Below are 115,343 nucleotides of genomic sequence, written 5' to 3'. Positions count from 1 at the left end.
GCCGGGCCGGCACCTACAACAATCACATCATATTTACTCATCTGTTCTCTTGTTCCTCCCAGGAAGAAACGCTGCGTTCTCAGCCACCGTTTCTGCGATTTTATAGCGCAACACACAAAAAAAATCCCGGCTCTTCACAGGTATGCAAAATGCACCCTATTCGTAGCCAGGAATTTACGGTTCCCTGTAGAAACCCCCAAACCTTATCTCCGGGGATATACGAACAGCTTCACTAAATAATATGAGCCAATAGGAATTTTACAGAAAACAAGCGAATGTGTCAATACTTTAAGTTGATTATAATTCGTGTTTTAATCGTATATAAAGATTATATTAAATAAAAAAACAAAAAAATATATCAAAACACGAACATTATATTGTTTACAGTAGATGGAAGGATCGAAGGGATATTTGTCGAATATATAGTTATATTGCCACTGGAAATGAGGAAATGTTTATGCACATCCCACCGCCAACTCCTCGCCAAAGCTACTGGAACCGGGTACTCCTCAATACCTTCTGGATGGTTCTGCTGGTATATTTGGCTAGTCAGCTTTTTATCTCACTATCCATGTGGGGCCATAGACCCGAATTCACCGACAGACAATATTTCGTGACCCATGTATTAATACCAGACTCCGTCATCCTTGCTCTGATCCTGACTCTGGAGGCGATCTACAGGTGGAAGCCGGTATTCTCGGAATTCGCGATTGTTGTCGCAAGTCATATCTACGCTATCCTGATTATCACCAATCTCAGTACCGAGTACGAGGTCAAGCCGCTTATCATGCTTCTTCCGCTGCTTGTATCCATGATCTATCTCAAAAGCAGCTATATGAAGGCATCCTCGCTGATCTGTCTGCTCTACACCGTCATGCTGTTTATGAATACACCAGTCTACGAATACACGCTGCGGATTCAGCATATTATGATTGCGCTGATTTTTGCCGGCACCGCACTGGCCGGATTCGGAGTGATCGGCCGCGGCCGGGATCTTATGCGGTCCCTTCAGGATTCCGTGAAGGCGGAGCAGGAGCTGCGCATTCAGAATATCATCATGGACCGGCTGTCCAAGATTGATCCGCTGACCGATTTGTATAATCACAAGACGTTCCACGAATATCTCGGCTGGCTGATTGAACATCAGCAGAACAACCCTTTTCCGATGCAGCTGGCTGTCCTGGATATCGATAATTTCAAGAAAGTGAATGACCAGTACGGGCACTGGGTAGGCGATATTGTGCTCAAGCAGGTAGCCGCCGTAGTGCTGGAGCATATCGGCACCGATGATTTCGCCGCCCGGTATGGGGGAGAGGAATTCGTAGTCATTCTGACCGCCAAGCAGCTGAAGGAAGCACAGGAAATCATGGAGCGGATTCTGACAGGTATAGCCGGCATGCCAATTGAAGAAATGAATGGCGGATCTGTAACCGTCAGCATCGGCATGCATGAGTTTTCGGTCTCCGATACGAAGAGCTACACCTTTCAGCAGGCAGACGACGCCTTGTACGAAGCCAAGAAGACGGGAAAAAACAAGATCGTCCTGCAATAATCCCTGTAATACAAATAAACGGATCTGCGTAATACACGCAGATCCGTTTATTTGTATTCACCCCCGGGATGCTCTGGCAACCAATCCGCCTTCTAATGCTCCACCAGCTCCCATACCCCCCGCGGGGGCACAGGCCTGCTGATCAGGTAGCCCTGCACCTTGTCACAGCCCGATTCGTTCAGAAATGCCAGCTGGCTGTCATCTTCGACCCCTTCGGCCACGACATCCAGCCCCATTTTATGGCCAAGCACAATAATGGTCTGCACGAAGGATTCGCTGTAGGCCTGATCGGCCAGGGAGTCGATAAAGATCTTGTCCATCTTAAGCGTAGAGATCGGCAGCTGCTGCAGATAGCTCAGCGAGGAATAGCCGGTTCCAAAATCATCAAGGGCAATCCGGATACCGCATGACTTGAGGAATTCCAGCTTGCTGACTGTACTCTCGAACGACTCCATAAAGATTGATTCCGTAATCTCCAGCTCCAGGCAGCTTGGTGCAAGCCCGCTTTGCTGCAGGCTGTCCAGCACGATTTCGACGAAATCATCCTGCAGAAGCTGGATGATAGAAATATTGACGGATATTTTATAGAGCCGCCCGGTACGCTCATGTATACTCTTCATGAAGCTGCAGGCTTCCCGCAGCACCCATTCCCCGATGTAGATAATAAGCCTGGAATCCTCGGCAACCTTGATGAAGGAGAGCGGAGATACGAACCCGAGCACCGGACTGTTCCAGCGGATCAGGGCTTCAAATCCGGTGATTTCTCCTGTCTTGATGTCAGCCTGCGGCTGGTAGTGCAGTTCAAATTCATTGTTGTTCATTGCACTGCGCAGATGCTTTTCAATATGCATCCGTTCATTGAATGCAGTATGCATCGACTTGTCATAAATAACGTAGGTGCCCTTGCCTTCCTCTTTGGCCCGGTACATCGCCACATCGGCATTCTTGAGAATCTCCTCCGTCGTCTCCCCGTCCTCCGGGTAGAAGGAGATGCCAATGCTGACCGACACATAGAGGTTGCTCTCTCCGATCAGGATCGATCTGCGGAAAGCCCGCATAATATCGTCCGCCAGTGTAAGCACCGCTTTGCGGTCTTCGGCATCCTCGATAAAGACGACGAACTCATCCCCGCCAAGCCTGGAGAGCATTCCCTTACCCTGGACAAGCGACTGCAGCCGTTCACTTGCCTTACGGATCAGAATATCGCCGGATTTATGGCCCAGTGTATCATTGATATATTTGAAATTATCGGTGTCCACGAACATCAGCGCGGCTTTGCCGCCCGGCCGCCGGAAATAATTCTCCATTGCCTCCAGCAGGGAAATCCGGTTCGGCAGATTGCTGAGCGAGTCCATATAGGCCAGCCGGTGCATGTTCTTCTGATTTTCCAGCAGCATATCATACTGCTCTACAAGCTCCTGCTGTGTCGCCGTAAGCTGTTCATACGTTGCTTCCAGCTCCTGATAGCTGGTATTCAGCTTGAATTCCGCATGCTTGCGCCTGCTGATATCAATGAGCGAGCCGTTGAACAGCTTGAGCTGATCTGCCGGATCAACAATAGCCTTCCCTCTTACTTCAAACCAGATATAATGATTGTCTTTTGTACGCATGCGGTACTCGGTCTCATAGACTGGTGTCTTTCCGCTCAGGTGCGCCTGCCTCGCCTTATTGGCTGACGCCTGATCATCGGGATGAATGATGCTGAGAACCCCGTTTTCCATCCCGTTAATCTCTTCCTCCGTGTACCCCATCACCTCGTACCAGCGCTCCGACAGCTTGTAGAACCCGGTTTTCCAGTCCAGCTCCCACATATAAGCACCGGAGCCCTCAGAGGTCAGGCGCAGCCGGCGTTCGCTTACACTCAGCCTGTATAACTGCTCCTGCAGTTCGGTCTCTGTCGCCGTTAATTCCTCGTAAGTCGATTCCAGCTCCTCATAGCTGAGCTGCAGCTTCAGCTCATTCTGCTTGCAGCCATCGACATCCAGCCCCACCAGCAGATAGACAGCCTCATCCTGGTCATCCATTCCTTTGATCAGCGTAGTCCGGATGGAAAAAAACCTCGCCTCCGGCGAGTGCTCCGGCAGCTTCAGCTCTACATTGTTGACAAAATCCTGATAGACCGCCCTGATCAGCAGATCCCGCAGCAGCGAAACATCGCCGTCCAGCTCGGGAAGCTCGCTGAGCTTTTTGCCAAGCACCTCTTGTTCCTTCAGACCGGTCATCTTTTCGGCAAACTGGTTGAAGCGCGTAACCCGCCCATCCCCCGATACCGCCCATACAATCATTCCGGTATGCTCAATCACATCTTCAAAAAACTCCTGCTCCGAATGAATCGTCTTTCTCAGCCGCCGGATATACATTCTAATGGATACAATTCCGAAGAGAAGCAGACATAGACCAATTACAATTCCAAAAATAATCCGGTCATTTATCATGGCGGTGTAACCGGCCGAATGTGAGAAGAAATACTGCTGGTACAGTTCCTCGAAGGCACCCGAGCGCTGAAGCCGTTCCAGCCTTGCGTTAATATACGGGACAAGCTCCGGAGATGAGGTGCTTACACCATAAGCCACATCTACCGGGTAAAGATTGCTAATTTTGCGGATCACGTTGCCGGTCAGTCCCTGCTCGACAATCAGGTAGTCAACAACCCCCTGATTCTCAAACAGCAGGTCAATTTCACCCTTTACGAGAGCTTCCAGCGCATCCGGTACAGTCGGGTATTCTATGTATTTCGAAATGCCTGCCTTACTTTGCAGCAGCGCTGCAGTATATTGGCTATGTCCTACACCAATCTTGTAGTTCTCAAGTGTGCCCAGGGTTACCTTGTCTTTGAGCGCCTGCCGCGAATATACAGAAACGTAACTCTTGAATACTGGGGTGGAGAAAAGGATATCTTTTTTTCGCTGTTCTGTTACTGCCATAAGTCCGGTTGTGTCAATTTGCCCGCTGGTCAGCAGCTGGTAAGTCTGTTCCCAGTCTCCGGTGCTGTAGCGGATCAGATATTCCTGCTTTTCAAAAATCATGCTCGTAAGATCAATATCAAATCCGGTTAAATAACCGTTCTGAATATACTTGAAAGGCGGGTAATCCAATTCTGCCTGGTACTTGATATCCTGTCTTTCAGCATGGGCGGCAGCAGGCGGTGCCAGCATAAGCAAAATGCTAATCAGAAGCAAACATTTACACCGCTTCATTGCAATTCTCCTTCTTCCCCAAAATCAGCTAAGGGCTATCCTATCAAGTTTTATTCGACAAAATATGGTAGGGTTCCTGCCCATCCCCTCTGTAATTGTGATAAAATGTGCAACTGTATTCATATATAGGTCCGATTCCAAAGAAAAAAAGTTAGAGCCTATAATTTTATATTGCTTTTTGGGGGCAAAATGTGGATAATAACAATAACCAGTGATAATGATTATCATTATTGAAACATAAACATTCTATCCCTTCACTATATTGAGCCAAAAGGAGACTGAACACCCATGAACGCAGCCACTACCCGGACAGCATTACAGGTTGACGATTATCTGGATCTGCTCAATCTTGCCGTTAAAGTCGGAGACCTGAAATGGCAGAAGGAAATTAAATCCCGCCTGCAATATATACTCTGCCTGCAGACCAGATAGCAGACATTCTGATTGCGCATTCCCGTTTACGGGGATGCTTTTTTTGTTTGAGCGGGCTTGGCAGAGCCAGCATAAAGGCTCTTTAAGCAGCTCTAGCCTGCACGGCCTGGGATTTCACACGCCTAATAGGGTATAATCACAATAATAAACCGGGCCATAGTCCCTTAGAACGGAGTGTGCTCAAATTGAAAAAGATATTGTCTCTATTTATGATCCTCAGCGTGCTGTGGATGACCGGAGTTCAGGCTGCCGGATTCCCCGTACAGCAGGGATTAGTCACCGATGGGGCCGGGATGCTTACTTCCCGGGAGGCAGCGGCCATTGCCGAAGCTGCTGCAGAAGGGCGTTATACCTTCCACGTACTGACTATAGATTCACTGGACGGCGCCAACGCCACCGATTTTGCAAGCAACGTATATGACAGCTGGGGATTATCCTCCCGGGATATTCTTCTGCTGCTCTCTGCAGGTGACCAGCAGGTTGAGCTTAATTTCATCAACGCTTCGCTGCAGAATGCCATAAACAGCTGGTCGCAGAACCAGGGCGGAGGAACAGGAAGCGCGGCTATCACCGGTATTATTGACGCCTATTTCATTCCCTCCGCCAGAGAGGGCGACTTTGCGGGCGGGATCAGCGCTCTGATTACAGAGCTGCAGTCTCTTGGCAGTACGCAGGGCTCCGGAGGAACCGGCAACGGGAGCGCAGGCGGGGTTAGCGGCTCCGGGGGATCGGGCAGCCCGGGAGCCGGAAGCGGGACCGCGTCCCGCAGCTCCGGCCTGCCGCTGCTGACCCTGGGGGCCATAGCTGCAGGGGCGGCACTGCTGGCCCTGGTGCTGTATGTGCTGGTCACCGGCCAGCGCCGCCGCAAGCAGCTCAGCGTGCTTCAGGACCAGCTGGCTGACCTGCTTGTAGGGACGAACCGGGCCATTGAGACGCTGCAGCCGTTTCAGGGCATCGTACAGGGCAAGACCGGTGAGATGGTTGCAGGCATCTCCAAGCGGCTGGACGCCCAGCTGGTTGAGATTTCAGCGCTGCAGGGCACAGGCCGCAGCCCGCAGCCGGCGTTCTATCAGCTCGCCGCGCTCAAGTCGGCAATCGGCCAGGCGGAGCAGACTGCAGCCGCTTTCCGCACCCGGCTTGAGGATGAAGAACGGCAGATTGCCTTGATCACAGACGCTGACCGCAATGTGAAACAGCAGATTACCGAGCTCAAGAAGGATGCTCCTGAGCTGGACACCCAGCTCCAGGAGGCAGTCAAAGATACAGGCTATGAGCTGCAGGAAATCGCCGAGGATCTGAAAGAGCTGGCCGAGGCGACTGCCAAAGCGGATCAGCTTGAGCTGTTCGACCCGATTGCCGCTCAGGATATTACGGAAGAGGCCCAGGAACAGCAGGAGCAGATTGAACAGGATCTGCGCGATGTAGATGTCTATGACGACAAGCTTCAGGGCTTCCCGGGTGTTCTTGCTGCGGCACGTACGAAGATTGCCGGGATCATTGAACAGAACGCCCTGCACAATATGAAGGTTAAGCCTTACGTCAACCTTGATCAGGCCAGCTCTGCAGCAGAGACGCTGCGGGCTCCGCTGCGCAGCGGAGATATGGATCAGGTGCGCAGCATTGCCGCAACCATGGATATGCTGCTTCAGGAGGCGGTTGCCATGACTGAACGGCAGGCGCAGATCCGAGAGAGCAACCGCCGTGATCTGGAGACGGTCCGCAGCAGCTGGAGCGGGCTGGCCCAGCGGCTGAGCGGGCTGCAGGGCCGGCTGGCCGAAGCCCGTACCCGGTTCGCTGAGCAGCATCTTGCAAGCCTTGCCGGGGTGCTGGAAGCCTCCGGTGCCCTGCTGCACGAGGGTGCCAGTGAGGTGCCGCAGATCGAAACGTGGACCAGTGACGAACGCGGAGAGTACGACAATGCGCGCAGCGGGCTTGACCGTCTGCTCACGCTGCAGGAGGAGACAGCCAAGCAGTTCAGCAGCGTCTCGCAAAGCCTGGATGAGCTGAACGAACGGCTGGAAGGCGTGAAGCGGCTCTTCCAGGAAGGCGCGGGACGGGCAGACTCCGCCCAGCGGCTGCTGGAGAGCAGAGGATTAGCGGGACGCAGCAGATTCCAGGCCAGCCTGCTGCCTGAATACGGGCAGCTTGAATCAAGGCTGAGTTCACGCCCTTACAACCTGGATGAGCTGGAGTCGCTGGGACGCTCCTACGCCGCCCAGATCTCCTCATTTGTCGAAGAAGCGAACCGCCTGGTACGGCAGAAGGAAGAAGCAGAGCGGCAGGCCCAGCTCGCGATGATGCGGGAGCGCCAGCGCAGAGAGCAGGCGCGGAAGCGGATGTCCTCCGGCCCGCCTTCCTCCGGCGGTTTCGGCGGCGGCCGTTCCTCCGGAGGCTCCTCCTGGGGCGGGGGCGGGCGTTCCTCCGGCGGCTCTTCCTGGGGCGGCGGCAAATCTGGCCGCAATTCCGGCGGCTCCAAGTGGTAGAACGATTTAAGCCCCCGCGCTGATTGATTCGCGCGGGGGCTTTTATCTTTCGTCCTTCTCTCCGGCAAGCGGAAGGCCTGTCGGGACTAACAACAAAGACCTTGCCCCTTATTGGGGCAAGGTCTTTGTGAATCAGGATTTATCCGGCGGATATTAATGCAGGTCCCCGGGGTCCTTGTCCAAAAATGGCTTATTCACATAATAGTACATGACGCCCATCAGTACACCGCCGCCGATCAGATTGCCGAGTGTAACCGGCACCAGGTTATGCACGACACCGCCCCAGGAAATCGTACCGGGGTGATCCAGCACCAGTGCAATGGCGAAGGTACACATATTGGCAATACTGTGCTCATACCCGGAAATAAAGAAGCAGAAGACGAACAGCATCATTGCGAACATTTTGGCTCCGTCATGCTTCATCGACATCGGCACAAAAAACGCCAGGCAGACCAGCCAGTTACAGAGGATGGCCCGGAAGAACAGCTGCAGCGCAGGCGCCTCCATTTTGTGGGCCACCACATTCAGCAGAAAACTGTTAACACTCGAATCATCGTACAATCCGGTCAAAAAAATCAGCAGTGCAAATGCCGAAGCGCCAAGGATATTCCCGATATAGCTGATCACCCACATCCGGACGACCTTGGTCCACTGCAGCTTTCTTCTCAAAGCTGCATACGAGTAATAAAATGTATCCCCGGTGAACAGGTCCCCGCCGCCGTAGGAGATAAGAATGATCGCAGCACCAAAGGTAATGGCCGCCATCGGGTAGGTCATTGGTGAATGTTCCATATAGAAGAAGTTGCCTGTTTTGAAGGCTACAATGACACCGAAGCCGATGAACATACTGGCCAGCATCGCCCTGGCGATATAGCGGAGTACACTTTGATCAAAAATTTTCTGTTTCTTTAGTGCCAATTTTTCAACCTGCAGCAGTGCCTCGTTCTCCATATGACCTCCGCATAAGCTTGTATTTTCAGCAGTTATCCCGGCTGTCTGCAGCCTCGGGTTATTATACCCAATAAACCGCTGGAAATTACTTGAACCATGAAATCGAAAGAAAATTCTGTTCTCTGGAGAGAGAGCAACACCGCTTGCTTATCTGCCGTCCTTATCCGGTTCATTCAGCCCGGCAACCGACTCCGCCTTGTTACCGCCGGCAACGACGATAAGCGCCAGTATCAAGCATCCAAGTATCATCCGCTGACCCCCGTTTCTCCGTAAGAACTTATGCCGGGAACCGGGGGATTATGAGCAGTATTCCAAAGCCCGCCGGTCATCCCGGCGGGCTTATACAGGAATGATATTCGGGCGCAGATGTTAATTCAAGAAGCTGCTGAGCCGGCTGTCATCCTCTGCCTGCTTCAGCGCCTGCGGCTGCGAGGCTTCGTTCAAGCCTAGACGGTTGTTAAGCTGGGTGTTAATTGTCGTCATCTTCGAAGTGTAATCCTGGCAGCTCTCGATAATCCGGCGGTTGGACTGCTCGGAAGTATCCAGGGCACTCAGCAGATCGCCGATTGCCTGGTTAACCGCCTCAAGCGACATCGAAGGCTTGGACAGCAGCTCTGTAGTCTTCTCGGTTGTGGTACGCAGCAGCCGGGCATTCTCTTTGAACTGGTCCTCGATCGTCTTGTTGGTCGCTTCCACCGCGGAAATGACATTTTCCTGGTCGGCCAGAGACATGGCAATCATGGCTGATACGGTGATCAGATTGGAGGTTTTATCAATAGCGTTGTTAACCGAATCAATCAGCTTGTCATTGTTGTCATTAATAATATCCGTAGCAGCAATCGCCTGGTTGTAGAGCAGAATCATCTCGGTCATGGACTGAATGCGGACCATTACCTTACGCAGGCCGCGTTCCAGATAGGCTTTACGGAACTCGTTCTCAGGCTTGGCAATTTCCACCTCGAACAACTCCTTCAGCTTATTGCCGAAGGCAATCTTGGTCTGCAGATTGTAGATCTCCTCCATCGAGGTGCGCTTCAGCTGGCGCATATTGACGATGCTCTCTTCAAGCGTATCGCGGCCGTCACGCAGACCGGTTACAATGGCATCGATATTCGTGCGGACAGACTGATATTTATAGACGTAGTTTTTCAGCGGGCTCTTGCGGAGCATTTTGCCAAAAAAGCTGACATTCTTGCTCTGCTGCAGGGTCTCGCACTCATTGCGCAGCTTCATAATCATATTCGGCACTTCAACACGCTTGCCTGACATAAGGTCATTGACCGGACGATCCAGAAGCTTCAGAGTCTGTCCGGCCTTCTCCTGCGTCTTTACCCCCAGCTTGCCGATGTCATCCATCAGAGAGTCCAGGGCGACGGTATCCGTCTTGGCTACCTGTTCAATTAACTGCGAGGCTTCCTCGACTACCTTCTGCTCATCTTCTTTTTTGAGCTGAATTAACTGCGTGGACATGGGTTTCCCTCCTATAATTCGGAACTGCTGTACCGTTGATGAATCAGTTCCGCCTTGGTCTGAAGTTCCATCAGGTCTTTATGCTCGATCGTTGAGGCGATTTCCGATATTTTGGAATCGACATCCCGCAGACCGTTCAGCAGCATTCTCCGGTTTTTCGTTTTGGCTTCGCCGCCGAGCCGCAGAAACGGATTAATGACCCCATTCAGGTCTTTCATCACCAGTCTGCGGACCGTATGATTGATTTCGCCGTTGCCCAGCTCCTGCAGCAGCGGGATCACACGCTGCAGTCTGGCGAAAAGCGCCAGAGATTTCTCGACAATCTCATTGTCCAGCGTGTCCTTCTGCCCTTCTGAAATAATCATGTCCTCCAGAATGACAAGATACTCTACAACAGACGCGAACTCACCCTGGATAGCCGGTTCAGCCGGTACTTTGGCGGAAGGAGCCGCTGGTGCGGCACTTGCCCCCGCCGGGCCACCGGCTGTAGGGCGGGGGGCAGCAGGGGCTGCCTGTGCAGGCACAGCCGCCGCCGGAGCCTGGCTGGCCGGAAGCACCTCCGCCGGCAGGTTAACCCGCGTGCGCTTGCCGCCCAGCAAGCCGGCGCCTGCGCCGGCAACCGGCAGCAGCAAAGAGATCAGCTCCGGCAGAAAGCTGCTGGTCAATACAGCCACTACATAGCCGGCGGCCGCGTACAGCAACACTTTAGACTTTGTGTTCATTTTCTCACCTCTTGCAGGCTTGCTGCATTTCGCTTAATTCACCGCATCAGGAATGGTGGATTCAGCGAAGATTTTCATAATCATCGGCTGTTCGATATGGCTTGCAAGTACATCTTCACCGAACTGGACAGGCTCAACCTTGCCGCCGAGTGCGCTTTTGACAGCCAGGTACGGGAAGTTAATGCCAGACAGGCAGGAGACATGCAGGCCGCCCGACATCCGCGGATTAATCTCCAGCAGCTTGGGAACGGCACCGCCATACTTCATCTGAATATTATAATTGAACGGAATCTTGAACGTCTCTGCCACTCTGCGGGCAATATGCGCAAGCTCCGGAATATGCTCCATCACCCGCAGTCGTCCGGTATCCTTGCGCCGGGGAACCGCGGCCAGCAGCCTGCCGTCAGCATCGGCCAGACAATCAATACTGTACTCATAGCCTTCAAGCAGCTCCATCACCATCAGCTCCGGGAAGGACTCCACACCGGACAGAATACGGTAAGCATCGTCATAGGAAATATGCTGGGTTACATAGCCGAACAGCTCCTGCAGCGGGCTGCGGCTGTTGTTGATAATCCGGAAGCCGAGGCCCCCTTCCGTTTCGGTCGGCTTGAAGCAGACCCTGAGTCCCTTGGCAACCAGGTCCTCATATGCTGCCTTGAATTGCTCCGCATTGCTGACCACATGGTACTCAGGGATTTCCATAATCCCGGTTTCCTTAACCTTCTCGTAGAATTTCCCCTTATCCAGCATCATTTCCAGCAGGTCCAGATCACGGCAGACCAGCACTTTCGTACCGATTGCATCAAACTGTGCGGCATGCAGGGCGATATCCATCATGTGCAGGCGGGGAATAAAAATATCAATCTCATTGCGGCGGCAGAAGTCAACGCAGAACTGCACGTATTCGATACCTGTAACTGCGGGTTCCGTTCCGGCGATATCAGCGCCCTGAAGCGACATATGCTTAATATCGGGGTGGGTGGCAAAAATCTGTACAGGCACGCCGTCCTCATTGTTGCGGATGAGATTCATATAATGATAAGCCACGGAAAACCAGCGGTTAAAATAAATATTTACCTTTTTCATTGCGGCCCAACTCCCAATGTCGATAGATTATGATAAATCTTCTGCACATAACGCATAATTTCATCCCCCGCGAAGACGCCTCTGCACTCCGTAAAAGGATACTTTAATTTTACTTGAGTCGCCTGCTGCTCGGCAAATATTTCTCCGTGGCAGGGGGCGATGGCGTAGTCGGCGCTTTCCAGCAGGCTTTTATCCAGCAGCGAGTCACCGGAGGCTACCATCGGCTCCGAGCGTACGGTGCGCCGTACATGAATGATGGCATCGCTTTTGTTCACGGCCTCAGGCACCACATACAGCTTGCGGCCCTGCAGGGACACTCTCCAGCCTATCCTATGCAGGCGCTCAGACATATGATTAATCTCATCCAGCGGAAGGAGGTCGCGGTAAACCATATACGTATAAAACAGCTCGTCGCAGTAACGCTCACTGATAATCCATTCTGTACGCACTACAGACCGTACGATCTGCCTGACCTCCTCCGCTTCAGCCGAATGCTGCAGAACCAGCCTGCCGATATGACTGCGCCATTCCTGGTCAACCACGCCGTTCACAAGAATATTGCCGCCGTTGCTTGTAACCGCATAATCGGGTATGAGTGTCTCCTGGAACAGGTTAATCCGTTTGTATTCCGCAATCGTGCGGGTGGTAACCGGCATAAAGATGATGTCTGCCGTAAGCTCCTGCAGCAGCTCCAGCGCCCCGCGCGAAATATACGATCTTGTTACTCCCTCAATAATCTCTGCTGGCACCAGCCCCGGAGTATCCTCGGGAACGCCGAGCGCTCCGAGCGAATAGATCAGGGTCCGGTCCAGATCACTGGCATAGATCATTCTGATTCCCCTCCCCCCAGCGGCTTGATGATTCCGCAGCAGGAATAGGCCAGTCCCGGATATTCTTCAACCGGAACGTCACGTTCTTCCGCCAGCAGCAGAATGTGACGCAGATTCGGATTATCTCTAGTATCGACAATAATTTTCCAGGGTACCCGGCGCAGCAGCACGCGGGTGGTTTCCCCTACACCAGGCTTGATCAGATTGATATTGTCTATTCCGAAGCGCTCCTGCAAGGCCATAATATCACGCATTCCCCGCCAGGAAATCTCCGGAGGCGAGTCCTCCATCTCACCGGCAACAGCAACGGCCCCTTCTCTTACAGACGCGAAATAAGGAGTAATGGCGTCTATAAAGATATTGGAGTAGTCCTGATCCAGCCATTCCTTATAAAATTTCGCACCATGGAAATCCTCCGGCCCGGTCAGATCGTTCCGCTGCACCGTACGGCTCAGCAGGCCTGACACCGTTGAATTAAGGCAGGCACTGGGAATCAGATAATCCTCCCTTGTTCCGAAGGTCCCCGAGCAATGCCCGGGATCGGCCAGTACTGCCAGATCATCGCTGAGCCTTACCCCGTATCTGCTGTAGAAATCCTCACAGGATTCGGACAGCACTCTGGTGATTGCCCCCTTGCCTGTCCAGCCGTCCACGAATTGCAGCTTGGCGCCTGCACCGTGCTGCTGCAGAATATAGCGGATGGCGTTCAGGTCAAGTCCTTTACCGCGAATAATGGACACGCTGTAGTGCGGCAGCTCCGCGCCGTACGTCTCAGCGATATAACGGCGGATCAGCACGCCAACCGGCGTCCCTGCCCGGGCCAGTGAGACCAGCACCGTTCCTTCCGTACCACGCTTGGCCACAATCCGCTCGGAAACAGCGGCAACGGCCCGAGCCACCTTGGCTGCCGATTCCTGCAGCGTTTTCCGGAACAGCCCGATATACTCCTCGGTAGGCTGGTATTCCACCGGCAGCATCTCCGAATAACTCACCCCGGATTGAATGGCCTTCTCCCGCTCAGCCGTCCCCAGCTCGAGCGGCACACCGCCCAGATCCTTCAGCAGAAAAGTAACATCAGACGGCGGATAGCTGCCCATGGGAACCGGCGGAGCTATCCGCTGGCCCAGAACGGTGTTCAGGTTATCCGTTTCCATCATCTGCAGCTCCTTCCGCTTCCTCCCGGGGGGCGAGTACAATCAGATGCACCTTGCTTCCGGCAAGCCTCCTCAGAATATCAGTCATCGGTTTAATCCGATGGCCCGGAACATCACGCTCAAGTAGCACAAAAATATCATCATACTGCCCATACTCAACGTTATAGATATAGTTGGTGATTGACGGGTCGCCGGCAGACGGATAACCTGCTGCGCTGCGCACCCCGTAATCCGGCCTGTGCTGCGGATAGATCGGGCTGCGGGTGGAGGACTGATAGAATACGCCCTCTCCCATCTCCGCTGCAATCCGCATCGGCAGGTACATGAATTCGCCAACCCCCATGACCAGTGTACGGTCGCCTTCACGCAGCGCGCGGAGCTTCGCTGCTACCGCAGCAACCTCTTCGTCTATTTCAGCATTGTCAACGGAAGCAAGACCAAAACGCCCGCTAAGCTTCAAATACGGGGATGGGTTAATCTCTCCGCAGGAATCGGCGGAGCTGACGTTCAGCCGCTCCAGGCCATCTTGTATATAAGTATTTACCACAGGTACTCCAATGTCCTCATCCTGCTTGTCCTTACCCGCATCTGTATCCAGCAGCGGTGTTCCGTTCACCTCAATGGTTCCTTGCAGCAGCGATAGAGCGGTTATCTCAATGCCCAGCTCCTGCTCCAGATCCCGGTAAGCCTGAATATTGGCCGGGCTTCTCCAATCCAGCAGCGAAGCTACCACATACTCCCTGCGCGGGAATTTGGCCTGAATATCACGGATAATGTTGATGGCAGTATTGCCCGTTGTAATCTCGTCATCGACCAGAATGACCGGTTCATTACCGGACAGCAGCTCCGGGTGCAGCGCATAGCACAGATGATCTACCGCATGAGAGTGCTCCTCCTCAAAGCTGATCACGGAAGTAAGCTCCGGTATATCCTCACGGGTAGTATGAATATAAGACGCTCCGCCGGCAAAAAGGTTGTACATGCTGTGGCCCAAGGCGGTAGCGGTTTCGGCAAAGCCGATAAAGACGGCCGGATGCGGAAGGGTAAGCCGGGCTGCCAGCAGTGTGCGGTAAGCCTCCTCCGCATGCTGCGGATGAACCAGGCCATGTACCGCCTGATCCAGCAGCTTGTCCATCAAGGTTCCGGAGCCCCCTCCGTCCATCTGACGGTATAGCAGCAGCCCCAGCGCTGCCCCGCTTAGCAGCGGAGTATAGGGATTGACCGGAATATGCTTGCCCAGCACCCTGCTGACAAAAAGGAAGGAACGCTTCTTGTTAATCCGGGCTGCCATCGAAAACAGGGAATCAACCGGCATCTGAAAAGGGTTAGCCGTCTCTGTTACTGTAACCTGCAGATTGTCGACAATATCAAACGTGTGTATATTCGTTTTCGGGTAATAAGCAGGCAAAATGCTGTTCTTCATGTAACACCCCGTATACTTGAGATCTTTGTAAAATACGCTTCGCCCAGTTCAAATGCGGCTTAATTTCATTCATCTTGTTAAAATATTCACTTTTAAACACGCCGCGGCTGCCGTCATTGCTCTCAACAATGCTTAGCGCATCCACATATTCCTCATGCCGGACCGAATATATAGCCTGTACGGGTCTGAGATGGGACGGATGGATAATTGTCTTGCCCACAATGCCGTTTTCTTTGTCCAGCTTCACTTCGCGGATCAGGCCATCAGCTGAGCCGGAATAATAGCCGGCTTCCCGCGCCGGCCTGCCAAAGGACTCTTCAAAAGGCAGCGTCCGCAGCTGCGGCCGTAAACTGTGCCGCCCTTTATTGCCGAAATACTCCCATACCGGGCCTGAAATGACATAGCCCTCCTCCACCCTGCCGAATATATTTAGGATTTCCGAGATGCAGTCCCGGATGGGTGCAAGCTCATAAATACTGATCTCCGGGCTGCGGCGCAGTCCGAACAGGCTGGAGAAATCGGTTGCCCCGATTCTTACATTCAGCACATAATCGCGGTAGTCGCCCAGCAGATTGCGGATGGCCAGCAGGCTGTCAAGCCGGCTCTCCCGGTATATAATCGGCGCGCTCTCCAGAATCGGCATACCGTACAGAACGGGCGTATTGTAACTCCGTGAGCTGTTATAATCGGCAATAGCCTCGAAGAAATCGGCCCCGTTCTCAGCCGTGAATTTAGGAAAGACAAACCCGGTAAGCATTGTTATCAGCGGGCCCAGCCGGAAGATCAGCTGCTGCAGCTGTACAGGATTGCGCACACGGATAAAGATCAGCGGAAGGCTGTGTGCGGGATCATGCTCATTCTCTGTATAAGCGGATAAGAAGGACAGATGCCTGACCACAGACTCTTCGGCAAACCGGACTTCCCCGTCACCAATGGCATCCTCAAGGTCAATAATGACCGTCACAAGCCCTGATGCCCTCAGCTTCAGGATATCCTCGGCCACACTGGTGCGGGTAGCCGGCATATACAGCGCTGCACCAACCGCATAGGCCAGCAGCTCCTTGGCGGAATATTGATTAAACGTAACAGGCGGAGAGTAGAATAATGACGTTTCTTGTTCCTTAGTCAGGTAATCGAAATATTTCAAAGGCCGTTCCCCCTAATAGTTGTGCAAAACGAGGCAAAACAATAACAGAATGGCCTCTCCTTATAAAGAGCTGCAGAACCGCTTAAGCCGTCCTGTCGGGGACGGCTGCCGGCTTTCTCAAATACAAGCAAAGGCCATACTATTACATATACGATTACCAGACATAGAAGCCCGCACCTTCCCTGCGAAGACCTCCCACCTATAGAACTCTGACTATTAAGCTTGTTTATCCATTTCCTTCTTCTTCTTGGCAGCACTATACAGCATAGTTCCTGCAAAGACCGCAATCAGAACGGTGAAGAAAATGGCGTGCGGCAGCTCATATCCGAAGGCCCCCGCAAGCATCTTGCCGGCAATAATGGCAATCAGCAGGAATGCTGCCTGCTCCAGCTCAGGGAATCTCGCAATCAGCTTTAGGAATACTTGCGCCACACCGCGCATCATCAGCACGCCGAGAATACCGCCCAGGAACAGCACCCAAACTTCGCTGCTCAGACCGAAGGCTGCGATTACACTGTCAATACTGAAAGCAATATCCATTAATTCAACAAGCAGTACCGTCTTCCAGAAGGAGGCGCCTTTATTCTCCGTATGTCCTTCTTCTCCGCTGCCCTTAAATAATCCTTTATAGGCGATGTAAAATAGATACAGGGCTCCCAAAACTTTGACCAGCGTAAACTCGATCAGATAGGTGCCGAGTCCGATCGCCAGGAATCTGAAGATATACGCACCCAGAATCCCGTAAAAGAGCGCCTTCTTCTGCTGCTCCTTCGGCAAATGCTTTACCATTACCGCCAGTACGAGTGCGTTATCAGCAGAGAGCAGGCCCTCCAGCAGAACCAGACTGCCGATAATCCCCCAGCTCACCGGATCGGACAGCGTTGCTGCTATATCGCCCCAGGAGAAGAAATGACCGTAATTGTCGCTGATGCTTCTAAAAAACTCACTTAACCAACCCATCCATAATGCGCCTCCGCAAAATATAATTATTTACTGCCCGCTACCCAGCGTAATCCCCAGCCGTAGGCCTGATCCATTTCCCTGTGGCCGCCAAAATATTGCACAAGGCGCTCGATACTGAACGTTTCATCGCCGACGTTCTGTATAAGCGCAATCGCACACATCCCTTTACGGTTGTTATGCTCGTCCAGATTTACAATGATATCCGGCCCGTCGTCCTGATGAATGGTAACGACGCCATCCGCTTCAGACCAGTGGGTAACTCCCTGATAGATGAATGAAAAAATTAAAACCCGTCTGATTTCGGCAACCTTACTGCCGTTAATCCGCAGGTTCTCGCCTGATTTCACCGAGCCTGTCCGGTCGTCTCCATCAAGCATAATGTAAGGAGCCTGCTGAAGATGGCCAAACGCATTCCCGAGCGCCTGGACAACGCCCTTTCTGCCGTCCTTTAATTCATACAGGCAGGCAAGATCCAGATCTACACCGCCTTTGCGGCTGAATAATCCCCCGCCCTGCCTCTGGTTCCAGTTCAGATTAATCAGTATCTCACCAAGGCCTGAAGCCGATTTCTTGAGATTAATCGAATCCCCCTTCTTCTTAAGCTCAATCTTCTTCAAGTTAAGATTAAGCTGCGGCGCCGGGGGTGCTGGCGGTGCCGGAACAGGTGCAGGCGGTGGTACAGGTACCGGACGCGGCGGCGGGTTCTCCGCCTTTGGAGGAGCCGGCTCGTCTTCCACCTCAATGCCGTAATTGCCGCATAACGCCTTGAGTCCGCCTTCAAAACCGGCTACAATGGCGCTAAACTTCCAGTCTGCGTTATATCTATATAATTCTCCTACTACAACAGCCGTTTCCACAGAGAAATGATTTCCAAGATTACATCGCATGATTTCCTCGCCGGTGATCCGGTTCAGAAGCCGGAAGTAGGCATCGCTCATTTGCCCGAATGTCTGCCTGCGGCTCTCACCGTTATATAGGGTAATTGCAAATGCGATCCTCATCGTTTCAGAGGGGACCTTGTCCAGTTCAATTTCGAAGTGCTTCAGGCCGCTGGGTCCGCTGGCCGACATATCCTTATAGCGGATAAAGGGCGTAACCGGATTATTATAAAAGATCAGGTCATCATCACTGCTTACCTTCGCCTGTGCTCCCAGCAAAAATGCGGAAGCATCAATTTCCATATCAGCCGGAGCACGCCAGCTGATCTCTGCGGTCAGAGAACCCAGTCCGGGATTTCCGCGCGTCAGATCAACCTTCTGCCCTTTCACTGCCTCTATGCTCATATGCTTAAACCACCTTTAAACATTAGCTGTAAGTTACGGCTAGGAGTGTCGATTTCTTATAAATGCAATATGATTTAAAAAGGGCAGGATCACTGGGGATCCCGCCTTTGAAGCGATAACGCTGTTATTGCTATTGCGCGTCAAGTCCATAGTTCCGGCACAACGCCGCCAGTCCTCCGGTAAAGCCGCTGCCCACGGCCTGGAACTTCCAGTCCGCGCCATGGCGGTAAAATTCACAGAATACAACCGCCGTCTCTGTCGAGAAATCTTCACCGAGATCGAACCGCAGTACCTCACGTTCGCTTACAGCATCCACCACACGCACGAATGCATTGGAGACCTGTCCGAAATTCTGGGCACGACTCTCCGCATCATAGATGGTTACTGTTATGCCGACACGCTGAATCTGGGCCGGGACCTTGCTGAAATCAACAACAATCTGTTCATCATCGCCGTCGCCGGCACCGGTCCGGTTATCACCGGTGTGCGTCACAGAGCCTGCGCCGCCGCTCGGATTGTTGTAGAAAACAAAATCATCCTCGCCCTTGGCCTTGCCGTCCTGATGCAGCAGGAATGCAGAGGCATCCAGATCGAAATCCTTACCGCCGCTGTATTTATTCGTATCCCAGCCCAGTCCGACTACCACCTTCGTCAGACCCGGATTAGTCTTAGTCAGGTCAATCCGCTGTCCTTTGGAAAGACTGATTGTCACCGGCAATACCCTCTTTCCTGATTTATTGCAGTCCGTAGTCGCGGGTAAGGCCCGCCAGGCCGTCCTTGTAGCCGCTGCCGATTGCACTAAATTTCCACTCGCCGGCATTGCGGTACAGTTCGCCGACAACAACGCCGGTTTCGATAGAGAAATCCTCGCCGAGGTCAAAGCGGATCAGTTCTACATTGCTTTCATCGTTCACGATACGCACATAAGAACGGGAGACCTGTCCGAAATTCTGGCTTCTCTGCTCAGCTTCATAGATAGTAATGGTGAAAGCTACCTTCTCAACATCAGCAGGGATGTTCTTCAGGTCAATATCAATTACTTCGTCATCGCCTTCACCTTCGCCGGTGCGGTTATCGCCGGCATGAACCACAGAGCCGTTCTCATTCTGCTTGTTATTGAAGAAGATAAAGTTGGTTTCTTTGTCCACTTTACCGTTTGCGTTAGTCAGGAATACGGATACATCAAGGTCAAAGTCCTTGCCGCCATCATACTTGTTGGTGTCCCAGCCGAGACCTACTTTAATTTTGGACAAGCCCGGGTTAGTTTTCGTCAGATCGATCTTTTGCCCTTTGGATAAGTTAATTGCCATGGATAAAAACCTCTCTTCTATTAGAATTATTGAATTTAGATATATCGTTCAGCCAGTTGATTGATATGTGCTGCATGGGCGCCCTCACCGATGGCTGCGAATTTCCATTCCTCGCCGTGGCGGTAGAGCTCCCCGCAAATAAGTGCCGTAAAGCCTGTGTAATTGTCAGTCAGGTTAAACCGCACCAGCTCATTATTACCGGATGCGTTGATAATGCGGATATAAGCCGATTTGATCATTCCGAAATCCTGCTTGCGGTTGACGGCATCATAGATATTCACGACTACGAGAACCCTGTGCACATCGGAAGGAATCGCCTTCAGATTAACCTTGATCTGCTCGTCGTCACCATCACCGTCGCCGGTCAGGTTATCACCCGAGTGGACAACCGAATTATTAGGATTCTGTTTGTTATGGAAGCATACCAGATTCGTTTTGTTCAGCAGCTTGCCGCCTTCACTCAGCAGAATGGCCGAAGCATCACAGTCCACGTTGGCCTGCTTCTTCACCCCGAAGAATCCGCGTGCAGGCTCAGCCGGGTCCCAGCCCAGGCCTACAACAACATTAGTCAGTCCGGCATTTCCTTTAGTAAGATCAATCTTCTGTCCTTTTACGAGATTAATTCCAGCCAACTTTAAGTACCTCCGTTCCCAAAAAGAATCACAGCCTGCAAGTCCAGCCTGAGGTTGTTCTATCAGTGATACGGTCCAGCTTCCCTTTCGTTTCAAACGAGTCCGATAAAATATCTGCGCCTCTTAAAGGCTGAATTCACCCGGGTTAAGTCCCAGCACCGCGCAGATGTTACGGACAATAGCCTTCTCGTTCTCGTCAAAATCACCATCTGCCGCACCGATCGCGGAGCAGACGCCTACAATGACACGGCCGACTTCAGGCTTGCCGGTGAACTTGCCGATTGCCTTAAGCGCTTCCTGCTTGCCGATCTCCGGAGAGAAGTCAAAATTGCTGACATAGAAGTTGAATTGGGTAATTACATCTCTCATATCAAATACCTTGAGTTCGTTGCTGAGGTTCATATAGCCGGCCATCTTGTTCTTCTCGGCTTCCTCGATCTTACCGTCAGCAGCAGCTACCAGGGCGCAGCCTGCAACTACCGCATTCATGAAATCTTTATTTTTAAATTTCTTAACCTGCTCAGTCAGTCCGTTTTTGGTGGTGTTCAGCCAATTTTTGAAAGTGCTCATTGTATTCTCCTTCTATCATTTAAATGATGATAAACATAAAGATAGCAGAGAGCCTCCTCCCCGTCATTTCGACAGATATTTGCTGTATTCATCGGCATTCAGCCTACCACTCTAATATAACCGATTGAATTGCAATATTCTAGTTTGCCAGATTTTCACAGCACCTTTGAGAGAAATTCGCGGGTACGCTCATGGGACGGGCTCCCGAACAGCTGCTCCGGAGCCCCCTCCTCCACTATGACCCCTTGCTCCATGAACAGAACACGATCCCCTACTTCACGGGCGAAGCCCATTTCATGCGTAACCACAACCATTGTCATCCCTTCACGCGCCAGGTCCTTCATGACCGCCAGCACTTCGCCGACCATTTCCGGATCAAGCGCCGACGTCGGCTCATCAAAGAGCATAATTTTGGGCTCCATCGCAAGCGCCCTGGCGATTGCCACCCGTTGTGACTGTCCGCCGGACAGCGAGGCCGGGTACACCTCTGCCTTATCGCTTAGCCCTACCTTCTGCAGCAGCTCCAGCGCCTTCTGCCGCGCCTTATCCTCAGGCCATTTACGGACCTGCACAGGAGCAAGCATTATATTCTCGATCACCTTTTTGTGCGGAAACAGATTAAACTGCTGAAACACCATGCCAACCTCTGTACGGATATCGTTAATCCTTGTGTTTTTGTCCATCAAGGAGGTGCCTTCAATGATAATATCGCCGCCCTGCGGCTGCTCCAGCAGGTTAAGACAGCGCAAAAAGGTCGACTTGCCCGAGCCTGAAGGCCCGATAACCACTACAACCTCACGGCTGTGAATGTCTGCATTAATATCGGTCAGCACCTGATGCGCTCCAAAAAATTTATTTAAATGTCTAACTTTGATGATAGGCTCCATACAGGATTACACCTTCCGTTCAATATAATTGAGCAGCTTGCTGAGGGAATAAGTAAGGATGAAGTAGATCAGCGCTGCAGTCAGGTACGGCTCCCAGATCCGCAAATACTGGCCTTTCATGGTGTTGCTCCAGAACATAATCTCGGGTGCCGCAACCAGTGCCAGCAGGGAGGAATCTTTGACCAGGACGATAAATTCATTCCCGAAGGCCGGCACCATACGCTTGATCGCCTGCGGCAGAATAATAAACCGCATCGCCTGCCATTTGGTCATGCCCAGTGACAGGGCGGCTTCACGCTGTCCGGGATCGATGGACTGGATGCCTGCACGAAAAATCTCTGCAGAATAGGCGGCAGAATTCAGGGAGAGTGCTACGAAAGAGGTCATCAGGACATTGGTTGTCCCGTAAAAGGCCGGAATCAGCCCGAAGTGCACGATCAGAATCTGCACATACAGCGGCGTTCCCCGGAAAAAGTTGATATAGGAATGAAACGGCCAGCGGTAGATGGCCTTTGGCGCCATTTTGCCAAACCCGATGCCCAGTCCCAGGATAGAGCCGATCAGGATGGATACAATCGATACCCCGATCGTAAACAGCGTCCCTCTTAAAAAGACCGGTAAATAATGCACAATGATGTCAAATCTGAAGTCCATAGAACTCGTCCCTTCTCTTCTGCTTCTTTCTGTCTCTCTTTAGCCTTCTTCAAAAAAAGAAGCATGCGCAATAGCAATCATTACGCATGCTTTGAGGTTTACCGGGTAATGCTTATTCCGCGTTCAGCAGTGCAGCCGTATCCGGCTCTTCACCGAACCATTCTTTATAAATTTCCGCATATTTGCCGTTCTCGATAACCGTTTTGATGGCCGGGTCTAGCTTCGCCTTCCATTCGCTGCCCTTTGGATACAGAACACCGTAATATTCCGAGCCAAAGTTTTCCTTATCGAGGATACCTACCAGCTTCTCCTTCGGATTGTTCTTGATATATTCATTTACGATTGCAATATCAGCCACGACCGCATCCGCACCGCCTGCATTCAATTCCATCAGTGCCACTGCGTTACTGTCAAAGCGCTTCAGATTCGTATTGTCGACACCCATAATACCGCTCATCAGATCATCGGCAGTTGTTGCGCCCTGTACGGCCACAACCTTATCCTTCAGATCCAGGGCACTCTTGATGTCACTGCCTTCCTTAACCATGATCATATTGGTAGATTCAAAGTAAGGAATGGAGTAATCGTAGGTTTCCTTACGCTCGTCTGTAATGGATACCGAAGACACGCCAGCCTGATATTCCGTTCCCTGCTGCACGCTGGTGAGCATTGTATCCCAGCCGGTATTGGTGATGGTGTATTTCACTCCGGCTTCTTCCATTACCGCCTTGATGAAATCAATATCAAATCCCTTGATTGTGTCCGTATCCATATACTCCATTGGCGCGTAGCTTGCATCGGTGGCAATTTTGATGGTCTCCCCCGCAGCTGCATTACCGCCCGCATCGTTATTTGAGCCGCAGCCCGCCATTGTCAGCATAAAGCATGCAACTAAAGCTGACATAGCCCATTTCTTCCCGATCCCCATACTCCAATCCCCCTACTATTTTTGTAAAATACTTATAGAGATTTTATCAGATTAAAGCAGTGGTGACAATTAACTTTTCTCCTTTATGTTAGTTTACATGACATGTTATCAAGATATTGTAACATTTCCCGTTCTATTTGCGGACTGCAGTTGAGCTTAAGGGTATTAGAAACACAAAAAAGGCTGTCTCCGAAAGAGACAGCCTCGTAACCTTGCTATTTTATGGCTGATTAGAATGTCAGATCACCGTCATAAGAAGCGATCAACCGGTACAGCTCAGGACGGCGGTCACGGAAAATCCCCCACTCGATCCGCCCGACCTCAAGCGCGTCCAGATCGAATTCACTGACCAGCACCGCCTGTTCATCGCGTCCGGCTTCAACCACCTTGTTGCCCTGCGGACCTGCAATGAATGAAGAACCATAGAAGTTGATGCTGGACTCTTCGTCGCTCTCCTCACCGATCCGGTTGGAAGCAACCACAGGAATCAGATTAGCTGCCGCATGTCCCAGCATGCAGGTCTGCCAGTGATCCTTGGAATCAATCGAGCCATCCTGCGGCTCTGAACCGATGGCCGTCGGGTAGAACAGAATCTCCGCTCCCATCAGGCTCATGACGCGTGCCGCTTCCGGATACCACTGATCCCAGCATACACCTACGCCGATTTTGGCATAGCGGGTATTCCAGACCTTAAAGCCGGTGTCACCCGGATTGAAGTAGAACTTCTCCTCGTATCCGGGGCCGTCCGGAATATGGCTCTTGCGGTATTTGCCGAGCACTGTACCGTCGGCATCTATGACTGCCAGCGAATTGTAGCGCGCGTAGTTCTTTTTCTCATAGAAGCTGATCGGCAGCACTACCTGCAGCTCTTTGGCAATCGCCTTGAAATGGTTCACCGCCTTGTTGTTCTCAAGCTCGGTTGCATACGCGTAATAGTCGGATTTCTCCTTCTGGCAGAAATACGGGGTTTCGAACAGCTCCTGAAGCAGAATAATCTGTGCTCCCTGCGCCGCTGCTTCCCTTACCAAAACCTCAGCCTTGCGGATATTTTCATCAATGTCACCGGAACAGCTCATTTGTGTTGCGGCTACTTTTACTTTTCTCACGATTTGGGTCCTCCTTGCAAATTCAGTTATTTCCGTGCAGGCATCTGCTGGGTGGTGCAGTGTACATTTCCGCCTTCACCGATTACAGCCATACCATTCACAGTACGGATTCTGCGGTCAGGATAGAGGGCTGCGAGCTGCTGCTCGGCAAGCTTGTCCGTCTCAGCTGCCGTACCGCCGAACACCGGGAGAATGATGCCGCCGTTCACAAAATAAAAATTCAGATAGCTGAGCGTGAGCCGGCTGTCTTCATAATCAACACGCGGGGGCTGCTGTATCCGGATAATCTCAAGCTTACGCCCTTTGGCATCCACCGCATTCTCTAGAATACGCAGATTCTCCCGGGTGATTTCGTAGTTCTCATCTTCCTTATCATCGCAGACCTGGATAATGACCTTGCCGGGTGCAGCGAAGCAGGCAATATTGTCGACATGGCCGTCGGTTTCATCACCGCTGAGGCCTCGTTTCAGCCAGATAATGGACTCTGTGCCGGTATACTGGCGCACATACTCCTCAATCTCTGAGCGGCTCAGCTCCGGATTGCGGTTGGTATTAAGCAGACACTCCTCGGTAGTGATCAGCGTTCCCTCACCGTCAGTATGGATGGAACCGCCCTCCATTACCAGCGGTGCATCAAAACGCTCAACCTGCAGGGATTCCAGAATCTGGGGAGCCACTGCATCATCAAGGTCCCAAGGCATATATTTGCCGCCCCAGGCATTAAACTTCCAGTTCACCCCGGCAAGCTTTCCGTCCCCCGCAGCAACAAAGGTCGGTCCGTTATCACGCAGCCAGGCATCATTGTGACGGACCGGCAGCAGGGTAACATTTGCGCCGAGATTAAAAACCTCTACCGCTTCCAGCTCCTCAGGGTTTACAATTACTGTAACTGGCTCAAACTCGGCAATTGCCTTTATAATTTCAGCATACCCTTCGCTTACCGATTTGTAATGATCCGGGAACACCATGGAGGCTTGCACCGGCCAGGAAATGAAAGTCCGTTCATGCTTCTCCCATTCCGCCGGCATTGTATAATTTAACTCTTTAGGATACATTCGTTAGATACCTCTGTCAGTTATATTTGAAGCAGCCTGCACATGCAAAAATGCTCCTTACCCATCATACAATAATATAGGAGCACGCTCAATTGGCAGAAATCTGCATGTTTTCACATATACGCCGTAACTCTAATATTGACCAACGTTAAATTATGTATAATACTGGAAGATGTATATTTAATACCGGTTCCACAGCGTGAAAGGTGGTTATCATTTGGAAGCTGCATCCACGATCCTAACAGAGCTTGAAGATTATATGAAGCGTGAAGCTCTAACCATATCTAAATTTGCTGCGCGTTCCGGGATGAACTCCGGCACACTCAGTAACGTCATTCAGGGTCACCGCCCAATTGCAATGCAGCAGCTGGACCGGATTACTCTGGCCATGAATCTGCCTGAAGGATATTTTTATGAACTGTACGTTGATAACTATATTATTAACGGTGCCCCGGACTGGCGGCGGATCGGACCACTGCTACAGCGCTGTGCGGATCTGAATAAGCTGGAGGCAATCCACCGCATAGTCCAGCATATTATGGACAAGCTGATCTATGCCCCGATGCTGTTTGATACGGCAGAAGAGCTGTACGCACAGGGGCGTTTGGCGGCCGCTGCCCTTATGTATGAGAGCGTCGCCGAAGGTGAACGGTTCCAGCATTCTGAGCGTCTGGCGCTTTGCCGGTACAGACTGTTTATGATTGGACTGGGCGACAGCCAGGAAGCAAATCTGCACGCCGCGAACCAATTTGAGCCTTACGTGGAGCGTCTGGACGAAGCTGACCAGCTTGATGCGCTTAAGCATCTGGCCGATGTCTATGCCTCTATGCACCTATGGAAAAAGGTTGATGATCTGGCTGTGCTTATGGGACAGAAATCCAGCCTTCAGTATAAGCATCTCACAAAGGAATCCGGGCAAAAGCAGCCGAACCGTCCTCTGATTTACTATATTTTATATTCTTATTTGCTGCGCTCCCTTGTATCTGATGAACTTGGCAACTATGACAACGCTCTGCATTACGCTTCATTGTATGCCGATATGAGTTGGGTAAGAGCCCCTTATACTCCCGAGGAGCAGCGGGTCATGGAGCAGTTTCAGGAATGGGCAACCGCCAATATGTACTTATACCGCCTGATGGCAGGTCATATAGAGGTGCTTCACGAATACGTCCGCTATGTCGAAAATAAAGAAAATGAGATCTTTCCTGCCCTGTTTAAAATTATGCAGGCAGCCAACCGATATAACTTCGATGTCGACGGAATTCTGGATCAGTTTCAGGATTACCTGTCCTACAGGGAACAGCACAGCCGCCTCGGTAAGTTCACCCAGCAGCTGACTGGCGACAGATATACCCGGTTTCTAACCGAACTGGCAGTGTATCATCTCCGACATAATAATTTCGAAAAGGGTTTCCTTTTCTTATTAGATAGTTTGGAATCATCTGTTAGTATTAGAAATGACGCTATCACAGTTAAATGCGTTGCGCTTTTTGAAAAGTACCGGGACCTGGCGTCCCCGGAACAGATTCAGAAATACACCATTTCCATTAGCGAGGTGCAAAGGATTAATGAAGAAAAAGATGGCATTATTGTTGTCAGCAGCTAGTATTGTATTCATCCTTGCCTTTCCGGCATATGCCGGAATCAACACAACTGAGGCTATCTATAAACCTCTGACCCATGGTGCCGGGGGCTAAGTTCAGGTCATTTGTGTAGCGGATTTCAGGAACTCAGCCGGAACATAGTGAAGCTTCGCAAAGGGAGCCGCGTTTATCGCGCAGCTCCCTTTTTTTGCATGCTTGCTATAACTGTCCGAAACACTATGGCCCCGGCTCGGCAGACTACTGTATCTTCACAGCCGGATCTGCTTCACTGTATTTCCGTCAAAATCCTTAATCGTAAATATACCGTCGGCCAGGATACCGTAAGAATGCGGGTTGTTCTCTTTCGGCAATGAGATAGAGCCCGGATTCAGCACGTAAACGCCTTCCTTTACATCTGCTACCGGAAGATGCGTGTGCCCCTGGATAAAAATATCACCCGGCGCGAGCGGCGGCAGCTGTTCGATGCTGAAGCCATGTCCGTGTGTGGCATAAATCTTCCGCCCTTCATGCAGGATCAGCACATAATCGCCCATCATCGGGAATTGCAGCAGCATCTGGTCAACCTCGGCATCACAATTGCCGCGTACAGCAACCAGCGACTTGCCGTAGGCGTTGAGCCGGGCGGCCACCCCTTGGGGGTCATATCCCTCCGGCAGCGGATTGCGCGGGCCATGATACAAGAAATCACCAAGGATAACAAGCGTATGCGGCTGCTCCTCTTCGGCCTTGCTCAGAGCCTTCTCCAGCCAATACAGTGAGCCGTGGATATCAGAGATAAACATCAATTTCATTGTGCAGACTTCCTTTCCGTTATTCCATATCATTATTATCTTATCGCTCCCGGCAGGAGCATGCAAAACAGGACGCCGCCGGCGTCCTGCACTTATCTTATTATTCGCTTTATTTAGGCAGATCGGAAGCTCCCATTAAATAACGGTCAACCTCCCGGGCTGTCTGCCGGCCTTCTTGAATCGCCCAGACCACCAGACTCTGTCCGCGGCGCATGTCTCCGGCTGTAAACACACCTTCGATATTGGTTGTCTGAACTCCAAATTCAGCCTTGGCATTGGAACGCTCATCACGCTCAACTCCGAGCTGGTCCAGCAGGGTGTCTTCCGGTCCCGTGAAGCCCAGGGCCAGCAGTACAAGCTGCGTCTTGAGCACTTCCCCGCTGCCCGGTACCTCCTGCGCCACCATCCGGCCCTGCTCGTTACGGACCCACTCAATACGTACCGTATGCAGCTCCTGCACATGTCCGCCGTCATCGCCTACAAAACGCTTCGAGGATACGAGATAGCGGCGCGGGTCTTCCTTATACAGAGCCGCTGCCTCATGCTGGCCGTAGTCTACCTTCAGCACCTTGGGCCATTCCGGCCAAGGGTTGCCCGGCTGGCGGGTCAGCGGAGACTGCGGCATAATCTCCAGCTGGATGACGCTGCGGCAGCCGTGGCGGATCGAAGTCGCCACACAGTCAGTACCGGTGTCACCGCCGCCAATGACAACAACATCCTTGCCTGCCGCAGACAGGTATTCGCCGTCAGCCAGACCGGAATCGAGCAGGCTCTTCGTGTTCAGAGTCAGGAACTCCATCGCCTGGTGGATTCCGCGCAGTTCGCGGCCCTCGATCGGCAGGTCACGCGCCTGGGTCGAGCCTCCGCACAGGACAACAGCATCATTCTCCTCCTGCAGCTGCGAAGCGGCAATATCCCTGCCGATCTCTGTCCGGGTCACGAATGTGATGCCTTCAGCAGCAAGCAGATCCACCCGGCGCTGAACGGTCTGCTTATCCAGCTTCATGTTCGGAATTCCGTAGGTCAGCAGTCCGCCGATCCGGTCAGCCCGCTCGTAGACGGTTACCGTATGTCCCGCTTTGTTGAGCTGGGCGGCGCAGGCGAGTCCGGCGGGACCGGAGCCGACAACGGCTACTCTCTTGCCTGTGCGCACCAGCGGCGGCTCAGGAACGATCCAGCCTTCGGCAAAGCCGCGGTCAACAATGGAGCGCTCAATCGTCTTAATGGTTACCGGGCTGCCGTTCATTCCCACAGTGCAGGCGCCTTCGCACGGAGAAGGACAGACGCGTCCCGTAAACTCAGGAAAGTTATTCGTCTTATGCAGCCGCTTGAGGGCAACCTGCCAGTTGCCGCGGTATACCAGGTCATTCCATTCGGGAATCAGATTATGCAGCGGACAGCCGGACGCCATTCCCGACAGCAGGCGTCCTACATGGCAAAAGGGTGTTCCGCAGTCCATGCAGCGGGAACCCTGCTCCTTCAGTTTATCTTTATCCATCGGCAGCAGAAATTCATCCCAGTTCTTAATACGCTGCAGCGGCTCGCACTCTGCGGCCGTCTGCCGCTGAAATTCCATAAATCCGGTTGCTTTACCCATTCCTAGTCATCCTCCGAGTTTCTCTGATTGGCCGCCGTTAATAACATAGAAGCGGCATTGTTGCCCATTCGGCGCCAAAAAGATGGTTACTCTTTGTCACCGGCTGATCATTTGATACTGTAAAGCAGCAAAGTAGTGCCTATATATTATCATTGATCTTTTGCCGCCTAAATGAGCAATGTCACTTTTTTAATTAAAATTACGGGGATGGGTAAAGCCCTTCAAGAAAGCCCTAACGGGCTTTTACCAGATTATATACCGAGCCGAATATGCCGAGCAGAATGCCGGTTACCGGAAATACGACCCAGTTAATATCCCAGCGCTGGAAAACAAAGCCGCTAATCAGAAAAATGCAGGTAGCCAGCGGCCAGACAATAGAAGCGATTGAGCCCATGATGCGCTTTTCTTCCTTTTTTTCAGGAGTGAGCTCGATAAATTCTCCTTCCTTGAGCAGGAAGCTGAAGCTCTCCTTGATCGTTCCGTAATAGATGAACAGAAAGACTGCCAGGGCGATGAGCAGGAGCATGATAGCCGCACCATAAGCCGTGGTGTCCTCACTGACGGCAGCCCAGACAATAACCAGAACCGGTGATACTACACAAAGACAAATGCCGAGTGTCAGCGACAAGGTATAGGTGGGAGTAAATGCACGGCTGCGCTGCTCAAGCTCTGTCCGCAAAAAGTAGGGCAGATTAAAGCCTTTTTGCAGATATTTATATTTGTCCATCATAGAGCTGCTGTAAATGAACAGGCCGACCGCAAAAGCTATCAGCACCAGCAGTATACTTACACCGATCATTCCGGCGGCATCCTCCGAGAGCACACCGCGCAGAAAGCCGAATTCAGCAAGGGTAACAAGAACCATCAGCAGCGCGGGACCGATCATACACAGCATAACTCCGACTCCCACCATGAAGCCGGCCCTCTTCTTCGCCACTGTATAGCTCCAGGTATCCTCGGGCGCAAGCAGCGGAAGCAGCGTATCCTCTCCGCCCTTGGCCAGTTCAAGCTCTTCAATCAGCTCATCAATGTTCCCGAATTCAGAAATGACGATGCCGACCGCTTCGTTTTCCGATTTCCCTTCTTTTTTGAGCTCATGATATTTCTCCTCCATATTGGCAAGCAGATCCTGCTTCAGATTGAATGTCTGCTCTGTCCTGGGCAGGGAAGCGAACATATTATTCAAATATGCGGCTATTGTATCCATGTCACTACAGCTCCTTTATAAATTTATTGACAACCTCTTGCGTAACCTTCCACTCTGCGCATTTCTCCCGGTAATAGGCCAGCCCCAGCGGGGTGATGCGGTAATAAGTGCGTCTCTTTCCAAACGTCTCATCCTGAAAAAAAGAATCGATATAACCATTCTTCTCAAGCCGGGTGAACGCAGAGTAAAGGGTGGTTTCCTTCATCACATACTTCTCGTCTGACAGCTTCCTGATGTTCTTGGATATTTCATATCCGTAAGATTCGCCATCAAGCAGCATGTAGAGAATAAGGGTATCGTTATATCCCCGGATAACATCACTGCTGATCAAGATATGTCCTCCTTAGCGGTTTGCTTTTACTTCATCTGTCGTAGTAATTGAATTGTAGCATAGTTACTACGACAGGTGAAGTACTTTTCCAAAAAATAGGCTTACTCAGGCAAAAAAATACGGATGCCCTCCTTATTCAGGAGCAGCATCCGTTGTTTGTTTATTAAAGCTTATAGAATGTATAGCTACGGCTGTACAGCGAGTACAACCATACCTGTTCCCCCGACTGTGAGCTTCCCGCCGGCAAGCCCCGGGGACAGCTCTTCGCCGAACAGAATGCTCCATTCGCCAAGGGCAGGCAGCTTCAGGGAAGCCCCGTCCGGATTGGCATTATAGAGCACATACAGATGCTCCGCAGCATCCCCCCCGGCATGCCCGCGCAGTGTATAGGCAACTGCACCGGCCGGCGCCTGCTCAAACATCAGCGACGCCCGGATTTCCTCTGCTGTGCGCAGTCGGAAGGCCGGGTGCGCCTTGCGCAGCGCGATCAGCCGCTTCATGTATTCAACATCAGCGGCATGCGCAGCGCAGCGCTCCCAATCCATCCAGTTGACCTCTGCCGGCGACTTATAGCTGTTCTCGACTCCGTCCTTGGTCCGCATAAACTCCTGACCGGCGTGCAGGAACGGGATCCCCTGGCTGGTCAGCACCATTGCTGATGCAAAACGGTGCATTGCTATCCTGTCCGGATCGCTCTCACCCTTGGTGGACAAAACAATTTTGTCCCAGAGCGTGTGGTTATCATGACATTCCACAAAATTCACACATTGCTGCGGCTCATCGGCAAACTGCCCCGCTTCCTGTCCATGGACAACGCCTCCCGTAATGCCGGTCTTGACGGCCTGCTCAAGGCCGCTTTTGCCGCTGACAAATCCCCGCTCCCCATAGCGGAAAATATTGCCCTTCACCGCATCGCGGAAGCCGTCGTTGAAATGCCCGATCCCAGGCAGCACATCCGCGTTGCTCTGGCTGGCCAGCTTCTCGGGTGCCAGCTCGGTGTCCATGACCCAGCCTTCGCCGATCGTCATAATCGAAGGGTCCATATCATCCAGCCGGCGGCGGATCTCCTGCATTGTCCCTACATCAATCAGACCCATCAGATCAAAGCGGAAGCCGTCAATATGATATTCCTGCGCCCAGTACAGGACCGACTCCACGATGAAGCGCGAAACCATCAGCCGTTCGCTGGCAACATCATTCCCGCAGCCCGAGCCATTGGACAGGCTGCCGTCCGGCTTGTAACGGAGATAGTAACCGGGAACCAGCTTCGTGAAGTTCACACGGAAGCCGTCGTATACATGGTTGTAAACGACATCCATTATGACACGCAGCCCGCGGTCATGCAGCGCCTGTATCATCGTCTTGAGTTCACGGATACGCACAGCCGGTGCATAAGGATTAGTGGCATAGGAGCCTTCAGGCGCATTATAATTTTTGGGATCGTAGCCCCAGTTATAGTGGGGCTGATCCAGCTGCGTTTCATCAACGCTCTCTGTCGCATAATCATAAATCGGCAGCAGCTGCACATGCGTCACCCCGAGACCGGCGATATGATCCAGTCCGGTGGCAATTCCGCCGGGACCGCGGGTACCTTCCTCGGCCAGGCCGAGATATTGGCTTTTATGGACAATGCCGCTGGCCGGATGTACCGACAAGTCACGCAGATGCAGCTCATAAATAACGGCATCGACCGGATCGGCAAGCGGCGGCTTGTCTTCCGTCCAGCGCGCAGGATTGGTCTTCGACATATCCAGAACGGCACTCCGGTCACCGTTAACCCCTACAGCCCGGGCATAGGGGTCTGCCGCTTCGTTCCACTGCTCCCCGACACGCACCCGGTAAGTATAAAACTTGCCCTCCAGATCACCGGGCACATTCAGCCTCCAGGTACCGCGCACTTCGCGGGTCATCGGCAGATGCTCACCTTCTGCATCCTGCCAGGCAGTGTAGAGTATAACCTCTGCTTCAAAGGCAGTAGGTGCCCATAGACAGAAGGAGGATTGTTGCGGAGTATAGCTTAAGCCAAGATCATTGCCGTCATAGCTGAAGAGATTATCAAACTCCTGGTCGAACACGGATATTCCGCCGGTAGCGGCCGGATCACCATAATGAATCGGTTCTTTCATTTCTTTTTGTACGGACAAGGCAACCTGTCTCCTTTACCCTTTAATAACTGGAATCATAGAGTCATTATCCCAATAGCGCAAACGTTTGTACAGGGTTTTTTAGCAGATTTCTGTTTCGTACATCTGCTGTATTGACAGCGGGTTTAATAACCGGCAATATTCAGACTCACCATCGTAATAACCACCTGGTTAGGAATATAGGGTATACGCCGCTCCCGCCCCGGCCGGTACCCGCCGTCCTTAAGCCGCAGGCCGTTGTCATGCACAAGCAGCACAGGCTCCGAACCGTCCTCCGGCTCCTCATAACCGGTTCCCAGTACCCAGTGATAGTCATAGGCGTAATTCCCCTGCCAGCGGAAGCTGAACCACTTATCGAATTTGAGCGCAACGGGACGGCCGGCATCTATCTCCGCTTTATAACGTTCCATATCATTGAATACCGCTACGGTATGCTGCCGGCCTGCATTCCCATCCTTCCCGGAAGCAGAGCGGATATACCCGTTAACCGCCCGGACGAAGCTGCGCACGCTCATCCCCCAGGCCCTCCCGCTGTGCCTGCTGTATATGTAATTTATATGTGCCGCTTTGGTCCCAAAATGCTTGCTGCCGGGAATAAAGTCCGCTCCCCGCCGCGTATGCCAGTACTCCATCATAGCCGCCAGAGTGGCCGGCCCGCACGCAGAGCCGGGCGAATGAACGCCCGGCTCCCACTGTGTATACGGTTCTGCTGCAAGGATTCGGCTCTGCGGTGCCCTGCTCATAATGCGATCCGCTCCTGCCTTGCCTGCAGCAGCACACGTTCAATATCCGAGGCCTGGAATGGCTTGCCGATGAAATCCTCCATGCCCACAGCCAGGCAACGCTCCCTGTCCTCCGGTCTGGTAAAGGCTGTTACAGCTACCAGATACGGACGGCTGTCCGGAGCAAGCTGCTCCCGGATCCGGGCCGCGGCGGTAAGCCCGCTCATCACAGGCATCTGCACATCCATAAACACAAGATCGTACGAATTCTGCAGCACGTTATGCAGCGCCTGCCGGCCGTTCTCCGCCAGATCGGCTGCATATCCGCGTTTCTTGAGCATGGTCAGCAGGAGCTTCTGGTTGACCGGATGATCCTCGGCCACCAGAATCCGCAGCGGACCGTATTTGGGCTCCACCTCCGCCTGGTCCCCGGAGAGCTCCAAGTGTGTAGCCCCCGGCTCCGGCAATGCATACGTGGCGCTGCCGGCAGTTCCCGCTTTTAGCGAATCATGATCCTTAGGCTCTGCCTTATCCGCCTCCCCGGAGTCCTTATACGTATCAGCATCAACATGCATAGGCAGGGTAAAATAAAAATTGGAGCCTTCCCTTTCCCTGCTGTCCACTGCAATGGCTCCCCCCATAAGCTCTACAAGCCGCTTACAGATAGACAGGCCTAGCCCGGTACCGCCATATTTGCGGTTTATGGCCGGATGCAGCTGGGAGAAGGACTGGAATAACAGGGACTGCTTCTCCGGAGGAATACCGATTCCCGTATCCTGCACACTGAATTTCAGGGTCATTCTGTGCCGGCTGGGGCAGAATTCCGTATCCACGGTAATAGCGACAGATCCCTGCTCGGTAAATTTGACCGCATTACTGACCAGATTCACCAGCACCTGGCGCAGCCGGTCTGCATCTCCGGTAATCAGCTTGGGTACGTCCGGGGCAATCCGGCAGGTCAGCTCGATACTTTTTTCACGGGCCTTTGGCAGGAAGAGCTCTGTGACACTTTCCATTACCCACTCCAGGTTCACCGGCTCCTGGACAAGCGTCATTTTCCCGGCTTCAATTTTGCTGAAATCCAGGATTTCATTCAGAATATACAGGAGTGAAGCACTGCTCTCACTGATAATCGTAGCATACCCGCGCTGCTCCTCATTCAGATCCGTTTCCGCAAGCAGGTCGGTCATCCCCATAATTCCGTTCATCGGGGTTCTCAGCTCATGGCTCATGATGGCGAGGAATTCCGATTTGGCCTGATCGGCCTTTTCGGCCGATTCCTTGGCGCGGATGATCTCCTGCTCATCGGTAATATCACGGAAGACGACAACCGCTCCGATACGCTCGCCTTTATCAAACAAAGGGGTTACCTGATACTCGGCCAAAAAGCTTGATCCGTCCTTCCGCCATAATACCGCATCATTGCTCTGAAGCGACTCTCCCGCCCGCACAGCCTGCATCAGCGGAGATTCTTCGGGCCGCGTGTAGCTGCCGTCCAGCGCTGTCTGCTGAATATAGCCGAGGTACGGCTGCCCCATAATTTCACCGTGGGCAAAGCCCAGCATATGCGCTCCGGCGGGATTGATAAACGTCACTCTGCCTTCCTTATCCAGGCCAAAAATGCCCTCGGACACCGCATTGAGAATCAGCGTATAGTCATTGCTAAGCTTCTCAATCTGCTCGGTATAACGGGTACGTTCCGTAATATCGCGGGAAATGCCGAAGACCCCGACTACTTCATCATCAACAACAATTGGAATGTTGGTTGTATTGATCTCCACCAGATGACCTGATTTATGAATCAGCGTCAGATCATAGCTTTGCGGCACACCCCGGACGGCCATGTCAAAATGGTACTTCGTCTTTTGGACATCCTTTTCATGCACAAGCGGCCCGTAATAATTTCCGATCAGCTCCTCCATGGAGTAGCCGGACAGCTCCTCAAGAATAGCATTAGCGGTTAAATATTCCCCCTGCAGATTCATGGAATAAACCGCTGACGGATTATATTCAAAAAGCGATTTGTAGCGCTGCTCGTTCTCCTGAAGCTTGGACTCAAACTGCTTGCGCTCAGTGATATCGCGGCCGACGGCAATGATCTCCACGATCTGTCCCTGCTCATCAAAAATATAGCGGCCGTTCGTTTCAAACCAGACGTAGCTGCCGTTTTTGTGGCGGTACCGGAAGGAAATCGGCGGAATGAATTTTGCCGTCTGGCTTTCCGCCATCCTTTGCCGCATCATCTCCAGATCGTCGGGATGCAGATAATCGTAGGCGCTTGTGCCGATCATCTCCTCCGGCTCATAGCCGAGCAGCGAGCGGCTGGCGGGAGAGCAGTACAGGAAGAGGCTGTCCTTGATTGCATGGCGCGAGATCAGGTCCAGCGAATTCTCCGACATCAGACGGAAATTACGCTCGCTCTCTCTGAGCTGCTGCTCCATCTGCTGCCGTTCGGTAATATCCTGCATCATGCCGATGAGCTGTATCGGTTCTCCGTCCGGATTAAGGATGACATCCCATTGAACATTGACCGTAAGCTCACTTTGATCCTTCAGAATCAGCCGGTAAGCAGCCTCCCCGGAGGTTCCTTTGGCCAGTGCCTGCTCAACATTTTCGTAGAGATAGCCGCGGTCATCGGGATGAACCAGATCAGGAAAGGTCTGGTGATCCACTCCTTCTGTCCCTGTATGGATATGTAGCATCCGCTGCAGCTCGTCAGAGAAGGAGAGCTTGCCCTTCACCAGATCCCAGTTCCAGGAGCCGATCCGGGCTACCCTCTGCGCCGCTGCCAGAGCCTCTTCATTCTGTTTGCGGCTGGTCACGTTCCGGCCGATGCCCATAATTCTGGTAATTTCATTCTTTTCATTCCGGACCGCATGGAAAGAGGTTTCAAACCAGATGTAGTGCCCGTTCTTATGGCGCAGACGGCGGACATACGTATCATTTCCCAGCAGCCCGTCCGCCAGGTCTATGTTCCTGCTGTCATCGGGATGGTAGAACTCCAGACGGTTCCTGCCGATGATCTCCTCCGGCTTGTAGCCTATAAGCTTCAACGAAGAGGGGGATATAAAGCTCAGAATGCCGTCGGGCTGGGAGAAGGAAATCATGCTTTGATCGTCTTTTATAAATAAATCGTATAAATCACGGCTGTCTACAGTGAGCTGGTCTGCAATTTTCCGGTCTGTAATATCCGCTGCATATACGATAATATGCGGGGAGTCCTGTCCGATTTCAGGACGTACAAAGGTAAGAGACAGCCATAAGGGACGGCCTGCACGGCTGTAAAATTTCAGTTCCTTTACAGAAGAAGCCCCCGGCGCCAGTGAACGCGGGTCTAGAGTTCCTGTCAAAGACAGCCCCTCCTGTTCCGCCGGCGGTGCAATCAGGCTGCCGCACACTGTGTTTTGAAGAAAATCAGCTTCCTTGCAGCCCAAAATATCGCATAATGCGGAATTGACCTTGATCCACTTTTCCGCCTCTATGGCCCACACAGCCATTCCTACCGGGGACATCATGAATGCCTGATCCAGAATACTGTGATTCTCTGCCAAGTAATCCATTTATTCAGGGCCTCCTTCATCATGAGCCGGCTCCATGCAGACTCTCTGTTAACTCTTTCTACAGTATACGACAAAGTAAACAACGGAAGAAATGTATTGTACCCGTCCAGGGTATATATACCAAATTTAAAATATTGACGGTGTTCCGTAATTCAACTAAAGTTTGGATTAATAATATATTAAACTGACCTGTTACGCCGGAAGCACCCGTAATAAAGGCTTATTTGCCTTTACTGCGGGTGCTTTTTGCTATGCCGGTTAACAGTGATATCAGGAGGAGGAATAAAGTGAACAAGCTTGTCCAAGTCTTTACCGCCGTAGTCATTGTGCTGATGCCCTTATTCACTTCAGCTGGCACAGCAGCCGCAGCGGCCGTTGTACTGACCCCGTCCATTCAGGCCGCCTTTGATCTGACTGCGGCAACCGCCGGTATCCAGGACCGGAGCCGGCTGAAGAGCCAGTACAGCGAGCTGACTGTCCTGATCGCACAATATGACAGCCGGGAAGAACAGATCCGCGTCCTGCATGAAGCCAATGCCCAGTCCCTGATCTCGGTCCGCAAGCAAATTACAGCGATTGACCAGGCTGCCGTAGCCAAGCTCACCGCAACCGTCACCAGCGCCAAGGAGCGTTACCAGCCTCTTTTTGACCAGTACAGCGCCCTGAACAGCCGGATTACACTGGTTAAGGGGCTGAAGGACAAGACACTGAACGCTGTTCTCAAGGCTCAGGCTGATGCTATGAAAATCACGGTCCAGATTGCCCGCCAGGATATCAGGGACAAGGAGGCGGTGCTGAAGGCCGCCAAGGAAGCGCGTACCCGGAAGATGACCGCCGCCCGCAACGTCCTTTCGGGTATCGAAAGCCCGCAGGCCTCCATCAAATCCCAGAAAAGTGCTGCCACTGCGCTTAACAAGCGGATCACCGCTGACTTCAGCAGCTTCAAGACGGCCATCCGCAAGCAGAATCCGGCCCTGGCCGGGCAGTCCCTGAGCTCGCTTGTTTCAGGCTACAAGCAGATCGCCGTCAGCAAACAGAAGATCCTTGAGCTGGAACAAAAGGTTGCCGCCGTTATTGCAGCAACTTTCAAGCAGATCAGCTCCTGATTAGCCATAAGGGTGTCTTCAGCCCGCCAGAGTGCATATGGTGGTAGAGAGCTCTTATAAAAGCCGGCCGGAGGAGGCTTGATCTATGCATATCTGTATCATTGCACCGGAGCAGTTCCCGCTGCCGGGGGACGGCTCTGTAGAAATCTGCATCTGGGCCATAGCCAGGCGCCTGGCCGGGAGACATCGGGTAACTGTCGTCAGCCGGACAACAGCCCAGCTTCCGGACTCTGCAGAGCTGGAGCAGGTGCGGATTATCCGCCTGGCCTCCGGCACTCCGCGTCTCTATCAGGCTTCCGTGCTCACATTCCTGGAAGAGGAGTCTTTCGATATCATCCAGGTCGATAACCGTCCTCTGCTTATGGCCGCTGTAAAAGAGCGGCACCCCGGCACCCCGGTCCTGCTGTATCTTCATTCCCTGACCTTTGTTCCGGCTGAGCGCAGAATAGCACGGACCCTTGCCCGCGCCGATGGTATTGCAGTCAACAGCCGTTCTCTGCTGGAGAGGCTGTCCGTGCGCTTCCCCGGGTTACACAGGAAGCTGAGTGTTATTCCCTTGGGAGCGGATCTCTCCCGGTTCACACCGGCGGAGCCGCAGGAGCGCCAGCGGCTCCGCCGGCTTTACCGGCTGCCACAGGTTTTCACTGTGCTGTTCGCAGGCAGAGTCATCCCCCGCAAAGGAGTGCCGGTGCTCATCCGGGCAATGTATCATGTGAACAAACGCATGCCTGCCCATCTGGTTGTTGCCGGGCAGGGCAAGCCGGCGTATATCCGCCAGCTGAAGCTTCTCGCCAGAAGACTGGGCGTATCCGTATCCTTCCCCGGCAGGATTGCCCATGAGCAGATTCATGGCCTGTATCAGGCTGCGGACTGCTTCGTCTGCCCCTCCCAGAGACATGAAGCGTTCGGGCTGGTTAATGTGGAGGCGATGGCCTCAGGCCTCCCGGTCATCGCTTCAGATAACGGGGGAATCCGGGAGATTATCCGCTCGGGGCATAATGGTTATCTGGCCGGCAGGTACCGGGAAGCCCTGCCTTTTGCCAGGCTGCTGCTGAGACTCGGCCGCAATCCGGCGCTTGCAGCCAGAATCGGACTCCAGGGCCGCAGCGATGCTCTGCGCACTTTCGAATGGAGTCACACCGCGTACCGTTTGGAAGAATTGTACCGGTCCCTTATTCATGCCTGACAGGGGGGTCTGCCTGAAAGCACGCTCCTCTGATTTGCGACAATGTGTATAAAGGTTTTTGTGACCCTTCTCGCAGGATATTGCCTGCGGCTGCCATTATACTGTTATTGTAAGCGTTGCCAATAACATACTGTGTTAATTTGTACCCCCACCAAGATGCTGGCAACCCCCTACAACAAACTATTCGCTGTAGAAAGGGTGCATCCTTATGTTAATGATCAAGGCCATTATTAGACCCGAGAAGGCAGATGAAGTGATGGCTGAGCTGATGCTTGCCGGCTTCCCTTCCATTAGTAAGATGGATCTGCTTGGCCGCGGCAAACAAAAAGGAATCCAGGTCGGAACCAACCATTACAATCAAATTTCCAAAAAAATGCTGATGATCGTCATTAAAGATGAAGAGAAGGACGATGTCATCAGCATTATTATGAGAACGGCCAGAACAGGGGAACAAGGCTCCTTCGGTGACGGCAAAATTTTCGTGCTGCCAGTCATGGAAGCCTTCACGATCAGCAACGGCAAAAACCTGCTGTAGCCTGCCCCATTAATGAATATGAATCTATGTTAAAGGGACAGCCGAGTGCCTGACAGACGGATCATCCGCCGGTCAGACACCTGCTGTCCCTTTTCTTACCGGTTATGCTGCTCAGATCAGCTGAATTAGTGTCAGTACCAGGCCTACTGCAAAGCCGCATACCGCCCCATTCACCCGGATCCACTGCAGATCCTTGCCGACCTTCTCCTCCAGCATCGCTACAAGGCTGTCATCGTCCATCTGATCCAGGTTTTCTTTGACCAGAACACCGATACGGTAATGGTTGGCCTCTACCAGAGCAATCAGTGAAGCACGGATACGCTCCTCCCAGCTCTGGATAAGATCCGTCTCCTTGCTTACACGGCGGACCAGCAGGGCGTACAGGCTGAACAGCTTCCGGCCGCCGCTTACCCGGTCCTCATCCAGCATGGCAGCCGCCTTGCTGCGGACAATCTCCAGCTGCTTCTGCAGAAAGACGGCCGCCTCATCCCCCTGTACTCCGTTTACGGCCCACTCCTTGAGCGATGCCATCTTCGTCTCGTCATTTACAAGCTGGAACAGGGCCACGCGGATCTCCCGGATGATCTGCTCGCGGTACGGATTATCCGCTTCACGGAAGTCGCGGATTCCCGACTGGATCATGCCCTGCAGCATTTCCCCCAGCATATCGGCATCCACAAAGCCGACAAAGGCCTGGAAGGCCATCCCCTTCAGTCCGCCGAGCTTCACTTCGGCCAGCTTTTCACCGGCCAGCTTGCCCAGCATGGCCCGCGTCTCCGGACGTCCGGTCCAGCCGGACACGCCATCGAGCGCATAATCCAGAGCAGCTATATCCTTGCCGTCATTCATCAGCCTTGTGGCTATTTTGTCTGCGGCCTCACCCAGCTCAGCTTCACGGATATACTCCGCAGCGGTCTTCTGCAGATAGGGCACCGCCTGTTCTACAGGCAGCCGCAGCACAAAGGTGCTCAGCTGCTCCAGAATTTCCGCCCTTACTTTCTTTCTGGACATAAATTTGGTCAGCAGGCCGCCGGCAAGCTTAACCATGCGGATGCCGCGCAGCTTGTTTTCAATGCTCGCCTTGTTCAGCAGCTCATTCTCCATCGCAGAGATCAGAGACTGGACGATTTTGTTCCTGTTTTTGAGCAGCAGTGAGGTATGCGGAATTTTCAGTCCCAGCGGATGCCGGAACAGCGCAGTCACGGCAAACCAGTCAGCAATCCCGCCGACCAGGCCGGCTTCAAAGCCGCCCCGGAGCAGCTCAAAGGGGATCGTATCCGGCAAGAACAGCGTAATCAGAAAACCGCATGCCATTACAACAAGCGATATTGTGGCTAAATTCCTGGATTTCATTATTAATCCTCCATTTTCCGGCGGTCATCAATAGTCTGTCTTTTATTGTAACACGGGCGGGCTGTATTCCGGAAATTCAGGCAAGCCCATGAAAAGGAATTTTTAATTTGCAGAGAATTAATGATAAAATACAGGAAATGATTTTCACAGTCCCTGAGGTGCGGTTTAGAACCTACAGAAAAAGGAGAACAACACTATGCTGATTGCACTTGATATGGACGGAACACTGCTTAACGAGAATGGAAATATCAGTCCGGAGAACCGCGAAGCGATTATCCATGCCCAGAGTCTGGGCCATATTGTGGCGATTGCCACCGGACGCTCTTATATGGATGCCGAGCGGCAGCTGCGCCTGTCCGATCTGAATTGTCCAGTTGTCGCCATGAACGGAGCCCTGCTGATCCTGCCCGACGGTTCCCAGGCGGTGAGCCGGCCGCTGGACAAAGAGGATATAATACCTGTACTGCGCTGGATGAATGAGGTTCCAGAGCTGTATTACGAGGTGTATACCGAGGATAATGTATATGTGGAGCTGGACAAGCGGGTCCGTCTGGAGAAGCTCGCAGAGCTCAAAGACGAAGAAATCCCTGAGGGCTTCGGCTGGCTGCTGAAGGCAATGATCGCCAAGCAGTTCCGCCAGGCTGCCGTAACCTATGTGGAGAGCATGGAGGAAATCTGGAGCAAGGAAGATCAGCATATTTATAAGGCGCTTGCTTTCTCGCTAAACCGTGAAGTGCTCAAGGAAGCCTCCACACGCTTCGCCGAAATTCCCGGCCTTATTATCACAGCCTCCCATGAGAGCAATATCGAAATCAATCACAAGGATGCCAACAAGGGGGCAGGTGTCATAAAGCTTGCTGCACACTACGGTATTTCTGAAGATCAGGTAGCCGTAATGGGCGACAGCTATAACGATCTTCCGATGTTTGAACGGGCCGGCTACAAGATTGCCATGGGCAATGCCGCCGAGCTCCTCAAGGAAACCGCTGATTTTGTGACACTCACTAACATAGAGCATGGTGTGGCTGCCGGAATCCGGCATCTTCTCGAGAAGAAATAGGCGGTGCCCGTGATGAATATGTATCCGGGAATTGCCCAGCTGTACAACAACCGGCTGCTGCGGACAGAGCTGGAATGCGAGCTGTTTGACCTTGCGCTGGAGGGGCTGGCCGGCGATACGGAGGATGCGGTGATCCAGCAGATTTTTAAAGTGTTTGACGATGAGACCGAGCATGAGGAAATGATGTTCGGGCTTGTTCATTTTGTGGAGAGCTGCCACATGGAAATGTACCTGACCCAGCTGCTGGAGTCGCTGCCGGACATGCTGGAGCCTGCCAGGGGCTGGGCAATCGTGCTCAACGAGCGGATTCTGAATGACAGCCAATTCAGGAAGGAATACACCGCTATTGCCCAAGGCATGTCTTCCCGCGTGAAGCAGGCGCTTGTTTTTCTGCTGGAGGAAATCCGTGAGAACAAGCCCCGTCAATATGAACGTAAAGTGAATAGCCTGCTTGGTAAAATAAAGTAAACCGGGGAACCGCTTTTCTATATAGTAGTGCAGTGTTATATTGTAGATTGGCTAATGGACTTATATTGAAGGTGATTCTGATGAACAAGCTTTTATTTCATAATATACCGCTTGGTGCAAGCGGTGAACGTATCCCCCAGGCGGCAGTTGCCTCAGCCCGGACCAGCCGTGACACGGTGAAGCCGGGGGAAGGCGATGCCGCTTATTTCCGCCGGCTTGAGGAGGGCGGGATTCTGCTTAATCCGCCGCAGATTGCAGCGGTACGGCATCATGAAGGGCCGCTGCTGACGCTGGCCGGTGCAGGCTCCGGCAAAACGTCGGTGCTGATCTGCAGAACCGGTTATCTGCTGTCCGTGCGTGGTATCTCCCCCAGCCGGATGCTGCTGCTTACCTTCTCCAGCAAAGCGGCGGCGGAGATGCGCGAGCGGATCGCAGTGCTGCCGGGTGTCGCCGAAGGCGATGCCGCGCGCCTGCAGGCCCGTACCTTCCACTCTTTCTTTCTGTATTTTCTGCGGCGGCAGGGGCTGCGGCAGGACATCTTTCATGAGACACGCCGCCAGCACATCCTGCTGAAGCAGATTATGCGCGAGCTGGGACTGCCGAAGGATGCCTATCCCCCGGAGACGCTGCTGGCCCTGCTGTCTTCCTGCAAGATGAACATGAGGGATGCGGATACGCTTCCCGAAACGAACACCGCCGAGCAGGAAATGAAGGCGATTCTGACCCTCTATGAGCAGTGGAAGCAGGATCATAACAAAATGGACTTCGATGATGTGCTGCTGATCGCCTATAAAATGCTGCTCGGGCAGCCCCATCTGCTGCAGGAGCTGCAGCAGAAGTTCCAGTATGTCATGGTTGATGAGTTCCAGGATACAAATGAACTGCAATATGAGCTGGTCAAAATGATCGCTTACCCGCACAACAACCTGATGGTCGTCGGAGATGATGACCAGACGATCTATTCCTTTAACGGGGCGCGCAGCGAGTTTATTTTGGAATTTGAAAAGCTCTATCCGGGTGCTAGGGTTATTACCCTTGATATTAACTACCGTTCGGGCCCGGCCATTATCGGCCTCGGCAACGGGATCATCCGCCATAACCTGCGCCGCCGTTCCAAAACGCTGCAGGCTGCCAGGAACGGCGGTGCACAGCCCCGTTATCTGCGCCCGCAGACAGCCGATGAGGAAGCCGAGCAGATTGTCGACCATATCGTAAATGAAGTCGGCGGCGGCGCACGGGAATACCATGACTTTGCCCTGCTGTACCGGGCCTCCAGCAGCAACCGGGCCGTGCTGGAGCTGCTGCTGCTGCGGGATATCCCGTACATCGACTACGGTGAAGGGCAGCTGCTCTATGAGCACTGGCTGATCCTGCCGGTGCTGGACCATCTGCGGCTGTCACTGAACCGGCGTAATTTCGCCGCGATGGAGAGCATCCTGCCGACTCTCTACATGAACCGGGAAACAGGCATGGAGCATATCCGCCGGATGGAAGCCGTCCAGCCCAAGCAGGGCCCGCTGATCCATCTCCTGTCCCTGCCGGGAATGGAGGATTTCAAGGGCGCCAAGCTGCGCGAGCGGCTGGAGCTGATCCGCGGCCTGGCTGCGCTGACGCCGCTGCAGGCGATCCGCCGCATCCGGACAAGCTTCTATGACTATTTCATTGAAGCCAACGAACGCCATCAGGCCACCCTGCACCGTGAGACGCTGAAGGAAATGCTGGACGAGCTGGAAACCTCCGCGGAAAGGTTCGACAGCCTCCCTGTCTTCCTCGACTTTATTGCCAGCATTACCGAACGCAATGAGCTGAGCCGCCAGAGCGGACTGAAAGAACAGGGCAACCGGATTGCGTTAATGACCATCCACAAGTCCAAAGGACTGGAGTTCCCCGTTGTCTTCCTGCTTGGGGCCTCGGAGGGCATCCTGCCCCACAGCTCGGCGCTGGAGGGCGACCGGCTCAAGGACCGCAAGGCAGCCCAGCTTCCTGCGCCCGGCAGCTTCAGGGCAGGAAGCGACTCCGGCTTCGCAGCGCTGGAGGAAGAGCGGCGGCTCGCTTACGTCGCCGTCACCCGGGCCCGCGAGGAGCTGTTCATCAGCTCGCCCGCAAGGCACCGGGGCAAGAAGGCGGAGGTGTCCCGCTTCATGCTGTCTGCCTTCCGCTCCGCAACCGCCCCGTCCAGACCTGCCGCTTCCACGGCTTCCACCGTGTCCGTGAGCAGGCTCGGAGTGTCCAGGGTGCATACCTCCGGTACAGCAGGGAACGTCCGGACCCACACGGTTCCTGTCTGGAACTGCACCGGCGCCCGCTGCCCGGGCTGGACCCGGATGAAGGCCGGCGGAGCGGAGGACCACCTGGCCTCCAAGCCCTGTCCGCTGTGCAGCTCCCCGATGGAGAAAAGCACCCGTGAGGTGCCTGTATAAGCCGGCGGCCCGCCGTTGTCTGTGCCATGCCGGACTGCCGACCTGCGGCACGGCATAGCCGGTTGGCCTAACTCACAGGCGCCGTCACCTCTGCCGCCGCAGCCAGGCCTCATGCAGCAAAAAGGACCATTGCCCGTACCGGGCAATGGTCCTTTTTGCTGTGCTACGTCCAGGCCCACAGAAAAGCATCGCGGTCCCAGGCGATCCGTCCGCCGTGCAGCTTGCGGAACGCTTTCTTCACATCCTTGGCCAGCGAGGCGTTTCCGTTCTCGTTCACAAACACAAACTGCTCGCCGAAGTTGGCCTTAACATATTCAATCGCGGCGGTCTGGTGCAGGGTCCCGGTAAACCGGATCTCCTTGACCATCCACTCTGCTACTTCCTGTGCGGTAACTTCCATCAGGCTGCCGCCCCTTTCACATCCTGTCTGCTGTTGCCCTTACATTATAGCATGGAGGATTGAAAGCCGCTCCGTTCAGGCTAGCGCTTGCGCGCGGCCACGCTCACTACACCATACCGGTACAGCACCTTGCGCCCGAACCAGTTGAACAGCCGGTCCGTAAAGAAGCCCATGAAGCCGAGGCAGAACAGCCCGACAAAAATCCAGTCCGTCCGGAAAAACAGCCGCGAGTTCCAGATCAGATAGCCTACACCTTCGTTCGAAGCAATCATTTCCGCCCCGATAATCGCCATGTAAGAGGTCCCCATCGCCAGACGGATACCGGTGAAAATATACGGTGTAGTCGCCGGAACGATGACATGCAGCAGGATCTGCCATTCACTCGCCCCCATGCTGCGGGCGGAGCGGATTTTGTCCTCCTCTACAGACATTACGCCGGTCAGCGTATTCAGCACCACGATGAAGAAGGTAGCGTACATAATCAGGGCTATTTTGGACTGCTCTCCGATCCCGAACCATACCAGAAACAGCGTGATGAAGGCAATCGGGGGAATAAAGCGGATAAAGTTCAGGAATGGCTCGGCAAAAATCCGGATAATATTCACTTTGCCGATAATGAGCCCGGCCGGAACAGCCAGCAGGCTGCCCAGCACCCAGCCCACCAGTACCCGGTAAAAGCTGATCCCGATATACTGCATCAGGGTCCCGTCACTGAGCAGCTCCCGGCCGCCCTGCAGGGTGGCCCATGGTCCCGGAATAACGTCAGGGCCGTATATCAGCGCACCGAGCTGCCAGATACACAAGGCGGCCAGCCACAGCAGCGAGACGGACACCCATTTTTTCTCCACCCATTTCATTATGTGTCACACCCTTATCTATTCTTCAAAATGTCCCTGAATCTTGTTGTACAGCGAGTAGAACTCAGGGGAAGCCACGTCCCGCGGAAAAGGCAGCGGATTCTCATAAACATCCGTAATATTGGAGGAGGGGCCGACCGACATAATGCCGATTCGCTCCCCGAGCAGCAGTGCTTCCTGAATATCATGCGTGACGAAAATAACGGTCTTATGCGTCTCGCGCCAGATATTGACCAGCTCCTTCTGCATCGTCCGCCGGGTCATCGCATCCAAAGCGCCGAACGGTTCATCCATCAGCAGAATGGCCGGATCGTTCGCCAGTACCCGGGCCAGCTGTACACGCTGCTTCATACCGCCCGAAAGCTCCTTCGGGAATTTTTTCTCATGTCCGGACAAGCCGACCAGCTGGATGAAACGGTCTGATATTTGCTTGCGCTCGGCCTTTGGTGTCTTCTTCATCCTCAGCCCGAACTCGACGTTCTCCCGCACCGTCAGCCAGGGGAACAGGGAGGAGTCAGCCTGCTGAAAGACTACCGCACGGTCTCTGCCCGGCCGGTCAATCTCGACGTTATCCACCTTCAGGTTGCCTCCCGATTTCGAGACAAACCCGGCGATCATATTAAGCAGCGTCGATTTGCCGCAGCCGCTCGGTCCGAGCAGAACGAAGAATTCCCCGCCTTTGATCACCAGATTGACGTCTTTAATGATGTAATGAACGTCCCCTGTTGTCTGGGCACTGTAGCTTTTGCGGAGCTGCTCGATTTGAATCGCATGACGGTTCGATAGTGAAGACATCTAAGGCACCTCCTGAACATTTTGAATTTAAGTCATTAATCACCGTTAAAATCGTCCGTTATTCCCCGTAAGATACGGTATCCGGCAGCACTTTTTTAAGCGGCTCCAGATTGATTGTCGCCTTCAGGTCAAAATCCTTCTCAATGATTCCCGCACTGATCATATAGGCCTTCTGTCCGGCCAGGCTGTCATAAGCAGCCGGGGTAAAGCCGATAATCCACGGATTCAGCGGAAGATCCTTCAATGTATTTTCCTTAGGCTGCTTCACTTCGTCATACATAAGGTCAGCCACTTCTTCGGGATGCTCCTGGGCATACGCCGAGGCTTCATCGACTGCTGCCAGGAAATTGCCGATTCCATCCGGATTCCCGGCAATGAATTCGTCACTGCTCACAATTCCCATCCCGAGCCGCACCGGGGTTTTGGACATATCGCTCAGTTCATGCACATTCTCCAGGGCAGCCAGCTTATCAACGAGCGCCGAGCCAATGACCCAGGCTGCATCAATATCCCCCTGCTTCAGGGCAATAAAAGCTTCATCAAACCCGCCCTGTCCGGTCAACGTTACATCGCTCAGCGCAATGCCCTGTTCCTTCAGATATTCATCCCACAGGTAAGGGATAAAAGTGCCGCGGATGAAGCTCAGATTCTTGCCCTTCAGGTCAGCCGCCGACTGGATATCGTCCCTTACGTACAGCTTCCAGGCTGCAGCCGCCTGATCGGTGGCCTGCCCTGCAGAAGCGATAATGGAATACCCGCCCTTGGATACCGCGTTAAGCACCGGAAAGTCCGCACCGTAAGCTACATCCACCTGTTTGATGAACAGGGCGTTTACCCCCTCGGCCGGGGAGGCAAAGGTGACGATTTCCGCATCAATGTTATGATTTTTGAAAAAGCCCTTGTCCGCCGCCACCCGGAACACCGGATTGGTGTTGGTGTCGGCGATTTTGATCTTCAGGGCTGCGGACTTGCCGGCCCCCGCCTCTCCGGAAGCCGCCGCATCCCCCTTGGAGCTGCAGCCGGAAAGAATAGTCACAAGGGAAAGGGATAAGAGCAGAATAACCGTTCCGTACCAGGTTCCTGTTTTTTTCATGGACGATCCACCTCTTCGTTATATTAATGGGCTAACCCTTGCGCTGCAGCACACCTTCATCCGCCGTAGCCACGCAAGCGGCCCCCTCCACGAACGGCAGAGTTGTCGCTACACTTACTACAGAATCCGAGCCTTTTGGCGCTGCACCCGGTACCCGGAAGGTCGTTACATCAATTGGTTCGATCTCGGTTTCCTGAGGCTTCGCAAGCTGCGGAACCCAGGCGTAAGGCACGCGGTAGGAACGGTACACCATGTTGGTATTGCGGCGGTCTGTGTAAGGCGAGACGTATTCCCAGACGATTTCATGCTCTGCGGTTACCTCGAACAGGCGGCCGTTTGAACCTTCCGTAATCAATGTGTTGCCGTTCGGCAAGCGCTGGGCAGAGCTGATATACGGGCTGTAAAATTTGTAAGAATCGGTCGGGACGGAGAAGCCGGCCTCTGCCGAGGTGTATTGCCACTCAATTTCAAAAGTAACCGGGTTGATCTCCAGAATCCGTGAGTGGTCGCGCACGGCATTTTTCTGGCCAAAAGGGGATACCGGGTTCGGCAAGCCGTAACCGCCCCAGCCGCCGTTATCGAATACAAGTACATTCCCTTCGCCCGGAAGGCCTTTAGGAATGATGTGGGCATGATGCTGGCCGATAATCCAGCCGATATGCTTCACGTCAGGCAGGGAATAGTCGGGTCCAAGCCGCCAGACAATCGCACCTGTTGCCCTGTCGGTGATGGCGATGATGTTCGCCTCACGGGCATCCCAGATAATGTTGTCCGGGTGGAAGCGTTCATCCCCATTGTCGTAAAACTTGTTCGGGCCTACATAGGAGGCCGAGTTGATATGCAGCCAGTCGCCTACACCGCCGCCCAGATGGCCGAAGGAGCGGGTATTCGGATCACGGAACAATACATTGCGCGCCGCCTCATCAAAGCCAAGCTCGGCGAAATGGTCGCTGGCCTTCCATTCCCAGACGATGTTGCCGTCCCAGTCCACTTCAAGGATCGTGTCATCCAGCAGCTCTTTGTTGGAAATCTCATGGTTATGCAGGTTTTTGTGGGCCAGGATCAGCGTCTTGCCGCTGTGCACCTGCGGGTCAAGCCCCGGAGCATAGTAGCCTACCGGATTGCCTTCACGCTGATAGTCATGATGCTGGCGGGCATACCACAGCGGCTCATAGCCTGGGTCTTCGATGTGCTCATAGCCGTTAAACTTCCAGACAATATTGCCGTCCCAGTCTACCTGGACCAGATCGACATTGTCCTGGATGCCGAATTTCGGATCTCTTCTGCCTGTGCTGCCCAGCACATAGCCGCCTGGGAGGATCTTGGCCGGAAAGCCCAGCAGCCCCTGCCACAGATGGACTTCCTTGCCGTTCATGTCAATCAGCACGACCCCTTCCTCGCCCGCCTGGTAGACGGTATAGCCGCTCCATGCCTTGGCCGGGTTGTATAAGGTAGCTCCTGTCGGGTAAATGGTTGAGTGTCCCATATATGATCTCTCCTTAAAAGTTTTTGTGAGCGTATGCTTCTGGCGTTTACTTCGTACAAAAACTAGCTTCGGAAGCATTTGCTTAGTTTTTTGTGAGCATAGGCTTCCTGCGTTTGCTTCGTACAAAACTTACTTCGGAAGCATACGCTTAGTTTTTTGTGAGCATAAGTTCCTCCTGGCCTCCAGAGGCAACATCTAGTTGGATATTCGTCACCTAATTCCGTCATTTCGTACCATGTGTGCTGACTAGGTGGAAAATCGTCACTTATTTGGACTGCAAACCTCCCATAAGCCCGAAAACATTAAAACTAAGTAGCTTTTTTCCACCTAATCTCTTCATTTCGTCGCCTGAACCTGAAATAGATGACTAATTTCCACTTAGTTTGCTCGGCAAGCCATTCTAGAGCCATTCCAGTTTCTCATTTCCACACTCGTTAGCTAATCAACATTCTTGTGCTGACACACTCCAAACTCCAAGCAGTCTTCGTAAAAACTCTTCTCCTAGCCTGCGCTTGATTTTGCAGCATACACTCTAACTCTATATATCTATCTCTCGTTGTTATCAGTAACTCAAATATTTATTATCCGGTGCGGTTCTCCGCGGCTTCTGTTCAGGAGCCGGAGGCGGGGGCGCTTCGGCCTTCTGTCTGGCCAGCTCCAGCAGTGTATCCGAGAATCCCTCCAGATTCCGGGTAATCCGCTCATAGAAGCGGCTCTGCTGGGCAAGCTCCTCCTCTGTAAAGCCCTCGAACAGAAGCGTAATACATCGTTCACCGATACTGCTGTTGCGCTGAACCAATTCCCGGCCCTTCGCTGTAATATCAAGCAGCACCGTCCTGCGGTCATCTTCCTTACGCCTGCGGACAGTGAACCCGCCGGCTTCCAGCTTATCGCTCAGCGCCGTGATCGCACCGGAAGTGAAGTCAAGCTCCTCGGCCAGATCGCCCAGCCGCTGCTCCCCGTCACGGATAATCTTGTTCAGAATCAGCATGCCCGGCAGGGCAATGCCCTCCACATTCACACGGTCGCGTTCCTTTACGAATCTCCGCACCATTCTGCGGAACAAATAGTCAGCCTCCTCCAGCTGCTCCCACTGATCATCTGTCATACCATCCCTGCTTTCCTCCATCGGCCGATAAAATAACCCCACCCCGAATATACAAAAAAAGGCTCCCGGCAGACTCCCTCCATAGGGTAGTACTGCGGGAGCCTTTGGCGGTCCAATCGGCTCAAGTGATTATTTCACTGTTCATTTAATTAGTGGTGAACTATTGGTGTTATCATATACCCCTTTAATCCCACCTGTCAAGTATGATTTTAATTTATTGTCATTCTTAACTTACATTCATAGTATTTTCATCGTAATTTAATGATGTTTCCCGTAACCCGCTCTGCCGGCAAGACGTATGAATTAAAGTAAACCTGGCACATACCAAACCAATGAGGAGTGAAGCAAATGAAGAAATACGGACTAGGCCTGCTGCTGTTTGTCCTGCTGATTGTCCCCGGCTGCGGTTTTGCCGAAAAGGTGGAAAACAGCGTTACCTTTGCTTCTGACACCGCTGCATACATGCAGGCCTTAACCGAATTCGGGCAGGAGATGGAGACGCTGGCGACGGATGCAGCGACAGATCCGCAGGCCAAAGAAGCTTTGATGGAACGGCTTAATGCCCTGAAGGAACAGATTTCTGATTACGCCAATCTTCAGGTTCCGGAATATGCAGCCGACCTGCACCAGTCGATTACTGGTTATAACGATAAGCTCCAGCAGGGCCTGGATCAGGCCGCAACAAATCTCGAGGAAGGCAAGGCCGCCTTCGAATCCACAGGCATTCCGGAAACGATCAGCCAGATTAACGGTCTGCTGAACGAGATCAGCCAGCTGATTCCGCAATAACGGCGAAAAAACGCCTGCTGTATGAGCGAAAGCCATACCGCAGGCGCTTTTTATTAACATTAGGACAGTCTGATCACATAAGTCGTGAACTCGTACTTGTTATCCTTCAGCACGGAGGCTGAAGCCAGCAGCTTCTTGCCGGAAGGGCTCCAGCGCAGCTGGTCGGCAATCTCAATATCCCCCAGCAGCTGGGTCTGTTCCCCGCTGTCCAGCTCGGTAATGAATACCCCGTTCTGGTCATCCGCCGGATTCTCCGCGGTTAGCGAATAAGCCAGCTTGCTGCCGTCCGGAGACCAGCTGGTTCCGAACACCTGCTGGCCGGAGGCCAGCTCCGTCTGCTCGTTGCCCTCGCTGTCACAGAGCACCAGCACCATCTCTCCCGGCTTCGTCCGCTTCACAATGGCCAGCTTGCTGCCGTCCGGAGAGGGAACAACCCAGACCACACTTTGTTTCAGCACCTTCGGCTGCTTTGAATCAGTGTCGTAAGCGGTCAGCTTCATATCCTCCCCGGTCACGTAGTAGATGATATTGCCGGATTGCACTACCTCATGCACGTAGGACTCACCGGTCTCTACCACCGTCTCTTTTGTGCCCTGCACATCTGTTCTGTAGATGATTCCGTCCATGCCGGGGAAAATAACATGGCCCTCATCCGCCCATTCCCCTTCCTCTACCCGGAACGGCGCTTCATCCACCTTGACTGGAGAGCCGGATTCCAGACCAAGGATGTATCCGAGGCCTACCATTTCATTGGTTTCTTTATAAAAAACATATTTTTTATCGGGGGACACCTGCGCGGCACCGTAATTCTGGTCCCCTTCCTGCAGAGGCGTATCCGCCCCGGTAGAAAGATTTTGCTGATAAAGATTATGCGGATACTGTTCGGTACCTTCAATCAGCTGCGGGGCCAGGCTCTTGTTTTCCTTATCAACCACAATGACGTCCTCACTGACCCAATCCAGCCCGCGCACTCCCCCTACCTTATCAATGCCCTCCAGCTGCAGCCTGGTATACACAGATTCACTGGTATTATCCATCACCGTAATCTTTGTGCCGGCCTTCTCAATGACCTGCCGTGCCTCTGTATCCCCTGAACGGCATGCCGTCACAGACAGTACAACAGCCAGGCTCACCACTGCCAGCAGCCCTGTATGAACCGCCCTGCCGCCCGCTTGTCTGCTCATGATCGCTTCCCCCTACAATGTTGATGCACCTACAATAGCCGAAAGTTATTTCCAAACCGCTGCAGGATGTTTCCAACTTGTAAACTTTACTTCACCAGCGGAAAAGAAAGCCGGAACACCGAGCCCGTGCCCTCCGCCTCCAGCAGAACAATGCTGCCGCCCTGCTTCTCCACCAGATTGCGGACCAGTGACAGCCCAAGCCCGGTGCCTCCTGATGCGCGGGCCCGGTCACGGTTGACCGTATAGAACGGCTCGAAAATTTTGTCCCGCGCCTCTGCCGGAATACCGATGCCGGTATCGCTGACTGTAATCTCCACCTGCTCCCCGTGCACCTTGCTGAGCAGCTTGACTGCCCCGTCCGGCACATTATATTTGATTGCATTGTCAATCAGATTGATGAAGATGTGCATGAAGCTTTCTTTATCGATCCAGATATGCGCAGGCTCTGCCTCAAGGGTTATCGTCAGCCCGAACCGTTCCGCCTTGCCGTTCATCCGTCCGCAAATATCGCGCAGCCCTTCGGATACTTCCAGCAATTCTGCCTGCGATTCAAAATCATATTTCTCCAGCGCAGTCAGCTGCAGTACTTTGTCCACCATCTCATAGAGCCGCTCTGTCTCCTTGGCAATGTTGGTCTTGGCCTCAAACAGCAGCTTGGGGTCATCGTCATACATATTGAGCAGGTCCACATAAGCCTTGATCGAGGTCAGCGGCGTCTTGAACTCATGGCTGATATTGCCGATATATTGCTTCTGCTGCTGCTCCAGCGCCTGAAGCTTGGTTATGGCGAGCTGCAGCTTGCGCTGCTCCTCATCCTTGGCGGCAATGCTTGATTCAATTTCCCGGCTCATGTAATAAATCCCCTCCGCCAGCTCGCCCAGCTCATCCTTGCGCTTCACCGGCGGGGCGGAGATATATTCGGCGTGGCGGATCGATTCCGCCGACCTTTTCAGCCGGCTGATCGCAGCCGCCGCGCGGCTGAAATACAGATAACCGGTGATGAAGCTGAGCAGCAGCACAGCCGCGCCGGTTGTCAGGAACAGATTCCGCAGCGTCTGCTGAAAGGCCTGGGCATTCTTCAGTGAATACTGCAGCTGCACTACACCCATCTGTGCCTCAGGCCCCTGCAGCGGGGCCAGATACAGGAGCTTGTCACCCTTGCTCTGGTAGGCAACCTTGTCCTGAAGTGCATAAGCCAGTGCATCCGATGTGCCTGGACTTCCGGACGCAGGCACACCCTGCACCGAGGTTCCTACCAGCCCGCCCTCGGCATCGTACAGCGTGACTTCGAGACCGGTGAAGCCGGCCAGCTCAGCGGCCAATTCACGGCCGCGCCGCTGCAGGAACTGCTGCGGTTCAAGGCGCACACCGGTATAATAGGCCTGCTTCACCCGCAGATTGACCGTTTTGACGTGCTGGGCAAGTGAGGCTTCCGCCTGTACCTGCTCGTTGCGTTCCACCCCGCGTAGCACCAGATAGCTCAGCACGCTGACTGCCAGAATGAGCAGAAGCCCCAGGAACAGGCTGAATTTCAGCTTAATGCTGAATCTCACGGGTAGCTCCCGGCCGGCACCGCTTTATAGCCGACCCCGTACACGGTCTGCAGCATGTTCTGGTAAGGCTCGCCGAGCTTTTTGCGCAGCCGCTGGATATGAATATCCACCGTGCGGGTGCCGCCGGCATAATCCATCTCCCAGACCTGCTCCAGCAGCTCCTCCCGCATATACACGCGCTGCGGGTGGGAGAGCAGCAGAAGCAGCAGATCGAATTCCTTCGGCGTCAGCTCCAGCTCCTCCTTCTTAAGCTCAGCCGAACGCCGCTCAGGATACACCCGCAGCTCGCCGTATTCCAGCAGCTCGGCGGGAGCTTCGCCCGTCTTCTTTTCCAGCCTCCGCAGCAGCGCTTTTACCCGGGCCAGCAGCTCGCGGATTTCGAACGGCTTCGTCATATAATCATCGGCGCCCAGCTCCAGACCGACGATTTTATCGACAATATCATTTTTGACCGTCAGCAGAATAATCCCGATATCATCGCGGTTCTCAAGCCGCCGGCACACATCATAGCCGCTCAGCTTCGGCATCATCACATCCAACACCAATACATTCGGCCGGAAGGTCTGCACCTTGGAGAGCGCCTCCTCGCCGTCGCCTGCCGTATCCACCTCATAGCCCTCCCGCCGGAGTGCGTAGGCGATTGCGCTGGAAATGCTCTGTTCATCGTCGACAACCAGCACTTTTTTATTCACGGGCGGTTCACCCCTTACCCTTATGGTTTATTTACTATCTGGCCCTGCTTCTCTTAATAACCGTTCTGCGTTCCTCCTGACAGTATACCTTGGTTCACCGCCCTAACCCAAGCGGAGCGCCATTATTTAGGTAATCTTTAACCGGACTTAAGCTTAGCCTCAGCTTTGCCGGTTATAATGCACTTAAGCATACTTATCCTAACTGACCCAGCCTATGACCCCTTACCGATATATTACATTATGAAAAGAGGATATTTACATGAATATAAAACGAGTGATGATTGTCGGGACAATGATTGTCGCCATGTCTTTTGGAGGAACCGCCTGGGGCAGAACCGCCGCCCTTGCTTCACCGGTAGCCAAATGGTCCACTTCGGCCCCGGTGGCAGATAAGGATGAGCTGCTGGACGCACTGAACCAGTCCTCCGATGAAGAGCTGTATGAATCGTTATACGAGGGCAAATCCCTTAAGGATATCGCAGCAGAAGGCGGCGGCAATATCGACAGTGTCATTAACCTGCAGATCGCCCAGCTGACGGAACAGCTGGATTTGCGGCTGGCCGGCGGCAGTATTACGGCTGAGCAGTACACAGCCCAAAAAGCCGAATTGAGAGAGCTTGTAACACAGAGCGTCGCAACTACCTTTGGCTGATCCGGATACTTAGAGCTAGCATTCCCGTACTTAAGCCGAACCTATTAATAAACATGCAAAAAAGGCAGCCCGGCAGAAAGCTTCTGCTTACGGGTTGCCTTTTCTTATATATGCAATTTGCTTCCGGTCACTTCACGAGTTTGGGAGGCTCATCACGGGTAATATCAAGGATATCCAGGAAAAAGACGAAGATCGGAATCCCCAGGATCAGTCCCCATACGCCAATGTAATGCTCCGAGAAGAGCAGCACGATAAAGGTGTAGAACATCGGCAGATTCATCTTCGAGGACATCAGCTTCGGATTGAGGAAGTAACCCTCCATAAAGTGCAGAACGGCGATCATAGCCAGTACATAAATAACCATTTCCAGCCCGCCGATATTATAGCCGATGATACAGAGCGGAACCAGCGAGATAACAAAGCCGACTACCGGAATCAGGCTGAGCAGGAAAATCATGATGGAAAGTGCAAACAGGTAAGGGAACGGTGAGAAGAACATACCCAGAATCCACAGCCCTATAACGGTGAACACGGTATTGAACAGCGCGATCAGGATTTGTGCCTCAATAACCTTGCCGAAGGAGGAAATGAATTTTTTGCCGAAATACTCAAGCTCGACGTAGAACCAGGAAATCTTGCTCTCTCTCAGGCGGGAAGTAAAGCTGACAATGCGGCCTTTTTCCAGGATGAAAACAAAGCTCAGAATGGTGGATAATACGAAGGTGGTACCCCAGTTGCTGATTTTGAACACATAATCTATCCCGCCCTTGAGGTAGGACTGGTAATTAAGGTCCTTGAGCGTATCAAACAGATACAGGGTAATCTGGTTTTGCGGGATGTCATCAGAAGTCAGGTTACTCAGATAAGTGGTTAACTGCTTGACTTGCTCGAACACTTTGGGCAAATATTTAACCAGGGCAAGCACAATCATCGCGATCAGGGCCAGATACAAAATGACAATAATGACCTTGCTGTTCACTTTGATAAACTTGCTGATCCGCTTCGTCAGCAGAACCTGGAAGCTGTTCATCACATAGGCAATCAAAAACGTCAGAAGTACCAAATTAAGCATATCTCTGATACTGTAGAGCAGCAGACCGATCAGCACCAGAATCCCAAAGCGCCGGACCGTCAAGTTTGCATAATAACGCTTAAACACTTCCATTGTTCCTCTCCATTCGCTTACAACTATAGACTCCTTTATAGTCTACCGTAATGAAAACGATCCTACAACATAAGGTGTCCGCAAAAACACGCGAAAATGCAGTCTTTATGTAAACTTAAGAAAGCTGCACCCGCTTTATGCTGTAATGTGTAAACATTTGTAACTTAACTTAATTTCAGGAGGCAAAAGGAATATGGGAAAAATCATCTGCATTACCGGTGCATCCTCCGGGATCGGCCTGGCTACAGCTCTTCGCTTCGCCCGGGAAGGCTGGACTGTCTATGCCGGGACACGCCATCCGGAGCGCGATCAGGAGCTCTACCGTGAGGAAAATAATCTGCATTTCGTGCAGCTGGAGGTTACCGATCCGGCCAGCATCCAGACGGTCATTGACCGGATTACGCTTGAGCAAGGCTCGCTGGATGTGCTGTTCGCCAATGCCGGTTTCGGCTATCTCCGTGCCCTCGGCCAGGCGCCGGCGGAAGACATCCACCGCGTATTCGACACCAATGTGTACGGGGTGATGCACACCATCCGGGCGGCGCTGCCGCTGCTGCGTTCGAGCGGATATGCGCATATTATCGCGACTTCAAGTGTAGGGGGCCTTGTAGGCCAGCCGATGAACGAAATTTACTGTGCCAGTAAGTTTGCGGTAGAAGGACTGCTCGAAAGTCTGGCTACCTATTACAAGCCGCAATTCAACATTGATGTAACCCTGCTGGAGCCGGGAGCCATTGCTACCGAATTCACCAAAACGGTGATGGGGCATGTAGCGGGCACCGGCGGTATTCTGGAGGATGAATATAAGCCGGTAATCGATGCCTACACCGCAGCCTTTCTGCAGCGCAATGTGGAGCCGCAGACAGCGGAGTCCGTAGCGGACGTGATGTGGGAGCTGGTGCATATGGAGACCAAGCCGGTGCGTATCCGCACTTCAGAGCGGGCCGAAGCCTTTGTGGCCCATAAAGTAAGCGCGGACCCAACCGGACTGGACGGCGTGCTCAGCACCCGCAAGATTCAGCTGAATATGTAGTCCTGAGGCGCGGCGTCCGTCTCTTTTCCCTTAGTCTATTTCATGCATCCCCGGCTGTGTTTATCCCTGTTTCCTGTTTCCGCAACACAAATGTAATATAAACAGCCCTCCGGCATCATCCCGGAGGGCTGTTCTTCTATTCAATAAGCTGTTACCGCTGAACCGGTTCAATCCGGTAAACGCCGTCCTTCTGCGGATCAGCGGGACGGATCGCCCAGCCGAAGGACAGAACCTGCTCCACGCGGATTCTTTCGTCTGCCGTCAGCTCAGCCTCCACCGCTTCCTTGCCTTCTTCCAGCTCCAGCTTCGGCTCCTTGCCGAGCGCAACCAGAATCCAGCTGCGGATGCCGCGGATGGTGTTGTATTTGATCTGGTACCCTTCCGTTACAGCCTGCCGGTACTCCTCAGGCTTCTCAGCCGCAAAGGCAGCCAGCTGCTTATAATCGAATTCAAACGGGCTGTTATCCTCCGGCAGCTCTGCTGCAGAAGGAATCCCGAGCAGCTGCTCATCCGTCCAGCCTTGTCCGCGCAGCGACTCAAGCAGCAAGGCATCCCATTGCGATAATTTGACTTTATTCACTGATTCCGTCATATCATTACCTCCTGTTAATTCCTTGAAATCGTAAGCTACAAAATGGCCCGGGCTAACTTCCTGCAGCGGCGCTGCCTCGCCCTCGCCCCGTGAGACGGAGAAGCCGTCCAGATGAATCCGCTGGGTCGCCTTCAGCGGGTCTGTCTCCAGAATGGAGGACAGCAGCGCTTTGGTGTACGGATGAAGCGGGTTGTCATACAGCTCATCGCTGTCCGCTACCTCAACCAGCCGCCCGCCGTACATAACGCCGATCCGGTCGGAAATATGCCGGACCATCGACAGGTCATGGGCGATGAACAGGTAGGTCAGCCCGAACTCGGCCTGCAGATCCTCCAGCATGTTGACCACCTGGGCCTGGACGGAGACATCGAGCGCCGAGATCGGCTCATCGCAGACGACGAACTCCGGCCTTACCGACAGCGCCCGGGCAATAGAGATGCGCTGGCGCTGACCGCCGCTGAACTCATGCGGGTAGCGGTACAGATGCTCACGCTTCAGGCCTACCTTTTCCAGCAGTGCAGCTACAGCTTCCTTGCGCTCATCGCCCTGATATACGCCATGAATCTTCATCGGCTCGCTGATCAGATCCAGCACATTCAGGCTGGGGTTCAGCGAGGAGTAAGGGTCCTGGAAAATCGACTGAATCCGTCTGCGGAACGGCTTCAGCTGCTTCTCGCCCAGGCGGCCGAGCGGCTGCCCGTCAAAGGATACTTCACCGCCCGTGTAATCGTACAGCCGGAGCAGGCAGCGCCCGACCGTTGACTTGCCGCTTCCCGACTCGCCGACCAGCCCGAAGGTCTCTCCGCGGCGGATCTGGAAGCTGACACCGTCCACTGCCTTGAGCACGGATGTATCACGTCCGCGCAGATCCTTGCCCTTGGAGAAGTGCTTTTTCAGATTATTTACGTCTACTAATATCTTGCTCTCGCTCACTGTGTGATGCCTCCTTCCACAGCCGGTGCCGCCGGCTGCGCGCCATCCGCCAGCCAGCACATCGAGCGGTGCCCGGGCGACAGCTCGGTCACCGGCGGGCGCTGGCTGCAGCGCTCAAAGGCATGCGGGCAGCGTTCCATGAACGGGCAGCCCGGAGGCGGGTTCAGCAGATCGGGCGGTGTGCCCTCGATCGGAATGAGCCGCTCACGCGAGCCGCCGCCGCGCTTCGGAATCGAGCGCAGCAGCCCTTGTGTGTACGGGTGCTGCGGGCGGTAGAAGATGTCTTCAACCGTCCCCTCCTCCATGACCAGCCCGCCGTACATAACGACAACCCGGGTGCAGACCTGTGCGACCACACCGAGATCGTGGGTGATCAGCGCGACTGCGGTATCCGACTTGCCCTTCAGCTCCTTGAACAGGTCGAGAATCTGCGCCTGAATGGTCGCGTCCAGCGCCGTGGTCGGCTCATCGGCGATCAGCAGCTCCGGCTGGCAGGAGAGCGCCATCGCGATCATGACCCGCTGGCGCATCCCGCCGCTGAACTCATGCGGATACTGGTTCAGCCGCTGCTCAGGGTCCCGGATGCCGACCTGGCGCAGCATTTCCGCCGCTTCCTTATTGGCGTCCGCTTTATTTAATCCGCGGTGTCTGCGGATGACTTCCGTTAATTGCTGGCCGATTTTTTTGACCGGATTCAGCGAGGTCATCGGGTCCTGAAAGACCATGGCGATCCGGTTACCGCGCAGCTTCCGCCACTCTTTTTCCGAAAGGCCGGTCAGTTCCTTGCCTTGAAAATGAATCCTGCCGGAGGTGATCCGGCCCGGCGGAGTAATCAGCGACATGATCGCTTTGGCAGTTACACTTTTGCCGCTGCCGGATTCTCCGACTATCCCGACGGTTTCGCCTGCATTGATATGGAAGCTCACACCCCGCACAGCCTGATTCTCACCGTCACGGGTGGAGAACGATACCTGCAGATCCTCAACAGAGAGCAGCCGCTCACTCATGATGTCTTCACTCTCCTATCTCCGGATCAGCTTCGGTTCAAAGCCGACCCGTAAAATATCGCCCAGCACATTGAAGCTCAGCACTGTCAGCAGAATCATCAGCCCAGGGAACAGCGCCAGATAAGGCGCCTGGGCAATATAGCCCTGGGCGCTGTTCAGCATGCTGCCCCAGGTGGCGTTCGGCGGCTGTACACCGAAGCCGAGGAAGCTCAGCGAGGATTCCATCATAATGGCTGAAGCGATGTTGTTCGTTGCCCCTACAATCGTTACCGGAATCAGGCCCGGCAGAATATGCCGCCAGATGATGCCGGAAGCGCTCTGGCCCGAAGCCTTGGCGTACAGCACATATTCACGTTCCTTGATCGTGAGCGTCTCCGCCCGGATGACACGGGCCACGCTCATCCACATCAGCAGGGCAATAATAATGATGATATTGCCGACGCTTGGCTTCAGGAACACGCTGAGCAGCAGCAGAATCAGAAAGGAAGGAATCGACATGATAATATCCAGCATCCGCATGAGCAGATTATCCAGCCAGCCGCCGAAATAGCCGCTGACAACGCCTACGGCCACACCGATTACAGTGGCAACAATCATTGAAGCAAAGCCGACCAAGAGGGAGACGCGCCCCCCGTAGAGCGCACGCGCCAGATAATCGCGGCCATAATCATCCGTCCCGAACCAGTGGGCGCTGCCCGGCGGTGTCAGCCTGTTCATCGCGTCCATTGCATTCGGATCATAGCCGGACAAAAAGGCAAAAATCGCCCCCAGCGTAAAGACAACCAATATAACGAGCGCGGCGACACCCAGACCGTTCGTAAACAGCTCGGACTGCAGGTTTTTCCATTTACTGCGATTCATGAGGTCACCCCTTTAATTTGATGCGCGGATCTACAAAGCTGTAGAGAATATCCGCAGCCAGATTGCCGATGATCAGCATCAGCGACGAGAACAGTGTAATCCCCATAATGACCGGGTAATCCATCCCCCGGACAGCCGTCATTCCCAGCGAGCCGATCCCCGGCCAGCTGAAGACGGTCTCCGTCACAATCGCCCCGGCGACGAGATCGCCCATGGACATACCAAGCAGCGTAATCACCGGCAGCAGTACATGCTTCAGGACATGCCGGAACAGGATCGTTGATTTTTTCGACCCGAAGGCATACTGAATCTGCACATATTCTTCCTTCAGCTGCCCGATGGTACTGGAGCGGATATAGCGTACATAGGTTGCAAGGAAGCCGAAGGCCAGGACGGTGCAGGGCAGTATGCCGTGCTTCAGCACGTCAACGGCGGACTCTACGCCAATCGTGCGCATGCCCATGCTCGGCAGCAGGTGCAGCTTGATCGCGAACAGGTACATCAGCAGAATCGCCAGCCAGAACAGCGGAACGGAAATGCCGATATAGGCAATCAGATTAACCAGCTTATCCACCCACCGGTTGCGGTTCGCTCCGGCAATCAGGCCGAGCGGAACCGCCAGCAGTACGGCCAGCGCAATCGCGCTGCCCATCAGGCCCGCTGTAGCAGGCAGACGCTCCAGAATCTGATCCAGCACCGGCTGGTGGTTAACCAGGGAGTAGCCGAAATTGCCCTGAACAAGCTCGCCTAACCAGATAAAATATTGTATATAGGCCGGTTTGTCCAAACCTAGGTTATGGCGGATCCGCTCGATATCATCGGCATGCATATTAGGTGTAACAAAGGACAGCACCGGATCTCCCGGCGCCAGCTTAATCATGGCAAAGCAGACAACCGATACGAAAAACAGCATCGGAATGGTCTGCGCAAGCCTGCGGACGATGAGTTGTCTCATACGTAATTCTCCCAGCTCATGATCGGCAAAAAAATAAGCTGGAGGTCCAGCTTATTTTTTCCCGTGCTTATTTTGTATTGTACTTATTTCTGATAGATCTTGGACAGGTCTTCGAAAATAACGACCGGCTTCAGGACAGCTTCGTCGATGCCGCCGTAGTTTTTGGATACAGCTACAACAGTCTTAGTATAAGCGATCGGATAGATCGGTGCATCCTCAGCAATCGTTTCCTGAACCTGCTTGTAGATTTCGCCGCGTTTTGCAGTGTCTGCTTCGCCTGCGCCTTCATTCAGCAGCTTATCCACTTCAGGATTCGAGTAGTGCGAGTAGTTGGAAGAAGCGCCGGTAGTGAACAGAATGCGGTATGCATCCGGGTCATAGCCCATAATGTAACCGGTCAAAGCCAGCTCATAATCAGTAGCCTTCAGGTCGATGAACTTCTGTACCCATGCGGAGGAATCCATGTTCTGCAGTTCAACTTCAACGCCGATTTCCTTCAGCTTCTGCTGAACGTACAGGGAGATGGCCTCCTGTGCCTTGTTGCCGCTCTGCACGATGTATCTCAGCTTCAGGTTGCTTTCGCCGGCAGCTGCCAGGAGTTCCTTAGCTTTTGCAGCATCATTATCAAAGGTGGTTACGTCATTGGTGAAGTACAGGGCATCCGGGGTCAGGAAAGACTTGGCCGGATCTGCATATTCACTGGAGGTATACGCGGTCTGGATCAGCTCATCGCGGCTGAGGGCCAGGGACAGCGCCTGACGGACTTCTTTTTTGGCAAGTGCGCCGGTATCGCTGTTCGCATTGAACATCAGGTACGCCAGACGGCCTTCACTGTAAGGCAGAATTTCAAAGTTGTTGGTTGCCTGAATCGTCGCTACATCTTTAGGATCAAGGTACTGCACATTGATTTCGCCGTTCTGCAGGGCCAGGTTAGCCGCGTTGGCATCCTTGGCAATACGGTACGTTACGGAATCCAGATGCGGCTTGCCGCCGAAGTAGTTATCAAAACGCTCCAGCGTCAGATACTCGCCAGCCTTGTACTCTTTGAATTTGAACGGGCCGGAGCCTACAGGAGAAGCATTCTTTGTGCTCTTCTCGATATCGGCTTCATTCTCGAAGATATGCTTCGGAATCGGGGATACCTGCACCAGTGTTGCTTCGAACGCCGGGCTGACCTGCGGAAGCTTGAACTCAACTGTCAGATCGTCCACCTTGGTAGCTGTAATCGGCTGATCGTTGATCAGGAAGTTGGCGCGCAGGAAGCTGTTCTGCTTCTCGTCCAGAATGCTGTCGATCGTGAATACCACGTCATCAGCAGTCAGCTTTTCGCCATCATGCCAGGTCAGGCCATCCTTCAGCTTCAGTGTGTAAGTCAGGTTGTCTTCCGAAGGGGTCAGGCTTTCTGCCAGGTAAAAGGTCTTCTCGCCATTGTTCACCTGGAACAGCGGCGCGTACAGCGCCTGGTCAATAGTCAGGCTGACACGGTCGCCTGCGTAATTCGGATTCAGCACCTGCGGATCGGAAGCTACCCCGATAATCAGGCTGCCTCCATCTTTCGGTTCTGTGCTGGCAGCTGCTTCAGTAGCCGCCGGTGTCTCGCTTGTATTGTTCGATGCTGCGTTGTTTCCGCCGGAGCATGCACTAATCAAAAATGTTAACAGCATTAAAACGGCAATTCCAGATAACCCTCTTTTCATGTCTCTCTCTCCTCCATGTTGTGAGCAATATCACTTTCTGTTTCTGAATTATATATCGGAATACTCGGAATTACAATCATTGATTTTTTTTATTACTCTGATCTCCCGTATAATATCGCCGCGCTTCAGCGCATCCACATGCTCCATCCCGGAAATCACGCCTCCGAACACCGTATGCCACGGGTCCAGATAATCAAAGGTGTCATAGCAGATAAAAAACTGGCAGCTGCCTGTATTCGGCCCGAAATGCGCCATCGACAGCGCCCCGCGCACATGCTTATGCGGATTGTTCTGCGTTTCACAGGGAATCTTCTCCGTACCGCCGCGTCCCGTACCATCCGGACATCCGCCCTGGGCTACGAAATTCCGGACTACCCGCTGAAAGGTCAGCCCGTTATAGAAGCCGCTGTTCGCCAGCTTTTCAAAATTGGCCACTGTACCGGGAGCATCCTGCTCATAAAGCTCCAGCCCGATAACCTGCCCTTTTTCCAGCGTAATCTCCGCCCGCTTCATATTGTATCCTCCACTGGCCCGGGCTTGCGGGGGCTTCCGAACTGAACGATCGTCTTGGCCGCCTTCTCCGGTGCGTAGATTTCCTCTATGTCCTCATCCAAAAGCGCCCTGTATTGCCCGTCTGCATCATGCCAGTACACCTCGGCGCGCGGATTCATCGCCAGCAGCAGCTTGATCAGCTGCTCCACCTTCAGGGGTGACTGCTCCATTTCCCCCACTCCTCTCATCCCTATGTAAGGTTCACATCTGCCTATGCGGTATTGTACAACAGCCCTTCCCAAAGAACCAATCCATAAATTTCCTCGCGGCTGCAAAAAATCAGGATTAGTCTAGTACTTCTCTCAATATATTGAATACATATATTTCATATCATCTATTTGCATATACAAGGGGATGTACAATTATGATAACCCTGCACTGGAGTGCCAGGCCATGAGTGAGACGACAATCCGCGTGCTGCTCGGCAGCCCGATCCATCAGAAGCCGCAAGTCCTGGAGCAGTTCCTGAATTCCCTTCTGCGCCTCCGCCGTGACGGAATAGCGCTGGATTACTATTTTATCGATGACAACGGGGATAGCGCCTCCAGCCTGCTGCTGCAGCAGTTCGCCCCGCCCGGCAGCGAGGTTTTTCTGCAGTCCTCAGGCTTCCATGATGCCTATATCCGCAATGACACTACCCATTACTGGAACTCCGATCTGGTCTGGAAGGTCGCCGGGTTCAAAAATTTGATGATCCGCCGGGCCGATGCCTTTGGCTATGACCATCTGTTCCTGATCGATTCCGATCTGATTCTCCACCCCGATACCCTGCTGCATCTGATCGGGACGGGAAAGGATATTATCTCCGAGGTTTTTTGGACCCAGTGGCAGCCAGGTACGATGCTGCAGCCGCAGGTCTGGATGCACGATGAATACAACCAGTGGGAGATTCTGCCCGGGGAAAAGCCCAGCCAGACGGAGATCAACCGGCGGTTTCACGCCTTTTTGGCCAAGCTGCAGGAGCCGGGCGTTTATGAGGTCGGCGGCCTTGGCGCCTGCACCCTGATCAGCCGGCGGGCGATCAGCTCCGGGGTCAGCTATGATATGATCCGCAACATCTCGTACTGGGGCGAGGACCGCCATTTCTGCATCCGAGCCGCTGCACTCGGCATCCCGCTGTATGTGGATACCCACTATCCAGCGCTGCACCTGTACCGCGACAGTGATCTGGAGAAGGTCACGGATTATATCCGGCAGACGTCAGCGGAGCTGGCTGCGGGCGGGGATAGTATGGGAGAGGCCGGGCGTGAAGCGGCTGTAGACAGGGACAGTATGGGAGAGGCCGGGCGTAAGGCGGATGCGGGCGGAGCTGGTGCAGCCCACAGCGGTGACACGTTAGGCGGGGGCAAGGCGGATGGCGGAGTTAGCTCTGCTGACGGGAGCAGGAACAAGACGAATGATGGAGCTGGTCCGGCGGACGGGAGCAGGAACAAGACGAATGATGGAGCTGGTCCGGCGGACGGGTTATGGTCTGCGGCAGAGGCCCAAGAGTACCTCCGTAAGGCTCTCCCGGCGGACGGGACGGCGGAGCCAGCGGCAGCCCGGCGGCCCAAGCTCACGCTGACGATGGTGGTCAAAAACGAGAGCCAGCGCTTTCTGCGGCAGGTTTTGCAGGAGCACCGCAAATATATAGACGAGGCCGTCATTATTGATGACGGCAGCACCGACAATACGGGCGACATCTGCCGTGAAGTGCTGCACGGCATCCCGCTTCATCTGGTGCGTAATGACGTCTCCAAATTTAATAATGAAGCCGAGCTGCGCATACAGCAGTGGGAGGAAGTTGTCAAAACCAATCCCGAATGGATCTTGAGCCTCGATGCCGACGAGGTGTTTGAAGGCCGTTTCGCCCGTGACATCGGGCTTCTGCTTCAGGAGGAGAGCTGCGACCTGTTCTGCTTCCGGCTGTATGATTTCTGGGACGACAATCATTACCGCGAGGACAATTATTGGCGCTCCCACCAGAGCTACCGGCCGTTTCTGCTGCGCTACCGGGAGGAATTCGCCTATGTGTGGAATGACACACCGCAGCATTGCGGCCGGCTGCCGGAGAATATTTTTGAGCTGCCCCACCAGCTCAGCAACCTGCGGCTCAAGCATCTGGGCTGGTCCAAGCCGGAGTACCGGCTCGATAAGTACCTGCGCTACATGCTGCTGGACCCCGACGGCCAATACGGCTGGAAGGAGCAGTATCAGTCCATCCTCGACCAGCAGCCCAAGCTGGTTCCCTGGGTTGAATGACGGTCAGCCACGTATCGCTTAATTCGGCTGGCCGAACATCCTAATCTGCAGTTTAGCTGCACTCTGTGCAACTATTCCTAACCAGAATAAGCCCGTAGCGGCCTTTAATTGCAGTTTGTGCAATTAAAAGTCCGCCAACGGGCTTTTTGGGCTGAAAACTTCAGATATAGCTGCACGAAGTGCAGCTATATCTGAAAGAGCCGGATTTCCGGCCTGTTTAGTTGTACAAAGTGCAGCTATTCGATATGGAGAATGCTGAAATGCTGACAACCGCCGTTTGTCCAAGCACTTAACTATACGCCAGCCGTTAAACAAGCCATTGAGCCCATGCCGCAAAGATCCCGCTAGTCTAGCTCCCGGCCCGTAGCCTGTGGCGGCTCTACAGCAGGGCTGTTGTATATATTCGCTACGAAAACCAGCCGGGCAGCTCAACATCCGACACGTTCTCCAGCTAGGTAACTCATATATCCGCAACCATCATTAGTCGGTTAGCCGCACATATTCACCGCGATCAAACAGGCCAGCGACATACTGCCCGCTCACGCCTTGCCCGCAGCACCAGCAGGCTCCGGCTGCCGGATAGCAACCCTCAGCTGGCCGTCCGTCTCATCGACGGCCAGCACGGAGCCTTCCTCCGCTTCTCCGGCAATCAGCGCCCGCGCGACCGGTGTCTCCAGGCTGCGCTGGATGAACCGCTTCAGCGGTCTGGCCCCGTATACCGGGTCGAAGCCCTCCTTGGCGATGAAGCGCACAGCGGCATCGCTAAGCGTAAGCCCGATGCCGCGCTCAGCGAGGCGCAGACGCAGGCCGTCAGCCAGCTTGACGACAATCTGGCCGATTTCCGCCATCGTCAGCGGTTTAAACATAACAATGTCGTCCACCCGGTTGAGGAATTCCGGACGGAAATGGCCGCTCAGCTCCTTCATTACACGGTCCTTGACCACCTGGGTAAGATCACCGTTGTCATCCGTTCCCTGGATCAGATGCGGTGAGCCGATGTTCGAGGTCATGATGACGATCGTATTTTTGAAATCGACAATCCGGCCCTGCGAATCGGTCAGCCGCCCGTCATCGAGCAGCTGCAGCAGGATGTTGAACACATCCGGATGAGCCTTCTCGACCTCGTCCAGCAGGACAACCGTATACGGCTGGCGGCGGACCGCCTCGGTGAGCTGGCCGCCTTCCTCATAGCCGATGTAGCCCGGAGGCGCACCCACGAGGCGGGAGACGCTGTGCTTCTCCATGTACTCCGACATGTCGATGCGGATCATGCCGTCCTCCCGGTCGAACAGCGAGACCGCCAGCGCCTTCGCCAGCTCGGTCTTGCCGACCCCGGTCGGCCCGAGGAACAGGAACGAGCCAATCGGACGGTTCGGATCCTTGATCCCGGCCCGGGCGCGCAGCACGGCATCGGCCACCAGCGAGACGGCCTCCTCCTGGCCGACTACCCGCTCATGCAGCGTCTCCTCCAGCCGCAGCAGCTTATCCCGTTCACCTTCTACGAGCCTGCTGACCGGGACGCCGGTCCAGCGGGACACGATATCGGCGATCTCCTCCTCCGTCACGGCTTCGCGCAGCAGCCGGCTCTCCTGATCATGCTGCGCCGCTTCCTCCGCAGCCTTCACCTGCTTCTCCAGCTCCGGGATGATGCCGTAGCTGAGCTCGGCCGACTTGTTCAGGTCGTAGATCTCCTGGGCATCTACCAGCTCCTTGCGGGCCTGCTCCAGCTTCTTCTTCAGGTCCCGGATGCCCTGAATGGCCGACTTCTCCTTCTCCCAGCGGGCGGTCATGGTAAGATGCTTCTCCCTCAGATCGGCCAGCTCCCGCTGCAGATTCTCCAGCCGGCGGGCGCTGGCATCGTCCGTTTCCTTCTTGAGCGCCGCTTCTTCAATCTCCATCTGCATCAGGCGGCGTGTAACCTCATCCATCTCACCCGGCATCGAGTCAATCTCGGTACGGATCATCGCGCACGCTTCGTCCACCAGATCGATCGCCTTATCCGGCAGAAAGCGGTCGGTGATATAGCGGTTCGACAGCACGCCCGCAGCAACCAGGGCGCTGTCATGGATTTTGACCCCGTGATGCACCTCGAACCGTTCCTTCAGCCCGCGCAGAATGGAGATGGTGTCCTCAACGTCCGGCTCACTGACCAGCACCTGCTGGAAGCGACGCTCCAGCGCCGGGTCCTTCTCGATATACTTGCGGTACTCATCCAGCGTGGTTGCTCCGATACAGTGCAGCTCCCCGCGTGCCAGCATCGGCTTCAGCATATTGCCGGCATCCATCGCGCCCTCCGTTTTGCCCGCGCCGACAATGGTATGCAGCTCGTCGATGAACAGGATAATCCGCCCGTTGCTCTCGCGGATTTCCTTGAGCACGGCCTGCAGCCGCTCCTCGAACTCGCCCCGGTACTTCGCACCGGCGACCAGAGCGCTCATATCCAGCGAAAATATCGTCTTGTCCTTCAGTCCCTCAGGCACATCCCGGCGGACAATCCGGTGGGCCAGACCTTCGACGATCGCCGTCTTCCCGACCCCCGGCTCCCCGATCAGCACCGGGTTGTTCTTGGTCTTGCGGGAGAGGATGCGGATCACCCGGCGGATTTCACCGTCACGTCCGATGACGGGGTCGATTTTGCCGGCCCGCACCTCAGCGACCAGATCACGGCCATACTTCTCCAGCACCTCGTAGGTTGCCTCCGGCTCCCGGCTGGTCACCCGCTGGTGGCCGCGGATCTCCGCCAGTACAGCCAGCAGCTTGTCGCGTGTAATTCCGCGGCTCGTAAACAGGCCGCGCAGCTCCCGGTTGCCGCTGCCCGTGTCCGATACCATAGCCAGTACGGCGTGCTCAACGGCCACGAACTCGTCATGCATCGCGGCTGCTTCCTTCTCAGCCTGTTCCAGCACTTCAATTAAGGAGGCTGACGCATAGCGCCGCATGGTGCCGGCGCCCGAGCCGCTGACACTCGGCTTCCGCTGCAGCAGCTCCTCGGTACCGCGCAGCAGCTCGGCTGCGGGAGCATTCAGCTTCTGCAGCAGCCTCGGCAGCAGGCCCTCCTGCTGCTGGAGCAGCGCCTTCAGCAGATGGAGATTGTCGATCTCCTGGTGCCCGGCAGCCGCCGCCAGCGATTGGGCTGCTGCGACCGCTTCCTGCAGCTTTTGAGTTAACTTGTTAAAGTCCATATGTCTTCATCACCTTTCATGAGAGAACGATTTCTTATGTCATTCGGTCCTTATTCCTTCTATAATCATTGCCCGGCCGGTCAGCCCCTAGCCGCATTCTGCCGCCGTGTCCCGGTGCTGCCGCGCTTTACTCCGGCCTGATAGCCGCTTGCATCAGCCAGCTTGCGGTAGAGCGCCTTCTCGGCTTCGCCAGTTTCCGCCGGAATGACGATCTCCAGCCGGAACAGGATATCGCCGTTCGTTCCGTTCTGGCGCTTCAGCCCCTTGCCTGGTATGCGAAGTGTGTGGCCGCCTGCCGTTCCGGCCGGAATCTTCAGCCTGATGCTGCTGCCGTCGGGCAGCGGCGCTTTGGCATCTCCGCCAAGCACCGCCTGCCATGGCGCAATTTCAACCGTGCCGTGCAAATCCCCGTCTTGCGTCTCGTAGATTGGGTGCGGCGCAAGCTGCAGGACGATCAGCAGATCCTCGCTCTGGCTGGACCCGCCGGGTACTCGGATCACAGTTCCCTCGGAGGAGCGGGGCGGTATGCTGACCGTCACCTCCCGGCCGCCGACCTGCACCGTGACATTGCCGCCCTTATAGGCCTGCTCAAGACTAATCTCCAGCTGGGCCTGGGCCATTCCCTGCCCTCCGCCAAAACCGCCGAAAAAATCAAACCCTGCCCGGTCCGCCGCCCCCCGGCTGCCAAAAAACATCCCGAACAGGTCCTCTTCATCAATCCCGCTGCCCGAAGCGGAATAAGCACCGCCCCGGCCTGCCCCGAACGCAGACTCCCAGCCGGACTGCCCGCCCGGGGACGGACCGCCGGCGCGCCAGCCGCCGGCAGCCCCATAGCGCAGCTCCTCATCATAGGCTGCCCGCTTCTCTTCATTGCCCAGTACCTCGTAGGCTTCCGCGGCCTCCTTGAATCTGGCCTCCGCCTCCGGAGCCTTGTTCACATCGGGATGCCACTGCTTCGCAAGCTTCTGGTAAGCCTTTTTAATCTCCTGTCTGCCCGCCTGTCTGCTTACGCCAAGCGCATCGTAGTAATTTTTAGCCGCCAAGGCGATCCTCTCCTTTCTTAGACTCTGCATGTCATCTCTTACAGCTTATTCAGAAAAGACGCACTATAGCCGGTATCCCCACTACAATGCGCCTTTGTATGAACTGCTATATAAAAAGCCCGGTGAAGCCGCTGATGCTGCGGAGCCCAGAGGGGACAACGAGCATTAAGCCGCTGTCCCGAACTCCGTACTTCTTCAGCACTCCGCGCAGACTTGGACAGCTTACTGAAGCTGTTGCCCGTCGTTGCCGTGGTCCTGAATTTCGATCCGCTTGCCTGCGGGCTTTTGCCGCTTAGGCACTTCAAGTCTCAGCAGCCCGTCCTTCAGCGAAGCCCGGATGTCATCCCCGTTAATATCCTGCACATAGAAGCGGCGCACATACTCACCATAACGGCGTTCCCGGCGCACAACCTGCTGGTCCTCATTTTCCCGGCTGCTGTCTTCCTTACGCACCGCTTTGATTGTCAGATAAGGGCTCGAATAATCAATGTCGATGTCGTCCTTGTTGAAGCCCGGCAGTTCAGCCTCAATCAGATAAGCCTGCTCACTCTCGCGGATATCTGTCCGGAAAGACAGGGCGCTGCCGCCGGTCATCGGGGCAAAAAACTCATCATTAAAGACATCATGTAAAGACTTTGTGAGAGCACCGAATACATCATCTCTGCGTTTTCCAAAAGGGACCAAATCAAACATGTTTCATTCTCCTCTCTTCGACTTTTGTTTGCTGCTTTGACTTTGACTTTGACTTTATTTGATCTTTCTTATGGCTTTATTATAGCGCGCTCCCGGCACAGGCTCAAAACCGGAAAAAACCGAAAAACCGGGAAATTCCGGCATTTCGGCCTGTTTTTTAACGCTTATTTTTATCTTTCAACTTTTTTGACCTATTTTGATCTTTGTTGTACATATCGCTCGCGGTACTCCTGCTCCAGCATGCTCATCATCACTACATCATGGTACTCATGATTATAGAAAAGCGTCTGCCGCCGCACGCCCTCCCTTACAAAGCCGACGCTCTCGTAGACATGCTCAGCGCGGCTGTTGAAGGTGTAGACCTCCAGCTCAATCCGGTGTAGATTCAAAATGCCAAAGCCGTACTCCAGCATCAGCAGCAGCGCCTCCCGCCCGTATCCCCGGTTCTGATGCCGCTCTTCTCCGATAGCCAGCCGCAGATTGGCAGTCCGGTTGCCCCGGTCCATATCCTGTATGGCGATGTCGCCGATGACCTCATCGTTCTCTTTAAGGGCAATCAGCAGCAGCACTCCGCTGTCATCTCCCGCCTTGCGGCCGATATAGGCACTGATCTGCTCTTTGTTGATGTGCTTCTGCGTTCCCGTAAGCCGGCGTGTCTCCTCCCCGAAGAACATGTGGTAATATACTTCGGCATCCTCTCCGTTCAGCGGGCGCAGATACACCCGTTCTCCTGTCAACAAACCTGATTGCTTGCCCATTATGTCATCCCCTGTCTTCATTTATAGCTCTATGGTATTGCAGATCTGTATTCTGTAAAATATACAAAACAAGCTAATTATAAAGGACAGATGTGAGAATCTTATGCTGATAAACCCCATGCTTAGCGAAGACCGCAAACTTCCGTATTACATCCAGCTGTATGACTATTTCAAAAAAGAGATTCTCGGCGGCGCACTGCCTGCAGGCACACGCCTGCCCTCCATCCGCGCCCTGGCCGGACAGCTGAATATCAGCGCCACTCCGGTTGAGCTGGCCTACCAGCAGCTGGTTTCCGAAGGTTTTATCGCCAGCCGGCCGCGCAGCGGGTATGCTGTACTGCCGATGCACGTGCTGAGCGGAAAAGCAGGTGCTACGGAAGCGGATGCAGGCCGCTCCTCTCTGCCTGCCCCGCCGATCACGCCTCGTGACCCGCAGCCGTACCTCTATGATTTTCATATTTCCAAAAATGATTTCTCGCTGTTTCCCCACAAAATCTGGCGCAGCCTCTTTCAGGAGCAGCTGGCCAATCCCGATCTGCTGCAGTATGGCGACCCGCAGGGCGAGCCGGCCCTGCGCGGGAGTATCGCAGCTCATCTGCGGCAGTTCCGGGGGCTGCGCTGCACCCCGGAGCAGGTCGTGATCGGCGGCGACCAGCATCTGCTCTGCTCACTGCTGTGCCATATTCTGCCCGGCGGCAACCGGCGGCTCGGCATTGAAGATCCGGGCTATCATCTGCTGCCGGCTGCTTTTGCCCACAGCTATGAGATCATTCCGGTTCCGCTGCAGGAAGACGGGCTTGATATAGAACAGCTGCGTGTCCGCGGCGCCAGCACTGTATACATTTCTCCCTCCCACCAGTTTCCTTGCGGGATGATTATGTCCATAGCCAAACGCCATGCCCTGCTGGACTGGGCCAGAGCCACGGGCGGCTATATCATCGAAGATGATTACGACGGCGAATTCCGTTATCACGGCAGGCCGGTTCCCTCGCTGCAGGGGCTTATGGAGAACAGCCGGGTGATCTACATGGGCAGCTTCGCCCAATCGGTTGCCCCTGCCTTTTGTGTACACTACATGGTGCTGCCGGAGGAGCTGCTCCCGGCTTACCGTAACCTGGCAAGAGAGCTGTACCTGGAGCACTCCGCTTCGCGGCTGAACCAGATCGCGCTGCATTATTTCATGGAGCGCGGGCATTTCGCCAGACATCTGCGGCGGATGCGGCTGCTCTATCAGAAGAAGCATGATTCTCTGCTGCAGGCCATCCATCTGCATTTCGGGGAGCAAGCGGCAATACGCGGTCAGGGAGCAGGCTTCCACCTTCTGCTCCGGCTGAACCGCGAAGGTGACGCACGCCTGCTGGCAGACACAGCTGCAGCTGCCGGAATCCGCGTGACCCCGATGTCCTATACATGGTGGGGGCAATCCGGAGGAGAGGCCCGCCGGAAGGATGCCCCGGAGTTTATTCTGGGCTTCGGGGCAATCCCGGAAGAACGGATCGGCGAAGGCATCCGCCGGCTGGCTGAGGTATGGCTGGGCTGAACAAACCGCTCAGCTTGCTGCGCCCCATCATTTTAGCTTGCGGTCCGGCCGCTCAGCTGTATTTTCGCAGCATCTCTTCCAGCATCGCCTTCAGCTCTTCCACCAGCTCAGGCGGCTCCTGAACCGTCGCCTCATTGCCCAGTCCGGTAAAGAAACGGGCGAAGAAGCGCAAATCCTCTGCCGGTGCCTCTCCCTCCAGCCAGCCGGTGCCGCCGGCACGGATATGCAGCAGCGAAGCCGACCACAGCTCCGCCTCGCAGGCCTGTACCCCTTCAGCTGTCAGCTCTGCGTATAGCCGGACCTTGCTCCGGTTTTTTGGCGCTTCCGCCCCATCAGACCGTCCTCCCGGCTGCCCTTCTGCCGCATACTCATGCCTGTTCCCCAGATGAACCCGGCGCAGGTCAAGCGGCTCATAGCCTGAAGCCTCTTCCTCAACGGCATCAATCCGGTCACAGCGGAACACGCGGATTCCTCCGCGCAGAAAGCAATAGGCCGGACAGTACCACAGCCCGTTGCTCGCATAAATGCCGATTGGCTGAACCGGACGCAGCCTGCGTTCTCCCCTTGACTCATAGCCGATAAGCAGCACCTTTTGGTCTATGGCCGCTTCCAGCAGGACAGACAGGAAAGGGAATTCCGCCTGACGCGCCGGGGTTACGAAGTCAATCCGGTGCTTCATTTCATCTATCCGGTCACGTACGTCTCCGGGCATGTAGTGATAGAATTTATGCAACGCGGAGAACGACGCTTCTTTAAAGGGCAGATACTCATAATGGCGCAGCGCATGGCTGGCAAAAAAAATCGCCACCGCCTCCTCCTCCGTAAACGCTATCGGCGGCAAAATCCTTTCCTTCAACACCTGATAGCCTCCGTGCGGCCCTACCTCTGAATACAGCGGCACGCCAAGTTCACTCAGTTCCTGCAGATCCCTGAGCATGGTCCGGGTGGACACGCCAAATTCATCGGCCAGCTCCCTGACGGTAAATTTACGTTTGCGGTTGACTGTCATCATGAGATCCAGCAGCCGTTTTGATTTGGACATGGCAGGGCCTCCATTCCTTTTTTATTTGTGACAATAGTTGTCACTATTAACATTTACAATACAAGCATAGCCCGGATGAACGGGCAAATCTACCGCCGGAGGAGCGATTATATAATGTCTATAGAAGTAAATCCGTTTATTATGCTTGAAGGAACAGCACGCGAGGCGATTTCGTTTTATCAGGAGAGTCTGGGCGCGGAGCTGCTTTTTATGCAGACAGTGGGGGAAGGCCCGCTTGATCACGATACGCCTCTGTCTGACGAAGACAAGGCGCGGATTGCCCATTCCGTGCTCCGCATCGGTGAAACCACAATGTTCGTAGCGGACCTGGAACCGGGACAGACGCGGCAGACCGGCAACGGGCTGAATCTGTGCATCTCCACCAGTGAGGCGCAAACGTCAGAGCAGCTGTATAGCGTCCTGAAAGAGGGCGGACAGGTTGACATCGAACTGGGACCGGCGTATTTCAGCCCCGCTTACGGCATGGTGACCGACAAGTTTGGCGTTACCTTCCAGATTTTCACGAAACGGCAGGGGTGAACAAATACAGCAAAAGACGACTCTTATCCCACCGGGGAGTAAGGTCGTCTTTTTTACGTTTACTTGTCGCTCAATGAACCAGTGTGCCCCAAGGAATCTCTCAAGAATGCATTTACCTCATCAGCTATTCTCTTGTAGTGCGTCCAGTGCAGGTAATGATGCCCTTTCAAAGCAATCAGCTTATGGTGTTGTACATTTCTGAGCTGTGATTCATAGAAGGTGATATTGGACTTGCCGTCCTCCCTTATCTTGCTTTTATCTGCTTCTGCCGCAAAGATGATCACAGGCAGATCGGGCGGATAAGCCATCTCCTGCGTGACACGGATATTATGTTCAATTTCATTGGCTTCATTGACTACATTGCTGTTATAAGCCTTCCAGGCCGTGATTGTTTTGGTCAGCTTTAGATTCTTCGCGGAATAGGTGCCGCTTTCTGCAACCGGGACGATCTCTGACGGAATGATATACGTGGCAATTCTGACTAGACCACCGGGCGCAATCAGACTCATATATCCAGGCATCCGCGGGACAGATTCCCCGAAATACTTCACTGCCTGAGGCAGGGTAATATCGATCCCGGCAATCGCTTCAACTTCCTCCGGATATTTATTGGCATAATACATACTGTAAATACCGGACACCGAGTGGGACAGCAGGGTATACGGCCCCTCGATGCCCGCTTGCCGGAGTGCGCTGCGCAGTTCTTCCACTAAGTTGTCCACCGTCCGCTCTTCATCGGTCAAATCGCTCCAGCCATATCCGAAGGGCTCAGCCACTACAACCTTATTTTGCCTGGACAGCTCGTTAATCAAAGGTTCAAAATCAAGCACAGGTGCAGCCGTCCCCAGTCCCGGCAACATTACGATGGTGTTGCCCTTCGTCCCTTTGGTGTACACATGCATTTTCTTACCCTTCACTTCAACATACCGGCCCCATGCCGGATACTGTTTGTGCTCATACCGGGTCATTAACCAGTTAAACGACATTACCAGCAGCAGAATTGCGCCAGCGGATAGTATGATGTTTCGGATGAGCCTCTTCCATTTAACTCTTTTTTTCGTTTTCATTGCATCCCTTGCTCCTTATCCTGATTCTTTTCCTCATTGTATAAGGCTCAGGTTAAAATCCGGAGCTGGGGAAGTTTAAATCTCGTTTAAACTAATCACAGTATCCTGCCATCTGCGGTAAGAACCCATCCAAACCGCTTTTTCAGAAAAAATGTCACATTCCCGCTGCCTGCTCCGTTGTACAGATTGAAAGGAGGTGAACAGCCTTGGAAAATACGGAACTGCAGCGGACTGTCGGTGAAGTTCTGGCCGGGGATACCGGAAAATTTGAAAGCATCGTGCTTGCTTACCAGAAACCGATTATCCTCTACTGCTATCACATGCTCGGCTCTTATCCGGAGGCAGAGGACAGCGCACAGGAGGTTTTTTTCAAAGCCTACCGCTCCCTGGACAAATATAATCCCGAAGTGCCTTTTGGAGCCTGGCTGTACAAAATCGCCTATAACCAGTGCGTCGATGTGCTCCGCAAAAGGAAGCTGGGCAAGGCACTCAAGCTGTTTTATCAGGATGAGACGCAGCACAGGCCGGTAGACCAGCAGATTGAAGCCAAGTATCTGGACGAAAAGGTTCAGCGGGCTATGGCCAAGCTGTCGGCAGAGGAACGCAACCTGCTTATCCTGCGGTCGGTGGAGGAGATGAGCTATCAGGATATCAGCCTGATTCTGCAGCAGAACAGTGCCCGGCTGCGGAAGAAGTACGAACGCGCAGCGGAGAAGTTCCGCAAATACTATTCAAATGCGAAGGGAGAGGACCGCTATGCCGGTTTACAACGACAAGGAATTGAAAGACATCCTTCTTAAGGCCGCACCAGCAGAAATGGATGTGTCCGGCAGGGTGATGGAACGGTTATATGCCACAAAGCAGACAAAGGAGAGGTTCTTTATGAAATACAAAGTAGGCGTACTGGTTATGACGGGGCTGCTGCTGACAGCGTCCTCCGGATTTGCCGCAGTACATTATCAAAGCTTGAAGAATAAGGACGGAGAGCTGACCTATCAGGTTAAGCCGGCTGCAGAATTCCCTGTTCAGCAGGAGGAAACGGTTCAGCGGCTGGATTACACCCGTGATCTCGGGGAGCAGCTGCTTCAGGACGGTACGGCAGCCATTTTTTATGTCACTGCACATAACCCGGACGGGGTAACAGACACGCGGTCCAAGCCGGTGTTCTACAGTGAATGGTCTGTACTGCAGGCCAAGCTGGCCGGACAGGAGCTCGGCCTTGCCGGGCAGCTTCCGGACGGCTACGCCTTCCACAGCGCCTCCGTCAGATATGAGCCGCTCAAGCCCGCTCCAGAAGAAGCGGCAGCTATAACAGACAAGCTGCGTAAGCAGGCAGAAGAGTCGGGTAAGGGGTATGCCATGCTTCCGGTCGGGCTGTCAGATCAGCTGCTTAATGTGAAAGCCGCCTACCGGCAGGGAGATGACGAAGTAACTGTTAGTATAAGCAAAACGGAAGGAACATCTACAGCATACGTAGATGAAAAGGTTGCGTTCACCGCCGAGAAGCTGACTTCCGGAGGCACAGATCTGATCTACACCCGCTACAAAGGCGGCAACAGCCTGACCTGGACTGCTGAGGCACCGGATGGGGCTACCTATCAATACCAGATAGACGAGATGAGCGGGCAGTTCTTCAGCAAGGAAGAGATGGTCCGGCTGGCGGAGCCGCTGCTGAAGTAAACGCCTGGCCGGGTTAGCAGGGCTTGGCTCAATAAAGCGCCCGCCACAAATAAAAGGTGGCATAGGCTTCCCAGCCCTTCCAGGGCACCGCCAGCTCCAGCAGCTCCGCAGGCGTAGGCTTGCGGTCCATACCGGTCAGGAATTTGACCGCATTTTGCAGGCCGACATCGCCTGTAGGATAAGCGGTTGTATCGCGCAGGCAGCGCATCCGCACATATTGCGAGGTCCACGGGCCGATTCCCCGGAGCTTCAGCAGGCGCGCCTCCGCTTCCTCCGGCGAGGGCAGGGCCAGCAGCTCCTCCCGGCTCAGGCCGCCTCCGGCGATAAGGGCGGCAACCTCCAGCACCGTCCGCGCTTTATTCCGGGTCAGCTGCAGGCTGCACAGCTCCTCCTGGGTGACCCCCAGGAACACCTCAGGTGCGGGAAAATGATAATACGTGTGTCCTTCATGTTCTAATGAAGTCCCGTATTCGGCAGTAAGCCTGTGCTTGAGCCTGTAGGCAAAGGCCAGATTGACCTGCTGGCCGAGAATGGCCCAGCACAAGGCCTCGAACAGATCAGGGATGCCGATAATCCGCAGCCCCCTTTCGCTCACAGCCAGCGGCTGCAGCAGCGGGTCCCGGTCCGCAATCCCGTAGAACGGAGCCAGATCACGTTCCAGATCAAACCACTCCATTATATAGCGGACCAGCCAAGCCGTGGCCTCCGCTCCAGGAACAGCCCCGCTCAGCAGCGTAGCCTGCAGACGCGGAGGCTGTTCCGCCGCCGTTGTCAGCCGGACCAGCAGCGGCTCCCCCTCCAGTATAAACAGCCGGTTAACCCCTTCATCGTCCGGGCGGAACAGGCACTCCAGCGGGGAGCGGTTCATATAGGCCAGACAGGCCTTCAAGTCAAAATAATCCGGCAGCGGCAGCTCAAAAAGCAAATCGTTCATGTCCCTGCGCCCCCACATGCGTAATTCCCTCCAGTGCCAGCAGCTCCTGCTTCAGCTTCAGCCCGCCCCGGTAACCGGTCAGGGTGCCGTTTGCCCCGATTACCCGGTGGCACGGCACAATAACCGGTATCGGGTTTTGTCCGTTGGCTGCACCTACGGCACGCACTGCAAGCGGACGGCCGATTTGCACCGCAAGCTCCTTATAGGTAGCAAGCTGCCCGTGCGGGATCTGCAGCAGCCCTTTCCAGACCTCCTGCTGAAAAGGGGTTCCCCACAAATCAAGCGGCAGACTGCCGAAGCTGACAGCTTCACCCGCAAAATAGCGTTCAAGCAGACTCGTAACACCCATCTCCGCAAAAACGCCTGCATTCTCCTCAAGCTTTGCGGAAGGAGCATGGAGGTTCAGCCAGCCCGCAGGGAGCTGACCCTGATCCTGTTCATAGGAAACGCGGATCAACCCCTTGGCGCTCGCCCAAAGCGTCCATGCCCTGCCTCCTAGATTCACGGTATGATGATAGATTGTGACCGGACTGGCAGCAGCTTTCCTCCGGTTCCCGGCCGTTTCCGGTTTATTCGTGATTCGGCTCATGAGCCTTCCCTCCCTTAATCTGATTGCGGTACTCCGTTGGTGACAGGCTGTTCTTGCGCGTGAACCAGGCGGCAAAATGCGATGCGCTCTGAATGCCCGCCGCCCTGCCGATTTCGGCAACCGGCATATCTGTTCGGGCCAGCAGCTCACACACTTTGTCCGACCGCAGCTGGTCCAGCCGCGCGGCCGGGGAACTACCGGCCACGCGCTTATACGTCCGCTGCAGATGGAACGGGCTGACCGCAAGTTCCTCAGCCAGCTTCGCCAGCGTCAGCTTCTCACCCAGCCGGGCCTCCATAACGGCATCCGCCCGGGCGGCCAGCACCGCATCCGGACGGAGTGTGCCGCCCTCCTCGGGCCGGCACCGCTTGCACGGGCGGAAGCCCGCCCGGACCGCTTTTTCCAAAGACGGATAAAACTCCACATTCTCCGCTTTGGGCGTCCTGGCCCGGCAGGACGGTCGGCAGACGATACGGGTCGTTAGCACTGCCGTATAATAAACGCCGTCATAGGTCGGCTCGCGGTTCACTACTGAAGCATAAATACGCTCAAATAATGCCTGCTCCATACTCTCATCACCTCATACCGCCAGTATAAACGATTGCCCCCGGCTTATGCAGGTTTCGGGAACAGGAGAGCAAGATTACGACAGTGCAGGCTGAAGCGGCTGTACCAACTTTAACAGGGGATAACAGGGCACACAAAGAACCCTCCGCATTACGCCATTATGCGTACGGAGGGTTATGCAGCAAATAGATCCATTTTATAAATTATATTATTATCGTTGTTATAAGAATTATTTAAACAGCAGCTTTCGGTGTTCCAACATCAGAAGGCCCCTCTGACACCGGCGGTTTCTTCTTTTTCATATAGTCGGAATAGTAAGCGGTAATGATTGGAACCACAATGGAGGTCACAATAACGGATGCGGCTACAAGCGCTGTTGCGGTTTCGGCCGCAGGCAGGAACTCCGGCTTGAGGTTAGCCACCAGCATAGGATTCGCGACAGCTGCTCCGGCGGTACTGGATGCGGCCAGTCCTGCTGTACCATTGCCGCCGCCGATGTACTTGTCCGCAAAGATCAGCGGAATACCAGTGATCACAATAACAGCGAGACCGAGCAGAATGCCCAGCAGGCCTGTATCCAGGATGACGCCAAGGTCAATCGAGCTGCCGAGTGCAAAACCGAAGAACGGGATGAGGGTCTGTGTCGCTTTTCCGAAATAAGCGCGCAGGTCGTGGTCAAGGTTACCCAGCAGGAAGCCGACCAGGAACGGAAGTACAGCACCTACGAATACATGCGGTTCAAACACGGCTACACCGGTACTGCCGAGAATCAGCATGGTTACGAGCGGGCCGGATTCCAGGGACATCAGCACGAACGCGCCGGATTCTTCCTTGGTGCCGTATTGCTGCATAATGGAGGCATACAAGCCGCCGTTGGTCATATCCATTGCCGAGATGATAGCAAGCACTGATAAGCCGGCGAAGAAGCCGTTCTTAACGCCGCCTTCAGGAAGAAACTGAATGGCAATGATGGCCACAACCCAGGCTACGGCAATTTTGGTCAATACCAGTGTTCCGGATTTGCGCAGTACCGTTCCAGTCGCCCGCACATCAATCGCTGCGCCCATACAGAAGAACCATACAGCAAGGATCGGCACCGTACCGGTCATAAGTCCTTTGGTGAAACCGCCGAAATATTCACCCGCATTAGGGAAAGCCGTGTGGATAATCGCCCCCAGAAACAGCGGTACCAGCATCATGCCGCCGGGGATCCGGTCGAGCGTCTTTTTAATTTTCATATTAGTTAATCATACCTTTCATCTTATGTTGTTGCCCGGCCGCACCTTCATCTCAGTTACGGCTCAGTCCAAGCTCCGGAATCATCCGTGAGAATAAATCATCGCTTTCTTTGAGCTGCCGAGAGAACGCCTTACCGTCCTTAACCAGCAGTCCAAGCCCGTTCATTGTCATAGCTTCGCGAAAGTTACGGTCTTCCGTCCCTTTAATAAAGGCCTCTGCCAGCAGCTCCGAAATGGCATCCGGCGTATCCTTAGGTACTGCAAGCCCTCTCCACGTACCGGTAAAGTTCACATGTACTCCGGTCTGTTCCTCCAGTGTGGGCACATCAGGCAGCGCTTCTGAGCGTTTGTCGGCATTGACTGCCAGCATCCGCAGCTTTCCTTCATCCACATACTTCTTTACCTCGGCCGGACTTACAGGTACCGCATCGACAAAGCCGTCCATCAAAGCAGAGACAGCCGGTCCCGCACCTTCAAAGGGGATATGGGCGAACTTCACACCTGTTTCCCGTTCCAATGTTACGGCAGCTAAATGCCATATGCTCCCTGTTCCTGCGTTTCCCATTTTCAATTCGCCTGGATGCGCTTTCGCAAAGTCGAGAAATTCATTCACAGTTTGCCATGGCGCTTCGGCTCTTACGGTAATGGCGGAAGGATCAAAATTTGTCTGGGCGATCGGTTTAAACTTCTCATAAGTAATCGGCAGCAGTCCCAGATGCGGCAGAATCGTCAGCTCCGCCGGCAAAAAAGTGACCGTGTAGCCGTCAGCCTTAGCATTCGCACCTTCCATCAGTCCGACGGAACCTCCGCCGCCTGTCCGGTTCAGTACGATTACCGGCTGTCCCAGCACCTTCTCAGCAGCCTTAGCCAAAGCCCGCGCGGTGGTATCTGTTCCCCCGCCGGCAGCATAAGGTACGATCAGTGTGACCGGTTTATCGGGAAAATCGGCGCTGACGCCATTGTCGCCCCGGTATCCGGTTATGCGGGCTCCAATAAAGAGAAGTGCAGCTATCATAACTGCTGCTATTCCTAACGCGATCTTTGTTGTCCGTTTCAACGGCCATCCCTCTTTCTTAGTCTGTATACAGTCCTCCACCCCCTGAATTGTTTTGCACATCAGCCGCAGCGTGCGGGGATGTGAAAGTTTTCTCAGATAGAACTTTAAAGCATTCAGAGGGTATGCAGCAATCGTATTATCTTATTTTGAATCGTCAGAAATGCCGGAACCATGCGGTTTTGGCAGATCTGCATACTGATTGGAAGATTTGCTGTTCTCCCGGAACTTGCCCGGTGTAATGGATTTGCTTTTGCGGAAGACCCGGATAAAGCTGTTCTCGTTCTGATAGCCGACAAGCTGGGCAATCTCAGCCACCTTCAGGCTGCTGCCCTGCAGCAGTTCACAGGCTTTGTCGATTCTAAGGCTGGTCAAATAGTCATACAGGGTCGTTCCGGTCTCTTCCTTGAAGAGGTTGCTGACCGAGGAGACCCCCAGATTGACATGGGCGGCGATATCCTGCAGGCCAATATTATGCTGCAGATGCTCCTCCATATAAGCAATCAGCTGCTGGACCAGCACATACTCCTTGGACTGCCGGTGCACTTCCAGTGCATGAGCCATCTGATCAATGATACGGCACAGCATCTCTTCAATATCCGTCAAATCGAGTGTAGATACCTGGTGAATGGTATAGTCAGCCAGCTCCGGAGGCAAAACATGTCCTCCTGCGGCGGCAATGCGGATAATTTCCTCCATCAGATCATCCAGCAGGCGGATCATTTTTTGCGGCTGAAGACCTCTCTTGCGTACATCTGCCGCCCATCTGTGCACCCGCTGGCGCCCGGTAGCGGCGTCTGAGCTTTTGAGGGCCTGCAGCACCTCCTGCTGCCAGGTGTCATCGGCTGCTGTGCTGCTCTCATCAGGCTTATTCTCCAGCCCGGAATAGAGACGGACACGCCCGTATCCGTCGTACAGACGGTACGATAAAGCGGCCTCTGCCTCCGTATAGGATCGGGCAGCCTGGCCGATCTTCGCTGCCTGTGAACCGATTCCGGCAGACACGGATATGCCCAGCACATCGGACACAATGCCAACCAGCTTCAGGGTATCTTCGTACAGACTCCGCGCATTCTCCCCTTCGGCGGACTGAAGCAGCAGAACCAGGCTATCCTTGCGCGGTGATGCCGTCACCGTCCGCCAGGATGAACTGAAGAATTCGGATACCATATTGTTCATCGCATACTTGAGCAGCTGCTGGTCTTCCTCTGTATAAGCAGCCACCCACTGTGAATGGCGGTCGATGGAAATGACCAGTATCTCAAAAGGCCCCTGCTGCCAGCCGGCAAAATAATGCTCCCATTTCGTCCCGGTCTCCTGCTTGCCCATATTCCGGGTAATCAGATCACCGAGGAATTTGGAGCGCAGCTCCGGGAGACTCCAGTCAGCCACCAGCGATTTGCTCCGGAACTCGCCGACCAGCTTGCTGATGACAGGCTCCAGATCGTAGAGATTGCCGTGTCCCGCCCCTTTTTGCTCCGGGCTAAGCAGCCTGTTAATCCGTTTGAGCGGCCGGAAGGCGGCAAAGTTATAATAGTAGATCGCAGACCAGCCGACGGCTATCGAGATCAGCGACAGCATCAGCATCATATTGCGGGCTGTCGTTACATTCTTCAGCAGCTGTTCCATCGGAACCAGCGAAACAAGGCGCCAGCCGGTGACATTGGAGAAGGCCTGGTTGGCCATATAAGCCTGGCCGTTTATTTTGACATGGGCAAACGGGCTTACATCAATCTCCGTCAGCACATCCTTCATTTCCTCAAGCGGTACAGGAAGATTAATCTTGGGATAGATCAGCTCACCCTCCAGATTGTATACAAACTGGTAGCTGGATAAATGGGTGTACATTTTGGAGAAAAGCGTATCGTAATCGAGGTCGATCAGCACCGCCCCGGTAACATTCCCGCCCCGGACAACCGGACGGGCCAGGGAGAGCAGCTCCGTATTGCTCAGCTGTGTATCGGAACCGGTGTAGAGCCTTCTTTTAATCAGAAGCGGCTTCTCCTTAATTTCCTCCAGCCATCCGCTCCAGTCATGCTCCGGCGCTTCCTCCCAGTCGGATTTGTAGCCATACCGGCTTGACACTACAGAGTGTTCCTGAAAATTAATGACGCTGATTGCATAAATGTCCGGCTCCGACACCAGCGCCTTCAGCACATTCTGCGGCTGCGAAGCCGCTTCCGCCGCATGATCCGCATCTGCAGACAGAAACGCCAGCACGGCCGGATTAAAAGAGAGATCGACCGCTTTGTTGTCCGCCTCCCGGAACGCCCGGTTCGTCACATCCACATTAATCTGCAGCAGCTCGACGTTCGGCGTGTTCAGCTCCGTATCAAGCGCCTGGCGGTATTCCCGGTAGGAGAACAAGCCGATCAGGGTTATAGAGAGTGAGACACTTATGGTTAAGAACAGAATCAGCCGGTTCTGTTTGTTGTTCAGCAGGTACTTCAGTTTGAATCTCAGCATCGTTACAGCTTCATCCTTCCGCTAGTTCCCTTAAGTTTCAGAACCTTAGAGTAGCATGGATGGCCCTGCTGCAATATGGGGCATGTCATATCCGGTATCTTTTTTTTAAAAATTTAAATTAAATTGTCATAGATTCGCTTTAATTATTGAAAAATATACATATTAGCACTCTGTAAAAGGTACGTGAAAGATAACAGGCAACTCTCGTAGAGATGGTATAATGGAGGGAACAAATTGAACAACACATTTTTGCCTACAGGAGACCAATTGTGATGCAGCCAAATTATGTTCTGGATGAGGCCGAATGGGAGAAGCTTATTTCAGATGCGGCCCATTATTTCGATGATTTGACCCTGAAACGGGGATTTCAATATTTCAAGCAAAAGCGCGTTCAGACCTTCTCGATCAGCGAACCCCGCAAAATGCGCGCAGTGGTTGAGGACGGGCAGGATTTCAGCGTTTATATCAATCTGGACAAATTCTCCGGCGGCTATTGTGATTGCGCCGCAGACGGGCTGTGCAAGCATATCGCTGCGGTGCTGATGTACTATGCAAATGCCCAGGGACGGTCGGTTGCGCTCCTTGCAAATGCCAAGGCAACAGCTAACCGGCCCAAGGCGGCGGCAACCGATCCGTCTGATAAAGGGGGCCGCAGCGCCTTGCTGAAGAAGCTCAGCGGGCTGATTCCTGAAGCGACCATAGCCCAGTGGCATGAGTATATGCAGCTGCTTGCGGCACCGCTGGATCATGCGGTGCGCAATCCCCAGTATGCAAACCGGGCACTGACTGCCATTCATGAAGCCCAGCCGCCGCTCTCACCCGCTGCCGGCAGGCTGTTCAGGCTGCATTCCCATCTATTTATCCTGGAGAAGCTGCTGCAGCCTGTCCTGCCCGGAGCGGCCAACGCCGGCCTGGGCTATTCACTCGGCTATTACACGGCCATTGCCGTTTCCGAGCTGCAGACGGACATCACCGGGCTGATGCAGCAGCCGCTGCCGCTTCAGGCAGAGCCCGGAGAATGGCCGAGGGTGCTTGAGACCTTATCTTATCTGCGCCGGCAGATGCTGGCGGAGGGGCGGGACCGTACGCGGGAACAGCCTTATTTTTCGGCCTGTTATGACCTCTTGTGGAGACGCTGGCTCTCCCCTAATGCGGACAGTACAGCTCTTTACCTGGATGAGCTGGAGGCATTGCGCCAGGCGGAGGGAGAGCTTGAGGCCCCGCAATCCCGGCAGGCCCTGCTGCTGGCAGAGAGCCGGATGTACTTCCTGCTGGGCGATGACCGGGCGGCATGGGAGCTGCTCCGCAAGGCCTCCGGACGGCCCGGTATTCACCCTGACGAGCTGCTCAGCTTCCTCGCCCCGCTAAGTGAGGACGGGCAGTGGTCACGCCTTGCGGCCTGGCTCGCCGAGACCGGCCCGCTGCTGACAAGCCGGTTATATAACCTGGGCGATTACGCCCGGCACTGGATGGATGCAGTGCGGCATGTACCGGAAACGGAGCCGCTCATGTGGGATACCCTGGCCGCCATGCTGCCCCTCTCGCGGGAAATCTACGAGGAGCTGCTGCTGCAGCACGGCAGATATCAGGAATGGATGGATTACCAGCTCGCCTCCGGCAAGACGCCGGCCGACTTCCGTGTCAGCGATCTCCAGCCGCTGGAGAAGAATGCGCCGGAGCTGCTGCTGCCCTTCTATCACCAGGCTGTGGAGCGGTTCGTCCTGGAGAAGAACCGGCACAGCTATAAATCCGCCGTCAAGCTGATCAAGCGGCTGGCCAAGCTGTATAAAAAACTGAAGCGCGACGCACGCTGGGAGGCATTTCTGGATGCCTTCACCTCCCGGAACAGCAGGCTGCGCGCCCTGCAGGAAGAGCTGCGGAAAGGAAAGCTGATCCCATGAGCAAGCATATACAAAATATTACAGTCCAGCTTGCCCTGACCCGGTACGGCGATGCGCTGATTTACGCCGTTGACGGCAGGAATGAATATGTTCCCGGCGTCCGGCTGAAGCAGATGCTGTTCGCCTGGCATGAGGCCTCCTTCTATGGCACAGAGCTGACCCTCCAAAATGCAGACGGCGTGGATCTGGTTGTCCTGCCTGCCGAGCAGGTGGTCCCGTTCTTCGCTGAACTGCAGCTGCTCACGCATGTCGGCTGGAGCTGGCAGGGCGATGCCGCCCTGCTGACCGAGCTGGCTCCGGCCGTGTCCGTGCTGCTGGCAGAGAAGCGGTATGTACCCGACTTCACCGCCTACCGCGAGGGCCAGCTGCAGTGGAGCTGGGACCAGCAGGCGCTGCAGCTGCTGGCCGAAGAAAACGGCGGGCTCGCAGCAGCGCTGGAGGGACTGGCCGGACGGCCGGGTCTAGCGGCGGGTCTTGGCGCCGCCTTCTCGGCAGCGGTCTTCCAGCGCTATTACGGCACAGAGACCGAAGCCGGCGATCTGCGCAGCGAATTCCCGCTGCTGTTCAGTGCAGGCGGCGTTGCCGCCCTTGGCCTGGACCAGGAGAGCTGGCTGATGTCGATCGGCTGGAAGGCTGACACCGCGCCGTTCCGGCCGGCGCTGCAGCTGCTCGAGCCGGATGAGGAGTCGCCTTACTGGCGGCTCCGGCTGCTGCTTCAGGACAAGCGCGATGAAACCGCGCTTGTGCCGCTGCGGCTCACCACGGACGGTGAGCCGCACGGCCAGTGGCCCGCTCCGTGGGACGCCCACGTCCGCGAGCGGGCGCCCGGATGGCTCTCGCGGCTGTGCGAGAGCCTGCCCGGCGGGCACATCGGCCACGGGGACGATGTGCTGGGGGAACCGCTCAGCGACGAGCTCGCGTGGCGGTTCCTGAACCAGGACAGCCGGCTGCTGCTGGAAGCCGGCTGGCAGGTGCTGCTGCCGGCGTGGTGGGAGGCCGCCAGCCGCCGGAAGCCGCGCCTGCGCGCCCGGGTCAGCTCCGGCGAAGGCAGCCGCGGCGGCGGCAGGTCGCTGTTCGGGCTGGATGCGCTGGTCGACTTCGACTGGCGCATCTCGATCGGCGACGCCGACCTCTCGGAGGCGGAGTTCGCCGAGCTGGTCGCGCGCGGCGAGCGGCTTGTGCAGTTCCGGGGCAAGTGGATCCCGCTTGACCCCGCCCTGCTGGCCCAGATTCAGCGGGCCATGGCCGGGATGGACAAGTCGCACGGCTTGTCCTTCCAGGATGTGCTGCAGCTGCACCTGCTGGGCAGCGGCGAAGAGGACGACGGTGCGGAAGCCGCAGCGGAGCAGGCCGGACAGCAGGCAGCGCGCGTGCGGCTGGAGGTGGAGCTGAACGAGCAGCTCGTTCAGCTGATCGGCCAGCTCGGCCAGCGGGCCGAGTGGCCGCGGCCGGCGGTGCCGGCCGGGCTGCAGGCCGAGCTGCGCAGCTACCAGCACGAAGGCTTCGCCTGGCTGGCCTTCCTCCGACGCTTCGGCCTCGGGGCTGTCCTGGCCGACGACATGGGCCTCGGCAAAACCGTGCAGCTGATCTCCTATCTGCTACACATGAAGGAGGCCGGCCCGGATGCGGGCGGGCCGCAGACCGATCCGCCGGGCTGGCCGGCGCTGATCATCTGCCCGACGTCCGTGCTCGGCAACTGGCAGAAGGAGCTGCAGCGCTTCGCCCCTTCCCTGAACGTTATGCTGCACTATGGCGGCAGACGGCTGAACGCCGGGTATTTCTACGGCGCGGCATCCCAGGCTGATGTGGTCCTGACCTCGTATGCTACAGCGGCACTTGACCAGGAGCTGCTCCAGCAGTTCACCTGGGCTGCCGTCTGCCTAGATGAGGCGCAGAATATCAAGAATGCCGGGACCAAGCAGTCCGCAGCCGTACGCAGCTTCCCGGCGCTGCACCGGATTGCCCTTACCGGCACACCGATTGAGAACCGGCTGTCCGAGCTGTGGTCGATCTACGACTTCATCACACCGGGATACCTGGGCACGGCCAAGTCCTTCCAGGACCGGTTCGCGAATGCGATCGAAAAGGAGCGGAATCCCGAGCGGACGGCCGATCTGCAAAAGCTGGTGAAGCCGTTCATGCTGCGCCGCAAAAAGAAAGACCCGAGCATCCAGCTGGATCTGCCGGACAAAAACGAAATGAAGACCTATGTCAATCTCACAGCAGAGCAGGCGGCGCTTTATGACCAGAACGTGACCGGACTGCTGGAGAAAATGAACAAGCTGGAAGGAATCGAGCGCAAAGGGGCTATTCTTGCTGCACTGACCAGCCTCAAGCAGCTCTGCGATCATCCGGTGCTTCTGACAAAGGAAGCTCTTCCGGAGGCAGAGGATGGTCTGGATGCCGCTACCCTGATCGAGCGCTCCTCCAAGCTGGAGCGGCTGCTCGCGATGGTACGGGAGCTGCGTGAAGAGAATGAGCGCTGCCTGATCTTTACCCAATATGTCGGCATGGGGCAGATGCTCCAGTCCGTGCTTCAGCAGGAGCTGAAGGAGCCGGTGCTGTACTTAAACGGCAGCACCTCCAAGCAGGCCCGCGACCGCATGATTGAGCTGTTTCAGACTCCGGCTCCGCCGGACGGAGCTCCGCCTGCTGCGGATCAGCCGAATGTATTCATTCTTTCACTCAAGGCGGGCGGGGTAGGCCTCAACCTGACGGCAGCCAATCACGTGTTCCACTTCGACCGCTGGTGGAATCCGGCCGTAGAGAATCAGGCCACGGACCGCGCCTACCGGATGGGCCAGACCAAAGATGTACAGGTGCATAAATTCATCTCGCTCGGCACGCTGGAGGAGCGCATTGACGAGATGCTGGAGAGCAAGCAGCAGCTCAGCGATGATGTCATCTCGGGCTCCGAGAACTGGATTACCGAGCTGAACAATGATGCGCTGAAGGATTTGTTCACGCTTCGGCGGGAATGGGTGAGCTGATTATTATACAGAGGTGCCGGGCAGCGGATGCTCTGGATGTATAACAGGAGTCTTTTTAACAGGTCATCTTACCCATCTTACCCCGCCACCGCCACACAAACCGGATAGTTGCATTTTGTACACTTAAAAACGGCCACGATAAGCACCGGGGGACCTATAAATGTAGTTTGTGCAATTAAATCTGTCTGAAATGACTGAAACAGCCCTTTTTCGGCTTTTTAATTGTACGAAATACAGTTAAACGGGCATCAGAGAGGAAAATCGGTGTTTTAGTTGTATAAAGCGCAGTTAAGCCAGATGGTTATTAATGAATCAGCCGGGCACGTAACAGCATAAGCCCGAATATTTCAAAAAAGACGGTCCACGACGGGCCGTCTTTTCCATTTCCATAGTGTATAATATTGGAATTGTAAGTGAATAGTTTCCCGGGAAATGAGGACCTAAAATGCGGCTGAATACACTTATCCTTAACGCATTCGTAATTGTATGTTTAATACTAATCTCTGCCTGTTCCAATCAGGAACCTGCTGCCGTTAGCAACAATGTGACCGAGGCAATGAGCGTAGCCAGTACCTACAAGAAGGCTGAACTTGAAGCTGATCTTCCGGCTGCGCAGGAGGAAATCACAGCACAGGAGCAGGCAAAAACGGACGAAATCCGCAGCTTGACTACAGCGGCATTTTTCGATGCGCCGGGAAACAGCAAGGAATATTCTCCGGCTCCCAGGCTCTCTTTTCTTAAACAGCACAATCTCCGGATCACCTTCATAAGCTTTACAGAAATGAATATCACGGAAGCATCTGTCGAGCTCACCTATACCGGCACTCTCCGCTTCGGAAACGCCGCGTCAGATAAATTGACTCTGGAAGGGACGATCCAGCTTATAAAAACCGGAGGCACCTGGAAAGTAGACAACGACAACTACAATGCCGCAGACATCTCCGGCTTACTTGATAATCCTTCTTAAAGCTGTACTTGTACTATACAACTCCTCACCACTGCTCTGACATTCTAAACGTAGCAGCCACATTGTCCTCACCGGCAAGCGAACTGATGACAAGCGTTACCGGCTCTTCCTGCAGATCGTAGAGCAGCAGCTGGCTCAGCAGATTCACCGAAACATTCTGGTACGCACCGGCAATACCCGACCCGATCCCCTGTGTAATCACCCTCCCGCCCGTTACTGCCGTACAGGTATAATTGACCTGCAATGCAGTTCCGGCTGCAGGAATTGCGGTGGTCGGGGTCGGGAAATTGACAAAGCTGCCGTTGACCGTACCTCCTGCCACCAGCTGGTAGCGGATCGGCGTGGAAGCGAGGATCTCCAGGCTGTCTGCTCTTAGCTCAGCTGCAACCGCCTCAGGTATTGCCGTTAACCCGCTCCTGCGGAAGCTGATCGCAGCAAAATCAGTGGCCGTCAGTGATATATTGTCACGGAACTCCGAGGTGATCCGGCTTACCGCAGTTCGTGTCAGCTTAACCGGGTAATAGGTGCCCGCGCTGTCGATCAGAAAAATTTGGACATGTACATTCTCCTGGGAATACACCAGATTAAATTGAAAAAAATCCTGCACAATATTATAGGTTCTGCTGATAACTTCCTCGTAATCCAGTTCAAACAATTCCTGAACAAACAGCGTGCCCGGACTCACATCATTGTTCAGGCCTGTCAAATAAACTACGGCTCTGGACGTACCGTTGTTGACCACTTTGATAACAGCCTGGCTTATCGGGCCCAGGCCGGGTATGGAATTGCTTGTCAGCGTATTCGAAGTTAATACAGGCATTCCGCTTTCCTCCTCTCCAGATAACCTCAGATTCTATATACTATGCAGACAAGTTTAGAAGTTTCTGGATTAGTCCTATAACCGTAAGTCTGTTTGCCAAAAAATGACGGATATGCTAAGCTTAATTCAACTTTTAGGAACGGAGGGTTGCAAATGAATGTGATAGATTTTATCCGGATTCGTACTTTGCGCGGCTAATCAGATATGAATAGCGCTAAAGTTCTGCCCATGTGCAGAGGTCTCAGGATAGGTCTATCCATTTTTAAAGGCAACCCATAATGTATGCAGGCTGACCGTTGTTACGGCCGGAAGCAGCCTGCGCCTTTAGAAATCGCTCTCTATAGCTTTTGATCCAGCCGGTTCGTCATAACGGAAATACCGTTATCGGCTGCTCCTGATCATTCCAGCTGTAGAGTGTACCTGCTGGCAGGTAACGTGCGTACGCGGCATGTTACCTCTGGTCTATTCTGTTACCTCAATTGCAAGCACAGGCAGATAACGCCTGTGCTTTTTCATGTCGGTTAGACCGCAGCCTACCTGTCCTTTGCCTGTCTTTACTCTATTTTTAAAATCTCAGGAGGTTGTTCACCATATGGAAACCACTAAACAACAAGCGATTATTGTCGGGATACAGCTGCAGAATGATACAAACTTTGCTTATTCCATAGAGGAGCTGCGCAATCTGGCCGCTGCCTGCAATATTAACGTAATTGGCGAACTGAGCCAGAAGGCCAGCCGGATTAATCCTTCCCACTACCTGGGCACCGGTAAAATCCAGGAGCTGGCCGCGATGGTGCAGGATGAGGACACCGTTATTATTTTTAACGATGAGCTGACGCCTTCCCAAATCCGCAATCTGGAGTCATCGCTTGACCGCCAGGTTATTGACCGGACCATTCTGATCCTCAACATCTTTGCCGACCGGGCCAAAACAAAGGAGGCGCAGCTGCAGGTCGAAGTTGCCCAGCTGCAGTATATGCTCCCCCGGCTGACGGGCATGCGCGAATCACTGGGCCGCCAGGGCGGCGGATCGGGCCTGAAGAACAGAGGTGCCGGTGAAACGAAGCTGGAGCTCGACCGCAGAAGAATCGAGGAGCGGATTACCGCACTGCAGACAGAGCTGCAGGCTCAGGTTGAACGGCGTCAGATCCAGCGGAAACAGCGCCACAAAAATGAGGTGCCGGTGGTCTGTCTCGTCGGTTATACCAATGCTGGCAAGTCCAGCCTGCTGAATGCTGTGGTTGAGACTTATCATCCCGGCTCCAATAAACAGGTTTTTGCCAAAAATATGCTGTTCGCCACTCTGGAAACTTCGGTGCGCAGCATCAGGCTGCCTGACCACAAAACCTTCCTGTTAACCGATACGGTAGGCTTTGTCAGCCAGCTGCCCCATCATCTGGTCAAGGCATTCCGCTCTACCCTGGAGGAGGTAACCGAAGCTGACCTGCTGATCCATGTTGTAGACGCTTCAGATCCGCAGCATGAGCAGCATATGGCGGTCACCACCGAAACGCTGAAGGCGCTGGGGGCTGACGGCATCCCTACCGTGTATGCCTACAACAAAGCAGACCTGACCGGGCGTGCATATCCGGCTGTTGAGGGCGACTCGGTTACTTTGTCCGCTAAACAGAGCAGCGGGATTGCCGAGCTTACGGGACTGATCCGCTCACATGTGTTCAATGATTACATTCAGTGCGAAATTCTGATTCCATATGACCGCGGCAGCATCGTCTCTTATTTTAATGAACATGCCCATGTCCAGGAGGTCAGCTACGAGGAGCAGGGAACAAAGCTGTTGCTGGAATGCCGGGCTGCCGATTATGAGCGGTTCCGCGGGGATTTTGTAGAGCTTTCAAGCTAACTTTATCATGCTAAAAGTGTAAAAGAGCCGGCTCCGGGATTGCTCCCGGGAACCAGCTCTTTTTGCTATTCAGCTGTTTCCGGACATGAAGGACATTAAGTCAGCCGGACAACAGACCAGACAATACCCGAAGAGTCGCCGCCCAGATCCAGCGGAACCGTCAGGCCGTCTGCTTCATAGAACAGCCCGATTACATCGCCGGCATTCAGCAAAAAGTCACCTGTCAGTGTGACCGTGCCATTGCCCAGAATTGTTCTCAGTGTTAAAACAAGGGCTACGTTGACATTAAGCAGCGGGAACAGTCCGCTTACCAGGTCGGTTGTGGACGGGGAGGTTCTCCGGATTACAAAAGCCGGATTCGTGCCTGCGCCTAAAGAGATTGTAATAGCCGCAGTCGTTGCATAGTTGATGGTTGCCTCAAAAGAGTACCGGCCGGTTACAGGAACGGTATAGTTACCCGTCACCTCATTGAAAGTGGCACTGTCATAATAAGGTGTCGTTACAGTCCAGCCTGTAAGCTGAGTACTTGTGGCTGCAGAGAATGTAGGCAAAAATGCCGAGAATCCTTCTGTGGCCACCCCTGCTCCCGTGGCTCCGGTTACCCCGGTAACACCTGTTGCACCCGTCGCACCCGTCAACCCGATTGCCCCGGTTGCCCCTGTCTCTCCGGTCGCGCCGGTTACACCCGTCGCACCTGTCAGCCCGGTTGCTCCTGTCTCCCCAGTTGCACCCGTCAACCCGGTTGCCCCTGTCTCTCCGGTCGCACCCGTTACACCCGTCGCACCTGTCAGCCCGGTTGCTCCCGTCAACCCGGTTGCTCCTGTCTCTCCGGTCGCACCCGTTACACCAGTCGCTCCCGTTACCCCGGTTGCTCCTGTCTCTCCGGTCGCACCCGTTACACCAGTCGCACCTGTCAGCCCGGTTGCTCCTGTCTCTCCAGTCGCGCCCGTTACACCCGTCGCACCCGTCAACCCGGTTGCTCCTGTCTCTCCGGTCGCACCCGTTACACCAGTCGCACCTGTCAACCCGGTTGCTCCTGTCTCTCCAGTCGCGCCGGTTACACCAGTCGCACCTGTCAACCCGGTTGCTCCTGTCTCTCCAGTCGCGCCGGTTACACCAGTCGCACCTGTCAGCCCGGTTGCTCCCGTCTCCCCAGTCGCGCCGGTTACACCAGTCGCACCTGTCAGCCCGGTTGCTCCTGTCTCTCCAGTCGCGCCGGTTACACCAGTCGCACCCGTCAACCCGGTTGCCCCTGTCTCTCCAGTCGCGCCGGTTACACCAGTCGCACCTGTCAGCCCGGTTGCCCCTGTCTCTCCGGTCGCACCAGTTACACCAGTCGCTCCCGTTACCCCGGTTGCTCCTGTCTCTCCAGTCGCGCCCGTTACACCCGTCGCACCCGTCAACCCGGTTGCTCCTGTCTCTCCGGTCGCACCCGTTACTCCAGTTGCTCCCGTTACCCCGGTTGTTCCCGTCTCCCCGGTCACCCCAGCACCTGTTGCCCCTGTGGCTCCTGTCGCACCCGTCTCTCCAGTCGCTCCAGTTATCCCGGTTGCTCCCGTTACTCCAGTTGCTCCCGTCTCCCCGGTCACACCCACACCCGTTGCACCTGTTGCACCCGTTGCACCCGTCTCTCCGGTCGCTCCCGTTACTCCAGTTGCTCCCGTTACCCCGGTCACACCAGCACCTGTTGCACCTGTTGCACCCGTTGCACCCGTCTCTCCAGTTACCCCGGTTACCCCGGTTGCTCCCGTCTCCCCGGTCACCCCAGCACCTGTTGCCCCCGTGGCTCCTGTCGCACCCGTCTCTCCAGTCGCTCCCGTTACTCCAGTTGCTCCCGTTACCCCGGTCACACCAGCACCTGTTGCACCTGTTGCACCCGTTGCACCCGTCGCTCCGGTCGCTCCCGTTACTCCAGTTGCTCCCGTTACCCCGGTCACTCCGGCACCTGTTGCACCTGTGGCTCCTGTCGCACCTGTCTCTCCAGTCGCTCCCGTTACCCCGGTCGCTCCTGTCTCTCCGGTCGCACCCGTTACACCAGTCGCTCCTGTCAACCCGGTTGCTCCCGTCACCCCAGTCACACCAGCACCCGTTGCACCTGTGGCTCCTGTCGCACCTGTCTCTCCAGTCGCTCCCGTTACCCCGGTCGCTCCCGTCTCCCCGGTCACCCCAGCACCTGTTGCACCTGTGGCTCCTGTCGCACCTGTCTCTCCGGTCGCTCCCGTTACTCCAGTTGCTCCCGTCTCCCCAGTCACACCAGCACCTGTTGCACCTGTGGCTCCTATCGCACCCGTCTCTCCAGTCGCTCCAGTTACCCCGGTTGCTCCCGTTACCCCGGTCGCTCCCGTCTCCCCGGTCACACCGACACCCGTTGCACCCGTTGCTCCGGTTGCACCCGTCTCTCCAGTTACCCCGGTTGCACCGGCAGGTCCGGTAATTCCCGCAGCTTCACCGAGCAGTTCGGCAGATACCAGACGGTGTGCGGCTACCAGCTGGCCGGTGCTGCTTTTTCCCCACAGTGAAATCTGCACAGGATCGTTTGCCGGAGATTCGGCAGGCGTAGTAAAGGTAAATTCAAACGCATCCAGATCGGCAAAATAATTAACAGTGACTACCTGATTTACAGCAATATTAAGCGCCTCGCTGACATACAGAATCCGTGTTCCGCCGCTCATGTAATAACCCTGAATTGACACTGTCGATGCATTGGTGGCGCTCCGGTTGTCTATTCTTATGGTCACCTGCTGAGTCGGTCTTACCCCGCCGACCGGGTTATTTTCGATCGGGCCGGTTGATAAAAAGCTCATTCCAACACCACTTCCCCATTTTAGATTATGAATCTTTACCGTTCACTACATAGCAATAGAATGGCTTTGTACGCAGGACGGGGCATACTGCCGCGCCAGCTTCCGGCCACTCCTCCCTCTCCCAGCCTCCCTGCCGCTTACGGCCGCCCGTTCCACAGCTTGGACGACTTAACCGGCGGCGGCCGGCTGAGTGATTTATATAGTAATATTCCGGCCGGTTTGTTCGGTGTGGACATATCAGCGGCCCTCCCGGCAAATCAGGCTGAAGCGCACAAAAAAACTGTTCCAGCCGCAGCTTACGAACAGTCCTTTTTTTGCACAATATTTATTTAATCACCGGCCGTTGCCTGACCCGCTACTTATAAATGTAGGTCCGCACGCCAATTCTCGAAAACACCGAATTTTTCCCGCTGTGCCCCTTTGCTACCGGCACACTGCTTCTCGCCGCAAGTCCGCTGATATAGTCAAAGTTCGGGTGCAGCGCCTCATCTGTCAAATAAGCAGACGTCCGGCTGCCCGGCACTCTTTTCCTGTTAAGAGCAGCGATCATTTCCTCAGCACTCTTAATGCCCAGTCCATGTCCGTAGTAGCGGTCCGCGCCAAGCATAATGGCATTTTCACCCTGCCACTCCGGCAGCTCCGGGTCATGGTCAGGATTTTTGAAGTACACAACATCCCCCGCCCTCATCTCAAACTTGTTGAATGTGGTGATCAGCTGCAGATTGCTGTCATAATTCCAGTCCCACAAATAAAGATCTGTAAAATAGCGGTCAAACGCCTCTGCCCCGATTGAAGCAATGGTCGCTTTGTAAAGAATCATCACCATCGCCATTGCGCATTCAAACGCATACAGCTGACCGTTCACAAAAATATCGTTAATCGCCGCCGAAGGGCGCACTCCCGCTTTCAATTCAAATCCTCCGCCAGCCGTACGGTTCCAATACTGTGGATTGCAGCGGGAGTTTTTAAAATTGGAGAAATCGGTTTTGCCCACACTCATTAAATTTGCCGCCTCTATTATCTCTGCCCGCATCTGCTGCTCAAAGCTCGAACCGCCGGGTGAGCCATAGCCTAACCCCATTCTGTCAGCCCCTTTCCTGATTCCTTCACAGAATATAGGTTAGTGTACGTGTCAGGACTCCGGTTGGTGCGAAAATACCCGGGTTATTTTCTTAGCACCTTAAAAAAACGCTACTAAAACGCTGTTCATTTAGACCTGATAGATGTACTATTTGATAAGATCATAAATCAGGAATTAATTATAATTTTTGGATATAATTTTAAAAATTCTTCCATTAGCAGGTGAATTATGAAAGCAGAAGAGCTTTTTGAGAAATTAAACGTACTAAAATCAGTATTAGAGAAGTACGGTCTTTCCAAAAGAGAACATGAAGTAATCTACTATTGGATTTTAGATTTAGACTACAAAGAAATAAGTAAATTGCTATTTATCAGTGAGAACACCGTCAGAAAACACATTAACAACATTAACCATAAATTTAATGTACACTCCAGGGCATCGCTGATTTTAATGTTATTTCTACAGTTACTTAATCTTATAGACTAGTATTCTTTTTATGGTATAAGACCCAAAAAAAACTATAAATAATACATGTGCGTAATTTTTTTTCCGGTGGAAATGCAATAGAGTAATAGTGAAAATAACAACTTAAGGAGGAAATCATGTGAAAAAAAATTTTAAACCGGTTGTACTTGCAGCACTTGGAGCAACTCTTATGCTTCCTAATTTAGCTTTGGCAAATCCAAACCCTCAAGATACACAGGCTCTAGAATTGAACGTTTTAAACAGTAAGATGGTCGAGAACGGTGTAACCAGTAAAGATGCTGAGTCCTTAGTCCGGGTTCAGTCCATCTTGAAAAAAATGGGGGAAACGGGTCAAAAAGTAGATCTTATTAATGGTGAAGTTCAAATTGTGGATCCTGAAATTTTGCAGTCCAGCATCTCGGATGAAGATAAAGATTTTCTTGTTGATGCGTTAACTTCGACTGTTGAATCACTTCAAGAAGTTCCGCAAGTCCAAAGAATTGCAGATATAGAGCAGGAAATAAAAGAAAATCCGGGGAAAAGCACTTATCGCGTCGATTTTGAAGATGGAAGCTGGATTCAGGCCGTTAGTACTTTTGAAAGAACAGATCTCATTACCGATGATACTGTTAGAAGTAACGGAAATATCACTTATCCAGGGCAAGTTGAAGTCGGAAGTGGTGTATATTATTCAAACGATGGTACATACAATCACACTTATACATTAACGGAGAATTACGGACAAGGCTTCTATGCCTCAAATTTTATTGGTGTTAATTATACGGTTTCCAATAATTTCCACCATGTTCATATTAACACTTCTAATAATGGCCAATCCAGCAGTGGAGTGGTTACTATTCAAAATTCAGGTAAATACGTTAATGTAACGGATACTGATTATAGCGCTGATCCTACCACTTGGTGCGAAGCAGAGAGTCAAGTTGTTTTTGGGGTATCGGGTAGCGTTGGCATTACATTAGCTGGAGTTGTTTCATTCGGTGTAAGCGCCGGTAAAAACTGGACACAGTATGCAATAACAAGAGAGTCCCTGGTGGCTCAGCATGATTATGCAGCTTATTACAAACCCATTTGATAAATAACTTATTTTCAACAGTTTTATTAAGTGCCGAAAAGTCTTCAGGCTTCTCGGCACTTAGATTTTTTCTAGATAAGCCAGTACTAACATCAACTTCAAAATATCTTGATGAATGAATAAATCAGCTTATTCTTTTGAGATTCCTTATAAAAAGAAAGGATAATTTCAGTGTCTCAATTTACTTTTAAAAAAAGTATAAAAATTGCTGTAGCAATAATAACTATTATTCCAATAATAATTTTTTCGGGAATAGAATATTTGAACTACAAAATTAAGGAAAGTGTCGTTGTAGAAAAAAGCGACCTTGAGTATCCTTATCCCCTCTTACATTTTTCACAGCTCCAAAAAGTTAATCTTCATCATATTTCTATTGGAATTATTGACTCCTCTGTGGATTTCCAAAAATCTTGTCCTGATAAAGATAATTTCAGCACAGAAAATTATAATATTAACATTCCTTCCAGAACTTCAGATATTCACGGATCTGCTATTGCTAATATTATTTGTCGGAGCAGCTTCCTAAGTACAAATAATGAAATAAAAAAGCATGTGAAAATTGTTGGAATCAACGTAGGCTCTGATAATGACATAAGTATTAGGTCACTTGTTGCGGGAATCGAATTGGCCATAGAAAAAAAGATAGACATACTTAATATAAGTCTTGGAGTCTACAAAGATGATCCTAGTCTGAAGGCAGCTATAACAAAAGCATTAAAAAGTAATATGATAATTATCGCATCAACCGGAAATGATTCAACTTTTCAACTCCAGTACCCCGCATCATACGAAGGTGTAGTTTCCGTAACAAGTGTAGATAAGGAGAATTATTTTTTACCTAATAATAACCATAATGATCATATTATAGTAGCAGCTCCAGGTGAAAAAATCCCTGTAGAAATAAATGGAAAGCAGGCTTTTATGGATGGCACATCCGCTTCAGCGGCAATTGTTTCAAGTGCGATTATTGTTTTTAAGGAGGTGGACCCCTCTCTGACACCAGACAGTGTAATCAAAATTATTGAAAATAGTGCAGATGACATTGGAGAAGCAGGCAGAGATAAATTTTATGGGGACGGATTGTTAAATTATAAGAATGCATTACGTAGTGTTTTGAAAAATAAAATAATACGGGATTTTCATCTTCACCTTTACTTTTGAGGAATATTACTAAAAATTCAAAGGCAAAAAATATCTAGCTTAAGGAGTGAGATTGATGAAACGGATTCATTATTACATGGTCCTGTTGTTTATACTTGTGCTTACAACTTCCTGTGATGACAGTGCGGCTTCTACAACCCCCGTTAACACCTCTGAGGTAGATCAGATTACAATCACTCTTGACCATAAGTCTGAATCTCCGGACGGTATTTCATATTCCTTAAAGCTAAAAAACAACTCAAATTATGTTCTCATTCAGAACAATGTATACCTGAGCTATCCGATAAAGGGCGCAGCAGGCTCAAGTGAAAATAACTTTAAAGCCGAAGCAGAAGGCAACAGGCTTAACATTAAGCCAGATGAAGAAATCATACTGAATGTGTTCGCTCCCAAAGCTGAGTATGAAGGAAATGATCACCTTGATATAGAGCAGTTTCACCTTCAGCTGACGGGATATCTCGATGCATTAACCGATAAGGATCACTTCGAAAAGTCAGGAGATATCAGCTACTTCAACTAATAAACGGAAACCACCCGTTCACCTGTGCCGTCTCCTCCGTAAGCAGATCCAGATAGACCGATGTCCGGTAATCGGTCTCCTTCAGGCTTCTTCCGGTAATTTCGGCGATCCGGTTCAGCCGGTACATCAGGGTGTTGGTATGGATATGCAAAAATGCGGCAGCCTCCTTCAGGTTCCCGTCCAGGGTGAGGTAGACCGCAATGGTTTTAAGAAAATCGCTTTTGTGCTCACGGTCATGCGCCTTAACCGGCTCCAGCAACGCACTGCGGCGGGGCCGGCTGCGCTTTTGTTCAATCATTGACGGAATGTGGGCCCAAAAACCGATTTCGTCGTAGAGCAGCAGACAGCGGGCATGGTAAGGGAGCAGCTTTTTGATCTCCAGCACTGCCAGGGCTTCACGGTAGGCCGCAGCGGCTGAGGTGTATTCCCGGTAACCGGGACTGCATCCGGCTGCAAGCCTGCAGGCTTCACTGCGGCTCATATCCGCAAGCAGCTTGTGTACGAACGAAGACAGAACCGCCGTCTCCTCCACCGGGAAAACAAACGAAAATAACAGGATCAGCCGGTTATGCTCGGCCGTCACAAACAGCAGCCGCTGCCCGGCATAAGCATCCATCGTCTGCCGCAGCCGCAGCAGAAAGGCTTCACCGATCACCTTGTCACTCTCGATTACCCCGATGTAATAGCTCTCCGGCAGCAGAATGGACCAGCTCTCCGCCTCCTGCCGGATGCGCGGCTCATTGTCATAATGCGAGGTCAGCAGCTTCCAGAAAAAATCCTCGAACGCCTTGTCCTGCCTGTTTTTCCAGCCGCGCTGTTTCAGCAGATAACGGCCGGCGATACCTGCCGCCTTCTCCACCACCCCCTCGGCATACCCTTCAGCGAGGTTTCCGCGGTCAACGACCCAGATATAACCCAGAATCTCTTGCTGATGCTTGACGCACATGGCCAGACGCGGACCAAGGCCGACCTCCATCACCGCCGGAATGCGGATGGGATGCGCCGTATTTTCAAGCTGATGCATAACGCCCTTTTTGCGGAGTCCGATGATAACGGTGTTTGGCACGCGTTTGCCGATAATAGTGGAGATGCGCGCCGGATCACTCTCAAACTGATGGGAGCTGTAGCCGATGACATGGTGGTTGCTATCCTCTATCGTCACCTGGGACTGCAGCGATTCGCTGATGGTATCCGCGAGAGATTCCATACTGTCAAAAAAACGGTCAAACGCTAACCCTGCCTCTTTTTCTGTCAATGTTCCCACCCCAGCCTGAAGAATACCGGATCTTATACGTATAGGTGTTTACATTATATTACTCAGATTGGCAGCTGGCTATAGATTTATGCGAGGAAACCTGACATGTAGAGGGTTTATTTGTAAAAAAACACCTCCCGGTATTGTAGCTACAGCCTGCAAGTTAACTTGTTAGCATACTGTCTGAGGGTCCGTTGGCTCAGCCGAAGGGCTTTTTTCGGGAAAATTAAGAGCATTTCAGTCCGTTAGCAGCTCACAGCTCGCAAACTTACCGCCCTCCTCCTTCAATATCCCGCCGTCCTGTCCGCTACAAAGAGGTTTTGCGCAACAAAAAAAACCGGCGGATATCCGCCGGTCCACAAAAGTATTAGGCCCCTCTGCTCTTTATAGGTTCCTGTATGCCTTTCTTCTCTCTCTATGCTCAGGCTGAACACAATACTAGATCAGAGTGAACTCCTGCTCTACTGCTTGCTCTACCGTGAAGTACTCTTCCCCAAGAGCTTCCGCCACGGCCTGGCAGGTGATTTTGCCGTTAGCTACGTTGACGCCGCTCTTAAGGCCGGCATTGTCCTCGATCGCCTGGAACACACCTTTATTCGCTATTTGCAGTGCATACGGAACGGTTACGTTGGTTAATGCAATGGTCGAGGTTTTGGCTACAGCTCCCGGCATATTGGCTACGGAATAGTGCAGCACGCCATGCTTCTCGAATACCGGATTGTCATGGGTTGTTACACGGTCAATCGTTTCGACGATCCCGCCCTGGTCGATGGCTACATCGACGATAACCGAGCCCGGCTTCATCGCTTTAACCATTTCTTCGGTTACCAGCTTCGGCGCTTTGGCGCCCGGAATCAGTACTGCACCTACCAGCAGGTCGGCTTCAGCTGCGGCTTTGGCAATGTTGTAAGGGTTGGAGATCAGCGTGCTGATCTGCGAGCCGAAAATATCGTCCAGCTGACGCAGTCTGTCAGCACTCAGGTCAATAATCGTTACTTCGGCGCCGAGGCCGATCGCCATTTTCGCGGCATTTGTCCCGACTACGCCACCGCCGATAATGCTGACCTTGCCTCTGCTGACGCCGGGAACACCGGATAGCAGAATGCCTTGTCCGCCGTAGTTCTTTTGCAGGAACTGAGCCCCCAGCTGCACGGACATCCGGCCAGCCACTTCGCTCATTGGTGTAAGCAGCGGCAGCGTGCGGCCGTCCACTACCGTTTCATAGCCGATTGCGAATACGCCCTTTTCTTTCAGTGCAGCGGCAAGTGCCGGCTCCGGAGCCAGGTGGAGATATGTGAACAGGATTAGACCCGGACGGAAGTAGCCGTATTCGCTTTCCAGCGGTTCTTTGACCTTCATTACCATTTCAGCGGCAGCCCACACCGCAGCTGCGTCTGCAATCAGCTCGGCACCGGCTGCAGCATATTCTTCGTTCAGGAATCCGCTGCCCGTTCCGGCTCCGGCTTCCACCAGTACTTTATGGCCTTCAGCTACCAGGCTGACAACACCTGCAGGGGTAAGGGCTACGCGGTTTTCGTTATTCTTGATCTCTTTAGGTACGCCAATAATCATTGATAATCTCTCCCGTCTTGTGTAATTCTCTTATGTGAAGAATCATAACATACTGTTTTCTATTGCATTTTGGGTAAAAAGAAAAACATTATCTGCCATGATTGTGTTTTAACACAATCATGCGGCGGCCATTCACCGCAAGACAACGCATAAAAAAGGACACCATCCACGGTGTCCTTTACGTTAGTAACACATTAGCCCCTGAGCACCGCAAGCACTGTCTCCAGCACGACATTGACGCCCTTTTCGCAATCCTCGTAGGAGGTAAGCTCTTCCTCGCAATGGCTTTTGCCGTTCACGCTGGGCACAAAGATCATCGCCGACGGCAGGAATCCGGCTACGAACTGGGCATCGTGGCCCGCCCCGCTGGCTATTGTCCGGCGGGAATAACCCAGTGTCACAGCCGCCTGCTCCACAAGACTGCAAAGGTGAGGGTCAAACCAGACCGTGTCGCGGCCCCACAGCTTGCTTTTTTGAACAGTGCAGCCCAGCAGCTCTTCCGGCAGGCCGTTTATAATCGCTTCCACCTCGCGGACAATGTCCATATCCTTATGTCTGGCTTCCACCGTAAAAATCACCTTGTTCGGAATGACCGTATGAATATTCGGCAGCACGTTCATCCGGCCCATCGTGTATACAAGCCCGGAATCAAGCCCTCCCAGCCTGGCCCGCAGCCCAGTGATAAGGTCTGCTGCTGCAAACAGCGCGTCCTTGCGCATATCCATCGGCGTTGTTCCGGCATGGTCCGATTCACCGGTCACTTCAATCTCATAACAGGCCATGCCGACTACGCAGTCCACCAGGCCGATCGTAACCTGCTCGCGCTCCAGCACCGGCCCCTGTTCAATATGCAGCTCCAGATAAGCCGTTGCTTCCGTAATCCGGTTCTCCGCTTCTCCGGCGTAGCCGCTGGCCAGCAGCGCCTCTTCGAAGGTTGTTCCTTCCGGGTCCTTCTTCTGCAGCATGGCAGCCTTGTCGAACTTGCCCGACAATACGCCTGAAGCCATCATCGAAGGCTCGAAGCGCGCTCCCTCCTCATTGGTGAAGTTCATCACCGTTACCGGAAGACGGGGTGTTATTCCATGATCAACCAGTGTTCTAACCACTTCAAGCCCGGCAATTACGCCGAGCACCCCGTCGAATCGGCCGCCCTTCTTCACCGTATCCAGGTGGGAACCGATGACTACGGGCGGACCCTCCTCCCTCCCTGCAAGCGTGGCATACATATTGCCCATATCATCCACTTTGACCGTCATCCCAAGCTCTTCACAGCAGGAACGGAAGTAACCCCGCACCAGCACATCCTGCTCCGACAGCGACAGTCTCGTCACACCATTGCGATCGGTACGTCCAAAATCGGCAAAAGCCTCTATTGTATTCTTCAGTCTCCCGCCGTTCACCAATAACTGCTGCATTTGCATGTTATATTCCCCTCCGCTTCGGACGATCATGTGATTAATGCTTTCTCTATATGTTATACCAATGCCAATTATAGTCACTGTACAGTCTGTAATAATGTTTTTTGGTAAATACTCACGTTCTGTTAGAACATGAGGGAAGAGTTTGGTAAAATATGAGCTGCGATAACGTGAATGCAGGATGAATTCTATAATAATGAATGGAAGGGGATTTAACACATGAACACAACACTGCGGAGCAGCTCCGCCGAAGCAGTCATTAATTCGCTGGGAGCTGAGCTGGTCAGCTTTAAGCTGCTGGCAACCGGCACTGAATATATCTGGAGCGGCGATGCAGAATTCTGGACAGGCCGTTCCCCGGTACTGTTCCCGATCATCGGGGCAGCCCGCGGCGGAGAGATCCGGACTGGCGGAAGCACCTACACCATCGGCAATCACGGCTTTGCCAGACGCAGCGAATTCACTCTTGTTGAGGCCACAGATACTCAGGCTGTCTTCCAGCTCTCGCAGAGCGGGCAGACCCTGGCCAGCTATCCGTATTCGTTTAATCTGTTCCTTACCTACATTCTGAGCGGAAGCAGACTTGAGATCAGCTACCGTGTGGAGAATACCGATGAGCAGGAGATCCATTTCCAGCTGGGTACCCACCCTGCCTTTAACTGCCCGCTGGACGGTCAGGGCGCGATCACCGATTATTACCTGGAATTCTCCGAACAGGAGCAGCTGGAACGGCTGTTCCTGAATGATGCCGGCCTCGTCATCAGCGGAAAAAGCTCGCCTGTACTGGATAATGAGCAGCTTCTGCCCCTCTCCCACGAACTGTTTCTGGACGGAGCGCTGGTCTTCCGGAATGTGAAGTCCGATACAATTGCTCTTAAAAGCAAGCTTACGGACAAAAGCGTGACTGTCACCTCCAAGGGCTTTCCGGACCTTGGCCTCTGGCAGCCGAAAAATGCCCCTTTCGTCTGCATAGAGCCGTGGCAGGGCATCGCGGACGGAGAAGATTTCGGCGGTGAGCTGAAGGACAAAACCGGCATCATCACCCTGCCCCAGGGTGGTCAATTCAACAGCTCACTTATCCTGGCAATCAACTGATTTTGCCCGTCTTTTACAGGGTCACAAGGCGCTTCAGGCAGCCGTTTCCGGCACTGGAGCGCCTTATTTTGCTTGAAACTAAGCAGTTATAAGTAAACTAAAGTAGTATATACAATCTTTTAACTGTGATAGTAATATAATTACAAATCATTGCGTCCATTCAACAATGTACGTACAGCACACGTGTGTCGATGCTTCTGTCTCTGGCCCAGTCATCCGTTATTTTGAAAGGAAGTGATTGTTGCATGAAACCGGAGATAAGCATTATTGTGCCTATCTATAAAGTTGAAATGTATTTGCGAAAATGTGTCGACTCCATCCTGGCACAGACCTTCAGAGACTTCGAACTGATTCTTGTAAACGATGGCTCTCCCGACAATTGCGGCGAAATCTGCGAGCATTATAAAGAGCTGGACCCCCGGGTGAAGGTCATTCACAAGCAGAACGGCGGCCTGTCCGACGCCCGCAATTACGGCATTGATATTGCCGCAGGTAAATATATCGGCTTTGTAGACAGCGATGACTGGATTGAGCCCGATATGTTTGAAGCACTGTATGGACTAATCACTGCCCATGATGCAGATATTGCAGTGTGCGGCCATGTCGAGGTCGAAGACGGTGTATATGTGGATAAGGAGTTCTCCCATGAGATCCGTGTCTATAATAATGAAGAAGCGTTCAAAAAGCTGCTGGAAGATACCGAGATCAAGAATATGGCCTGGGATAAGCTGTATAAGGCGGAGCTGTTCGCAAAGGTAAGGTACCCGGTCGGCAGATACTTCGAGGATATGTTCGCAACCTACAAGCTGTTCATGCAGGCGGAGAGGGTTGTTTCCCTGGATTCGCCCAAATATCTGTATTTGAGGAGAGGCGACAGCATTACAGGCAAGATGAATAACCGGAAATATTATGACCGGATCTGTGCCTGGCGTGAACTGTATGAGGACATCAAGCATAAAAACTACCCTGAAGCGATCGAAAAGTCCCTGGCCAGAAACGTGACCGAGGGCATTGAGCTATGCAATCTTCAGATGATCGCCGGAGAAAACAGTGCCAATAAGGAATATATCGCGGAGCTGGGCAGCTTTTTCAGCAAACATCTCAAAGAGGTCATGCGCAACAAAAGCATCAGCAAGCAAATGAAGATAGCCACTTTGCTTATCCTGACAAGCTCAAACACCTATAGAGTCCTGTATCAATCCAAACTTCGTGTGAAGGGAAGTAACCTGACATGACTAACCTTATTCATAAGATGCTCCCGCTCTCTTTCCGGAATTATGTAAGCAATAATGAATTTTACCGGTATTTCCGAGGGTATATGGCCAACAGAGACCTGTACAGGAATAAATCGAAGGCCATCTTCGTAGTCGGTTCCCCGGAACACGATAATCTCGGTGATCATGCCATTACGATGGCTCAAATGAACTTTTTGAAAAAAGCGTTTCCCGAGTATACCCTGATTGAGATTGTTGCCGACAGGCTGACCTCTAACTGGAAATGCCTGATGGAGTATTCTACCCCTGATGATATCTTCGCGCTCCAGGGCGGCGGAAATTTCGGCATCGAATATTTCAGAGAAGAAGAAGTCCGCAGAAAGATCATCAGCAGTTTCCCCAACAACAAAATCATCCTTTTACCTCAAACCATCTACTTTGGAGATACCGAGCTAGGCCGCCAGGAGCTCAAAAAAACAAAAGCCCTCTACAACGCCCACAAGGATCTGACTCTGGTAGCCAGAGAAAAGACATCGTACGAAATTATGAAGGAACATTTCAAAAATAACGATGTTTTGTTGACTCCGGACATTGTAATGTCGCTGGACATTACCGAGCCGCAAAGAGCGCGCAGCGGAGCCCTTATGTGTATCCGGGCGGATAAGGAAGGTATTTTTAATGAGGCGGAAAAGCAAAAAATCCATAACAGCGCCTCGCAGGCTTTTGACAAGCTTACCTATTCCGACACCTGCATAGTGCGTTATATCACGGTTGAAGAACGGGAGCACGAGCTGTACACCTTATGGAACCAGTTTAAAGAGGCAGAGCTTGTGATTACAGACCGGCTGCACGGGATGATTTTTGCGGCTATTACCTCCACTCCATGTATTGCGCTTGGTAACTATAACTATAAGGTTGTAGGCAGCTACGAATGGATCAAACATCTCGGTTATATCAAGTTTACCAACGATATTAATCAAATTCCGGAATTAATCGAAGAATTAAGCCGGATTCCGGCTCCGCGGTACAACAATGATTTTTCCGCCGAACACTATAATCAGATTGTTGAAGCCTTGTCGGCTAACGCAGATCCATTCTCAACTTCATCTACCGTGACAGCTTAGAGCATCCGCCACGACATTTCTGTAGCGAGGAAGCGATGTAGCCTTGAAAACCAATATAAAACTTGCTGCTATTATTACCTATCTGTCTGTCTTTTTGGGTGTGATCATTTCCCTGGGCTCGACGCCTTACATCGTTTCAACCCTGGGGAAATCGGAATACGGGCTGTATTCACTGGTGAATTCCATTATCGCCTATATCGTGCTGCTGGATCTCGGATTCGGCAGTGCGGTTATACGGTTCAACTCCAAATTCATCTCTGAAAATGATACGAACGGCCAGAGGAACATTAACGGAATGTTCCTGATTCTGTTCTCGGGAATCGGCCTGCTTGCCCTGCTTGCCAGCCTGATTCTGGTGTTTAATTTCAATTCTATTTTCACCAGTCTCAATGAATCTGAGCTAAGCATCCTCAAGACGATCTTCATTATCGCAGCAGTCAATGTGGCCATTTCCTTCCCGATGAATATTTACAGCTCCATTATTACCGCTTATGAACGGTTTGTTTATCTCAAAATCATCAATCTGCTGAGAGTCGTGATTTCTCCGGCGATGATGGTGCTGGTGCTGTTCATGGGTCTGAGATCGGTCGGGATGGTTTCCGTCGCCCTTGGACTGAACATCGCTATCGGGCTGGCCAACTATTTTGTCTGCAGATATAAAATGAAGCTAATCGTCAAATTCAGTACCTTTGACACCAAGCTGTTCAAGGAAGTATTCAGTTACTCTTCCTACATATTGCTGTCATCCATTGCCTTCCAACTGTATACGAATGCCGATCCTCTGATTATCGGTATGTTCCTTGGAGCTACACCAATTGCGATTTACGCCATCTCCACACAGCTGAACACATACATTATGAATTTTTCCAATGTGCTGTCCAGCTTCTATCTGCCCAAGCTTACCAAAATGATTGTCAAAGGTGCCGATCAGGCCCGGCTGATGGTTGAGCTGGTCAAGATAGGCAGAATCCAGGCCCTCATTGTAGGCTATATTGTGTCAGGGTTTGTGCTGTTCGGGCAGGTGTTCATTCTGATCTGGCTGGGTGAAGGCTACCGGTATGCGTACACGATTGCGCTGATCATCATCATTCCGCAGATTACTTCGATCGTCCAGTCGCTGTTCGCCACGATGCTGGAGGCGATGAACCGGCACAAGGTCAAGGCCTTGATCTATTTCTCCATCGCCATCCTCAAAATCATTCTGACGCTGGTGTTCATCCGGGTCTGGGGCATCACCGGCTGTGCGATTGCAACGGCTGCAGGCATGATTGTCAATGTCATCCTGAACAACATCTATTACAAGTATAAATTGAAGTTTGACATCTTCTATTTCTGGAAGGAAATCATTAAGGTCTTCATTCCGGTCGTGCTGCTCGGCGGCGTATGCGGATACCTGCTGACCTTTGTAAGCATCAGCTCCTACCTCCAGCTCGGCCTGTATGTCATCCTCTACTCCGTGCTGTACGCGGCCACCATGTGGACCTTCAGCATGAACGCGGATGAGAAGCAGATCGTTACAGGCCCGATGCGGAAAGTTGTTTTGCGGAGCCAGACATAGAGTATGCTGTTACGGACACCCTTAGGGGTGTCTTTTTTATATGCTTAACTGCACTCCATACAACTATAATGACCGTAAATGTGCAAAAAACCCGCTTAATTGTATTTCTACAACTAAACGGGCTTGAAAAGTATATTTGGGCTGAAACTGCTTATGAAATTAAGCTTCCTGCAGCAGCCGGTCCAGCAGCTCAAACGCCTCTTTCAGCTTGGCTTTGGGGATGCCGCTGTACAGGTCCCCGATGCTCAGCTCATAGGAGCAGGAGTCCGGGCCGGTCTCCTTCAGCCGCGCAGCGAGGCCTATACCAGTCTGTTCACTTATCCGGATCAAGACCGGCTCTACCTGCGCCTTGGATAAGGTGAAATGGACATGAAACATGTTCGAGACCGGAATTTCAGGCAGAGTAGCAGTTCTATCGCAACCGTTGAACAACGCTGCAAGTTCTTTGGCTTCTTCGTAGTACTGCCCCATTTTGCCGGCACGTTGCCGGAAATAAACCTGTGCCGGAAGGATATACGGATACAGGCTGATCAGATCGCCGCCGTGCCGCCGCTTCCAGATCTTTGACTCCGCTGTAAAGTCCTCACTGCCCGCGAGGATTGCCCCGGCGATTCCGCCGATGCCTTTATATAAGTTATGATGAACGAAAGGCAGCTCCTGTTCGCACACCGTAGGTTAAAATGGAAGTGAGAAACCACCATTTCAGAGCTACATGCGAAAGGAGCTGTTACTATGAAGAATACCATAAAATACGTCGGTTTGGATGTGTCTAAAGAAAAAATTGTGGTGGCGATTGCAGACGAGGGCCGGGAACCTGCCCGGTATCATAGTGCCATTGCCCACACGCCCGATGCGGTGGGACGTTTAATTCGCAAACTCCAAAGCCAAGAAGTCACGCTAGAGGTCTGCTATGAGGCGGGACCTACCGGGTATGACTTGTATCATTGGCTGACGAAAATGGGGATTTCCTGCACCGTTATCGCCCCTTCACGCATTCCACAGCGCCCAGGCGATGCGATAAAAACCGACCGGCGGGATGCCGAGCGATTGGCCCAGCTCCATCGTGCCGGGGAATTGACTGCGATCCATGTGCCAACTCCAGAAATCGAAGCCTTGCGAGACCTCATCCGGGCCCGGGAGGCTGCCCGTGGCGAGTTACACCGAACCCGGCAGCGGCTCATCCACTTCCTGCTCAGGCACCAGATTCACACACCGGAAGGAATGAAACGGCGCTGGACGAAGAGATACCGGCAGTGGCTAACCACCCTGACGTTTGCGTTTTCAGCTCAAGAACGGGTATTCGCCGAGCTTCTGCAGGAGCTGCGGGAAGTGGAGGAGCGAATCAAACGGTTTGAAGCCGCCATGCGGGAGGAAGCGGAAATCTGTCCGTACGCCCCCGTGATTCAAGCCCTCCAGGGCCTGCGGGGAATCGCGCTGCTTACCGCCATGACGCTGGTCGTCGAGATTGGGAATTTTGAGCGGTTCCGTTCGCCAGCTCAGCTTATGAGTTATTTAGGTCTGGTCCCAAGGGAATATTCCTCGGGAGCCAGCACGAAACGTGGACGTTTAACCAAAACCGGCAATGCAGCAGTACGGCGTACACTTGTCGAATCAGCCTGGAGTTACCGTCACCGGCCAGCCGTCAAAGGGGAGTTAGAAAAGCGTCTGGAAGGCCAGTGTGCGCATGTCCAGGAAACCTCGTGGAAAGCACAGGAACGGTTACACCGCAAATATCTGAAAATGGTCAAACGAGGGAAACACCGAAATCTGGCGATGGCAGCTGTAGGGCGGGAATTAGTGGGATTCATCTGGTCGATTGCCCGAAATGCAGAACAAAGAATGGCGTAGCGTAGAAAGGCAGGTTCCCGAAAATTGAATCCTTAGGGCGTGGAGACAAAGAGAAAGGTTCGAGGAGAAACCGTGATTTTCCACTGCACAGGATCTGCGGATCTGACGTGCGAAACTAAGTTTACGGCAGCTCCTTCGACGTAGGCATAACATGTGGTAACCAACCCACGGATAGCAGTGTGCCAGCCGACGACTCGCATTTTGTCTCTACGCCCAAGGGATTGAACCCCTTTGGTTTAAAGGGTGAAAACAGGAGAATTGACAAATTCGTTCATAGCAGGAAATATATACGCTGTCGAACAGCGCGCACACCTCCGCAGCCGTCTTGCCGTAGTACGGCAGCACCTCGAACAGACGCGCCCCGTCCAGATGCAGTATGATCCCCCGCTCCCGGCAGTAGGCGGAGATCGCTTCAAGCTCAGCGTAATCCGGCAGCTGTCCGCCGATTTCACGCTGCGGCAGCTCCAGAAGCAGACAGGCGATATCCTCTCCGATGCTGCGGACATCGTCCAGGGTAATCAGGCGGTCCTTGTCCGCCAGCAGAACCGGCTTAATGTGATGCAGCTCCTTCAGCCCGTCCTGCTCATGTATCTCCAGGTGGCACAGCGGGTGATAAGCTACCGTCTTCAGCCCCCTGCGGTCTGACCAGATCCGGAGGGCAATCTGCTGGGCCATCGTTCCGCTCGGAAAAAATACCGCTGCTTCCTTGCCGAGCACCTCTGCCATTTCCGTCTGAAAATCCTCAATGACTGCGCCGCTGCCGTACATATCACTGGAAACATTGCCCTCTATACCGGCAAACGCCTGTTTGAGCACTTCCACATCCCGTTTCCCGTGTCCGGCCAGCTGGATAGAAGCAGAATTATAGGCCTCCAGTAATGTTTTCTGTTCATACATAAAGTGCTATTGCTCCTTTCGGGTATACTCTTATTAAACAATGTTCATAAATTATAGCATTTCCCGGCAGAAAACCTGATTTTTTTCAAAAATTCACGGTTTATTCCCGGGTTCCAAGATGAAATATGTCCTACGCTGTGCTACAATATTGGAATTGCAAAGGCAATTGCTTAGGGAGGTTTATTACAACACCATGCTTATTATTGGTATCGCCGGCGGGACCGGTTCCGGCAAAACAACGGTAGCCCGCTCCGTTATTGACCGTCTTGGAACAGACAAAGTAACGTTCATATCCCAGGATAACTACTATAAAGACCATTCCTCTCTCAGCTTCGAGGAACGCGGAGCGATTAATTATGATCATCCGCTGGCTTTTGATACGGAGCTGCTGATTGAGCATCTTCATTGTCTGAAGTCCGGACAAATTGCTTACGCTCCGGTGTATGACTTCACGGTTCATGCCCGTTTTACGGACAAGACCGTTGAGCTTATGCCGAACAACATCGTTATTGTTGAAGGACTGCATGTGCTGTCCGACGAGAAGCTGCGCGAGCAGCTGAACATCAAGGTATTTGTTGATACTGACCCGGATGTACGGATTATGCGCCGGGTGCTGCGTGACATTGAAGAACGCGGCCGGACCATCCGTTCGATCCATACCCAGTATTTGACGACCGTGAAGCCGATGCATGAGGCATTCATCGAACCGTCCAAGAAATACGCCGACCTTATCATCCCTGAAGGCGGACAGAACGAAGTCGGCATCGAGCTGCTGTCGGTACTGACTGCCAAATACCTGTCAGGTGATCAGCAGTGGAACGGAAGCGCACGTTAATAAGGCAGAAAGCAGAGGCTGTGAGTGATCATGGCCTCTGTTTTTTTGTCCAAAAAAACACCCGCATCATAAGATGCCGGTGTCTATAAAAAACTTTTTTTAAATCACCTTATGCTGCAGCCACTTGTCTCCGAGGAAACGCCTCATGAAGATGAAGCCGCGCACACCCCACTCACAGTTCATCGCCAGCCAGACACCGACAATCCCCATGCCGAACTGGATGCCCAGCAGGTAGCCGAGCACAACGCGGAACAGCCACATCGACAGCATGGAGACCATCGAGGTGAATTTGGAGTCGCCTGCTGCCCGAAGTGCTGACGGAGTAATGAAGCTGACCGACCACAGCGGAATCTGAGCAATCGAATTGATCAGAAAGACCAGGAAGATGTCGCCGATAATCTCAGCCGGAGGATGGAACAGCGATACCAGCGGATTAAATAAAGGGAAAATCAGCAAGGCCATCAGCACATAGGAAGCCGAGGACAGCACAAGGAACGACTTGACGAATTTCCGCGCGTCCTTGACGTTGCGGTTACCCATGCACTGGCCCACCACCGTAATCAGTGTCAGGGACAGGGCATTGGCAGGAATCTGCATAACTCCGGCTAATGTGGATGTTATCGCATTGGTCGCGATGGCATAAGTACCCAGGCTGACGATGAAGATCTGGGTCAGGATTTTGCCGCCGTTGAAAAACATCTGCTCAGCGGCAAAAGGCAGACCGATATTCATAATCCGTTTCAGCATCGACCAGTTCAACGCCAGCAGATCCCGCAGCCTCACATGCAGCGTGCTGTCCATCCGGAACAGATAGATCAGTGCACACACGGCCGCAAGATACCTTGAGGCGTTAACAGCGATGGTCATGCCGAACACGCCCATGTGCAGGCCGTTAATAAACACA

97 protein-coding genes, 2 pseudogenes and 1 riboswitch (2 of these 100 cut by a window edge) are annotated in these 115,343 nt (G+C 53.4%); of the genes and pseudogenes, 32 read left to right on the top strand and 67 right to left on the bottom strand.

The features are described from left to right. Positions 1–41 carry the start of an NAD(P)/FAD-dependent oxidoreductase gene (locus tag AC4G46_RS01675; protein ID WP_491126403.1) on the bottom strand. It extends 1,402 nt beyond the left edge of the window, so the window shows 41 of its 1,443 coding nt (coding positions 1–41); the start codon lies at positions 39–41; its stop codon lies beyond the left edge, outside the window. A 102-nt stretch (positions 42–143) separates the two neighbouring features. After that, a riboswitch (purine riboswitch) is annotated at positions 144–243 on the bottom strand. 328 nt (positions 244–571) lie between these two features. Here AC4G46_RS01675 and AC4G46_RS01670 point away from each other — a divergent pair. Then, entirely contained in the window at positions 572–1,552 is a 981-nt protein-coding gene (locus tag AC4G46_RS01670) for a GGDEF domain-containing protein (RefSeq protein ID WP_491126402.1), read from the top strand. A gap of 92 nt (positions 1,553–1,644) precedes the next feature. Here the strand turns inward: AC4G46_RS01670 and AC4G46_RS01665 are convergent, their stop codons facing one another. Then, a complete protein-coding gene (locus AC4G46_RS01665) occupies positions 1,645–4,749 on the bottom strand; it encodes an EAL domain-containing protein (protein WP_491126401.1) in 3,105 nt (1,034 codons plus the stop codon). A 288-nt stretch (positions 4,750–5,037) separates the two neighbouring features. On the opposite strand from AC4G46_RS01665, the gene AC4G46_RS01660 reads away from it, so the two are divergent. Together AC4G46_RS01660 and AC4G46_RS01655 are read left to right on the top strand one after the other, a co-directional pair. Further along, positions 5,038–5,181, top strand: coding sequence for a hypothetical protein (locus AC4G46_RS01660; protein WP_167336675.1), 144 nt, complete (start codon positions 5,038–5,040; stop codon positions 5,179–5,181). 185 nt (positions 5,182–5,366) lie between these two features. Continuing rightward, positions 5,367–7,664 (top strand): TPM domain-containing protein, encoded by a 2,298-nt coding sequence (locus tag AC4G46_RS01655; RefSeq protein ID WP_491126400.1) that lies wholly within the window; start codon positions 5,367–5,369, stop codon positions 7,662–7,664. 153 nt (positions 7,665–7,817) lie between these two features. On the opposite strand, the gene AC4G46_RS01650 is transcribed toward AC4G46_RS01655, so the two are convergent. The 19 genes from AC4G46_RS01650 to AC4G46_RS01560 form a co-directional block, all read right to left on the bottom strand. Further along, complete coding sequence (locus tag AC4G46_RS01650; RefSeq protein ID WP_491126399.1) at positions 7,818–8,615, bottom strand: formate/nitrite transporter family protein; 798 nt, start codon at positions 8,613–8,615, stop codon at positions 7,818–7,820. 369 nt (positions 8,616–8,984) lie between these two features. Continuing rightward, entirely contained in the window at positions 8,985–10,085 is a 1,101-nt protein-coding gene (locus tag AC4G46_RS01645; protein ID WP_491126398.1) for a toxic anion resistance protein, read from the bottom strand. Positions 10,086–10,096: 11 nt separating this feature from the next. Further along, positions 10,097–10,807, bottom strand: coding sequence for a hypothetical protein (locus AC4G46_RS01640; protein WP_491126397.1), 711 nt, complete (start codon positions 10,805–10,807; stop codon positions 10,097–10,099). A gap of 33 nt (positions 10,808–10,840) precedes the next feature. Further along, positions 10,841–11,896: an ATP-grasp domain-containing protein gene (locus tag AC4G46_RS01635; RefSeq protein ID WP_491126396.1), complete on the bottom strand. Its 1,056-nt coding sequence runs from the start codon at positions 11,894–11,896 to the stop codon at positions 10,841–10,843. Continuing rightward, positions 11,893–12,726, bottom strand: coding sequence for an HAD family hydrolase (locus AC4G46_RS01630; RefSeq protein WP_221803321.1), 834 nt, complete (start codon positions 12,724–12,726; stop codon positions 11,893–11,895). Before AC4G46_RS01630 ends, AC4G46_RS01635 begins: the two co-directional genes overlap by 4 nt. Beyond that, positions 12,723–13,880 carry a cysteine protease StiP family protein gene (locus tag AC4G46_RS01625; RefSeq protein WP_491128765.1) on the bottom strand — a complete coding sequence of 386 codons (1,158 nt, stop codon included), beginning with the start codon at positions 13,878–13,880 and terminating at the stop codon, positions 12,723–12,725. The genes AC4G46_RS01630 and AC4G46_RS01625 overlap by 4 nt, the downstream gene beginning before the upstream one ends. After that, positions 13,867–15,171, bottom strand: a complete 1,305-nt coding sequence (locus AC4G46_RS01620) for a phosphoribosyltransferase family protein (RefSeq protein WP_491128764.1) — start codon at positions 15,169–15,171, stop codon at positions 13,867–13,869. Before AC4G46_RS01620 ends, AC4G46_RS01625 begins: the two co-directional genes overlap by 14 nt. Before the next feature lie 76 nt (positions 15,172–15,247). Further along, positions 15,248–16,450 (bottom strand): HpcH/HpaI aldolase/citrate lyase family protein, encoded by a 1,203-nt coding sequence (locus AC4G46_RS01615; protein ID WP_491126395.1) that lies wholly within the window; start codon positions 16,448–16,450, stop codon positions 15,248–15,250. Positions 16,451–16,666: 216 nt separating this feature from the next. Beyond that, on the bottom strand, positions 16,667–17,410 hold the full coding sequence (locus tag AC4G46_RS01610; protein ID WP_491126394.1) for a TerC family protein: 744 nt from the start codon (positions 17,408–17,410) through the stop codon (positions 16,667–16,669). Positions 17,411–17,436: 26 nt separating this feature from the next. Next, the gene (locus AC4G46_RS01605) at positions 17,437–18,696 is read right to left on the bottom strand and encodes a TerD family protein (RefSeq protein WP_491126393.1); all 1,260 of its coding nucleotides are present in this window, start codon (positions 18,694–18,696) and stop codon (positions 17,437–17,439) included. Between the two features lie 130 nt (positions 18,697–18,826). After that, a complete protein-coding gene (locus AC4G46_RS01600; protein WP_277468924.1) occupies positions 18,827–19,408 on the bottom strand; it encodes a TerD family protein in 582 nt (193 codons plus the stop codon). 22 nt (positions 19,409–19,430) lie between these two features. After that, positions 19,431–20,006 carry a TerD family protein gene (locus AC4G46_RS01595; RefSeq protein WP_491126392.1) on the bottom strand — a complete coding sequence of 192 codons (576 nt, stop codon included), beginning with the start codon at positions 20,004–20,006 and terminating at the stop codon, positions 19,431–19,433. A gap of 35 nt (positions 20,007–20,041) precedes the next feature. Continuing rightward, the gene (locus tag AC4G46_RS01590; RefSeq protein WP_491126391.1) at positions 20,042–20,638 is read right to left on the bottom strand and encodes a TerD family protein; all 597 of its coding nucleotides are present in this window, start codon (positions 20,636–20,638) and stop codon (positions 20,042–20,044) included. Positions 20,639–20,761: 123 nt separating this feature from the next. Continuing rightward, positions 20,762–21,208 carry a tellurite resistance TerB family protein gene (locus AC4G46_RS01585; protein ID WP_491126390.1) on the bottom strand — a complete coding sequence of 149 codons (447 nt, stop codon included), beginning with the start codon at positions 21,206–21,208 and terminating at the stop codon, positions 20,762–20,764. Between the two features lie 155 nt (positions 21,209–21,363). Next, positions 21,364–22,086, bottom strand: coding sequence for an amino acid ABC transporter ATP-binding protein (locus tag AC4G46_RS01580; RefSeq protein ID WP_491128763.1), 723 nt, complete (start codon positions 22,084–22,086; stop codon positions 21,364–21,366). A gap of 15 nt (positions 22,087–22,101) precedes the next feature. Next, the gene (locus AC4G46_RS01575) at positions 22,102–22,749 is read right to left on the bottom strand and encodes an amino acid ABC transporter permease (RefSeq protein ID WP_068727093.1); all 648 of its coding nucleotides are present in this window, start codon (positions 22,747–22,749) and stop codon (positions 22,102–22,104) included. Between the two features lie 112 nt (positions 22,750–22,861). Continuing rightward, positions 22,862–23,677, bottom strand: coding sequence for a transporter substrate-binding domain-containing protein (locus AC4G46_RS01570; RefSeq protein WP_491126389.1), 816 nt, complete (start codon positions 23,675–23,677; stop codon positions 22,862–22,864). A 230-nt stretch (positions 23,678–23,907) separates the two neighbouring features. Then, positions 23,908–24,783 carry an N-carbamoylputrescine amidase gene (gene aguB, locus AC4G46_RS01565; RefSeq protein ID WP_068727090.1) on the bottom strand — a complete coding sequence of 292 codons (876 nt, stop codon included), beginning with the start codon at positions 24,781–24,783 and terminating at the stop codon, positions 23,908–23,910. Between the two features lie 26 nt (positions 24,784–24,809). Continuing rightward, positions 24,810–25,838, bottom strand: coding sequence for an agmatine deiminase family protein (locus AC4G46_RS01560; RefSeq protein ID WP_491126388.1), 1,029 nt, complete (start codon positions 25,836–25,838; stop codon positions 24,810–24,812). A gap of 217 nt (positions 25,839–26,055) precedes the next feature. On the opposite strand from AC4G46_RS01560, the gene AC4G46_RS01555 reads away from it, so the two are divergent. Next, positions 26,056–27,444 carry a helix-turn-helix domain-containing protein gene (locus tag AC4G46_RS01555; protein WP_491126387.1) on the top strand — a complete coding sequence of 463 codons (1,389 nt, stop codon included), beginning with the start codon at positions 26,056–26,058 and terminating at the stop codon, positions 27,442–27,444. Positions 27,445–27,690: 246 nt separating this feature from the next. Here the strand turns inward: AC4G46_RS01555 and yfcE are convergent, their stop codons facing one another. From yfcE to AC4G46_RS01520, 7 genes are all read right to left on the bottom strand, one after another. Further along, on the bottom strand, positions 27,691–28,233 hold the full coding sequence (gene yfcE / locus AC4G46_RS01550; protein ID WP_491126386.1) for a phosphodiesterase: 543 nt from the start codon (positions 28,231–28,233) through the stop codon (positions 27,691–27,693). 109 nt (positions 28,234–28,342) lie between these two features. Further along, the gene (locus tag AC4G46_RS01545) at positions 28,343–29,830 is read right to left on the bottom strand and encodes a glutamate synthase subunit beta (protein WP_491126385.1); all 1,488 of its coding nucleotides are present in this window, start codon (positions 29,828–29,830) and stop codon (positions 28,343–28,345) included. 232 nt (positions 29,831–30,062) lie between these two features. Continuing rightward, on the bottom strand, positions 30,063–31,037 hold the full coding sequence (locus AC4G46_RS01540) for a permease prefix domain 1-containing protein (protein ID WP_491126384.1): 975 nt from the start codon (positions 31,035–31,037) through the stop codon (positions 30,063–30,065). Between the two features lie 4 nt (positions 31,038–31,041). Then, positions 31,042–31,368 (bottom strand): PadR family transcriptional regulator, encoded by a 327-nt coding sequence (locus AC4G46_RS01535; RefSeq protein WP_068727078.1) that lies wholly within the window; start codon positions 31,366–31,368, stop codon positions 31,042–31,044. Between the two features lie 185 nt (positions 31,369–31,553). Then, complete coding sequence (pulA, locus tag AC4G46_RS01530; protein ID WP_491126383.1) at positions 31,554–33,512, bottom strand: type I pullulanase; 1,959 nt, start codon at positions 33,510–33,512, stop codon at positions 31,554–31,556. Positions 33,513–33,637: 125 nt separating this feature from the next. Then, a complete protein-coding gene (locus tag AC4G46_RS01525) occupies positions 33,638–34,255 on the bottom strand; it encodes a C39 family peptidase (protein ID WP_491126382.1) in 618 nt (205 codons plus the stop codon). Further along, positions 34,252–37,794 carry a PAS domain S-box protein gene (locus AC4G46_RS01520; RefSeq protein ID WP_491126381.1) on the bottom strand — a complete coding sequence of 1,181 codons (3,543 nt, stop codon included), beginning with the start codon at positions 37,792–37,794 and terminating at the stop codon, positions 34,252–34,254. Before AC4G46_RS01520 ends, AC4G46_RS01525 begins: the two co-directional genes overlap by 4 nt. A 287-nt stretch (positions 37,795–38,081) precedes the next feature. Here AC4G46_RS01520 and AC4G46_RS01515 point away from each other — a divergent pair, with 287 nt between their 5' ends. From AC4G46_RS01515 to AC4G46_RS01505, 3 genes are all read left to right on the top strand, one after another. Next, positions 38,082–38,900 (top strand): hypothetical protein, encoded by an 819-nt coding sequence (locus AC4G46_RS01515; protein WP_491126380.1) that lies wholly within the window; start codon positions 38,082–38,084, stop codon positions 38,898–38,900. Positions 38,901–38,985: 85 nt separating this feature from the next. Beyond that, positions 38,986–40,086: a glycosyltransferase family 4 protein gene (locus AC4G46_RS01510; protein ID WP_491126379.1), complete on the top strand. Its 1,101-nt coding sequence runs from the start codon at positions 38,986–38,988 to the stop codon at positions 40,084–40,086. Positions 40,087–40,294: 208 nt separating this feature from the next. After that, on the top strand, positions 40,295–40,621 hold the full coding sequence (locus AC4G46_RS01505) for a P-II family nitrogen regulator (protein WP_491126378.1): 327 nt from the start codon (positions 40,295–40,297) through the stop codon (positions 40,619–40,621). Between the two features lie 111 nt (positions 40,622–40,732). Here AC4G46_RS01505 and AC4G46_RS01500 read toward each other — a convergent pair whose 3' ends face one another. Beyond that, positions 40,733–41,974 (bottom strand): DUF445 domain-containing protein, encoded by a 1,242-nt coding sequence (locus tag AC4G46_RS01500; RefSeq protein WP_491126377.1) that lies wholly within the window; start codon positions 41,972–41,974, stop codon positions 40,733–40,735. Positions 41,975–42,170: 196 nt separating this feature from the next. Between AC4G46_RS01500 and AC4G46_RS01495 the strand changes: the two genes are divergently transcribed. From AC4G46_RS01495 to AC4G46_RS01485, 3 genes are all read left to right on the top strand, one after another. After that, positions 42,171–43,034 carry a Cof-type HAD-IIB family hydrolase gene (locus tag AC4G46_RS01495; RefSeq protein WP_491126376.1) on the top strand — a complete coding sequence of 288 codons (864 nt, stop codon included), beginning with the start codon at positions 42,171–42,173 and terminating at the stop codon, positions 43,032–43,034. 12 nt (positions 43,035–43,046) lie between these two features. Next, on the top strand, positions 43,047–43,502 hold the full coding sequence (locus tag AC4G46_RS01490; protein ID WP_491126375.1) for an Imm30 family immunity protein: 456 nt from the start codon (positions 43,047–43,049) through the stop codon (positions 43,500–43,502). An 80-nt stretch (positions 43,503–43,582) separates the two neighbouring features. Further along, on the top strand, positions 43,583–45,922 hold the full coding sequence (locus AC4G46_RS01485) for a UvrD-helicase domain-containing protein (protein ID WP_491126374.1): 2,340 nt from the start codon (positions 43,583–43,585) through the stop codon (positions 45,920–45,922). Between the two features lie 163 nt (positions 45,923–46,085). On the opposite strand, the gene AC4G46_RS01480 is transcribed toward AC4G46_RS01485, so the two are convergent. From AC4G46_RS01480 to AC4G46_RS01455, 6 genes are all read right to left on the bottom strand, one after another. Beyond that, on the bottom strand, positions 46,086–46,322 hold the full coding sequence (locus AC4G46_RS01480) for a DUF6953 family protein (protein ID WP_039869189.1): 237 nt from the start codon (positions 46,320–46,322) through the stop codon (positions 46,086–46,088). An 80-nt stretch (positions 46,323–46,402) separates the two neighbouring features. Next, positions 46,403–47,179 carry an ABC transporter permease gene (locus tag AC4G46_RS01475; protein WP_491126373.1) on the bottom strand — a complete coding sequence of 259 codons (777 nt, stop codon included), beginning with the start codon at positions 47,177–47,179 and terminating at the stop codon, positions 46,403–46,405. An 18-nt stretch (positions 47,180–47,197) separates the two neighbouring features. Further along, positions 47,198–47,974, bottom strand: coding sequence for an ABC transporter ATP-binding protein (locus AC4G46_RS01470; protein WP_491126372.1), 777 nt, complete (start codon positions 47,972–47,974; stop codon positions 47,198–47,200). Positions 47,975–48,032: 58 nt separating this feature from the next. Then, positions 48,033–49,067, bottom strand: coding sequence for an ABC transporter substrate-binding protein (locus tag AC4G46_RS01465; protein ID WP_491126371.1), 1,035 nt, complete (start codon positions 49,065–49,067; stop codon positions 48,033–48,035). 31 nt (positions 49,068–49,098) lie between these two features. Further along, entirely contained in the window at positions 49,099–50,553 is a 1,455-nt protein-coding gene (locus AC4G46_RS01460) for an aryl-sulfate sulfotransferase (protein WP_491126370.1), read from the bottom strand. Positions 50,554–51,115: 562 nt separating this feature from the next. Continuing rightward, positions 51,116–51,661 (bottom strand): MarR family winged helix-turn-helix transcriptional regulator, encoded by a 546-nt coding sequence (locus AC4G46_RS01455; RefSeq protein WP_491126369.1) that lies wholly within the window; start codon positions 51,659–51,661, stop codon positions 51,116–51,118. Between the two features lie 348 nt (positions 51,662–52,009). Here AC4G46_RS01455 and AC4G46_RS01450 point away from each other — a divergent pair, with 348 nt between their 5' ends. Next, positions 52,010–52,450, top strand: coding sequence for a DUF6376 family protein (locus AC4G46_RS01450; RefSeq protein WP_491126368.1), 441 nt, complete (start codon positions 52,010–52,012; stop codon positions 52,448–52,450). A 59-nt stretch (positions 52,451–52,509) separates the two neighbouring features. Here AC4G46_RS01450 and AC4G46_RS01445 read toward each other — a convergent pair whose 3' ends face one another. The 3 genes from AC4G46_RS01445 to AC4G46_RS01435 form a co-directional block, all read right to left on the bottom strand. Continuing rightward, positions 52,510–53,634: a TolB-like translocation protein gene (locus tag AC4G46_RS01445; protein WP_491126367.1), complete on the bottom strand. Its 1,125-nt coding sequence runs from the start codon at positions 53,632–53,634 to the stop codon at positions 52,510–52,512. An 86-nt stretch (positions 53,635–53,720) separates the two neighbouring features. Next, a complete protein-coding gene (locus tag AC4G46_RS01440) occupies positions 53,721–55,187 on the bottom strand; it encodes a sensor histidine kinase (RefSeq protein WP_491126366.1) in 1,467 nt (488 codons plus the stop codon). After that, a complete protein-coding gene (locus tag AC4G46_RS01435; RefSeq protein ID WP_491126365.1) occupies positions 55,184–55,879 on the bottom strand; it encodes a response regulator transcription factor in 696 nt (231 codons plus the stop codon). The genes AC4G46_RS01440 and AC4G46_RS01435 overlap by 4 nt, the downstream gene beginning before the upstream one ends. Before the next feature lie 259 nt (positions 55,880–56,138). Here AC4G46_RS01435 and AC4G46_RS01430 point away from each other — a divergent pair, with 259 nt between their 5' ends. Beyond that, on the top strand, positions 56,139–56,531 hold the full coding sequence (locus tag AC4G46_RS01430; protein WP_491126364.1) for a hypothetical protein: 393 nt from the start codon (positions 56,139–56,141) through the stop codon (positions 56,529–56,531). 127 nt (positions 56,532–56,658) lie between these two features. Here AC4G46_RS01430 and AC4G46_RS01425 read toward each other — a convergent pair whose 3' ends face one another. Beyond that, positions 56,659–57,696, bottom strand: a complete 1,038-nt coding sequence (locus AC4G46_RS01425) for an AI-2E family transporter (protein ID WP_491126363.1) — start codon at positions 57,694–57,696, stop codon at positions 56,659–56,661. Between the two features lie 193 nt (positions 57,697–57,889). On the opposite strand from AC4G46_RS01425, the gene AC4G46_RS01420 reads away from it, so the two are divergent. Further along, a complete protein-coding gene (locus AC4G46_RS01420) occupies positions 57,890–58,729 on the top strand; it encodes an SDR family oxidoreductase (RefSeq protein ID WP_491126362.1) in 840 nt (279 codons plus the stop codon). A gap of 622 nt (positions 58,730–59,351) precedes the next feature. Here AC4G46_RS01420 and AC4G46_RS01415 read toward each other — a convergent pair. The 7 genes and pseudogenes from AC4G46_RS01415 to AC4G46_RS01385 all read right to left on the bottom strand — a co-directional run. Then, positions 59,352–60,254: pseudogene (locus AC4G46_RS01415) on the bottom strand (ABC transporter ATP-binding protein); the annotation flags it as partial. Then, the gene (locus tag AC4G46_RS01410) at positions 60,251–61,261 is read right to left on the bottom strand and encodes an ABC transporter ATP-binding protein (protein ID WP_491126361.1); all 1,011 of its coding nucleotides are present in this window, start codon (positions 61,259–61,261) and stop codon (positions 60,251–60,253) included. The pseudogene AC4G46_RS01415 and the gene AC4G46_RS01410, both read right to left, overlap by 4 nt. 15 nt (positions 61,262–61,276) lie before the next feature. Next, complete coding sequence (locus AC4G46_RS01405) at positions 61,277–62,122, bottom strand: ABC transporter permease (protein ID WP_491126360.1); 846 nt, start codon at positions 62,120–62,122, stop codon at positions 61,277–61,279. Positions 62,123–62,126: 4 nt separating this feature from the next. Continuing rightward, positions 62,127–63,077: an ABC transporter permease gene (locus AC4G46_RS01400; RefSeq protein ID WP_068727040.1), complete on the bottom strand. Its 951-nt coding sequence runs from the start codon at positions 63,075–63,077 to the stop codon at positions 62,127–62,129. Positions 63,078–63,160: 83 nt separating this feature from the next. Beyond that, a complete protein-coding gene (locus tag AC4G46_RS01395) occupies positions 63,161–64,774 on the bottom strand; it encodes an ABC transporter substrate-binding protein (protein WP_491126359.1) in 1,614 nt (537 codons plus the stop codon). A 48-nt stretch (positions 64,775–64,822) separates the two neighbouring features. Then, positions 64,823–65,287, bottom strand: coding sequence for a peptidylprolyl isomerase (locus AC4G46_RS01390; protein ID WP_491126358.1), 465 nt, complete (start codon positions 65,285–65,287; stop codon positions 64,823–64,825). Beyond that, on the bottom strand, positions 65,284–65,496 hold the full coding sequence (locus AC4G46_RS01385; protein WP_491126357.1) for a hypothetical protein: 213 nt from the start codon (positions 65,494–65,496) through the stop codon (positions 65,284–65,286). Before AC4G46_RS01385 ends, AC4G46_RS01390 begins: the two co-directional genes overlap by 4 nt. Before the next feature lie 223 nt (positions 65,497–65,719). Between AC4G46_RS01385 and AC4G46_RS01380 the strand changes: the two genes are divergently transcribed. Continuing rightward, complete coding sequence (locus AC4G46_RS01380; RefSeq protein ID WP_491126356.1) at positions 65,720–67,567, top strand: glycosyltransferase family 2 protein; 1,848 nt, start codon at positions 65,720–65,722, stop codon at positions 67,565–67,567. Between the two features lie 539 nt (positions 67,568–68,106). Here the strand turns inward: AC4G46_RS01380 and clpB are convergent. The 4 genes from clpB to AC4G46_RS01360 form a co-directional block, all read right to left on the bottom strand. Beyond that, positions 68,107–70,749 (bottom strand): ATP-dependent chaperone ClpB, encoded by a 2,643-nt coding sequence (gene clpB, locus AC4G46_RS01375; protein ID WP_491126355.1) that lies wholly within the window; start codon positions 70,747–70,749, stop codon positions 68,107–68,109. Positions 70,750–70,829: 80 nt separating this feature from the next. Beyond that, positions 70,830–71,792, bottom strand: coding sequence for a DnaJ C-terminal domain-containing protein (locus tag AC4G46_RS01370; RefSeq protein ID WP_491126354.1), 963 nt, complete (start codon positions 71,790–71,792; stop codon positions 70,830–70,832). A 222-nt stretch (positions 71,793–72,014) separates the two neighbouring features. Further along, positions 72,015–72,485, bottom strand: a complete 471-nt coding sequence (locus AC4G46_RS01365) for an Hsp20/alpha crystallin family protein (RefSeq protein ID WP_491126353.1) — start codon at positions 72,483–72,485, stop codon at positions 72,015–72,017. A 191-nt stretch (positions 72,486–72,676) separates the two neighbouring features. Then, positions 72,677–73,243 (bottom strand): GNAT family N-acetyltransferase, encoded by a 567-nt coding sequence (locus tag AC4G46_RS01360; RefSeq protein ID WP_491126352.1) that lies wholly within the window; start codon positions 73,241–73,243, stop codon positions 72,677–72,679. Positions 73,244–73,346: 103 nt separating this feature from the next. Here AC4G46_RS01360 and pdxR point away from each other — a divergent pair, with 103 nt between their 5' ends. Continuing rightward, positions 73,347–74,783, top strand: a complete 1,437-nt coding sequence (pdxR, locus tag AC4G46_RS01355; RefSeq protein ID WP_491126351.1) for a MocR-like pyridoxine biosynthesis transcription factor PdxR — start codon at positions 73,347–73,349, stop codon at positions 74,781–74,783. A 52-nt stretch (positions 74,784–74,835) separates the two neighbouring features. Here pdxR and AC4G46_RS01350 read toward each other — a convergent pair whose 3' ends face one another. Then, positions 74,836–75,825, bottom strand: a complete 990-nt coding sequence (locus AC4G46_RS01350) for a helix-turn-helix transcriptional regulator (RefSeq protein WP_491126350.1) — start codon at positions 75,823–75,825, stop codon at positions 74,836–74,838. Positions 75,826–75,939: 114 nt separating this feature from the next. Between AC4G46_RS01350 and AC4G46_RS01345 the strand changes: the two genes are divergently transcribed. Further along, positions 75,940–76,365, top strand: a complete 426-nt coding sequence (locus tag AC4G46_RS01345; protein ID WP_491126349.1) for a VOC family protein — start codon at positions 75,940–75,942, stop codon at positions 76,363–76,365. 59 nt (positions 76,366–76,424) lie between these two features. Here the strand turns inward: AC4G46_RS01345 and AC4G46_RS01340 are convergent, their stop codons facing one another. Further along, positions 76,425–77,432: an alpha/beta fold hydrolase gene (locus tag AC4G46_RS01340; RefSeq protein WP_491126348.1), complete on the bottom strand. Its 1,008-nt coding sequence runs from the start codon at positions 77,430–77,432 to the stop codon at positions 76,425–76,427. 206 nt (positions 77,433–77,638) lie between these two features. Between AC4G46_RS01340 and AC4G46_RS01335 the strand changes: the two genes are divergently transcribed. Both AC4G46_RS01335 and AC4G46_RS01330 read left to right on the top strand, forming a co-directional pair. Beyond that, a complete protein-coding gene (locus AC4G46_RS01335; protein WP_491126347.1) occupies positions 77,639–78,232 on the top strand; it encodes an RNA polymerase sigma factor in 594 nt (197 codons plus the stop codon). 82 nt (positions 78,233–78,314) lie between these two features. Beyond that, positions 78,315–79,112: a hypothetical protein gene (locus AC4G46_RS01330; RefSeq protein ID WP_491126346.1), complete on the top strand. Its 798-nt coding sequence runs from the start codon at positions 78,315–78,317 to the stop codon at positions 79,110–79,112. Positions 79,113–79,140: 28 nt separating this feature from the next. Here the strand turns inward: AC4G46_RS01330 and AC4G46_RS01325 are convergent, their stop codons facing one another. From AC4G46_RS01325 to AC4G46_RS01300, 6 genes are all read right to left on the bottom strand, one after another. Next, a complete protein-coding gene (locus AC4G46_RS01325; protein WP_491126345.1) occupies positions 79,141–80,046 on the bottom strand; it encodes a DNA-3-methyladenine glycosylase family protein in 906 nt (301 codons plus the stop codon). Next, a complete protein-coding gene (locus AC4G46_RS01320) occupies positions 80,027–80,635 on the bottom strand; it encodes a methylated-DNA--[protein]-cysteine S-methyltransferase (protein ID WP_491126344.1) in 609 nt (202 codons plus the stop codon). Before AC4G46_RS01320 ends, AC4G46_RS01325 begins: the two co-directional genes overlap by 20 nt. Beyond that, positions 80,616–81,203, bottom strand: a complete 588-nt coding sequence (locus AC4G46_RS01315; protein ID WP_491126343.1) for a bifunctional transcriptional activator/DNA repair enzyme AdaA — start codon at positions 81,201–81,203, stop codon at positions 80,616–80,618. Before AC4G46_RS01315 ends, AC4G46_RS01320 begins: the two co-directional genes overlap by 20 nt. A gap of 232 nt (positions 81,204–81,435) precedes the next feature. Beyond that, positions 81,436–82,440 carry a 2-keto-3-deoxygluconate transporter gene (kdgT, locus tag AC4G46_RS01310; protein WP_491126342.1) on the bottom strand — a complete coding sequence of 335 codons (1,005 nt, stop codon included), beginning with the start codon at positions 82,438–82,440 and terminating at the stop codon, positions 81,436–81,438. A 52-nt stretch (positions 82,441–82,492) separates the two neighbouring features. Continuing rightward, positions 82,493–83,455 (bottom strand): tripartite tricarboxylate transporter substrate binding protein, encoded by a 963-nt coding sequence (locus AC4G46_RS01305; protein WP_491128762.1) that lies wholly within the window; start codon positions 83,453–83,455, stop codon positions 82,493–82,495. A 183-nt stretch (positions 83,456–83,638) separates the two neighbouring features. Beyond that, positions 83,639–85,960: a helix-turn-helix domain-containing protein gene (locus AC4G46_RS01300; protein WP_491126341.1), complete on the bottom strand. Its 2,322-nt coding sequence runs from the start codon at positions 85,958–85,960 to the stop codon at positions 83,639–83,641. A gap of 269 nt (positions 85,961–86,229) precedes the next feature. On the opposite strand from AC4G46_RS01300, the gene AC4G46_RS01295 reads away from it, so the two are divergent. The 3 genes from AC4G46_RS01295 to AC4G46_RS01285 all read left to right on the top strand — a co-directional run bounded on the left by AC4G46_RS01295 (position 86,230) and on the right by AC4G46_RS01285 (position 91,818). Beyond that, positions 86,230–87,861, top strand: coding sequence for an SWIM zinc finger family protein (locus tag AC4G46_RS01295; RefSeq protein ID WP_491126340.1), 1,632 nt, complete (start codon positions 86,230–86,232; stop codon positions 87,859–87,861). Then, positions 87,858–90,851 carry a DEAD/DEAH box helicase gene (locus tag AC4G46_RS01290; RefSeq protein WP_491126339.1) on the top strand — a complete coding sequence of 998 codons (2,994 nt, stop codon included), beginning with the start codon at positions 87,858–87,860 and terminating at the stop codon, positions 90,849–90,851. The genes AC4G46_RS01295 and AC4G46_RS01290 overlap by 4 nt, the downstream gene beginning before the upstream one ends. A gap of 556 nt (positions 90,852–91,407) precedes the next feature. Next, positions 91,408–91,818 (top strand): hypothetical protein, encoded by a 411-nt coding sequence (locus tag AC4G46_RS01285; protein WP_491126338.1) that lies wholly within the window; start codon positions 91,408–91,410, stop codon positions 91,816–91,818. A 25-nt stretch (positions 91,819–91,843) separates the two neighbouring features. Here AC4G46_RS01285 and AC4G46_RS01280 read toward each other — a convergent pair whose 3' ends face one another. Further along, positions 91,844–92,638, bottom strand: coding sequence for a hypothetical protein (locus AC4G46_RS01280; protein ID WP_491126337.1), 795 nt, complete (start codon positions 92,636–92,638; stop codon positions 91,844–91,846). 592 nt (positions 92,639–93,230) lie between these two features. On the opposite strand from AC4G46_RS01280, the gene hflX reads away from it, so the two are divergent. Continuing rightward, a complete protein-coding gene (gene hflX, locus AC4G46_RS01275) occupies positions 93,231–94,499 on the top strand; it encodes a GTPase HflX (protein ID WP_491126336.1) in 1,269 nt (422 codons plus the stop codon). Positions 94,500–94,594: 95 nt separating this feature from the next. Here the strand turns inward: hflX and AC4G46_RS01270 are convergent, their stop codons facing one another. Further along, entirely contained in the window at positions 94,595–97,303 is a 2,709-nt protein-coding gene (locus AC4G46_RS01270; protein WP_491126335.1) for a beta strand repeat-containing protein, read from the bottom strand. A gap of 355 nt (positions 97,304–97,658) precedes the next feature. Then, a complete protein-coding gene (locus AC4G46_RS01265) occupies positions 97,659–98,384 on the bottom strand; it encodes a protein-glutamine gamma-glutamyltransferase (protein WP_491126334.1) in 726 nt (241 codons plus the stop codon). A 228-nt stretch (positions 98,385–98,612) separates the two neighbouring features. Between AC4G46_RS01265 and AC4G46_RS01260 the strand changes: the two genes are divergently transcribed. The 4 genes from AC4G46_RS01260 to AC4G46_RS01245 all read left to right on the top strand — a co-directional run bounded on the left by AC4G46_RS01260 (position 98,613) and on the right by AC4G46_RS01245 (position 101,623). Then, a complete protein-coding gene (locus tag AC4G46_RS01260; RefSeq protein ID WP_491126333.1) occupies positions 98,613–98,870 on the top strand; it encodes a helix-turn-helix transcriptional regulator in 258 nt (85 codons plus the stop codon). 118 nt (positions 98,871–98,988) lie between these two features. Continuing rightward, positions 98,989–99,942, top strand: a complete 954-nt coding sequence (locus AC4G46_RS01255) for a hypothetical protein (protein WP_491126332.1) — start codon at positions 98,989–98,991, stop codon at positions 99,940–99,942. A gap of 171 nt (positions 99,943–100,113) precedes the next feature. After that, positions 100,114–101,103, top strand: a complete 990-nt coding sequence (locus tag AC4G46_RS01250) for a S8 family peptidase (RefSeq protein ID WP_491126331.1) — start codon at positions 100,114–100,116, stop codon at positions 101,101–101,103. Positions 101,104–101,158: 55 nt separating this feature from the next. Beyond that, positions 101,159–101,623 carry a hypothetical protein gene (locus tag AC4G46_RS01245; RefSeq protein WP_491126330.1) on the top strand — a complete coding sequence of 155 codons (465 nt, stop codon included), beginning with the start codon at positions 101,159–101,161 and terminating at the stop codon, positions 101,621–101,623. Here the strand turns inward: AC4G46_RS01245 and AC4G46_RS01240 are convergent. The 3 genes from AC4G46_RS01240 to AC4G46_RS01230 all read right to left on the bottom strand — a co-directional run bounded on the left by AC4G46_RS01240 (position 101,616) and on the right by AC4G46_RS01230 (position 105,871). Beyond that, on the bottom strand, positions 101,616–102,878 hold the full coding sequence (locus AC4G46_RS01240; RefSeq protein WP_491126329.1) for a PucR family transcriptional regulator: 1,263 nt from the start codon (positions 102,876–102,878) through the stop codon (positions 101,616–101,618). The two genes, AC4G46_RS01245 and AC4G46_RS01240, sit on opposite strands and share 8 nt — an antisense overlap. A gap of 438 nt (positions 102,879–103,316) precedes the next feature. Next, complete coding sequence (gene ald, locus AC4G46_RS01235; protein ID WP_491126328.1) at positions 103,317–104,450, bottom strand: alanine dehydrogenase; 1,134 nt, start codon at positions 104,448–104,450, stop codon at positions 103,317–103,319. A gap of 194 nt (positions 104,451–104,644) precedes the next feature. After that, entirely contained in the window at positions 104,645–105,871 is a 1,227-nt protein-coding gene (locus tag AC4G46_RS01230) for a Zn-dependent hydrolase (RefSeq protein WP_491126327.1), read from the bottom strand. Positions 105,872–106,087: 216 nt separating this feature from the next. On the opposite strand from AC4G46_RS01230, the gene AC4G46_RS01225 reads away from it, so the two are divergent. The 4 genes from AC4G46_RS01225 to AC4G46_RS01210 all read left to right on the top strand — a co-directional run bounded on the left by AC4G46_RS01225 (position 106,088) and on the right by AC4G46_RS01210 (position 110,859). After that, positions 106,088–106,963, top strand: a complete 876-nt coding sequence (locus AC4G46_RS01225) for an aldose 1-epimerase family protein (RefSeq protein WP_491126326.1) — start codon at positions 106,088–106,090, stop codon at positions 106,961–106,963. A gap of 245 nt (positions 106,964–107,208) precedes the next feature. Next, a complete protein-coding gene (locus tag AC4G46_RS01220; protein ID WP_491126325.1) occupies positions 107,209–108,198 on the top strand; it encodes a glycosyltransferase family 2 protein in 990 nt (329 codons plus the stop codon). Positions 108,199–108,281: 83 nt separating this feature from the next. After that, positions 108,282–109,301: a polysaccharide pyruvyl transferase family protein gene (locus AC4G46_RS01215; RefSeq protein ID WP_491126324.1), complete on the top strand. Its 1,020-nt coding sequence runs from the start codon at positions 108,282–108,284 to the stop codon at positions 109,299–109,301. 43 nt (positions 109,302–109,344) lie between these two features. After that, entirely contained in the window at positions 109,345–110,859 is a 1,515-nt protein-coding gene (locus tag AC4G46_RS01210; protein ID WP_491126323.1) for an oligosaccharide flippase family protein, read from the top strand. 159 nt (positions 110,860–111,018) lie between these two features. Here the strand turns inward: AC4G46_RS01210 and AC4G46_RS01205 are convergent, their stop codons facing one another. Further along, complete coding sequence (locus AC4G46_RS01205) at positions 111,019–111,528, bottom strand: hypothetical protein (RefSeq protein ID WP_491126322.1); 510 nt, start codon at positions 111,526–111,528, stop codon at positions 111,019–111,021. A gap of 63 nt (positions 111,529–111,591) precedes the next feature. Between AC4G46_RS01205 and AC4G46_RS01200 the strand changes: the two genes are divergently transcribed. Then, the gene (locus AC4G46_RS01200) at positions 111,592–112,707 is read left to right on the top strand and encodes an IS110 family RNA-guided transposase (protein ID WP_491125419.1); all 1,116 of its coding nucleotides are present in this window, start codon (positions 111,592–111,594) and stop codon (positions 112,705–112,707) included. Positions 112,708–112,971: 264 nt separating this feature from the next. On the opposite strand, the pseudogene AC4G46_RS01195 reads toward AC4G46_RS01200, so the two are convergent. Beyond that, positions 112,972–113,604 (bottom strand): annotated as a pseudogene (locus tag AC4G46_RS01195) (threonine aldolase family protein); the annotation flags it as partial. A gap of 193 nt (positions 113,605–113,797) precedes the next feature. Here AC4G46_RS01195 and udk point away from each other — a divergent pair. Beyond that, the gene (gene udk / locus AC4G46_RS01190) at positions 113,798–114,439 is read left to right on the top strand and encodes a uridine kinase (RefSeq protein ID WP_068722943.1); all 642 of its coding nucleotides are present in this window, start codon (positions 113,798–113,800) and stop codon (positions 114,437–114,439) included. Positions 114,440–114,538: 99 nt separating this feature from the next. On the opposite strand, the gene AC4G46_RS01185 is transcribed toward udk, so the two are convergent. Then, a protein-coding gene (locus tag AC4G46_RS01185; protein WP_491126321.1) for an MATE family efflux transporter crosses the window boundary here: on the bottom strand, positions 114,539–115,343 show its 3' portion. Its footprint extends 599 nt past the window's final position; only the last 805 of its 1,404 coding nucleotides appear in the window; the start codon falls outside the window, past its right edge; the stop codon is at positions 114,539–114,541.

The organism is Paenibacillus sp. fava2 (assembly GCF_058313675.1).
The sequence above is the reverse complement of the archived record's forward strand: the minus strand, read 5'-3'. Positions and strand labels throughout refer to the sequence as shown.

Excerpts from the sequence above, each read along its gene's own strand:
- AC4G46_RS01670 (WP_491126402.1), top strand. The coding sequence starts at position 572 with ATGTGGGGCCATAGACCCGAATTCACCGACAGACAATATTTCGTGACC.
- AC4G46_RS01665 (WP_491126401.1), bottom strand. The coding sequence starts at position 4,749 with ATGAAGCGGTGTAAATGTTTGCTTCTGATTAGCATTTTGCTTATGCTG.
- AC4G46_RS01660 (WP_167336675.1), top strand. The coding sequence starts at position 5,038 with ATGAACGCAGCCACTACCCGGACAGCATTACAGGTTGACGATTATCTG.
- AC4G46_RS01650 (WP_491126399.1), bottom strand. The coding sequence starts at position 8,615 with ATGGAGAACGAGGCACTGCTGCAGGTTGAAAAATTGGCACTAAAGAAA.
- AC4G46_RS01645 (WP_491126398.1), bottom strand. The coding sequence starts at position 10,085 with ATGTCCACGCAGTTAATTCAGCTCAAAAAAGAAGATGAGCAGAAGGTA.
- AC4G46_RS01640 (WP_491126397.1), bottom strand. The coding sequence starts at position 10,807 with ATGAACACAAAGTCTAAAGTGTTGCTGTACGCGGCCGCCGGCTATGTA.
- AC4G46_RS01635 (WP_491126396.1), bottom strand. The coding sequence starts at position 11,896 with ATGAAAAAGGTAAATATTTATTTTAACCGCTGGTTTTCCGTGGCTTAT.
- AC4G46_RS01630 (WP_221803321.1), bottom strand. The coding sequence starts at position 12,726 with ATGATCTATGCCAGTGATCTGGACCGGACCCTGATCTATTCGCTCGGA.
- AC4G46_RS01625 (WP_491128765.1), bottom strand. The coding sequence starts at position 13,880 with ATGGAAACGGATAACCTGAACACCGTTCTGGGCCAGCGGATAGCTCCG.
- AC4G46_RS01620 (WP_491128764.1), bottom strand. The coding sequence starts at position 15,171 with ATGGCAGCCCGGATTAACAAGAAGCGTTCCTTCCTTTTTGTCAGCAGG.
- AC4G46_RS01610 (WP_491126394.1), bottom strand. The coding sequence starts at position 17,410 with ATGGGTTGGTTAAGTGAGTTTTTTAGAAGCATCAGCGACAATTACGGT.
- AC4G46_RS01605 (WP_491126393.1), bottom strand. The coding sequence starts at position 18,696 with ATGAGCATAGAGGCAGTGAAAGGGCAGAAGGTTGATCTGACGCGCGGA.
- AC4G46_RS01595 (WP_491126392.1), bottom strand. The coding sequence starts at position 20,006 with ATGGCAATTAACTTATCCAAAGGGCAAAAGATCGATCTGACGAAAACT.
- AC4G46_RS01585 (WP_491126390.1), bottom strand. The coding sequence starts at position 21,208 with ATGAGCACTTTCAAAAATTGGCTGAACACCACCAAAAACGGACTGACT.
- AC4G46_RS01575 (WP_068727093.1), bottom strand. The coding sequence starts at position 22,749 with ATGGACTTCAGATTTGACATCATTGTGCATTATTTACCGGTCTTTTTA.
- AC4G46_RS01570 (WP_491126389.1), bottom strand. The coding sequence starts at position 23,677 with ATGGGGATCGGGAAGAAATGGGCTATGTCAGCTTTAGTTGCATGCTTT.
- AC4G46_RS01560 (WP_491126388.1), bottom strand. The coding sequence starts at position 25,838 with ATGTATCCTAAAGAGTTAAATTATACAATGCCGGCGGAATGGGAGAAG.
- yfcE (WP_491126386.1), bottom strand. The coding sequence starts at position 28,233 with ATGAAATTGATGTTTATCTCTGATATCCACGGCTCACTGTATTGGCTG.
- AC4G46_RS01545 (WP_491126385.1), bottom strand. The coding sequence starts at position 29,830 with ATGGGTAAAGCAACCGGATTTATGGAATTTCAGCGGCAGACGGCCGCA.
- AC4G46_RS01540 (WP_491126384.1), bottom strand. The coding sequence starts at position 31,037 with ATGGATACAATAGCCGCATATTTGAATAATATGTTCGCTTCCCTGCCC.
- AC4G46_RS01525 (WP_491126382.1), bottom strand. The coding sequence starts at position 34,255 with ATGAGCAGGGCACCGCAGAGCCGAATCCTTGCAGCAGAACCGTATACA.
- AC4G46_RS01520 (WP_491126381.1), bottom strand. The coding sequence starts at position 37,794 with ATGGATTACTTGGCAGAGAATCACAGTATTCTGGATCAGGCATTCATG.
- AC4G46_RS01510 (WP_491126379.1), top strand. The coding sequence starts at position 38,986 with ATGCATATCTGTATCATTGCACCGGAGCAGTTCCCGCTGCCGGGGGAC.
- AC4G46_RS01505 (WP_491126378.1), top strand. The coding sequence starts at position 40,295 with ATGTTAATGATCAAGGCCATTATTAGACCCGAGAAGGCAGATGAAGTG.
- AC4G46_RS01500 (WP_491126377.1), bottom strand. The coding sequence starts at position 41,974 with ATGAAATCCAGGAATTTAGCCACAATATCGCTTGTTGTAATGGCATGC.
- AC4G46_RS01495 (WP_491126376.1), top strand. The coding sequence starts at position 42,171 with ATGCTGATTGCACTTGATATGGACGGAACACTGCTTAACGAGAATGGA.
- AC4G46_RS01490 (WP_491126375.1), top strand. The coding sequence starts at position 43,047 with ATGAATATGTATCCGGGAATTGCCCAGCTGTACAACAACCGGCTGCTG.
- AC4G46_RS01485 (WP_491126374.1), top strand. The coding sequence starts at position 43,583 with ATGAACAAGCTTTTATTTCATAATATACCGCTTGGTGCAAGCGGTGAA.
- AC4G46_RS01480 (WP_039869189.1), bottom strand. The coding sequence starts at position 46,322 with ATGGAAGTTACCGCACAGGAAGTAGCAGAGTGGATGGTCAAGGAGATC.
- AC4G46_RS01475 (WP_491126373.1), bottom strand. The coding sequence starts at position 47,179 with ATGAAATGGGTGGAGAAAAAATGGGTGTCCGTCTCGCTGCTGTGGCTG.
- AC4G46_RS01470 (WP_491126372.1), bottom strand. The coding sequence starts at position 47,974 with ATGTCTTCACTATCGAACCGTCATGCGATTCAAATCGAGCAGCTCCGC.
- AC4G46_RS01465 (WP_491126371.1), bottom strand. The coding sequence starts at position 49,067 with ATGAAAAAAACAGGAACCTGGTACGGAACGGTTATTCTGCTCTTATCC.
- AC4G46_RS01460 (WP_491126370.1), bottom strand. The coding sequence starts at position 50,553 with ATGGGACACTCAACCATTTACCCGACAGGAGCTACCTTATACAACCCG.
- AC4G46_RS01455 (WP_491126369.1), bottom strand. The coding sequence starts at position 51,661 with ATGACAGATGATCAGTGGGAGCAGCTGGAGGAGGCTGACTATTTGTTC.
- AC4G46_RS01450 (WP_491126368.1), top strand. The coding sequence starts at position 52,010 with ATGAAGAAATACGGACTAGGCCTGCTGCTGTTTGTCCTGCTGATTGTC.
- AC4G46_RS01445 (WP_491126367.1), bottom strand. The coding sequence starts at position 53,634 with ATGAGCAGACAAGCGGGCGGCAGGGCGGTTCATACAGGGCTGCTGGCA.
- AC4G46_RS01430 (WP_491126364.1), top strand. The coding sequence starts at position 56,139 with ATGAATATAAAACGAGTGATGATTGTCGGGACAATGATTGTCGCCATG.
- AC4G46_RS01425 (WP_491126363.1), bottom strand. The coding sequence starts at position 57,696 with ATGGAAGTGTTTAAGCGTTATTATGCAAACTTGACGGTCCGGCGCTTT.
- AC4G46_RS01420 (WP_491126362.1), top strand. The coding sequence starts at position 57,890 with ATGGGAAAAATCATCTGCATTACCGGTGCATCCTCCGGGATCGGCCTG.
- AC4G46_RS01410 (WP_491126361.1), bottom strand. The coding sequence starts at position 61,261 with ATGAGTGAGCGGCTGCTCTCTGTTGAGGATCTGCAGGTATCGTTCTCC.
- AC4G46_RS01405 (WP_491126360.1), bottom strand. The coding sequence starts at position 62,122 with ATGAATCGCAGTAAATGGAAAAACCTGCAGTCCGAGCTGTTTACGAAC.
- AC4G46_RS01400 (WP_068727040.1), bottom strand. The coding sequence starts at position 63,077 with ATGAGACAACTCATCGTCCGCAGGCTTGCGCAGACCATTCCGATGCTG.
- AC4G46_RS01395 (WP_491126359.1), bottom strand. The coding sequence starts at position 64,774 with ATGAAAAGAGGGTTATCTGGAATTGCCGTTTTAATGCTGTTAACATTT.
- AC4G46_RS01390 (WP_491126358.1), bottom strand. The coding sequence starts at position 65,287 with ATGAAGCGGGCGGAGATTACGCTGGAAAAAGGGCAGGTTATCGGGCTG.
- AC4G46_RS01385 (WP_491126357.1), bottom strand. The coding sequence starts at position 65,496 with ATGGAGCAGTCACCCCTGAAGGTGGAGCAGCTGATCAAGCTGCTGCTG.
- AC4G46_RS01380 (WP_491126356.1), top strand. The coding sequence starts at position 65,720 with ATGAGTGAGACGACAATCCGCGTGCTGCTCGGCAGCCCGATCCATCAG.
- clpB (WP_491126355.1), bottom strand. The coding sequence starts at position 70,749 with ATGGACTTTAACAAGTTAACTCAAAAGCTGCAGGAAGCGGTCGCAGCA.
- AC4G46_RS01365 (WP_491126353.1), bottom strand. The coding sequence starts at position 72,485 with ATGTTTGATTTGGTCCCTTTTGGAAAACGCAGAGATGATGTATTCGGT.
- AC4G46_RS01360 (WP_491126352.1), bottom strand. The coding sequence starts at position 73,243 with ATGGGCAAGCAATCAGGTTTGTTGACAGGAGAACGGGTGTATCTGCGC.
- pdxR (WP_491126351.1), top strand. The coding sequence starts at position 73,347 with ATGCTGATAAACCCCATGCTTAGCGAAGACCGCAAACTTCCGTATTAC.
- AC4G46_RS01350 (WP_491126350.1), bottom strand. The coding sequence starts at position 75,825 with ATGTCCAAATCAAAACGGCTGCTGGATCTCATGATGACAGTCAACCGC.
- AC4G46_RS01345 (WP_491126349.1), top strand. The coding sequence starts at position 75,940 with ATGTCTATAGAAGTAAATCCGTTTATTATGCTTGAAGGAACAGCACGC.
- AC4G46_RS01340 (WP_491126348.1), bottom strand. The coding sequence starts at position 77,432 with ATGAAAACGAAAAAAAGAGTTAAATGGAAGAGGCTCATCCGAAACATC.
- AC4G46_RS01330 (WP_491126346.1), top strand. The coding sequence starts at position 78,315 with ATGAAATACAAAGTAGGCGTACTGGTTATGACGGGGCTGCTGCTGACA.
- AC4G46_RS01325 (WP_491126345.1), bottom strand. The coding sequence starts at position 80,046 with ATGAACGATTTGCTTTTTGAGCTGCCGCTGCCGGATTATTTTGACTTG.
- AC4G46_RS01320 (WP_491126344.1), bottom strand. The coding sequence starts at position 80,635 with ATGAGCCGAATCACGAATAAACCGGAAACGGCCGGGAACCGGAGGAAA.
- AC4G46_RS01315 (WP_491126343.1), bottom strand. The coding sequence starts at position 81,203 with ATGGAGCAGGCATTATTTGAGCGTATTTATGCTTCAGTAGTGAACCGC.
- kdgT (WP_491126342.1), bottom strand. The coding sequence starts at position 82,440 with ATGAAAATTAAAAAGACGCTCGACCGGATCCCCGGCGGCATGATGCTG.
- AC4G46_RS01305 (WP_491128762.1), bottom strand. The coding sequence starts at position 83,455 with ATGATAGCTGCACTTCTCTTTATTGGAGCCCGCATAACCGGATACCGG.
- AC4G46_RS01300 (WP_491126341.1), bottom strand. The coding sequence starts at position 85,960 with ATGCTGAGATTCAAACTGAAGTACCTGCTGAACAACAAACAGAACCGG.
- AC4G46_RS01290 (WP_491126339.1), top strand. The coding sequence starts at position 87,858 with ATGAGCAAGCATATACAAAATATTACAGTCCAGCTTGCCCTGACCCGG.
- AC4G46_RS01285 (WP_491126338.1), top strand. The coding sequence starts at position 91,408 with ATGAGCGTAGCCAGTACCTACAAGAAGGCTGAACTTGAAGCTGATCTT.
- AC4G46_RS01280 (WP_491126337.1), bottom strand. The coding sequence starts at position 92,638 with ATGCCTGTATTAACTTCGAATACGCTGACAAGCAATTCCATACCCGGC.
- hflX (WP_491126336.1), top strand. The coding sequence starts at position 93,231 with ATGGAAACCACTAAACAACAAGCGATTATTGTCGGGATACAGCTGCAG.
- AC4G46_RS01270 (WP_491126335.1), bottom strand. The coding sequence starts at position 97,303 with ATGAGCTTTTTATCAACCGGCCCGATCGAAAATAACCCGGTCGGCGGG.
- AC4G46_RS01265 (WP_491126334.1), bottom strand. The coding sequence starts at position 98,384 with ATGGGGTTAGGCTATGGCTCACCCGGCGGTTCGAGCTTTGAGCAGCAG.
- AC4G46_RS01260 (WP_491126333.1), top strand. The coding sequence starts at position 98,613 with ATGAAAGCAGAAGAGCTTTTTGAGAAATTAAACGTACTAAAATCAGTA.
- AC4G46_RS01245 (WP_491126330.1), top strand. The coding sequence starts at position 101,159 with ATGAAACGGATTCATTATTACATGGTCCTGTTGTTTATACTTGTGCTT.
- ald (WP_491126328.1), bottom strand. The coding sequence starts at position 104,450 with ATGATTATTGGCGTACCTAAAGAGATCAAGAATAACGAAAACCGCGTA.
- AC4G46_RS01230 (WP_491126327.1), bottom strand. The coding sequence starts at position 105,871 with ATGCAAATGCAGCAGTTATTGGTGAACGGCGGGAGACTGAAGAATACA.
- AC4G46_RS01225 (WP_491126326.1), top strand. The coding sequence starts at position 106,088 with ATGAACACAACACTGCGGAGCAGCTCCGCCGAAGCAGTCATTAATTCG.
- AC4G46_RS01220 (WP_491126325.1), top strand. The coding sequence starts at position 107,209 with ATGAAACCGGAGATAAGCATTATTGTGCCTATCTATAAAGTTGAAATG.
- AC4G46_RS01215 (WP_491126324.1), top strand. The coding sequence starts at position 108,282 with ATGGCCAACAGAGACCTGTACAGGAATAAATCGAAGGCCATCTTCGTA.
- AC4G46_RS01200 (WP_491125419.1), top strand. The coding sequence starts at position 111,592 with ATGAAGAATACCATAAAATACGTCGGTTTGGATGTGTCTAAAGAAAAA.
- udk (WP_068722943.1), top strand. The coding sequence starts at position 113,798 with ATGCTTATTATTGGTATCGCCGGCGGGACCGGTTCCGGCAAAACAACG.